Source organism: Pseudomonas tumuqii, assembly GCF_013184545.1.
In the GTDB taxonomy this organism is placed as follows: Bacteria; Pseudomonadota; Gammaproteobacteria; order Pseudomonadales; family Pseudomonadaceae; genus Aquipseudomonas; species Aquipseudomonas tumuqii.
In genome coordinates this window covers 1-112503 of sequence record NZ_JAAOJA010000005.1, presented here as the reverse complement: position 1 = coordinate 112503, position 112503 = coordinate 1, and the positions used below count along the sequence as shown (strand labels likewise).

Sequence of the window (112503 nt, the reverse complement as noted above, 5' to 3'; positions counted from 1 at the left end):
ATGGCTGAAGTTACCTGCCGGTTGCCTGCTTTTGCCTGCATTTTCCGGCCAGGCAAGGGCGTGGGGTGGTTGGCGGTCGAGTGCTGGCACAACGCCTCGCGGCTCGACTGGGCAGTCACCATATCCAGATCCATGCGCACTTGGAAGTCAACCAATTGATGAAATTGGCGCCGCCTGTCCGCCCATTTCCGCTGGCTGAGCATTTGCTCAAGCCGGCCTGGGGCATTTGATCAAATCATCAAAAAAGCCCGTATCGGCTTGGCCGCGCCGCGCCCTGCGGAGCGTTTCTTGCCGCCTTTTATTTTAAATAAGCCTTTATAAATCAATTGCTTGTAAGTTTTTTTCGATCATTGGCACAGCCGTTGCGTTAGGCCTGTCACCCGCCACCAAGGGAGATGGCCCGAACATGAACACGCTTGAACCCCGTTTTGAAGACCTGCCGCGTTACATCCGGGTGCGCAGCGAACCAGGTGCCCGCTTCGTCGAGTTCGATTTCGCCATCGGCTACCCGGACCTGTTCGTCGAGCTGGTGCTGCCGCAAGCCGCGTTCACCCAGTTCTGCCAGCACAACCATGTGGTGGTGATGGACCAGGCGATGGCCCAGGCAGTCGACGACGACATGGTCAAGTGGCGCTTCGGTGAAGCCGGCCGCCGCATGCCGGGCAAGCGCGACTGAGAGCCTGCCCACGGCAGCCACACACAACAACAACAGGTACGGTCGAGATGAGCATAGAGATCAAGACGAACACGGTGGAGCCGATCCGCCAGACCTTCAGCCATATCCGCAGACGCTTCGGCGACAAGCCGGCCAGCCGCTATCAGGAGGCCAGCTACGACGTCGCCGCCACGCTGAATTTCCATTACCGCCCGCAGTGGCAGCCGGACAAGCTGCTCAACGATGTCACCCGCACCTGCCTGGTGATGCGCGACTGGTATGCGGTCAGCGATCCGCGCCAGTACTACTACGGCACCTACGTGCAGACCCGCGCGCGCATGCAGGAAACCACCGAGCACGAGTACGCCTTCTGCGAGAAGCGCGAGCTGCTGGGACGCCTGAGCGACGAGCAGCGCGCACGCATTCTGCGGGTGCTGGTGCCGCTGCGCCACGCCGAGCTGGGCGCCAACATGAACAACAGCGGCATCGCCGCCGATGGCTGCGCCACCACCGTGGTGCAGATGCACATCTACTCCGCCATGGACCGCTTAGGGATAGCCCAGTACCTGTCGCGCATCGGCCTGTTGCTCGACGGCGGCGGCACCGCGGCGCTCGAGCAGGGCAAGCAGCTGTGGCTGGAAGATCCGCTGTGGCAGGGCCTGCGCCGCTACGTCGAGGACAGCTTCGTGGTCAAGGACTGGTTCGAGTTGAGCCTGGCGCAGAACCTGGTCAGCGATGGCCTGCTGTTCCCGCTGATCTACCAGAAGTTCGACGAGACCCTGAGTGCCGAAGGCGCCGGCGACGTCGGCATGCTCACCGAGTTCATGCGCCAGTGGTACGCCGAGAACAGCCGCTGGGTGGATGCCATGGTCAAGACCGTGGCCGCCGAGAGCGAGAGCAATCGCCAGCAGATCGAAACCTGGATTGCCCATTGGTCGGCCCGTGCCCTCGAGGCGCTGGCGCCCCTGGCCGAGATCAGTGCCGGCGGCGCGGCATTCGCCAGCGTGCAGCAGGACTTCCTCGCCCGGCTGAACAAGCTCGGCCTGAACATTCAATAAGGATCCAGACCATGTCGCTCGTTTACATCGTCCTGCAGGACAACGACAACGCCCGCTACCTGGTGGATGGCATCAGCCATGACAACCCCCATGCGCGGGTCGAGCACCAGCCGGCAATGATCCGCATCGAGGCCGAAGGCCGTCTGGAGATCCGTCGCGACACCATGGAAGAGCGGCTCGGCCGCGCCTGGGACGTGCAGGAAATGCTGCTGGACGTGATCACCATCGGCGGCAACGTCGACGAGGACGACGACGCCTTCGTTCTCGAGTGGAAAAATTAGGAGCCAAGCCATGACCGCCAACAAGAAAAAACTCGGCCTCAAAGACAAGTACCGCTACCTGACCCGCGACCTCGACTGGGAGCCCAGCTACCAGGACAAGAAGGCCATCTTCCCCCACGAGGATTTCGAGGGCATCAAGATCACCGACTGGGACAAGTGGGAAGACCCCTTCCGCCTGACCATGGATGCCTACTGGAAGTACCAGGCCGAGAAGGAGAAGAAGCTCTACGCCATTCTCGACGCCTTCGCCCAGAACAACGGCCAGCAGACCATCTCCGATGCGCGCTACGTCAATGCGCTGAAGCTGTTCCTCGGTGGCATCAGCCCCTGCGAGTACCAGGCGTTCCAGGGCTTCGCCCGGGTCGGCCGGCAGTTCAGCGGCGCCGGTGCGCGGGTCGCCTGCCAGATGCAGGCGATCGACGAGCTGCGCCACGTGCAGACCCAGGTTCACGCGATGAGCCACTACAACAAGCACTTCAACGGCCTGCATGATTTTGCCCATATGCACGACCGCGTGTGGTTCCTCTCGGTGCCCAAGTCGTTCTTCGACGATGCGCGCACGGCCGGGCCGTTCGAGTTCCTCACCGCGATCTCGTTCTCCTTCGAGTACGTGCTGACCAACCTGCTGTTCGTGCCCTTCATGTCCGGCGCGGCCTACAACGGCGACATGGCCACCGTCACCTTCGGCTTCTCGGCGCAGTCCGACGAGGCGCGGCACATGACCCTGGGCCTGGAGGTGATCAAGTTCATGCTCGAGCAGCACGAGGACAACGTGCCGATCATCCAGGGCTGGATCGACAAGTGGTTCTGGCGTGGCAACCGCCTGCTGACACTGGTCGGCATGATGATGGACTACATGCTGCCGAACAAAGTCATGTCCTGGGCCGAAGCCTGGGAGGTCTACTTCGAGCAGGCCGGCGGCGCGCTGTTCAAGGACCTGGAGCGCTACGGCATCCGGGCGCCGAAGTACGTCGAGCAGTCGACCATCGGCAAGGAGCACGTCTCCCACCAGGCCTGGGCGACCTTCTACCAGTACAGCCAGGCCACCAACTTCCACACCTGGATGCCCAACGAGGAGGAGATGGACTGGCTGTCGGCCAAGTACCCGAACACCTTCGACCAGTACTACCGCGAGCGCTTCACCTTCTGGCGCGAGCAGCAGGAAAAGGGCGAGCGCTTCTACAACAACACCCTGCCGCAGCTGTGCCAGGTGTGCCAGATACCGACCATCTTCACCGAGCCGGACGACGCCACCCAGCTCAGCCATCGCAGCCATGTGCACGAGGGCGAGCGTTACCACTTCTGCTCGGATGGTTGCTGCGACATCTTCAAGAACCAGCCGCAGAAGTACGTCCAGGCCTGGCTGCCGGTGCACCAGATCTACCAGGGCAACTGTGGCGGCGCCGACATCGAGTCGGTGGTGCGCGACTACTACAACATCAATATCGGCGAGGACAACTTCGAGTACCTCGGCTCGCCCGAGCACCAGCGCTGGCTGCAGTGGAAGGGCTTGAATCCGGCCGTCGCCCCGCTGCCCAAGGCGAGCTGAGCCGGCGCGGGACGGCAGCGCCGTCCCGCTCCTTCCGATACCCAGAACAAGAGGAACCTCTTCATGACCGTCAATGCCATCGGGGCTTATGAATTCCCCCCGCTCGACCTCGAAGCCAACTTCCACGGCAATCGCCTGCTGTACCTGGGCTGGGATCGCCACCTGATGTTCTGCTCGCCGTTCGCCCTGCTGGTCGATCCGGCCATGGGCTTCGCCGAGTTGTGCGAGCAAGTGCTGCGCCCGGCCATGGCCGCCCACCCGGATACCGCCAAGGTCGATTTCAGCGCCAGCGTCTGGCTGCTCAACGACCAGCCATGGTCACCGGATTTCGCCGCCAGCCTGGACGCCAACGGCCTCCGCCACAAGGACATGCTGCGTCTGCAAACCCCCGGCCTGAACGGCCTGGGCAACTCCGCGAGTTGAGGTGAGCACCATGAGTTACACCGTCACCATCGAACCGACCGGCGAACAGATCGACGTGGAGGAAGGCCAGACCATCCTCCAGGCCGCCCTGCGTCAGGGCGTGTGGCTGCCCTTCGCCTGCGGCCATGGCACCTGTGCCACCTGCAAGGTGCAGGTGCTGGAAGGCGAGGTCGAGATCGGCGCCGCCTCGCCCTTCGCCCTGATGGACATCGAGCGCGAGGAGGGCAAGGTGCTGGCCTGCTGCGCCACCGTGCAGAGCGACGTGACCATCGAGGCCGACATCGACGTCGACCCCGACTTTCTCGGCCATCCGGTGGCGGATTTCCGCGCCACGGTCAGTGCCATCGTCGAGCTGTCGCCGACCATCAAGGGCGTGCACCTGCGCCTCGATCGGCCGATGGCCTTCCAGTCCGGGCAATACGTCAACCTCGACCTGCCGGGCATCGACGGCAGCCGGGCGTTCTCCCTGGCCAATCCGTCGGGCCAGGCCAGCGAAGTGGAATTGCATGTGCGCCTGGTCGAGGGCGGCGCCGCCACCGGCTATATCCACCAGCAGCTCAAGGTCGGCGATCAGTTGCAGCTGTCCGGCCCCTACGGGCAGTTCTTCGTGCGCGGTTCGCAGCCGGGCGACCTGATCTTCATGGCCGGTGGCTCGGGCTTGTCCAGCCCGCAGTCGATGATCCTCGACCTGCTCGAACAGGGCGACAGCCGCCAGATCACCCTGTTCCAGGGCGCGCGCAACGTCGCCGAACTCTACAACCGCGAGCTGTTCGAGGGCCTGGCCCGCGAGCACGGCAATTTCACCTATGTGCCGGCGCTCAGCCAGGCCACTGACGATCCGGACTGGCAGGGCTTCAAGGGCTTCGTGCATGACGCCGCCAAGGCCCATTTCGACGGCCGCTTCAGCGGGCACAAGGCCTACCTGTGCGGGCCGCCACCGATGATCGACGCGGCCATCAGCACATTGATGCAGGGCCGCCTGTTCGAGCGCGACATCTTCATGGAGCGCTTCCTCACCGCCGCCGATGGCGCCGGCGACAGCCAGCGTTCCGCGCTGTTCAAGCGTCTCTGAGGGTCGCCGCCATGGGCAGACAACACCAGGTGACCGAGGCCCGCAGTGGCCAGCGCTTCAGCTGCGACGAGGCGCTGCCGGTCCTCACCGCCATGGAGCAGCACGGCCTGCTCTGCGTGCCGGTCGGTTGCCGCGGGGGCGGCTGTGGCCTGTGCAAGGTGCGGGTGCTGGCCGGCGACTACGAGTGCGGGCGCATGAGCTGCAAGCACGTCCCGGCAGACGCCCGCGAACAGGGCTACGTCCTGGCCTGCCGCCTGTTTGCCCGCAGCGATCTGTGTATCGAGCGTTATTCAAAACCGTGCAGCGAAAGCACGGTCGACCCACAACAAAGACAAAAGGTGTCGTTATGAAAAAAGGTGTGATGCGTCCCGGCCACGTGCAACTGCGCGTGCTGGACATGGCCAAGGCCCTCGAACACTACGTCGACCTGCTCGGCCTGATCGAGGTCGACCGCGACGGGCAAGGCCGGGTCTATCTCAAGGCCTGGACCGAGACCGACAAGTTCTCCGTGGTGCTGCGCGAGGCCGACGAGCCGGGCATGGATTTCATGGGCTTCAAGGTGATCGACGATGCCTGCCTGACCCGCCTGGCCGGCGAGCTGCTGGAGTTCGGCTGCCAGGTGGAAGAACTGCCGGCCGGCGAACTCAAGGACTGCGGGCGGCGGGTGCAGTTCAGCTCGCCGTCCGGACACCGCTTCGAGCTGTTCGCGCAGAAGCAGGTCACCGGCAAATGGGGCCTCGCCGAGGTCAACCCGGAAGCCTGGCCGCGTGGCCTCAAGGGCATGCGCGCGGTGCGTTTCGACCATTGCCTGCTGTACGGCGATGAGCTGGACGAGACCCTGCGCCTGTTCACCGAGGTGCTCGGCTTCACCCTCGCCGAACAGGTACTCGATGGCGGCACGCGCATCGCCCAGTTCCTCAGCCTGTGCATGAAGGCCCACGACGTGGCTTTCATCCTCCACCCGGAGAAGGGCCGCTTCCACCACGCCTCGTTCTTCCTCGAGACCTGGGAGGACGTGCTGCGCGCCGCCGACCTGATCAGCATGACCGACACCTCGATCGACATCGGCCCGACCCGTCACGGCCTGACCCATGGCAAGACCATCTACTTCTTCGACCCGTCGGGTAACCGCAACGAGGTGTTCTGCGGCGGCGACTACCACTACCCCGATCACCCGGTGGTGACCTGGACCGCCGACCAACTGGGCAAGGCGATCTTCTACCACGACCGCCAGCTCAACGAACGTTTCCTCACCGTGCTGACCTGAAGCCCCGGTTCGACTTATTGCAGAGATTGCGCAGATGAAAGAGATCAAGCATTTCATTAACGGTGCCTTCATCGGTTCGGCCAGCGGCCGCACCTTCGAGGACATCAACCCGGCCAACGGCCAGGTGATCGGCCGCGTCCACGAGGCCGGCCGCGCCGAGGTCGACGCCGCGGTCAAGGCCGCCCGCGCCGCACTCAAGGGCCCCTGGGGCAAGCTGACGGTGGCCGAGCGCGCGGAGATTCTGCATCGCGTGGCCGACGGCATCACGGCCCGCTTCGACGAGTTTCTCGAGGCCGAATGCCTCGACACCGGCAAGCCGAAATCCCTGGCCAGCCACATCGACATCCCGCGCGGGGCGGCCAACTTCAAGGTGTTCGCCGACCTGCTGAAGAATGTCGCCAACGAAGCCTTCGAGATGGCCACCCCGGACGGCGCCGGTGCGCTCAACTACGGCGTGCGCCGGCCCAAGGGGGTGATCGGGGTGATCAGCCCGTGGAACCTGCCGCTGCTGCTGATGACCTGGAAAGTCGGCCCGGCCCTGGCCTGCGGCAACTGCGTGGTGGTCAAGCCATCCGAGGAAACCCCGCTGACCGCCACCCTGCTCGGCGAGGTGATGCAGGCCGCCGGCGTACCGGCGGGCGTGTACAACGTGGTGCATGGCTTCGGCGGCGATTCGGCCGGGGCCTTCCTCACCGAGCACGCGGACGTCGACGCCTACACCTTCACCGGCGAGACCGGCACCGGCGAAACCATCATGCGCGCCGCGGCCAAGGGCGTGCGCCAGGTGTCGCTGGAACTGGGCGGCAAGAACGCCGGCATCGTGTTCGCCGACTGCGATATGGACAAGGCCATCGAGGGCACCCTGCGCTCGGCCTTCGCCAACTGCGGCCAGGTCTGCCTCGGTACCGAGCGGCTGTATGTCGAGCGGCCGATCTTCGACGCGTTCGTCGCCCGCCTCAAGGCCGGTGCCGAGAGCCTGGTGATCGGGCCGCCGGACGACGCCAGCAGCAACTTCGGCCCGCTGGTCAGCCTCAAGCACCGCGAAAAAGTCCTCAGCTATTACCAGCAGGCAGTCGATGACGGCGCCACTGTCGTCACCGGCGGTGGTGTGCCGGACATGCCGGCGCACCTGGCCGGCGGCGCCTGGGTGCAGCCGACAATCTGGACTGGCCTCTCCGACGATTCGGCGGTGGTCACCGAGGAAATCTTCGGCCCCTGCTGCCATATCCGCCCGTTCGATACGGAAGAGGAGGCCATCGAACTGGCCAACAGCCTGCCCTATGGCCTGGCGTCGGCGATCTGGACCGAGAACAGCTCGCGCGCCCACCGCGTCGCCGGCCAGATCGAGGCCGGCATCGTCTGGGTCAACAGCTGGTTCCTCCGCGACCTGCGCACCGCCTTCGGCGGCAGCAAGCAGTCGGGCATCGGCCGCGAAGGGGGTGTGCACTCGCTGGAGTTCTACACCGAGCTGAAAAACATCTGCGTGAAACTCTGAGGCGGCCATGACTGCATCCCTGAAGGCACCCCCCCAGGCAGCGGAGCAGGCTCTGGAGCCTAGCCCCGAGCTGGGTCGCGAGATCCTCGCCGCCGGCTGGCGCACCAACCTGCTGGAGCAGGGCAGCGGCTTTCCGCTGCTGCTGATCCACGGCTCCGGCCCCGGCGTCACCGCCTGGGCCAACTGGCGCCTGGTCATGCCGCAGCTGGCCCAGAGCCGCCGGGTGCTCGCCCCGGACATGCTCGGCTTCGGCTACAGCGAGCGCCCGACGGATGCTCACTACAGCCTCGACACCTGGGTGCTGCATGCCCTCGGCGTGCTGGACGCCCTGGGCATCGCCCAGGCCGACCTGGTCGGCAATTCCTTCGGCGGCGCCATCGCCCTGGCCCTGGCCGTGCGTCACCCCGAGCGGGTGCGCCGGCTGGTGCTGATGGGCAGCGTCGGCGTGCCCTTCGAGCTGACCCCGGGGCTGGACGCGGCCTGGGGCTACAGGCCATCGCTGGCCAACATGCGCGCGCTGCTCGACCTGTTCGCCTGCGATCGCGGCCTGGTCAACGACGACCTGGCCGAACTGCGTTACCAGGCCAGCATCCGCCCGGGCTTCCAGGAATCCTTCGCCGCCATGTTCCCGGCCCCGCGCCAGCGCTGGATCGAGGCGCTGTGCAGCGACGAGCGGGCGATCCGCGCGCTGCCCCATCCGACCCTGGTGGTGCATGGTCGCGAAGACCAAGTCATCCCGCTGGAGACTTCGCTGACCCTGGCCCACTGGATCCCCAACGCCCAGTTGCACGTCTACGGCCACTGCGGCCACTGGACCCAGATCGAACACGCCGGCCGTTTCGCCCGCCTGGTCGAGGATTTCCTCGCCGAGGCCGCCCCCCTTTCCTGAGAGAGAGACAAGCATGGACCAGATATTGATCAACGAGCTCGGCGACGAGCTGTACCAGGCGATGGTCAACCGTGAGGCGGTCAGCCCGCTGACCGAGCGCGGTTTCGCCATCAGCATCGACGACGCCTACCACATCTCCCTGCGCATGCTCGAACGCCGGCTGGCCGCCGGCGAGAAGATCATCGGCAAGAAGATCGGCGTCACCAGCAAGGCGGTGCAGAACATGCTGGGTGTGTATCAGCCGGACTTCGGTTACCTGACCGACGCCATGGTGTTCAACAGCGGCGAGGCCATGCCGATCAGCCAGCGGCTGATGCAGCCCAAGGCCGAGGGCGAGATCGCCTTCATCCTGAAAAAAGATCTGATCGGCCCCGGCGTGACCAACGCCGACGTGCTGGCCGCCACCGAATGCGTGATGCCTTGCTTCGAGATCGTCGACTCGCGCATCCGCGACTGGAAAATCAGGATCGAGGACACAGTAGCGGACAACGCCTCCTGCGGCCTGTTCGTGCTCGGCGACACGGCGGTGTCGCCACGCCAGGTCGACCTGGTCACCTGCGGCATGCTGGTGGAGAAGAACGGCCAGCTGCTCAGCACCGGCGCCGGCGCCGCGGCCCTGGGTTCGCCGGTCAACTGCGTGGCCTGGCTGGCCAACACCCTCGGCCGTTTCGGCATCCCGCTGAAGGCCGGCGAAGTGATCCTCTCCGGCTCGCTGGTACCCCTGGAGCCGGTCAAGGCCGGCGACTTCATGCGCGTCGAGATCGGCGGCATCGGCAGCGCCTCCGTGCGCTTCACCTGATCGAACAGAGGACAAACCCATGAGCAAGAAACTCAAGGCGGCCATTATCGGCCCCGGCAATATCGGTACCGATCTGGTGATGAAGATGCTCCGTTCCGAGTGGATCGAGCCGGTGTGGATGGTCGGCATCGACCCCAACTCCGACGGCCTCAAGCGCGCCCGCGAATTCGGCATGAAGACCACAGCCGAAGGCGTCGACGGCCTGCTGCCGCACGTGCTGGACGACGACATCCGCATCGCCTTCGACGCCACCTCGGCCTATGTGCATGCCGAGAACAGCCGCAAGCTCAACGCGCTCGGCGTGCTGATGGTCGACCTGACCCCGGCGGCCATCGGCCCCTACTGCGTGCCGCCGGTCAACCTCAAGCAGCACGTCGGCCGCCTGGAAATGAACGTCAACATGGTCACCTGCGGCGGCCAGGCCACCATCCCCATGGTCGCCGCGGTATCCCGCGTGCAGCCGGTGGCCTACGCCGAGATCGTCGCCACCGTCTCCTCGCGCTCGGTCGGCCCGGGCACGCGCAAGAACATCGACGAGTTCACCCGCACCACCGCCGGCGCCATCGAGCAGGTCGGCGGCGCCAGGGAAGGCAAGGCGATCATCGTCATCAACCCGGCCGAGCCGCCGCTGATGATGCGCGACACCATCCACTGCCTGACCGACGGCGAGCCGGACCAGGCCGCGATCACCGCCTCGGTCCACGCGATGATCGCCGAGGTGCAGAAGTACGTGCCCGGCTACCGCCTGAAGAACGGTCCGGTGTTCGACGGCAACCGCGTGTCGATCTTCATGGAAGTCGAAGGCCTGGGCGACTACCTGCCCAAGTACGCCGGCAACCTCGACATCATGACCGCCGCCGCGCTGCGCACCGGCGAGATGTTCGCCGAGGAAATCGCCGCCGGCACCATTCAACTGCCGCGTCGCGACATCGCGCTGGCTTGAGGAGTAGCACCATGAATTTGCACGGCAAGAGCGTCATCCTGCACGACATGAGCCTGCGCGACGGCATGCACGCCAAGCGCCACCAGATCAGCCTGGAGCAGATGGTCGCGGTCGCCACCGGTCTCGACGCCGCCGGCATGCCGCTGATCGAGATCACCCACGGCGACGGCCTCGGCGGTCGTTCGATCAACTACGGCTTCCCGGCACACAGCGACGAGGAGTACCTGCGCGCGGTGATCCCGCAGCTCAAGCAGGCCAAGGTCTCGGCGCTGCTGCTGCCCGGCATCGGCACCGTCGACCACCTGAAGATGGCGCTGGACTGTGGCGTCTCGACCATCCGCGTGGCCACCCACTGCACCGAGGCGGACGTCTCCGAGCAGCACATCGGCATGGCGCGCAAGCTCGGGGTCGACACCGTCGGCTTCCTGATGATGGCGCACATGATCAGCGCCGAGAAAGTCCTCGAGCAGGCCAAGCTGATGGAGAGCTACGGCGCCAACTGCATCTACTGCACCGACTCGGCCGGCTACATGCTGCCCGATGAAGTCAGCGAGAAAATCGGCCTGCTGCGCGCCGAGCTGAACCCGGCCACCGAGGTCGGCTTCCACGGCCACCACAACATGGGCATGGCCATCGCCAACTCCCTGGCCGCCATCGAGGCCGGTGCCGCGCGCATCGACGGCTCGGTCGCCGGCCTCGGCGCCGGTGCCGGCAACACCCCGCTGGAGGTGTTCGTCGCGGTGTGCAAGCGCATGGGCGTGGAGACCGGTATCGACCTGTACCAGATCATGGACGTGGCCGAGGACCTGGTGGTGCCGCTGATGGACCAGCCGATCCGCGTCGATCGCGACGCCCTGACCCTGGGCTACGCCGGGGTGTACAGCTCGTTCCTGCTGTTCGCCCAGCGCGCCGAGAAGCAATACGGCGTGTCGGCCCGCGACATCCTGGTCGAACTGGGCCGGCGCGGCACCGTCGGTGGCCAGGAAGACATGATCGAAGACCTGGCCCTGGACATGGCCCGGGCCCGTCAGCAGCAGAAGGTGAGCGCATGAACCGTACCCTGACCCGCGAACAGGTGCTGGCCCTGGCCGAGCACATCGAAAACGCCGAGCTGAATGTCCACGACATCGGCAAGGTGACTCACGACTTCCCCTCGATGACCTTCGCCGACGCCTACGACGTGCAGTGGGAAATCCGTCGGCGCAAGGAGGCCCGCGGCAACAAGATCGTCGGCCTGAAGATGGGCCTGACCTCCTGGGCGAAGATGGCGCAGATGGGCGTGGAAACGCCGATCTACGGCTTCCTCGCCGACTACTTCAGCGTGCCGGACGGCGGCGTAATTGACTGCTCCAAGCTGATCCACCCGAAGATCGAGGCGGAAATATCGGTGGTGACCAAGGCGCCACTGCACGGCCCGGGCTGCCACCTCGGCGACGTGATCGCGGCGATCGACTACGTGATCCCCACGGTCGAGGTGATCGACTCGCGCTACGAGAACTTCAAGTTCGACCTGATCAGCGTGGTCGCCGACAACGCCTCCTCGACCCGCTTCATCACCGGCGGACGCATGGCCAGCCTGGAGGAGGTCGACCTGCGCACCCTCGGCGTGGTCATGGAGAAGAACGGCGAAGTGGTGGAACTCGGCGCCGGCGCCGCGGTGCTCGGCCATCCGCTGTCCAGCGTGGCGATGCTGGCCAACCTGCTGGCCGAGCGCGGCGAGCATATCCCGGCCGGCACCTTCATCATGACTGGCGGCATCACCGCCGCCGTGCCGGTGGCGCCGGGCGACAACATCTGCGTGCGCTACCAGGGCCTCGGCTCGGTGTCCGCGCGCTTTATCTGAACCCCCGCGGCCGGCCTGCACGGTCGGCCGCCTCTATTGTTGGAGGACGAGGCCATGCCCATCGCCCAGTTGTACATCCTCGAAGGTCGCAGCAACGAGCAGAAGGAAACCCTGATCCGCGAAGTCAGCGAGGCCATGTCGCGCTCGCTGGACGCGCCGATCGAACGGGTACGGGTCATCATCACCGAGATGCCGAGCAACCACTTCGGCATCGGCGGCGAACCGGCGAGCAAGGTCAGGCGCTAGTGGCCTGTGCCGCCGCCCGGCGTTGGCGGCGGACTGCCTTGCGCTCATCTTGGACGCGGTATTGCCGTTGTCGTCGGAACGCCTATCGGCAAGAAATCTCGGCGTGGCCTGTAACGCCACGCCGCGACCTCGCTCTAGTTGAATGCCGGCCTGCAAACCTTGCGGCGATCGGCACTCCCAGACTATTCGAGGATTACCCCATGACTACCAAGACTATGGCTTCCGGCGCCGCCCTGGCGTTTGCCGCCGCTACCCTGTTCGCCGGCCTGACCAGCACCATGGCGGTGGCCGAAGAAGCCAAGGTGCACTGTTATGGCATCAACGGCTGCAAGGGCCAGAACGATTGCAAGACCGCGAACAACAGCTGCAAGGGCCAGGGTGCCTGCAAGGGCCAGGGCTTCAAGAGCATGACCCTGGCCGAGTGCAATGCGGCCAAGGGCACCGTCGGCGAGTGACGGCACCCGGAGTGGCCGGATTACGGCCACTCCGCTCCCGCGGTTGTTCAAGGAGCCTGACATGTCCGCCGAATCATCCAGCCTGGGCTATGGCCTGGGCCTGCGCACTCCCTATTACCAAGCGATTCTCGAGCAGCGACCGGCTGTCGACTGGTTCGAGATCATCTCGGAAAACTACCTGGTCGAGGGCGGCAAGCCGCTCTATTACCTGGACGCCATCGGCGAGCACTACCCGCTGGTGATGCATGGCGTGTCGCTGTCGATCGGCGGCCCGCACCAACTGGACCACGACTACCTGCGCCGGCTCAAGCGCCTGGCGCAGCGGGTGCAGCCGGCGTGGATCTCCGATCACCTGTGCTGGAGCCGCGGCAACGCCCACCAGTTGCATGACCTGTTGCCGCTGCCCTACACCGAGGAAAGCCTGCAGTACGTCGCCGCGCGGGTGCGCCAGGTGCAGGACCTGCTCGAGCGGCCGCTGGTGCTGGAGAACGTCTCCAGCTACCTGCGCAGCGCCGACGATCAGTTCAGCGAATGGCAGTTCCTCGCCGCGCTCAGCGAACTCAGCGGCTGCGAGCTGCTGCTCGACGTCAACAACGTCTACGTCAGCGCGCGCAACCATGGCTTCGAGCCCTGGGACTTCATCAGCGGGCTGCCCAAGCAGCGGATCCGCCAACTGCACCTGGCCGGGCACAGCGATTACGGCAGCTACCTGATCGACACCCACGACCAGCCGGTCAGCGATCCGGTCTGGCAGCTGTATCAGCGCACCCTGCGCCACCTCGGCCCGGTGGCCACCCTGCTCGAGCGTGACGACCACTACCCGGTGCTGGACGAGCTACTCGGCGAACTGGAGCAGGCGCGCGCCTATGCCGCCGTGGCTCTGCAGGAGTACCGGCCATGCGCCTGAACGACTGGCAGCGCGAACTCGAGGCCTACCTGCTCGGCGGCGACCCGACAGCCAGTCCGGCGTTGCGTGCCAGCCTGCTCGGCAGCCCGGCGCTGAGTGCCGAACAGGGCCTGGCGATCTACCACAACGCCTACCGCGCGCGCCTGCTGGAAGCCTTGCGCGGCGATTATCCGGCCGTGCACGGCTGGCTCGGCGACCAGCAGTTCGATGCGTTGGCCGGCGCCTATATCGCGGCGCACCCCTCGCGGTACTTCAGCCTGCGCTGGCTGGGCGCCGAGTTGGCGAGCTTCATCGAGACCTATCTGGTGCCGGCACAGGCGGCCCCGCTCGGCGAACTGGCGCGGTTGGAGTGGGCGTTCGGCCTGGCCTTCGACGCGGCCGCGGCTGAACCCCTGACCCTGGCGCAGGTGGCCAGTCTGCCCGCCGAGGACTGGCCGAACCTGCAGGTGCGCCTGCTGCCCAGCGTGCAATGGCAGCTCTGCCGGCACAACAGCCTGGCGCTCTGGCGCGCGAGCAAGGCGCAGGATGCCTTTCCCGCCAGCACGGCGCTGGAGCAGGCGCAGGTCTGCCTGATCTGGCGCCACGGCCTGGTCAGCCAGTACCGCAGCCTGGAACCCGACGAGGCCGCGGCCTTGCACGGCATGGCGGTGGCCGGCTGGAGTTTCGCCGAGCTCTGTGCGCACCTGCACCAGCTGGGGCAGGAGGCGCCGCTGCAGGCCGCCACCTGGCTGCGCCAGTGGCTTGGCGACGGCCTGTTGCAACGACATGGCGGATAGCCATTATCTATGGAACCGATGGCCTGACAAGCGAGTCAGTTGAACTAGTCTTTCAGTGATTTTGTTCAGCTGGAGGTTTCTATGCTCGCGTATCTGCCGCCTAACCTGCGTGATCTGCAATTGCCGCTGCGGCTACGTCTGTGGGACGGCAAGCAGATCGATCTGGGACCCGAGCCGCGGGTCACCATGGTGGTCAAAGACCCGAGCCTGGTGGCGCAACTGGCTCACCCGAGCCTGGCTGCCCTGGGCGGCGCCTATGTCGAGGGGCGCCTGGAGCTGGAAGGATCGATGAGTGCGGTGATCGAACTCGGCGATGCCCTCAGCCAGGCGCTGCTCGACGAAGAGTCGCTCCCCGAGCAGCCGCGCAGCGCCCACGACAAGGCCACCGACGCGGCGGCGATCAGCTACCACTACGACCTGTCCAACGACTTCTACGCGCTCTGGCTGGACCGCGAGATGGTCTATTCCTGCGCCTACTTCGAGACCGGCGGCGAAGACCTCGAGCAGGCCCAGCAGGCCAAGCTGCGCCACCTGTGCCGCAAGTTGCGCCTGCAGCCGGGCGAGCGTCTGCTCGATGTCGGTTGCGGCTGGGGCGGGCTGGCGCGCTTCGCCGCCCGTGAATTCGGCGTCGAGGTGTATGGCATCACCCTCAGCCAGGCGCAGCTGCAACTGGCCCGGCAACGGGTCAAGGATGAAGGGCTGGCGGCGCAGGTGCAGCTGGAACTGCTGGACTATCGCGACCTGCCGCAGGACGGCCGCTTCGACAAGGTGGTCAGCGTCGGCATGTTCGAGCACGTCGGCCACGCCAACCTGCCGCTGTATTGCCAGCGCCTGTTCGGCGCGGTGAAGAGCGGCGGCCTGGTGATGAACCATGGCATCACCGCGAAACACAGCGACGGCCGCCCGGTCGCGCGCGGCGGCGGCGAGTTCATCGGCCGCTACGTGTTCCCCCACGGCGAACTGCCGCACCTGGCGACCATGACCACAGAGCTCAGCGATGCCGGCCTGGAAGTGGTCGACGTGGAAAGCCTGCGCCTGCACTACGCGCGCACCCTGGAGCACTGGAGCGCGCGCCTGGAAACCCAGCTGGAGCAGGCCGCGCAACTGGTGCCCGAGCAGGCCCTGCGCATCTGGCGCCTGTACCTGGCCGGCTGCGCCTACGGTTTCGCCCGCGGCTGGATGAACCTGCACCAGATCCTCGCGGTCAAGCCGCACGCCGACGGCAGCCACGACCTGCCCTGGACCCGGGCGGATCTGTATCGCTGAAGCTGGGCAGGGCACTTTTCTTCAATACCGCACGGATCGCGCCCGTCAGTATTGCCGCTCTATCGGCGAACTGAATGGGTGTGCGATGACGGTGCTACTTTCCATGGCGGCCTTTGCCCTGGCCGCTTCGATTTCCCCTGGGCCGGTCAATCTGGTGGCGCTCAGCGCCGGCGCCCGTTATGGCCTGCGCGCCAGCCTGTGGCATGTGACCGGGGCGACCCTGGGCTTTACCCTGCTGTTATTGGCCATGGGCCTGGGCCTGCAACAGCTGTTGCAGCAGTGGCCGCCGTTGAAGACCCTGCTGCATGGGGCCGGCGTGGCCTTCTTGCTCTATATGGCCTATGGCCTGGCGCGCGACGACGGTCGGCTCGATAGCGGCAAGGCGCAGCGCGCGCCCGGGCTGTTCAGCGGCGCGGCGATGCAGTGGCTCAACCCCAAGGCGTGGCTGGCATCGCTGGCCGGCATAGGGGCGTTCGCGGCCGATGGCGAGCCGTATCTGGTCGGCCAGTTCGCCGCGCTGTATTTCGTCATCTGCTACCTGTCGATCGCCTGCTGGGCCTATGCCGGCGCCTTCCTGCGCCAGTACCTCGAGCAGCCGCGGCGCATGCGCCTGTTCAATCGCGGCCTGGCCCTGCTGCTGGTGGCCTCGGCGCTCTATCTGCTGCTGTGGTGATCAGTGCGCATGGCGGTATTGCCCGGGGGTAGCGGCGAGCAGCTGCTTGAAGGTGCGCTGCAGGTGCGCCTGATCGGCGAAGCCGGCCGCCAGGGCGACCTCGGCGATCTGTCCGCCACGCCTGAGGCGGGCCTGGGCGAACTGGACGCGGCTGTTGATCAGGTAGGCATGCGGGGTCATGCCGTAGCAGCGGCGGAAACTGCGGGTCAGGTAGGACGCCGAAAGCCCGGCCGCCGCACAGATGTCCTCCAGCTTCAGCGCCTCGGTGCAGCGTTCGCGGATTAACTCGGCGGCCAGGCGCAGGCGCGGGTTGTCCTCGCGTGGCTTGGCCGGTGCGGGGTCGAGGCGTTGCTGCAGCTCGGCGAAAAAATCCAGCAACGCGCAATGCTTGTGCATGACCTCGGCCTGGTCGTCGCCGAGCAGGCGATAGAGGCGGTTCAGGCCGCGGTAGAGCACGGGATCGTGGCTGAGGATATCGGCGAAGGCGCGCAACGGTTGGTTGCGGCTGAAGCCCAGCTGGTGCTGCAGTTCGGTCAGCCAGGCCACGTCGACATAGAACATGCGGTAGGACCACGCCTGGCCGTCCAGGGGGTTGCAGGCATGCACGTCGCCCGGGTTCATCAGCACCACGGTGCCGGCGGCGAGCCGCTCGCGGGCCTTTTCGTTGAGGTAGGTACTGCGTCCGCGGGTGATGGCGCCGATCGAGAAAAACTCATGGGAGTGCGGCGCGTAGCACAACTGACGCCCATCCAGCACATCGCGCGCCTCGACGAACGGCAATTGGGCGTCGCGCCAGAAGCGCGGGCTGGTTGCTTGATCTGCCTTGGTCTTTGCCATGCTGATTCGCTCGTTGGCCGGACCGGCCGAGTGACGACTATAGCCGTTGGCGGCCATCGAACATACCGGCAGCGATGCCGGGCGCTTTTGCCTTACCATGCCGGGATTGCCTTGCTGCGAGTCGCGCATGCCCGCTTTCTTCCCGCGTTACCGCGTCATCCTGATCGTGCTGCTGATCCTCCTCGGCCTGCTCGTCAGCATGTGGCTGGCCGGCCGCTATGCCGAGCAGCGCGCCTGGCAGGAGCGCAGCGTCGAGGCGCGTGGCCAGTTGCAACTCTATGCCCAGTCGATTCATACCCTGGTCGAGCGCTTCCGCTCGGTGCCCGAGGTGCTGGCGCTGGACAGCGATATCAAGTCGCTGCTGCATGCGCCGAACGATCGCCTGCTGCGCGAAAAACTTAATCAGCGCCTGGAACAGTTGAATGCCGCCGCCGGCTCCACCGTGCTCTACCTGCTCGACAGCCGGGGCGAGACGCTGGTGGCGAGCAACTGGCGCGACTGGAGCAGCTTCGTCGGCAACAACTACGCCTTCCGCCCCTACTTTCAGGATGCCGTGCGCCAGTCGTCCGGGCGCTATTTCGCGGTGGGCGTGACCACCGGGGTTCCAGGTTATTTCCTCTCCCATGTGGTGCGCGACGATGACGGCAGCGTGCTCGGCGTGCTGGTGGCCAAGCTCGAACTGGAGGCGTTGCAGCGCGAGTGGGCCGGGCAGTCCGGGGTGTTGCTGGTGGCCGACAGCTACTCGGTGGTGATTCTCAGCAGCCGCCCGGCCTGGCGCTTTCTTGCCCTGGAGGCATTGAGCGAACAGGCCCGCGCCGAGCTGGTGGAGGTGCGCAAGTACGCCGAGCAGGCGCTGCAACCGCTGGCCAGCGAGTTGCGCCAGCGCATCGGCGAGGACAGCGAATGGCGTCGGGTCGATGGCCCGGACGGGCGCCGCGACTACCTCTGGCAACGCCTGGCGCTGCCCGAGGAAGACTGGACCCTGCACCTGCTGGTCGAGCCGCAGGCGCTGGTGAACAGCGTGCGCAGCTACCGCCTGGCCGCCGCCGGGGTGTGGATGACCCTGGCGTTTCTGCTGTTGTTTCTCGCCCAGCGGCGCAAGAACCAGCGCCTGCAGGCGGGCATTCGCGAGCGCCTGGAACGCGAGGTGGCGCTGCGCACCGCCGAGCTGCGCGAGGCCCAGGATGGCCTGGTGCATGCGGCGAAGATGGCCGCCCTGGGGCAGATGTCGGCGGCCATGGCCCATGAAATCAACCAGCCACTGACCGCCATGCAGATGCAGCTGGGCAGCCTGCGCCTGCTGCTCGACAGCGGTCGCCAGGCCGATGTGCACGAAGGCTTGCGCCGCATCGACGGCTTGCTGCAACGCATGGCCGGGCTCACCGGGCACCTGAAGACCTTCGCCCGCAAGAGCCCGGCCGGCCTCAGCGAACGCTTGCGCCTGGGTGACGTGCTGGAGCAGGCGCTGCAACTGCTGGCGCCACGCCTGCGCAGCGAACAGGTGGAGTTGCACTGCGAAACCGACAGCAACGCCATGGTGCTGGGCGATGCGATTCGCCTCGAGCAGGTGCTGCTCAACCTGCTGAACAATGCCCTGGATGCCATGGCCTGCGCCGAGCAGCGGTTGCTCAGCGTGTCGATCCAGCGCCAGGGCGAGCAGTGCCTGCTGCGTATCGGCGACACGGGCGGCGGCATCGCCGATGAAAACCTGACGCGCGTATTCGAGCCGTTCTTCACCACCAAACCGGTGGGCCAGGGCCTGGGCCTGGGCCTGGCGGTGTCCTACGGCATCGTCCGTGAGCTGGGCGGGAGTCTGGAGGTGGCCAATGGCGAGCGCGGCGCGCTGTTCACCCTCAGGTTGCCGGCCGCGCCGGGCGTCTAGCGGCCGGTTAAGCTGCAGACCAGCGGCAGCGGCGCCTGCTCCGCCTGCTGCACCAACCATTGGCAAAACGACTCGGCGTGCTGGTGCCGCGGCCGGCCACGCGCCACGTAGCGATAACCGCTTTGCTGAAAACCGAAGGGCGCGATCAAGCGGCCGCCGAGCACGTCATCGGCGACCAGATGCCAAGGCGCGACGCAGACACCCAGGCCGCCAAGAGCGGCTTCCAGGCTGAAGAAATAGTGCTCGAATTCGGGGCCCGAAGCCGCCAGCGGAACCACGCCCACCGATTGGCACCACATTGCCCAGGCATTGCGTCGGGTTTTGGTGCGCAGCAGTGGCGCGCCCGCCAGATCCGCGGGGCCGTGCAGGGTCAGCGTGGCCGCCAGAGCGGGCGCGAGCACCGGGCCGAGACTCTCTGGGAATAGTTCGAGGGCTGGCGCCGCTGCAGTGCTCGCTTCGACATCGATGATGACGTCGTAGTGATCACCAGGGGGCAGCGCCTGCTGGTTAGTGGTGCTCAACCGCACGTCAATGTCCGGGTGCAGTTCGTTGAAATGGTAAAGCCGGGGGATCAGCCAGCGCATGCTGAAGCTCCCCAGGCAGAAGACGTCCAGTGTGCCCCGGGCGTCCTCGGTCACCGCGCGCAAGGCGCTCTCCATCTGGTCGAACGCTGCCGACAAGCTGGGCAGCAGCGCCCTGCCGTGGCTGGTCAGGCTCGGCTTGTTCTTCGAGCCTTCGAACAGCTGCAGCCCCAGGGTGGATTCGAGCTGTCGTACCTGACGGCTGATGGCGCCCGGCGTGACCGACAGCTCATCGGCCGCCGCGGTCATTCGACCGAGCCGGGCGGCGGCTTCGAAGGCGCGCAGGGCGTTCAGGGAGGGGAGTCGGCGTTTCATTATGTGAGTTTATGTCACATAGATTGGCCAAGGAAATCGCTTTTCGGCAAGGCTGATTTATCCAAATCTCTGACTCGCCTGGATCTTCCAGGCAAAGAGCCGGCAGGCCTCTAGTGCCGCGCCCCCCTATGGATCAGAGAGGAAAAATCAAATGCCATTCGTCCGTACCCATGTTCATGAAAATACCAGTCAGATGCACCGCCAACAGCTTGTCGAAGGTATCCATAGGGCCTTGGTCGACAGTATCGGCATGCCCGAGTCGGAACTGTTCAACCTGGTTTCGGCGTACAGTGGCGAGCAGTTCTTCTATGACCGTAGCTTTAACGGCATCGCGCGATCGGAGCAGCTGGTGGTGGTGGAAATCACCCTGCGCCGCGGCCGCAGCGATGCGATGAAGCGCGATCTTTACGCCGCGATCGCCCATAACCTGGAGCGGATGGCTGGCTTGTCTGCGCGGGATATTTTTATTTTCATGCATGAAAACGACTATTCCGACTGGTCGGTGGGCAACGGTGTCTTTGCCATGACCCTGGTCCAGCAAGCCGGCAACGACGGCTGATGGCGCTGCGGATTGCACCTGTGCCTCGAGTGGCGGTCGCAGCGGGCCTGTGACCGGGAGCGGGTATCCCCCGCCTCGCATTCGGGCTACCGGATCGCGCGGGTGGCGCTACACTGCGGCCGTCGAGTGAGGAGGTGCTATGAGCGGTCAGGTAATAGTGGTCGATGACGAGGCGGCGATCCGCGAGGCGGTGCAGCAGTGGCTGGAGCTGTCCGGCCTGCGGGTGCAGACCTGCGCCAGCGCGGCCCAGGCCCTGGCATTGATCGACCGCGACTTTGCCGGCATCGTCATCAGCGACGTGCGCATGCCCGGCACCGATGGTTTGCAACTGCTGGACAAGCTGCTGGAGCTCGACCGCGACCTGCCGGTGATCCTGGTCACCGGCCATGGCGATGTGCCGATGGCGGTGCAGGCCCTGCGGAACGGCGCCTACGACTTCATCGAGAAGCCCTTCACCCCCGAGCGCCTGCTCGACAGCGTGCGCCGCGCCCTGGACAAGCGCCGGCTGGTCTGCGAGAACCGCCAGCTGCGTCAGCAGTTCGCCCTCAAGGACCATATCGAGGCGCAGCTGCTCGGCGTCTCGCGACCGATGGAAAACCTGCGCCGGCAGATCCTCGAACTGGCCGGCACCTCGGTGAATATCCTGATTCGCGGCGACACCGGCAGCGGCAAGGAGCGGGTCGCCCGTTGCCTGCATGATTTCAGTCCGCGCGCCGGCAAACCCTTCGTCGCCCTCAACTGTGCGGCGATCCCGGAACAGTTGTTCGAGAGCGAGTTGTTCGGCCACGAAAGCGGTGCCTTCACCGGTGCCCAGGGCAAGCGCATCGGCCGCATCGAACACGCCGACGGCGGCACTCTGTTCCTCGACGAGGTGGAAAGCCTGCCGCTGGCGCAACAGGTCAAGCTGCTGCGCGTGCTGCAGGAGAAAACCCTGGAACGGCTCGGTTCCAACCGCAGCATCCAGGTCGACCTGCGGGTGATCAGCGCGGCCAAGCCGGACCTGCTCGACGAGGTGCGCGCCGGGCGTTTCCGCGAGGATCTGTACTACCGGCTGAATGTCGCCAGCCTGCGCATTCCGCCGCTGCGCGAACGCCGCGAGGACATTCCCCTGTTGTTCGAACACTTCGCCCGCGAGGCCGCCGAGCGCCACGGGCGGGAAATGCCGGCGCTGTCGCCGGCCGAACTGGCGCGGCTGCTCGGCCACGACTGGCCGGGCAATGTGCGCGAGTTGATCAACGCCGCCGAGCGCCATGCCCTGGGCCTGAGTACCCCGGTCGACAGCGCGGGCGAGTTGCCGGCGCAGTCCCTCGCCGAACAGATGGAAACCTTCGAGGCGCAATGCCTGCACCGCGCCTTGCAGCACTGCCAGGGCAATATCGCCGAGGTCATGGCGCTGTTGCAGCTGCCGCGGCGCACCCTCAACGAGAAGATGCAGCGCCACGGCCTGCAGCGCAGCAGCTATCGCCCGGCCGGCAGCGGCGACGAGGACTGAAGCAAACCTGCGCAGCGGCAACCTGGCCCCAATAAGGCCCGGCGCCATCCGGGATGGCCTGCACAGGCGATGAACTTCCCCCGGATTTCATCCGGGCTACGGGTTGATAGCGTCGGCTGATTTTCGCCTATGGTCGTTCAAGGGTAGGCATTATTCCGCTCATTACCCCTCGGGTCATTCGGTCGAAGCCTTCTAGACCGGGCCTTGCAACCCTTGGCACGGCATCTGCTATAGCTCTGCTACGCCCCACGCGTTGTTTGCGTCGGCGATTATAAGAAAGACCAGAGGTGAGCCTATGAACTGCCGTACGTCCCCCGCGAGCCAGTCTCGCCCAGCTCCGCTATGCCGCCTCTTGCGTGCCAGGCTTCGGCCGGGTGCGGGCATTCGCCACTTTCGCCCAGTCTGATCGACCCCCGGACCTGCATAGCCGCTGCGGCGGCCGTGCATCGTCTACAGTGAAAAAACGCTGCATAAAGCCATAACAACGACGGAGATACTCCATGCGATTGACCAAGCGTTTCAGTCTGCTCGCTGCTGCCGCGGCCCTGACGGCCAGCACCGCGGCTTTTGCCGCGCCAACCTTCATCAATATCCTCACCGGCGGCACCAGCGGGGTCTACTACCCGATCGGTGTGGGCCTGTCGCAGCTCTACAGCACCGGCATCGACGGCGCGAAAACCTCGGTGCAGGCGACCAAGGCCTCGGTGGAAAACCTCAACCTGCTGCAGAGTGGCCGTGGCGAACTGGCCCTGGCCCTCGGTGATTCGGTGGCCGATGCCTGGAACGGCGTGGAAGACGCCGGCTTCAAGGCGCCGTTGAAGAAGCTGCGGGCGATCGCCGGCACCTACCCGAACTACATCCAGATCGTCGCCAACAAGGAATCCGGCATCACCACCCTGGCCGACCTCAAGGGCAAGCGCATCTCGGTCGGCGCGCCGAAGTCCGGCACCGAGCTGAATGCTCGGGCGATCTTCGCCGCGGCGGGTCTGAGCTATGAAGACATGGGCAAGGTCGAGTTCCTGCCGTACGCCGAGTCGGTCGAGCTGATCAAGAACCGCCAGCTGGATGCCACCCTGCAATCCTCGGGTCTGGGCATGGCGGCGATCCGCGATCTGGCCGCCACCCTGCCGATCAACTTCGTCGCCATCCCGGCCGACGTGAGCGCCAAGATCGACAACGCGGCCTATCTGCCTGCCGTCATTCCAGCCGGCACCTACGACGGTCAGGATGTCGACATCGCGACGGTGGCGATCCAGAACATCCTGGTCAGCCATGAAGACGTCTCCGAGGAAGTGGCCTACCAGATGACCAAGCTGATGTTCGACAACCTCGAGCGTCTGGGCAACGCCCATTCCGCGGCCAAGGACATCAAGCTGGAAGGCGCGGCGAAGAACCTGCCGATCCCGCTGCATCCGGGTGCCGAGCGCTTCTACAAGGAAGTCGGCGCACTGTAAGAAAGATGGATTGGGTTTCGCCCAAGCTGAGCCCGGAGGCTCGCTTGAGCGAAGCGATACCCATGGCCACAACTGGATGGGTTACCCCGCTGCACGGCTAACCCATCCTGCCTGGCGCAGCCATGCGCCATCCTGCAGGTAGAGCTGCGAATAAAACCAGCGTGCTGAGCACGGCAGGTTTTGTTGGCGACTCTTGCACCTTATCGACGTTGTAATGAGGGCATAAGCTCCATGACTGAACAAAACCACGGCCTTGCGGCAGGTCCGGGCGATTGGCCGAAAGCGCTGTTTTACGTGGCGCTGCTGTTTTCGATCTTCCAGATCACCACGGCGGCCTTTCATCCGGTGTCCAGCCAGATCCTGCGGGCGGTGCACGTCGGCTTTCTGCTGCTGACGGTATTCCTCAGCATCCCGCTGGTCGGCACGCACAAACCCTGGCAACCGCTGGCCTGGCTGCTCGGCCTGGCCGGTATGGGCACGGCCATCTACCAGTGGGTGTTCGAGGCGGACCTGATCCAGCGCTCCGGCGACCTGACCAGTGCCGACATGGTCGTCGGCCTGGTGCTGATGGTGCTGGTGTTCGAGGCGGCGCGGCGGGTGATGGGCATCGCCCTGCCGCTGATCTGCGGGCTGTTCCTCGCCTATGGCCTGCTCGGCCAGTACCTGCCCGGGGATCTGGCCCACCGCGGTTATGGCCTGGATCAGATCGTCAACCAGTTGGCCTTCGGCACCGAGGGCTTCTACGGCACCCCGACCTATGTGTCGGCCACCTATATCTTCCTGTTCATCCTGTTCGGCTCGTTCCTCGAGCAGGCGGGCATGATCAAGCTGTTCACCGACTTCGCCATGGGCCTGTTCGGCCACAAGCTGGGCGGCCCGGCCAAGGTGTCGGTGGTGTCTTCGGCGCTGATGGGCACCATCACCGGTTCCGGTGTGGCCAACGTGGTCACCACCGGCCAGTTCACCATTCCGTTGATGAAGCGCTTCGGCTACAAGCCGGCGTTTGCCGGCGGCGTCGAGGCCACTGCGAGCATGGGTAGCCAGATCATGCCGCCGATCATGGGGGCCGTGGCGTTCATCATGGCCGAGACGATCAATGTGCCCTTCATCGAGGTGGCCAAGGCCGCGCTGATACCCGCACTGCTGTACTTCGGTTCGGTGTTCTGGATGGTTCATCTGGAAGCCAAACGCGCCAACCTGCGCGGCTTGCCGAAAGACCAGTGCCCGAATCCATGGACCGCGGTGAAAGAGCGCTGGTACCTGCTGATCCCGCTGTTCATCCTCATCTACCTGTTGTTCTCCGGGCGCACGCCGCTGTTTTCCGGGATGGTCGGCCTGGCCCTGACCGCCATCGTCATTCTCGGTTCGGCGATCATCCTGCGGGTGTCTTCCTTCGCCCTGCGCATGGCCTTCTGGATCGCCCTCGGCCTGCTCTGTGCCGGCTTCTTCCAGCTCGGCATAGGCGTGGTGTTTGGCGTGGTCGGGCTGCTGGTGGCGATCTGCTGGTTCATCAAGGGCGGGCGCGACACCCTGGTGATCTGCCTGCATGCCCTGGTCGAGGGCGCGCGCCACGCGGTGCCGGTGGGCATCGCCTGCGCCCTGGTCGGGGTGATCATCGGCGTGGTGTCGCTGACCGGGGTGGCGTCGACCTTCGCCGGTTATATCCTCGCCATCGGCCAGGACAATCTGTTCCTCTCGCTGATCCTCACCATGCTCACCTGCCTGGTGCTGGGCATGGGCATTCCGACCATCCCCAACTACATCATCACCAGCTCGATCGCCGCGCCGGCGCTGCTGGAACTGGGCGTGCCGCTGATCGTTTCGCACATGTTCGTCTTCTACTTCGGCATCATGGCCGACCTCACTCCGCCGGTGGCGCTGGCCTGTTTCGCGGCCGCGCCGATTGCCAAGGAAACCGGGTTGAAGATCAGCCTGTGGGCAATACGTATCGCCGTCGCCGGTTTCGTCGTCCCCTTCATGGCGGTGTATGAACCGGCGCTGATGCTGCAAGGCGATAGCTGGCTGGCCACCGTTTATGTGCTGTTCAAGGCGGCCGTGGCGATCGGTATCTGGGGCGCGGTATTCACCGGTTTCCTGCACTGCAAGTTGGCCTGGTGGGAGCGGGCACTGGGCTTCGCGGCCGGCGCCAGCCTGATCCTGGCCACGCCGATGAGCGATGAAATCGGTTTCGCCCTGGTGGCGCTGTTCCTCGCCCAGCACTTCTGGCGTGGCCGGCATGCCCAGGCGACGATGGCGTGATCGGATTGTGCATGGGCCTGGCCGGGGTGGTGTGGGCTGAACTGCCGGTGCCGGGGTTTACCCTGGCCTGGCAGCACACGATCGAAAAGGTCCGCTGGGAAGAGGATTACCGCGTTACGCCAGAGGGCTTGTTGCTCGGCGAGGCGCGGGTCAAAGGGTCTGGTGCCGGCATGGAAATCCCTGCCGATGCCGAACTGCGTGAGGGCAGCTGGCATTACCAACGCCAGCTAGCGCCCCTGCAACCGCTGCGCTTGGGGCGAACCCCCGAGGCGGGGGATTACCAACTGTGTTTCAACCAGCGTTGTCGCTCGATGAGCGACTGGCTCGGCCCGCCACAAGCGATCCAGCCGGCGTTGGAACTCTGGAGCTGTGAGCTGGGCTCCCCTGCATCCTCCGTGGATACAGGCCAGGACGACGGTTAAGGCCGCGTCTGCTCCCAAGGCCACAAGCCCTGGTCGTCGTAGAGGAGAACCCCCATTTGGCGCAGGCCGGTGGGGGTTTTGTTCGTTAGGGCTGTGCTCGGATTTCTGTCGAGTCGGGTAGGGTGCGCTGCGTGCACCAGCGCAGGTTGCGAACTCTTGGTGCGCACGGCGCACCCTACGCCGGCAGGCTACCGCGCACTCAAGTTCCGAGCATCTGGACACAACCCAGTCTTGGGACAGAGCCTTGCTTATGGCATGGGGTTGGTTATCTTGGCCCCTGGTGTGCCAGCCCCCACCTTGGGGTGTGCCTCCGATTTTCGTGATTACAAAAGGAAGCCGATGAGCACCATCACCTATTACCTGGACATGCACAGCCCCGAGCAGCTGCGGCCCAAGCCGCTGCCCGAGGAGTTGCAGATCGTCGAATGCCGGCACAAGCAATTCCAGCTCAACCGCTTTCTCTACCAGCTGGTGGGCGAACCCTGGGCCTGGACGGACAAGCTGAGCTGGAGCGAGGCGCAATGGCGCGAGCTGGTCGAGCAACCCGGTCACCGCACCTGGGTGGCCTATCACCAGGGGGCGATCGCCGGTTACTACGAGCTGCTGCGCGATGCCGAGGGCGCGGTGGAGATCCTCTATTTCGGCCTGGCCGCGGCGTTTCTCGGCCAGGGCTTCGGCGGCCCGCTGCTGACCCACACCCTGCAGTCCGCCTGGGCCTGGCCGGGCACCACGCGGGTCTGGGTGCACACCTGCAGCCTCGATCACCCCGGCGCCCTGGCCAACTACCAGGCGCGCGGCCTGCAGATCTACCGCGAAGACGTGACCCCGTAGAGGCGCCGCGCGCACCGGGTTTTCATCAACCGTCGGCCTGCGTCGCTAACTCAACCTACGCTTGCAGGGTCGATAGCGAACTTATGGAGTTTTGTCATGCGCATCTCAGTAATTAAACGCCTGTCCTTGGCCCTGTGCCTGTTGCCCGTGCTGGCCACGGCGCAGGATATCCAGCCCGGTCTGTGGGAAATCAGCTCGAGCAATATGCAGGTCGATGGCCAGGCGCTGCCGGACATGCAGCAAATGCTCGAGCAGGTGAAAAACCTGCCGCCCGAACAGCGTCAGATGATGGAGGAGATGATGGCCCAGCAGGGTGTGCAGCTGGGCGACCAGGGCGTGCGCGTGTGCATGAGCGAGGCGCAGATCAAGGCCCAGGACATTCCCCTGCAGGACCCCAAGTCAGGTTGCAGCCACGAGATCACCGAGCGCAGCGCCGAGCTGTGGAAATTCCGCTTCAGTTGCCCGGATGGACAGGGCGAGGGCGAGACGCGCTTTCTCAGCGACAAGGCGTTCACTACCCAGGTGCAGGGCACCTACGGCGGCCGCAACAGCAGCATGCAGAGCCATGCGCGCTGGATTGCGACCGATTGCGGCGGCTTGCAGCCGCGCTGATCTGCGGGCGCCTGGCCCTTCGTTGGTGGCGCGCTATCAAGAATGATTAACAAACGATAATAAAGTTCAATTACGTTGACGAGGACGGCAAGCTGCTGCGAAAATTCAATCGATAATTATTAGCATTTGCATCGGTGTGCCTGGGCCGCCGATGCGCGCGTGCTGGTAAGCGCCCCCTGCAAGCAAGGACGACCCTGCAGGGCATTCGATATTCGCATTGGGGAGAGTCCTTGTGTTGTGCAGAAAGACCCGCTTGGCCGTGGCCATCGCCGCCGCTTGCAGTTTCAACCATGCCCTGGCCGCCGACGGTGAGTCCCTGCAACTCGAGGCGCAGACCGTAGTGGGCAGCGCCGACAGCGCGCAGCCAGACAGCTACAAGGCCGCGCCCAGCAGTGCGGCGACCAAGCTGGAGCTGACGCCACGGCAGACCTCGCAGTCGATCTCCACCATCAGCGGCGCGCAACTGCAGGACTTCAAGCTGAGCAGCGTCAACGACGCGCTGAAATACACCACCGGGATTCAGGTCCAGGAAGTCGAGACCGACCGCACCTACTACAGCGCCCGCGGCTTCGACATCACCAACTTCCAGTACGACGGCATCGGCATCCCCTTCGTCTACGGCAACGTCGAGGGTGATCTGGATACCGCGATTTTCGAGCGGGTCGAGGTCATTCGCGGCGCCAACGGCCTGATGTCCGGCACCGGCAATCCCTCGGCGACCATCAACTTCGTGCGCAAGCGGCCGACCCTGGCGCCCCAGGCGCGCATCGACCTGAGCGCCGGTTCCTGGGACAAGCGGCGCATCGATGTCGACGTTTCCGGCGCGCTGAGCGAGTCGGGCAATGTGCGTGGCCGTGCGGTCTACGCCAACGAAAACAAGAACTCCTACCTGGATCGCTATTCCCGCGAGAAGAACATCTTCCACGGGGTGATCGAGGTGGATCTGGCCGACAGCAGCCTGTTCACCCTCGGCCACACCCTGCAGAAGAGCGACGCCAATAGCCCGATGTGGGGTGCGCTGCCGCTCAACTTCAGCGATGGCTCGGCCACCGACTACTCGCGCTCCACCAGCACCTCGACCGACTGGGCCTACTGGGACGTGCAGGAAAATCGCACGTTCGCCGAACTGGCGCACAGCTTCGCCAACGGCTGGCAGGCCAAGGCCGTGCTCACCCATGTCGAGAAGAAGGCCGACAGCTCGCTGTTCTATATGTACGGCAGCCCGGACCGCGACACCGGCCTGGGCCTGTTCAGCTACCCGTCCGAATACAAGGAGAAGAATAAGCAGCTGATCGCCGACCTCTACGCCAGCGGCCCCTTTGCTCTGGCCGGGCGCGAGCACGAACTGGTGGTGGGCGGCAGCTGGTCGAAATCCGAACTGGAAGATATCTCCTGGTACGACTCCTCGACCGGTAGCGCCCTGCCGCCGCTGGAAGATTGGCACGGCGACTACCCGCGGCCGCTGAACGATGCAGGCAGCAATGGCAGCGATTTCACCGACCGCATGAAGAGCGTCTACTCCGCCGCGCGCTGGAGCCTGAGCGATAGTCTGAGCCTGATCACCGGTGCGCGGGTAGTCGATGTCGACAGCGATGGCAGCAATTACGGCGAGAGCAAATCCACCTCGTATAACAACGAAGTGGTGCCTTATGCCGGGTTGATTTACGACCTCAACGAGCAGTACTCGGTCTATGCCAGCTACACCGAAATCTTCGATCCGCAGATCAAGCAGGACAGCAGCGGTACTCGCCTGGCCCCGGTCGAAGGGGTCAACTACGAAGCCGGGATCAAGGCCGAATTGCTCGATGACAAGGTCAACCTGAGCCTGGCGGTGTTTCGCACCGAGCAGGACAACGTCGCCGCGGTGGCCGGGATGAACGCTGGCACCACCTTCTATAAAGGCGAGGAAGGCATCACCAGCGAAGGTTACGAGGTAGAAGTCTCCGGCGAACTGCTGCAAGGCTTGCAGGCTACCGCCGGCTACACCTTCGTCGATATCCGCGATGCCGAGGACAAGCACGCCGTCACCTACTCGCCGAAACATATGCTGCGCGCTTCCACCACCTACCGCATTCCGGGGCTGGAGCAGCTCAAGGTCGGCGCCAGCATGAGCTGGCAGGACGAGACGCGTAACGGCATCGCCGAGCAGGACGCCTACGGGCTGGTCAACCTGATGGCCAGCTACGAGATCGACCGCAACTGGACGGTCTCGGCCAACCTCAACAACCTCACCGACGAGAAGTACCTGAGCAGCCTGTACTGGACCCAGGCCTATTACGGTGCCCCGCGCAACGCCAGCATGACAGTCAGCTGGAACTACTAGCAAACCGGCGCCTGTCGCGGCTCGCAAGGCTGCGGCAGGCATGGCCGCCTACCTCGACGAGAAAGCCCATGCGTTCCGCCTTTGTTGTTCTGCACCGTTGGTTCGGCCTGTTTATCGCAGTGTTCCTGTTCGTCTCCGGCCTGACCGGCGCGGTGATCTCCTGGGATCACGAGATCGACGAGTGGCTCAATCCGCAGCTGTTCGAATCCCGCAGTGCCGGCCCGCTGCAGTCGCCCGAGGCCCTGGCCGCCCAGCTGGAGGCGCGCGACCCGCGGGTGCAGGTCGGCTTCATGCCGCTGTACACCGAGCCGGGTCACGCCTTCGGCGTCAGCGTCAATCCGCGGGTCGACCCGGCCACCGGCAAGGCCTATGAGCTGGATTTCAATCAGCTGGCCCTCGACCCGGTGACCGGCGAGGAGCAGGGTCGGCGCCTGTGGGGCGCGCTGTCGTTGAGCCGCGAGAATCTGATGCCGTTCCTCTACAAGCTGCACTACAGCCTGCATATCCCCGACGGTTTCGGCCTCGAGCTGGGCATTCTGCTGTTCGGCATCGTCGCCATCGTCTGGAGCCTGGACGCCTTTGTCGCCCTGTGGCTGTCATTTCCAAGCTGGCGCGCCTGGCGCAAGTCGTTCGTCTTTCGCTGGCAGCAGGGCGGTTACAAGCTCAATTTCGACCTGCACCGTTCCGGCGGCGTGTGGATCTGGGCCCTGCTGCTGGTCCTGGCGGTGACCTCGGTGTCGATGAACCTCAACGTGCAGGTGACCCGCCCGCTGGTCGAGCTGTTCTCGCCGCTGACCCCCAGCCCCTTCGCCAGCCGCACCCCGGTCAGCCTCGATGAGCAGAAACAACCGGGCATCAGCCGCGCCGAAGCGGTCAGTCTGGCGGCAGCCGAAGCGGCACGCCTGGGCCTGGAGCACCCGGCCGGCGGGCTGTTCTATTCGCCGGAATTCGATGTCTATGGCGTCGGTTTCTACACCGCGCAGAACGACCACGGCGACGGCGGCCTGGGCAATCCCTGGCTGTACCTGGACGGCCAGAGCGGCGCCATCGCGGGCACCCTGATACCGGGCAGCGGTAGCGCCGGGGATATCTTCATGCAGGCGCAGTTCCCTCTGCACTCGGGGCGCATCCTCGGCCTGCCGGGGCGCATCCTGGTGTCGCTACTGGGCCTGGCGGTGGCCATGCTGTCGCTGACCGGGGTGGTCATCTGGGCGAGGAAGCGTCGTTCGCGGGCACTCGGCGGGCAGCGCAGTCGGCAGGCGCTGGCCGAGACGCCTGCCGCCTGCTAGAGGATCGGCGAAATCAGCCGCGCCACGCGCATGCCGAGCTGTTGCAGGCGATGCAGGTCGAGGCGGTCGGCGCCTATCAGTTCGCGGCAATTGCGCAGGTCTTCTTCGAGCATCTGTTCGACCTCGGTGGCAAAGCCGGGGTCGAAGGTCAGCAGGGTGATCTCGAAATTCAGGCGGAACGAACGATTGTCCAGATTGGCGCTGCCGATGGCGACGACGCTGCTGTCGATCAGCATGACCTTCTGGTGCAGGAAGCCCGGCTGGTAGCGGAATACCCGGATCCCGGCGCGCAAGGCCTCGAAGGCATACAGGCTGGAGGCAGCGTAGACCACCCGGTGGTCGGGCCGCGCCGGCAGCAGGATGCGCACATCGACGCCGCGCAGCACGGCCAGGCGCAAGGCGGCGAACAGCGCCTCGTCGGGGATGAAATAGGGGCTGGTGATCCACACCCGCTCGCGGGCACTGTGGATCGCCTCGACGAACAGCAGTGCGCAGGTTTCCTGTGGGTCGGCCGGGCCGCTGGCGATCAGCTGGCAGAGCATGCCCTCGCCCGGGTAGGCCTCGGGCAGCAACAGCGGCGGCAATTGGCGAGTGGCCCAGAACCAGTCTTCGGCAAAGGACTCCTGCAGGCAGGCGACGACCGGCCCGCGCACCTCGACATGGGTGTCGCGCCAGGGCGCCAGGGGCGGCTTGTGGCCGAGGTATTCGTCGCCGATATTGAGCCCGCCGAGAAAGCCACATTCGCCATCGACCACCACAATCTTGCGGTGGTTGCGGAAGTTCAGCTGGAAGCGACTGAGCAGCCCGCCGCCGGTGGTGAAGGCGTGGACCTGGATGCCGCCGGCGCGCATCTTCTCGCTGAAATGGCGCGGCAGGGCGTGGCTGCCGATGTCGTCATAGAGCACGAAAACCTGCACGCCGGCGGCCGCGCGCTCCAGCAGCAGGTCCTGCAGACGCTGGCCGAGGCGGTCGTCGCGGACGATGAAGAACTGCAACAGGATCACCTTGCGCGCGCTGGCCAGGGCGCTGAAGATCGCGGCGAAGGCCGCCTCGCCATCGATCAGCAACTGCACCTGATTGTTCGCCAGGCAGGGCATCAGGCCCAGCCGGGGCAGGGCACGCAGTTGCTGGTAGACCGGCGCGGCACTGGCGCTCAGGGCTTCGTCGACCCAGGGTCGCCAGTTCAGCGCGGCCATGGCCTGGTGCATCTGCTTGTCGGCGTGGCGCCGGGCCTTGATATAGGCATCGAAGCGGCTGCGGCCGAACACCAGGTAAGGCAACAGGGTCAGGTAGGGCATGAAGAACAGCGACATCGCCCAGGCCAGAGCGCCCTGGGCGGTGCGTACGGTCAGCACGGCATGCACGGCCGCGAGCATGCCGAGGGCGTGGATCACGGCGATCAGGTAGGCGAATAGATTGGGGATCGCGAAGTCCAGGGGCATGCCGGTTCCTGTGCGCTGATGCCGGGTGGCGAATCTGTTACCCCTGCAGTGTGGCACCAACAGGGCGGCATGCGCCAAGTCCTCAGAGCTTGTGAAAAAACTCTCGCCTACTGCGACTGTCTCTGCGAACGCCTCCAAACGCCCGCGGCTGCGCTGGATTTTTTCACAAGCTCCGAGTCGGTGGATGACGGCATTTGGCCTGCGAATGCCGGCCTGTGGCCGGCAGGCATGGGGTAGGCCTGTTACCCTGGCCGGCTAACCGGAAAAGTTTTCCGGTCGCGAGGAGTTGTAAGTTGGGCGTATCCGTCCTTCTTGTGCTTGCCAGCGAGTTAAATGCCTCAAGGAGAACTCCACATGGGAAGACCCCCTTTGCATGACACGACGCCACAGCCAGAAGCGGAAATACCGGGTGGCATTCCGGCCCCGAGCGGGGCTGCCAATCTGATCGATACCGACTATGTGGTCGGCCAGGACAACATCAAGGGCCGGTTCCTGTTCAACCTGGATATCCACGGCAAGGTCTTCAGTATCTCGGCCCTGACCGTGGTGCTGTTCGTGGTCCTGGCCCTGGCGTTGCAAAGCCAAGTCGAACCGCTGTTCGGTGCCATGCGCGATTGGCTGACCGCTAACCTGGCCTGGTTCTTTCTCGGTTCGGCCAATATCTTCGTCCTGCTCTGCCTGTTTCTGATCGTCTCGCCGCTGGGCAAGGTACGCCTGGGTGGCAAGGAGGCGACGCCCGACTATTCCTATGCCGGCTGGTTTTCCATGCTGTTCGCCGCGGGCATGGGCATCGGCCTGATGTTCTATGGCGTGGCCGAGCCGATGTCGCACTTTTCCTCGGCCATGGGCGGAGTCAGTCTCGGCGAGGATGGTTTGCGCACCGACTGGGCGCCGCTGGGCGCCGCCGCCGGCAATGCGCAGGAGGCCGCGAGCCTGGCGATGGCCTCCACCATCTTCCACTGGGGCCTGCACCCCTGGGCGATCTACGCGATTGTGGCCCTGGCCCTGGCGCTGTTCTCGTTCAACAAGGGCCTGCCGCTGAGCATCCGCTCGATTTTCTACCCGCTGCTCGGTGAGCGGGTGTGGGGCTGGCCGGGGCATGTGGTCGACATCCTCGCGGTGTTCGCCACCCTGTTCGGCCTGGCCACTTCCCTGGGCCTGGGCGCCGAGCAGGCGGCTGCCGGCCTCGATCACCTGTTCGGCATTACCGCGAACGATACCAGCAAGGTGCTGCTGATCATCGGCATTACCGCGATTGCCCTGATGTCGGTACTGGCCGGCCTGGACAAGGGCGTCAAGCGCCTGTCGGAAATCAACATGGTGCTGGCCATCCTGTTGCTCGGCTTCATCATTCTGGTGGGTCCGACGCTGGCGATCGTCACCGGCTTCTTCAGCAACCTGGGCAGCTACCTGGCCTATCTGCCCGAGCTGTCCAACCCCATCGGCCGCGAAGACGCCAACTTCAGCCAGGGCTGGACCGCCTTCTACTGGGCCTGGTGGATCAGCTGGTCGCCCTTCGTCGGCATGTTCATCGCCCGGGTCAGCCGCGGTCGCACGGTGCGCGAGTTCCTGGTGGCGGTGCTGTTGGTGCCTTCCCTGGCCTCGGTGCTGTGGATGACCGCCTTCGGTGGCACCGGCATTGGCCAACTGGTCGGCGCCGGTTTCACCGGGGTGGAGGATGCCGCGCTGGAGCTGAAGCTGTTCGTCATGCTGGAGCAGTTGCCGTTGGCCGAGATCAGCTCCTTTATCGGCATCGTCCTGGTGATCGTGTTCTTCGTCACCTCGTCGGACTCGGGCTCGCTGGTGATCGATACCATCACCGCCGGCGGCAAGGTCAATGCGCCGATTCCGCAACGGGCCTTCTGGGCCATCATGGAGGGCGTGGTCGCCATCGCCCTGCTGCTTGGCGGCGGCCTGGTGGCCTTGCAGGCGATGGCGGTGTCCACCGGCCTGCCGTTCACCATCGTCTTGCTGGTGGGCTGCGTGTCGATCGTCAAAGGCTTGCTGAGCGAGCCGCGCTGACTGCTGCTGGGTAATGCAAAACGCGCCTTCGGGCGCGTTTTTTGTGAGCGACATTACGCAGGGCTGGGCCGCTTGAGCCACCACAGCAATCATTGTGGGAGGGGCTTTAGCCGCGATGCTTTTGGCCCTCTGGTTAAGAACTCGCGGCTAAAGCGGAGTGTCGCCCAGCCCCTCCCACAAGATGATGCGCAACAACCCGCTCAGCTCCACAACGCGCCGACCGGTGTGGTCGGCGAATAGTGGCTGGCGACCTGCGCCTGCAACAGCTCCGCCGTGGCCAGGGCATCGGTCAGGGCGTGGTGCGCCTGGTACAGCGGCAGGCCATAGCGCAGGCGGCTGTCGGCCAGGCGGATGGAGGTCGGCTGGCGGCCGCACAGGCGGTCGAGCCAGCCCGGCTGGCGTTGACGGCGGTGCAGCCGGGCCTCCAGTTCCATGGTGTCGATCACCGGGAAGTGCAGCGCCTCGCCCAGATGCTGACGGACCGCCTGGTCGAGAAAGCCGCGCTCGAGCGTGCGGTAATGCACCACCATCACTTTGCCGGCCATGGCCGTCAGCAGTTCGCCGAGAATGGTCGTCAGCCTGGGTGCATCGCGGATGTCGCTGTGGGTGATGTGATGGAAGGTGACCGACTCGCTGCTCAGCTCGGAAACCGGCTTGACCACCCAGTACAGCGCCTGGCCGCAGCGGATGCGCGCCATGTTGAAGGGCACCAGGCCGAGGCTGACGATCGAGTGGCGGCGGCAATCCAGGCCGGTGGTTTCCACGTCCAGCGCCACCAGCGGCACCTGCTCCAGCGGGGTGTCGGCGGCCACCGCGCCGGCCTGATAGAAGGCGCTCAGACGTGGATCCTTGGCCGTTTGCGCGAGCCGGGTGAAGAGGTTCTGCCAGTCCGCAGGTGCTGCATGAGTGGTTCTACGCGGGACACCGGGCCGCTTCACAGGGAACAGCTTGCCGGGTAGCGGAAGCGCAGGAATTTCTGCGCATTGCTGAGCACCTGGAAGGCTTCCTTGAGGTTGTAACGCTCGCTGGCAGAGACCTTTTCCGGCTCGATGTAGTTGTCCGGCTCGCGGCCGGCCTCGAGGTCCATGGCCTGATGGCGGATGCGCACGATGGAGAGGAACTCCAGGGCGTAGCGCAGCTTGCTGATGGCCTCCTGGGGCATCAGCTTGGTGGCGGCGATGGCGTCCAGCCGCTCGTTGGAGTTCTGCGCCTTGGAGCCACAGGCCAGGGCGTGCACGCGGATCAGGTCGGTGAGCGGCGCGGTGCCGCGACCCTTGAGGTTGATGATGTTGTTCTGTTGGCCATCCTTTTCCATCACGAAGGTGCGGAAGAAGCCCAGCGGCGGGGTGCGGTTGAGGGCATTGCGCGCCAGGCTGGCGAGAAACAGCGGGTTGCGGCTGGCCTTTTCCGCGAGCAGATCCTTGAGGCTCTCGACCAGCTCGGTTTCGCCATGGACGCTGTCGAGGTCGAAGAAGATGCAGCTGTTGAGCAGGGTCTGCGGGTTGGGGCGGTCGATCCACTGGTTGAAATAGCCCTTCCACACCCGCAACGGCTGGCGCCACTGGGGGTTGGTGGCCATGATCCCGCCCTTGCAGTAGCTGTAGCCGCAGGCCGCCAGGCCGTCGCTGACGAAGGTCGCCAGCTTGAGGAAATACTCGTCGTGGACCCGCGGGTCGAAGCGGTTGTCGAGGACCAGGGCGTTGTCCTGGTCGGTGACCAGCAGTTGCTCGTCGCGGGCCATGGAGCCCAGGGCCATGAAGCAGTAGGGCACCGGCGGCGGGCCGAACTGCTGCTCGGCCAGCTCCAGCAGGCGCTGGGTGAAACTGCGGCCGATGCCCGACATGGCGCTGCCGATCATGTGCGCGCTGGCCTCGTCGTTGACCATGCGCACGAAGGTGGCGCGCAAGTCCGGCAGCAAGGCCTTGAGCTCGGCTACCGACTGTCTGTTGAAGATGCTGTTGACCAGGTACAGGCTGCTTTGCGATTCGTATCGGATGATGTCCGCCAGGTTGATCACCCCCACCGGCCTCCGCCGGTACACCACCGGCAGGTGATGGATGTTATGCCGCAGCATGCACAGCATGGCCTCGAACACCGAGGCGTCGGCCTGCAGGGTGATCGGGCTGGGCGTCATCACCTGGCTGACCGGGGTGTTCGCGGCCAGGCCCTCGGCCACTACCCGGGAGCGCAGGTCGCGGTCGGTGACGATGCCGACCATCAGCTGGCCCTGTTGCTCGGTTGCCGGCATGTCGCTGGGCTCGGACCCGCTGGCCTGTGGGTCGACGATCACCAGGGAGGACACGCTCTGCTCGGTCATCACCCGCGCGGCCTGCTGCACCGGGGTGTCCAGGGGCACGCTGACCGCTTGCCGGGAGACCAGCCGGCGCACCTTGATCTTCATCAGTTCGCTGGCCTTGCCCTGGCTGTCCACCGCCGACTTCAGGCGCGACTGGCCCTCGGCCTCGACGAAGTCGGCGAAGAAGTCATGGGCCTCGCAGAGCTGCTCGAACAGGCGGCCGGGAATGAAATAGATCAGGCTGTCTTCGATGGCACGGGCCGGCAGCCGCACCTTGTGCCCGCGCAGCAGGCCGAACTGGCCGAAGATGTCGCCCTCGGTCAGGCGATTGTAGAGGGCGCCGCTGCGACGGTAGATCTCCACCGCGCCGCTGCGCACATAGTGCAGCTCGTGGATCTGCGCACCGAAGCTGAGGATCTCGCTACCGGCCTTGAAGTAGGCGACCTCCACCTGGCGGGCGATCTCGTCGAGGCTGTCTTCGGGCAGTCCGTCGAAGGGGGGGAAGCGCTGCAGGTGGTCGCGGATTTCGATCAACTCGATCTGCATGCGGGCCTCTTGAGGGTGGCGGGCGGTCGAGCGGCGCCCGTCGCGCCCTGGCTGGTTCGTGATGGCCTGCTAACCATAACGCGTCCAGCGCCGGGCAGGCGATGGTTTCTCGGTCACGGGTCGTTCAGTTGTGCTCGAGCGTCAGGTAGACCGCCGTCTGGTTGAGCAGCTGGTAGGCGACTTCGCCGAAGGTGATGGGGCCGGTGAGTCGCGCCGTCTGGCGGCCCTGCAACTGCGAATAGAGGTAGTTGAGGATGCAGTTGCAGCCGAACAGGATGGGCCCGCCGTCGCGGGGCATGGCCTGCAGAAAGCGCGCGCTGTAGTCCTCGACCGCGTCGGCGAAACGGTAGTCCACCCCGGCAAACACCGGCGCGTAGAAGGACACCAGACCCGGCTCTGACTCCAGCGACTGGATGCTGACATTGATCATGGCCCCGCAGTAGTCGGCCACCAGCGGCAGGCGGGTGTCGATGCCGCGTTCGCGAATCAGCTCCAGCAAGCTGCCGCGCACGCCATCGATCAGGCAGTCGCGGGCGGCAAAGCCGGTCTCGTCGAAGCTCAGCGTCGGTCCCGCGCCGGGCTTGAACAGGTTCACCGCATGCACCAGCGCCGTCTGGTCGGGCGGCAGGGGGATGTGCAGGACGATGGCCTGGTCGACGTAACAGCGCCCGCTGCGGCCGTCGATCACCTGGGCCTGGGCGCTGCCCAGCTGATCCAGGTGCACGCCCGCCACCCAGCCGGCAATCGGCTTGATGTACATGTCCGGGTAATTCGGTGCCTCGCGGGCATAGTCCTCGAGCACGGCACTGCCGGCCGGCAGAATGACGATGCTGAAGCCATTTTCCGGGGCGTCTTCGAGCATGTGCGGTAGCCGCTCGCGGTCATAGCAGGCGATCTCGCCGACCTGCTGGCCGAAGGGCTGGACGAACACCCGGTCGAGGCGACAGGTGCCGCCCTCGCTGGCCATGAAGTAGGGGGTGGTGCCGCCGATCCAGTTACCCTTGGGCAGCGCCGCCAGGCACTCGAGGTGGCCGGCGATGGCCAGGGTTTCGCCGCGTTCGATTAGGGCGCTGGCCTGGCGCAGATCCAGCAGTACGCTTGTCGCTGTGGCGTTGCTCATGGCTGGTCGCCCTCCGTGGCCTGCTGCCGGTCGTTGTTCAGCTGGGCGATCTCATGCTCCAGGTGCTTTTCGTGTTTGATGAAGAAGCGTCGCAGTTCGTTGATCCTGAGGCTCTGCATATCCGGGTCATGGGCCCTGGCAAAGTCCTGGCGGGCGCGAGCCAGCAGCAGTTTCAGGCTCAGCAGGCGAATCTCGAACGGGCAATCCAGCGCCAGCAGGCGCAGCCATATGCCGTCGTCGCTGGCGGGAATCGTGCTGGCGGTTTGCCCCGCCGGATCGTCCAGTTGCAGGCGCGCCCGCAGGTCCGTATCCGTCGCGGCCAACTGGCCGGACTCGATCGCATGCTTAATCTGCCAGGCGAGGTGAATGTCGATATCCAGCAGGGCGCAGACCTGGCGATAGCGCAGGCCATCCTGCAGGCACTGGATCACCCGTCGGGCCAGGCCATGGGTGAAGTCGCTGGCGCTTTTACCGAGGAAGGCTTGCGCTGCCTGGCCGTCCTGCTCTGGCAGGCTGGCATGGATATAGGTCTTGTAGGCGCCGATATTGAGATGCCGCCAGCGTGAGCGCGGCTGTTCGCCGAGGTAGCGGCCGAACCAGGTTTTGCCGGTGCTCAGGTAGGCATGCAGCTCGCGGCTGTGGGTATCGACACGAACCCGGCTGACCTCCCAGGGCTCGTTCACTTCCAGCAACCAGCGGCACAATTCTGCGTCTTTCACCCGGACCTCCCTGTTGTGGTTTACCAGTCCAGGGACCTTCACATGGGGACGCGCAGCGAGCCAGCCAACCTTGGCACTAAGTCGTTGCTACTTGCGCAGCGGGCCGCTCGTTCGACAGGTACAGGAAAGAGGCGTTGGCGCCGGCTCGGGTAGGGAGCGCCGGGCGCACCAAACGCCTCCTGCCCGCGCTACCCCGGCATCGAGATCCGGGGCCAGCAGCAACGCGTAACGGGATACTCACAGGGTTTGATTCGATCGGCGGCTAGTAGAAACTCACCGCATGCCCCTCGCGGTCGAAGGCGACGAAGTTGCCGATGCTGCCGGCCTCGATGGCCCCGACCATCATCTTCAAGGGCTGCTCAGCCTCGTCGCTGCTCGGCACCATGCCTGCGCGCCCGGCCAGGCCGGCGGCGAACACCAGGTCCCAGGCCACCCCGGTACGGCTGGACTCGGCCAGCAGCCCGGCAAAATCCACCAGCTCGTCCGGCAGCTTGTCGACGCACAGCACCGGCTTGAGCGAGCCGCCCTGGTTCTCGGCGTGGCGCTGGCGTTCCTCTTCGGTCGCATCTTCCGGCAGCTCGGCGGAAACGAACACCAGCAGCAAGCGTTGCGGTTCCGGCTGGGCCTTGGCGGCGGCCAGCAGGTCGGCGAATTCGGCAATATCCATGACAGTCCATCCGTACGAAAAAAATGAGCGATGCGATAGCCCACACTGCCACGCGTCGTCGGCTCTTGACCATATCTCTTAAGATATAGATGGCGCGTCGCGCAGCTCGGTGCCTGCCAGGGCTTGCGGTCGCGGCCACTGCGACGGCCGTTCAGGGCTTGCTGCTTTCCCGCAGCTTGGCCAGCAGGGCTTCGCTCCTGATCAGCTGTTGTTCTTCGCTGAGGTGCGGGTTTTCCAGCACGCTGTCGATTTGCTCGAGCAATTCGCGCTGCCGGCGGATGCGCTGATCCAGCTGCTGGAGTTGGCGGTTACTGCGCCAGTTCCAGCAGGCCAGAGCCGCGACTGCCAGCAGTACCAGTGCAAGCCCCGTCCAGGTCAGATGAGTCATGGCTACTCCGGGCTGGCTGTCGCTCAGCCATTCAGGGGGCGCAGTGGCTTGCGCATGGCGAAGCGCTGCAAGGTAACAGCGCCGCGCACCACCGTCTGTGCCTGTTCCACAGAAAAGCCCTGGCGCGCAAAGAAGGGTCGCGCCGTCAGGCTGGCTTCGGTAAAGACCGAAGTGGCCCCCGCGGCTTCTATGCGCGTTTGCGCGGCCGCATACAGCATCGCGGCTACGCCTTGGCGCGCATAGCGCGGGGCGGTGAACAGCAGGTCGATATGGCCATCGCTGGTAAAACCGATAAAACCGGCGAGTTGCCGGCTATCTTCGGCGATTAACAGCTCCAGGGCCGCTAGACGAGTTTTCCAGGCGGGCATGTCTGCTTGCGCCGGTGCCCAGGCCTGGCGCTGGGTCTGCTCATAGTCAGCGGCGCCGAGTTGATGCACCGCGGCGCTGAACAGCTCGACTAACGCCTGCAGATCCTGGGCGTGGTAACCGCGCAAGGTAAAGGCCGGATGGCTGGGCATGGGCTGTGAGGTTCGGTTGATGTGAGAGCGCACAGCCTCAAGCAGATTGTCGCCGCTGTAAATACACGAAGGTTTCGCGCAAGGCCGCAGAGGGGGATTTGGGCTGGTAAGCCTGTTCACAGGCCTTACGGATGGCGTATTCCTGTTTGACGCCATAGAAGGTGCGCACCTGGCTCCGGGTCAGGTGCGCCGGTTTGCCGGTCAGCCTGGCAAGCAGTTCAGCGCCCCAGGCAGCACCGCCGCCGTCCACAGGTCATGGGCTTTGCCGATTTCCCAGGCCAGTTGTCCGATGAACATCAGGTAAGTCCTGCACGACGAGAAGGTCGGCAGGTCCCGGCAGGCGAGGGCAGGTAAATCGGCGGCTGGCGCCGCCCGTGCCTTATGGCTTGAGCGCGGCCAGCAGGGTGTCGAGATTGTGCCTGAACATGCCCAGGTAGCTGCTGGCCGGGCCTGTGCTGGCCAGGGCGTCCGAGTAGAGGGTGCCGCCGACCTTGGCCCCGGCTTCGTTGGCTATCTGCTCGATCAGCCGCGGGTCGCGGATGTTTTCCACGAACACCGCGCGCACGCCGTCGGCGCGGATCTGCCGGATCAGGGCGGCCACTTCGGCGGCCGAGGGCTCGTCTTCGGTGGAAAGCCCTTGGGGCGCGATGAAATTCAGGCCGTAGGCCTGGCCCAGGTAGGCGAAGGCGTCGTGGCTGGTGATGATGCTGCGCTGGGCCGGCGGCAGTTGGCCGAGACCCTGGCGTGCCTCGCCGAGCAGGGCGCGGATCTCGCCCAGGTAGGCATCGCGGCGGGCGCTGTAATAGGCGGCATTGGCCGAGTCGGCCTGGCTCAGCGCCTTGGCGATGTTCTGCACATAGATCTCGGCATTGGCCAGGTTCTGCCAGGCATGGGGGTCGGGGACCTTGTCGCCGTCTTCATCGAGCATCAGCGGCAGCACCCCGGCGCTGGCGTCGAGCCGTGTGCCGGGGGCCTCGCTGCTGGCGATCAGGCGCTGCAGCCAGGGCTCGAAGCCCAGGCCGTTGGCGATGATCAGGTCGGCGTTGAGCACGGCCTTGGCATCGTCGGCGCTCGGCTGGTAGAGGTGGGCGTCGGCATCGGCCCCGACCAGATTGCGCAGTTCGAGCTTATCTCCGGCTATCTGTCGGGTAATATCGGCCAAAATGCTGAAACTGGTGACGACTTTGAGTTTCTCCTCTGCGTTCAGGGGCAGCGACGCGAACAGGACGAACAGGGCGATCAATACACGCATGGAGCGTTCCTCAGGGTGACGGTAAGGGCTGGGCGCGCAGCAGGCCGTTGAGCGGGCCGAACAGCACGGAAAGGGCATAGGCCAGGCCGGCCAGCAACACGATGCAGGGACCGCTGGGCAGGTTGGCGTAATAGGACAGCAGCAGGCCGAGCCAGACGCAGGTCGCGCCGGTCAGTGCGGCGAGCAGCAGCAGGCAGGGCAGGTGGCCGCTCCAGAAGCGCGCGGCGGCGGCCGGCAGCATCATCAGGCCGACCACCATCAGTGCGCCTATGGCCTGGAAGCCGATCACCAGGTTGAGCACCACCAGGGTCAGGAACAGGCCGTAGGCCAGCGGGCCGAAGCGGCTGACGCTGGCGAGAAACAGCGGGTCGAGGCTGTCCAGCAGCAGCCAGCGGTAGATCAGCGCCAGGCCCAGCAGACTGCCGAGCGAGACCAGCAGCATGCCGTCGAGCGTGCTTTGATCGACGGCCAATACCGAGCCGAACAGCAGGTGCAGCAGGTCGAGCTGGCGTCCGGCCAGGCCCAGCAGCAGTACGCCGCTGGCCAGGGAAATCGGGTAGATGGCCGCCAGGCTGGCATCTTCGCGCAGGCCGGTATGGCGGGTGATCCAGGCGGCCAGGCCGGCCATGCCCAGGCCGGCGACCAGACCGCCGAGGGTCAGGGCCGGCAGGCTCAGGCCGAACAGCCAGAAGCCGATGGCGGCACCGGGCAGGATGCCGTGGGCGATGGCGTCGCCGATCAGGCTCAGGCGGCGCAGGATCAGAAACACCCCCAGCGGCGCGGCGCTCAGCGCCAGTACCACGCCGCCGAGCAGGGCGCGGCGCATAAAGGCGAATTCGACGAAGGGTGCCCACAGCAGTTCCACCCTAGGCCACCTGTTCCAAGGACGGGCGCTGGCCGATCAGCTGGCGGATCGGCGCGAAGCGGCAACCGCTGCGCGACAGCTGCAGGGCGTTGTCCAGGCGCTGGCTGAGGCTGGCGAGGTCATGGCTGACCAGCAGCTGGGTGCGGCCCTCGGCCTGCCAGCGCTGGATATGCTGCCAGAGCAGGGCCTGGCCGTGATCGTCCAGCGCCGCTTCGGGTTCATCCAGCAGCAACACCCGGGCATCGGTCAGGCTCAGCCGTGCCAGCAGCGCGCGCTGCAGCTCGCCGCCGGACAGCGCCTGCAGCGGTTGTCGCTGCAGGTTGAGCAGACCCCAGTCGGTGAGTACCTGTTGCAGGCGCGCCCGGCGTGCGCGGCGGTTCAGCGGGCTGCGCCAGAAGCCGGCGCTGACCAGGCTCTGCAGGCTGATCGGGAATTGCCGGTCGAGGGCCTGCTGTTGCACCAGATAGGCCACGCCCCCGAGACGCGGCACGCCCAGTTCGAGGCGTCCGCGCAGCGGTTGTTGCAGGCCGGCGATCACCTTGAGCAGGCTGCTCTTGCCGCAACCGTTGCTGCCGATCAGCCCGGTCAGGCTGCCGCTGGGCAGTTGCAGATCCAGCGGCGGGGTCAGCGGCTGGCCGCTCGGCCCCCATTGCAGGTGCTGGCAGCGGATCATGTCGGGCTCCAGTTCCAGCTGCTGGCAGCCACGGCATCGTGGGCGTGCAGGCTTTCCGCGTGAACCACGCGCAGGCTGAAGGCGCTCAGCCCGGGCTGCTGCAACAGGGCGCTGTGCAGGCGCCGTGCGGCGTCTTCGCAGAACATCAGGTTCTGCCCATTGGCCAGGGCGAAGGCCTGCTCGTCGGCGCGCTTGACCGCGGTCTGCAGCGCGGTGCCGAGGGCCTGCTCGGCGCGGTCGATCAGCTCGATCAAGGGCAGTTGATCGGCCTGCGGACTCAGGCGCACCTGCAGGGTGGCGGTGCTGCGCTGGCTATGCGGTGTGGCCAGAATGCCCTGGGTCGAGCCGAGCCAGGTCAGCAGTTGCTGATGGTCGAGCGGCTGGTTGGCGAAGTCCTCGATAAAGCGCTGCTGGATCAGCTGGCGGGCCAGGGCGGCGGAGCAGGGGCAGGTCGAGGAATAGCCGACCTGCACCTGCAGTTCCACGTGGAACCCCCATGAATCCTGGTGTGCACGCACTTCGAAGGGGTAGGCCTTGCAGCCCGACAACGGGCTGACCAGGGCCGGGCGGCTAAGCAAGGCCTCGCCGCGCAGGCTGATATGGGCCTGCCGCGACAGGCCTTTGTGGCTGTCAAGAAACTCGCCCAGCAGCTGGCGCAGCAACGGCGGGCTGAGGCTCTCGGTCTCCAGGACCTGCAGTGCCAGGTACAGGCGCGACATATGAATGCCGCGCGCGCCGCCATCATCCAGGCTGACCCCGGCATCGGCACGGGCGTTGATCCGTTGCCCGGCAAACTGCAGCGGCAGGGCGATTGCGCCCATGCCGACCCAGTCCAGGGGTTGTTGGTGGTGAGTCGCTTGGGCGGCGATATCCGGCAGAGTCAGGGCGTTCATCAGAAATCCAGCGCTAGGCAGTGACATTAAATGTTATGTTATAACAATTGAAACGTCACGCCAGCGAATTCGAACCATGACCTTGACCCTGCTTACCGAAGCCGAGCTGCTCGCCCAGCCGGCCGATGACTACATGAACGACGCCCAGCAGCAATTCTTCCGCACCTTGCTGCTGAGCCAGCGTGGTGACTTGCAGGCGCGCATTTCCGAGGAGTTGGAGGCCCTGCGCGAGCGCGAAACCAGCAGCGACCCGGCCGATATCGGTAGCGCCGAAGAACAGCGGCAGTGGCAGCTGCGCCAGCTCGAGCGGGAAAAGAAACTGCTCGACAAGCTCGACCAAGCGCTCGCTCGCCTGGCCCGTGGCGAATACGGCTGGTGCGGCGAAACCGGCGAGCCGATCGGCCTCAAGCGCCTGTTGCTGCGGCCCACCGCCAGCCTGTGCATCGAAGCCAAGGAACGCCAGGAACAGCGAGAAAAACACCTGCGTCACGCCGAACAATGATGGAGACCCCTGCAATGACTGAACGACTACCCGTGACCGTGCTATCGGGCTTTCTCGGTGCCGGCAAGAGCACCCTGCTCAACTACATCCTGAAGAACCGCGAGGGCCTCAAGGTCGCGGTGATCGTCAACGACATGAGCGAGATCAATATTGATGGCAGCGAAGTCCAGCGCGATGTCAGCCTCAACCGCGCCGAAGAAAAACTCATCGAGATGAGCAACGGCTGCATCTGCTGCACCCTGCGCGAAGACTTGTTGGAGGAGGTCGGCCGCCTGGCCAGGGACGGTCGCTTCGACTACCTGCTGATCGAATCCACCGGCATTTCCGAGCCGCTGCCGGTGGCGGAAACCTTCACCTTCCGTGACGAACAGGGCCAGAGCCTGGCCGATCTGGCGCGCCTGGACACCCTGGTTACGGTGGTCGATGGGGTCAACTTCCTCCGTGATTTCCACCAGGCCGAGAGCCTGGCCAGCCGTGGCGAAACCCTCGGCGAGGACGACGAGCGCTCGATCACCGACCTGCTGATCGAGCAGGTGGAGTTCGCCGACGTGCTGCTGGTGAGCAAGATCGACCTGATCGGCAGCCATGAGCGCGAGGAGCTGATCGCCATCCTCCGTGGCCTCAACACCCACGCCGAGATCCTGCCGATGGCCATGGGCGCGGTGCCGCTGAACAAGATCCTCGATACCGGCCGCTTCGACTTCGAGCGCGCGGCCCAGGCACCGGGCTGGCTCAAGGAACTGCGCGGCGAGCACATTCCCGAGACCGAGGAGTACGGCATCGCCTCCAGCGCCTATCGGGCGCGGCGGCCGTTGCACCCCGAGCGCTTCTTCAATTTCATCAACCGCGAATGGAGCAATGGCCGCCTGCTGCGCTCCAAGGGCTTCTTCTGGCTGGCCAGCAAGTACCAGGAGGCCGGCAGCTGGTCTCAGGCCGGCGGCCTGATGCGCCATGGTTTTGCTGGGCGCTGGTGGCGTTTCGTGCCGAAAAGCCAGTGGCCGAGCGATGACGAAGGCCTGCAGGCGATCATGAAGCACTGGAGCGCCGAGGTCGGCGACTGCCGCCAGGAGCTGGTGTTTATCGGCCAGAACATCGACTTCGCCCGGCTGACCGCCGAGCTGGATGCCTGTCTGCTGGATGACGCGGAAATGGCCCTGGGCGTGGATGCCTGGCGGGCGCTGCCCGATCCCTTCGGCCCCTGGGTCGAGGAGGAGGCGGCCTGATGCTCGTGCCCATTAATGTGAAAGTCGCGCAGCGACGCCATCCTTATGCCCTTCTCCCTCCGGGAGAAGGTGGCGCGCTGCGCCGGATGAGGGAGGCGGGTATACCCGCCAGGCAGCCGTTGCAGCAGGTGGTCGGCGAGCAGGTCGAGGTGCTCGGCGAGGTGTTGCGTGATGAGGTCAACCTGGCCGTCTGGCAGCGTCGCTTGCCGCCAGCGATCGGCGCGTTCGCCGAGCAGTTTCTGGCCAGGGGCGAGCCGCTGGCGGAGTCCAGGGTGCTGGAGTTGGTGCACTCGGAGAGCCCGGTGGAGCTTGGCGACCTGCTCCAGGGCTATGGCGAGTTGCCCGGCCACGCGGCCTTTATCGCCGATGTGGCCTGGCTGGTCAGTGCCTTCGCCTGCCTGCTCGACGCCCAGCGCATCGGCCTGCGCCTGCGCGTGCTGGACAAGGCCATGTGCCCGCGCTTTCACGTCGACCATGTGCCGCTGCGCCTGATCACCAGCTATGCCGGGGTTGGCAGCCAGTGGTTGCGCGAGGGCGTGATGACGAGGCGTCACCTCGGCGACCCGGCCGCCGAGCCCGTGGATGAGGCCCGGATCGAACGCGCCGCGGCCGGCCATGTGCTGCTGGCCAAGGGCGAGAAATGGATCGGTAACGAGGGTGGCGGGCTGATTCACCGCTCGCCGCAACTGCCACCAGGCGCGCGGCGCTTGTTGTTGACCCTGGACTGGCTGACCTGATGCAGGGTACTGCAAGAGTAAGGTGCGACTTGTGCACCGGCGGACAGTCGAGTTGTTATCGGTGCGCATGGCGCACCCTACTTGGGAGTGGCTAGCGCGCCATCCACACGCCTTTGCTCTGCCGCTCGCAGAACGGCTTGAGGTAGGCGGCGTCGCTGGCCACGCCGTAATAGTGAATGTCCTGCTGATAGGGCATGCCGCCGACCTGAGCGTTGCGACAGACGCCGTAGGCGCCGATCGGGCATTGCTCGACGAAGGCGACTTCAACCTTCTGCCCCTTCAGTTGCGGTTGGCAGAAGCCGCTGCGAAACAGGTTTGGCGGGATGCTGCGATTCTGCTGACAGACCTTGACGTCCAGGCGCTCGGCCTGACTGTGGATCACGCAGGCCTCACCCCAGGCCAGCCCGGACAATAGGTACAAGCCAAGCAGTAGAACGGCACGCATTGTTAAAGACCTCGGTAAACAGGCAATGGCAGGTACAGGTGGATTCTGTAGGAGCGGCCCCTGGCCGCGATAGCGTTTCGCGGGCATGGGCTAGGCGCCCCTGCCGCTCCTACAGTGCGGTGGCATGGCCAATAAGCAGTTTGCCGACTCTAGCATGCGACTTTTATTCAGTCTGCGCCCTGCTTGGGGTTCTCTCCCGGCAGGCAAACCCGCACCATAGGCCCATGCTCAAGAATATCCCCACCCACCTGATCGCCGGCCCCCTGGGCGCCGGCAAGACCAGCCTGATCCGCAACCTGCTGGCCCAGCGCCCGGCCGCTGAGCGCTGGGCGGTGCTGATCAACGAGTTCGGCCTGATTGGCCTGGATGCGGCCCTGCTGACCAGCGACGACGACGGCATCGCCATGGGTGAAGTGGCCGGCGGTTGCCTGTGCTGCGTCAACGGCGTGCCCTTTCAGGTCGGTTTGAGCCGGCTGCTGCGCAAGGCCAGACCGGATCGCCTGCTGATCGAGCCGTCCGGCCTGGGCCATCCGCTAGAGCTGTTGCGCCAATTGCGCGAGCCGCCCTGGCTGGGCGTGTTGGCCGTGCAGCCGGCGGTGCTGGTGCTGGATGCCGCCGCCCTGGCCGCCGGCGCTGGCTTGCCCGACAGCCAGCAAGCCACCTTGAGCAGTGCCGGCTTGTTGCTGCTGAACAAGGCCGAGAACCTGGACGAGGGAACCAGGGCGCGGATCCAGGCGCAATTGCCGGCACGCCCGCTGCGATGGACGAGCCAGGCGGCTTTGCCCTTGCACCAACTGCCCGGCTTCGCCGCCCGGGCCGAGGCGGGCACGGGGCTGGACGACCTGCCCGGCAGCGTCGCCGCAACCGTGCCGCAGATCTGGCGCACGCCCGCCGAGCCGATCTGCCAGGTTCAGGCACAAGCCGAAGGCTGGAGCATCGGCTGGCGCTGGCATCCGAGTCAGCGTTTCGAGCTGATGCAGGTGCAGCAGTGGCTCGGCAGCTTGGCCTGGCGCCGCGCCAAGCTGGTGCTGCAGACCAATGCCGGCTGGCTCTCGGCCAATGCCCTGGATGGCCAGCCGTTGCACTGGCAAAACAGCGAATGGCGCAAGGACTCACGGCTGGAACTGATCTTCGATCAGCCCCAGGAGGTCGAGACGCTGCGTCGGGGCATGGCGGCCTGCCGGATCTAGTCGCTCAGAGGTTGTGAAAATATCGAGCGCCGTAGCGAAGCGTCTCCTGGTGTCCGCGGCAAGGCGCGTTACGCGAAAAACGGGGGAGTTTAGTGAGCTAAATGACCCTGTTTTTTGCATAACGCAACGCCAGCAGCGGGCGTCAGGGGGCGGTCGCAGTAGGCGAGAGTTTTTTCACAAGCTCTCAGTCAGGGGTAGGCGTTGAACCAGGCGAGCACCTTGCCCGGTGAGGCGTCGAACCATTCGTGGTTACCCAAGGGCTCGGTATAGCGGCCTGTAGGGATGCCCTGGTAGAGCAGGCGGTCGTAGTACATGTCCATGCTCCACCAGGGCACGGTGAGGTCGACGAAACCGTGGACGAAGTAGGTCGGCGGGTGATCGGCAGGTAAGACGTCCGGCACCGAGCAGAGCGGACCGCTGCAGCTGGCGTAGGAGCCGGAATGCACCACCAGGGCCTTGAACTGGCCGGGGAAGGACACCGCCATGCGGCTGGTGTTGTAGCCGCCGCTGGAGATCCCGGTGGCGTATTTGCGCTGGCCGTTGAGCGGGCCGAAATGACCGCTGTCGATGGCCTGGAACAGATTGCTCAGGAAGCTGAAGTCGGTGCTGCTTGGGTACAGCTCTCCCGACAGACCGGGGATATTGGTCTGCCAGAACAGGTCGGCCGGGGCGCTGGGCGCGATCACCGCATAACCGTTATCGAGCAGAGTCTTGATGGTCTTGCCCTCGTTGTAGAGTTTGCCCAGCCACTCGTCGCTGTAATAGACGAAATCGTCCAGGGCGAAGAACGAGCCCTGATAGAACAGCGCCACCGGCCAGCCGTCCGCAGGTGGTGTACCGGCCGGGGTCTGGTAGATCACCTTGCGCAGGCTCAGGGGGCCTGAGGCAATCCAGGTCGACTGGTGACTGCAACTGATCTTTCCGGGCAGCAGCAGGCTTTTCTGGCGTTCGCTGCAGGGCGAGTCGGCCCAGCTCGGGGTGGCGCAACAGCACGCCAGCAGGGTGATCAGGCCCAGCCAGCGGACACGCGGTTTGGCAGTGATAAACATGACAGTTCTCCACTCTATTATTGGTTTTCTAAGGGTTGTCCTCCTGACCAAACGCTGTGCTTCCCTGCTGTCGCTTGTTAAATAGAAACATGAATTCCGATTCCGTCAAGTATGCCAACCCGCCACATCTGCGCGCTGCAGCGCCGCGGACTCTCTAGCGCCGGCCACGGCCGGAAGAAAAAAATCTTTGCCGGGCTTGCCAAAAGAAGAATGGACTACTATTTTATCGGAACCGATGTTCCGGTTCCGATAAAAACAACACAGCAGGAGATCATCGTGGCAACACAGAGATCAGCATGGACGGCCGGTTGCCTGGCGTTGCTGGCAGCGAGCCAGGGGAATGCCTTTCAGACGCGCTCGGGGGACTGGGCGCTGTCCCTGGATACCACCCTGTCCTACGGGGTGAACTACCGCATGGAAAGCCAGGATCGCCGGCTGATCGCCCGCGCCAATGGCGGCAAGGGCGACAACAGTGCGCTGATCAACTCCGACGACGGCAACCTCAACTTCAAGAAGGGCGCGCTGTTCTCCGAGGTGGCCAAGGTGGTGACCGAGATGGACCTGAGTTTTCAGGGCGATTACGGCATTTTCCTGCGCGCCCGCGGTTTCTATGATTTCGAACTGAAGGACGATAACCGCCGCCACCGCGAGATCCCGAACAAGGGCCTGGACGATGCCGGCTCCAGCATCGATCTGCTGGATGCCTTCGTCTACGGTAGCTGGACGGTTGGCGAGCGGGCCTTGAATGCCCGTCTCGGCCGGCAGGTGATCAACTGGGGCGAAGGGCTGTTCTATCAGAACGGCATCGGCGCGACCAACCCGGTGGACCTCAACGCCCTGCGCGCGCCCGGCTCCGAGCTGAAGGAAGCCTATATGCCGACCCTGATGGGCTATGCCTCGTTCGAACTGACTGAGGGGCTGTCCGTCGAAGGCTACTGGCAGCCCGGCAGCGCCTGGGAAGAAACCAAGATCGACCCCTGCGGCACCTATTTCTCCACCCTCGATGTGCTCGGTGACGGCTGCGATTACCTGATGCTGCCGCCCTTGCAGGAGCCGCTGACCGGCGGTCTGGCCTTCGACAGCCCGGAGCAGGCCCAGGCCTTTGCCGACAGCCTGGGCCCGGGGTTTCTCAATACGTTGCTCAAGGGCTACCTGCCCACCACCCATATCCCCCGTGGCAAGGATGTCAAAGCCGACGATGCCGCGCAGTACGGCGTGGCCCTGCGCTGGCTGGTGCCCGAGCTGAATGACAGCGAGCTGGGCTTCTACTACCTGCGCTACAACATGAACCTGCCGATGATCGGCCTGACCGTGGGCCAGCCCATGGTGTTCCCGGTGGTGGGGGCGCTGCCGGTCGGCACCAGTTCCAACTACTACGCCGAGTACCTGGAAAAGCGCCACCTCTATGGCCTCAGCTTCAACACCAGCATCGGCGGCGACAGCTTCCTCAATGGCCTGTCCCTGGCCGGCGAGCTCAGCTACCGGCCCAATGCCCCGATAGCCCTGGGCCTGGGCGAGTACCTGCCGAGCGCGCTGCTGGGCAATCTGGCCGGCATGCCGGTGGGCACGCGCCTCGATGGCTACCGTGAAAAGCCCATGTGGCAAGGCTCGCTGGTGGGCATCTACAGCTTCAACAACCTGCTCGGGGCCGACACGGCCACCCTGATGAGCGAAGTGGTAGGCAGCCGGGTACAGGGCCTGGAGTCGGATATCGACTACTACGGGGCCACCTCCAGTGCCTGGGGTGCGCAGGCGGGGCTGTCGCTGACCTATAGCAACGTGTTCAACCTGGTCAACCTGGTGCCCAGCGTCAACTACCAGTACGGCATCAACGGCGTGGCTCCGCAGCTGACCAACGGCCTGCTGGAAGAGCGCAAGAGCTATTCCCTGGGGGTCGATGCCATCTATCAGGAGTCCCTGACAGTCGGCGTCAAATATGTCGGCTACAGCGGCGGCGATCTGGCCAATAAGCTCAGCGACCGCGACTACCTCGGCGTCAACATCAAATACAGTTTCTAGGAAGGGAAGACCATGAAGACTTCAGGATTCTTGCGCGCCAGCCTGTTCGGTTCTCTGCTGCTGAGCGCGGGTCTGGTTCAGGCCCAGGTAGCGGCGGCGCAGGCCGTGCGCCTCGGTCAGGAGCTGACCCCGATCGGCGCGGAAAAGGCCGGCAATGCCGCCGGCAGCATCCCCGCCTGGGACGGCGGCCTGGCCCGCGATGCCAATGCCTACGACCCGGCCCTGGGCTACCGCGACCCCTATGCCGCCGATCAGCCGCTGTTCAGCATCACCGCAGCCAACGCCGCGCAGTACCGCGAGCAGCTCAGCCCCGGCCAGTTGGCCATGCTCACTCGTTTCAGTGACAGCTGGAAGCTCAACGTCTACCCGACCCGGCGCTCGGCCTCCTACCCGGACAAGGTGTATGCCGCCGCCAAGGCCAATGCGACCACGGCCAAGCTGATCGAAAACGGCAACGGCATCGCCGACTTCAAGCTGGCCACGCCCTTCCCCATTCCCCAGTCGGGCCTGGAAGTGTTGTGGAACCACCTGGTGCGCTACCGCGGCGACAGCGTCAAGCGCTACTACGCCCAGGCCGTGCCGCAGGCCAGCGGCGACTATTTCATGACCAAGATCGAGGACCTGTTCCTGTTCAACCAAGACGCCGGCGACCACAGCCAGAGCAACGGCAATATCCTCTTCTACTTCCGTCAGTCGGTGCTGGCCCCGGCGCGCCTGGCCGGCACCGAACTGCTGGTGCACGAGACCGTCAACCAGGTCAAGGAGCCGCGCCTGGCCTGGCTCTATGCCTCCGGTCAGCGTCGTGTGCGCCGTGCGCCGAACGTGGCCTACGACTCGCCCGGCACTTCATCGGACGGCATGCGCACCACCGACAACTTCGACATGTTCTCCGGCGCGCCGGACAAGTACGAGTGGCAGCTGGTGGGCAAGAAGGAGCTCTATGTGCCCTACAACAGCTACCGTCTGGCGGCCAAGAGCAACAAGTACAGCGACATCGTCAAGCGCGGCCACGTCAACCCGGATCTGCTGCGCTACGAGCTGCACCGGGTCTGGCATGTACGGGCCACGCTGAAGGCGGGGATGCGCCACCAGTACAAACAGCGCGATATGTATTTCGACGAGGACAGCTACCAGATCCTGGTGGTCGACCACTATGACAACCGCGACACCCTATGGCGGGTCGGCGAGTCCTACACCATCAACCTTTACGATCAGCCGCTGATCTGGACCAGAGGCGATGCGGTATATGACTTGATCGGCGGCCGATATGTCATCGGCATATTGTCCAATGAAGAGCCAGCCAATCAGTTTGATATTGCCTTGAAACCCTCGGACTTTACCCCGGCGCAATTACGCCGGGACAGCAGACGTTAATGTTTGGCAACTTCCAGATAATTACAAATCAGCCGGGAAAGTTCCTCGGGAATAACTTCCCGAGGTGTTTCGCCGAGGGTGCCGACCATGGTCAGGTAATTCAGGCTGGCCAGCAGCATATGCGCCGCCAGGTCGGCGGCCTGCTGCGGCTGCGGGTGGCGCAGTTCGTTGCGCCGGGCCAGCACGATGGCGCAGAAGGTCTGGCCGATATAGGCATTGAGCTGGTGGAAACGCTGACGGAACTGCAGGTCGGCCGAGCTGCGCCGAACCAGGGCGCGGAGCAGGCCTTCGCGGCCCTCGAACAGCTCGATTATGCCCTGGATAAAGGCTTCGATCTGGCCGCTGAGCGGCAACTCGCTGTGGCCGAGGTCCTGCACCAGGCTGTCGATGGCGCTGCGGCCCTGCTCGACGAAGCGCTCGTGCACGGCGTAGAGCAGTACGTCCTTGTCGCCCAGCAGACGATAGAAGGTGCCCACAGAGGACTCCGCCAGCACCGCGATCTGGGAGATGCCGGTGTCTTCGAAACGGTTGTCCGCAAGCAGTTCGGCAGCCACGTTGAGAAAGCGCTCAAGGGCTTTTTTACTGCGAGCCTGAGTCGGGCTGGAAATGCTGTACATGGGGAGAACTCTCTATAAGACGCAGGCCGATTCTAGGTTTTTCACCGGGATAAGGCAAACGCTCAGGTAATAACTAAGTTGGCAATTTTCCACGTTTAACCGGTGTTTCCTGATAATCCTCGCGGTTCAGGATGGCAGGACTAAGCGCGCACCAAAGTTTGTATTAAAGGGAGTTTATCCATGCACTATATTCAATTACGCAATGGCCGCTGCGCCTATATCCGTAAAGGTCATGGCCTGCCGGTATTGTTACTACATGGCCTGGGCTCATCCTCCCAGGACTGGCAGCCACAGATCGATGCGTTGTCGCGTTTCGCCGAAGTCTTCGCCCTCGACCTGCGCGGCCATGGGGCCAGCGAACCCTTGCGCGCCCCGGTCAGCGTGGCCGAATTGGCCGACGATGTGGCCGAGTTTATCCGCGTCCAGGTCATTCAGGGCTGCGTGCTGGTGGGCATCTCCATGGGCGGTATGGTCGCTTTCCAGCTGCTGGCGCAACAGCCGCAACTGATCGGCCGGCTGGTGGCGATCAACAGTGCACCGAGCTTTCCCCTGGATTCCTGGACCCTGCGCGGCAAGGTGCTGCTGCGCCTGGCGCTGATCCGCCTGTTCGGTCTCAAGGCCATGGGCCGGTTGCTGGCGCGCAAGCTGTTTCCCCATGCGGAGCAGGGCGAGCTGCGCCGGCGCACCGCCATGCGTATCGGGGCCAATGACCGGACTTCCTACCTGCATGCCATCCGCGCGATTCTCGGCTGGTCGGCGCTGCCGGCGGTCAACGGCGTCGATACGCCGATGCTGATCGTCGCCGGCGACCGCGACTACACCCCGCTGGCCTACAAGCAGGCCTATGTGGCGCAGCTGCGCAATGCCGAGCTGCAGGTGGTGAGCGATTCGGGGCATGCCACGTCGCTGGATCAACCCGAGCGGTTGAACGCCTTGCTGGAGCGCTTTATCCGCGTGTAGTGGAGATTAGGGAGTTGAGCGTGGAGTTGGGGGCGCTTCAGGGTGCCCTCTTTTTTGTTTGTGCGGCGCTCGGCACCAGGCCATCACTGGCAGTAAACTGGCCGGCCAGTCGACAGTGAGCCGCCGCATGTACCTTGAATCCTGGTCCCACTCCTGTTCCGCCGGGTTCACCCTGCGCGGCTGGCATTCGCCGCCTTCGGGCAAGCCGTTGCTGCATTTCCTGCATGGCAATGGTTATTGCGGGCGCGTCTACGAGCCACTGCTGGACTGCCTGGCCGCGGATTTCGACCTCTGGCTGTGCGATGCCCAGGGCCATGGCGACAGTGATCATGGCGGGCGTTTCCATGGTTGGAACCGCAGCGCCGAGCTGGCGTTGGAGGCGTTTGCCGAGGGCCGCAAGCACTTTGCCGAGGTGCCATTGTTTGCCGTCGGCCACAGTTTTGGCGGGGTCTTGACCAGCCTGATGCTGGCCCAGCAGCCGCAACTATTTCAGCGCGCGGTGCTGCTCGATCCGGTGTTGTTCACTCCGGCGATGATCGGGGTCATGGCGCTCTCCGACGTGGTCGGCCTGAGCCAGCGCAACACCCTGGCGAGCAAGGCGCGCAAGCGTCGCCGCGAGTGGCCGGATCGCGCGGCGGCGCATGCCGCGCTGCATGGCCGCGGGATGTTCCGCGGCTGGCACGAGGACGCCTTCTACGCCTATATCAATCATGCCTTGAAGGACACCGACGCCGGCGTCGAGTTGAAGTGCCGGCCGAGCCGCGAGGCGGAAATTTTCGGCTCCTTCCCCAAGCGCCTGTGGCCGTCGCTGGCCAAGGTGACGACGCCGACCCAGGTGCTCTATGGCCAGCACAGCTACCCTTTCGTCGCCAAGTCGGTGGCGCGCTGGTGCGCCAGCAATCCGCACGTTCATGCCCAGGTGGTGGATGGCGGGCATTGCTTCATGCAGGAGCAGCCGCGGGATACGGCCGAGCGGGTCGGCAGCTTCCTCCTGCAGTGCAGCTGAGATACCGCGCGCGGCCCATGGGGCGCGCTGGCTGGCGTTACCCGAGTTGGCCGGGCTGGCCCGAACTGCCGTTGCAGGACGGCGGCGCAAACCCGAATGGCTTGCCGGACCTGCAGGGCGGTAAGGGGCCCGGCAGGCTTCGTTTGTTCAAGGAGTCGCTATGAACCGGATGGTTTGCCTAGCCTTGCTGTTGCTGAGCAGTCAGGTCATGGCCCTCGATTGGCGGGACAGCCCTGCGGTATCCGCCGAATTCGAACGTGCCGCCATGCAGGGCACCTTTGTGCTGTACGAGATCGGTAGCGGACAACTGCTCGGGCACAACCGCCCGCGTGCGGAAACCCGCTATATCCCGGCCTCCACCTTCAAGATTGGCAACAGCCTGATCGGCCTCGCCACGGGCGCGGTCAGTAGTGTCGACGAGGTATTCCCTTACGACGGCAAGCCCCGCTTTCTCAAGACCTGGCAGCGGGACATGGGTCTGCGCGAGGCGATCAAGGTCTCCAACCTGCCGGTCTACCAGGAACTGGCGCGGCGCATCGGTCTGCAGCGCATGCGCAGACAGGTGGCCGCGCTGGGTTACGGCAATGGCGAGGTCGGCACTGAGGTTGATCAGTTCTGGCTGAAGGGGCCCTTGACCATCAGTGCCGTGGAGCAGACGCAGTTTCTGGCGCGCCTGGTCCAGGGTCAGTTGCCGTTCCCGCCGGCCATCCAGGCCCAGGTCAGGGACATCTGCAGGCTGGAGCAAGGCGCCGGTTGGACGTTGTACGGCAAGACTGGCTGGGCCACCGCTCAGGATCCGGGCATCGGCTGGTGGGTTGGCTGGCTGGAGCAGGACGACAAGCTGTACAGCTTCGCGCTGAACATCCCCATGGCCGATTTGCGCGATGCGGGCAAGCGTATCGAGTTGGGTAAAGCCAGCTTGCGGGCGCTGGGTTTGCTTTAAGGCTTGGGCTGGTGTCTGTCGGGTTTGCGATGATCCGAACGCCATCGCTCCAGCTCGATCACCTGGGGATTTTCCGCCGGTGGCGTCCTGAACGGATGGGGCGCCAGTTCGATGCGGCCGACCTGCTGGCCGAACATGACGATGCTGCCGACATGACGTTGTTCGCCGGTGACGGTGAACTCGAAGCCATACACCCGCGCCAGGCGCCTGCGCCCGCGGGCATCGGTCAAGAGCGTGATCTTGCGCAGCGCGACATTGCCGTCGAGCAGTTCGACATCGGCTTTCGCGCAGTGCTGTTTGACCTGCGCCAGGGCCCGCTCGCGCAAACCGTGGGCGTGCCATAGCCAGCCGCCGGCCGTGGCCAGCAGCATCAAAACGAAAATATTACCGAGGGTCAGCATTGCGGGGCTCCAGATGGGCACGGCCGGTCCTAGGAGTCTGTCGGACTTGACCGTTCGTAGCGAGGGAAAGTCCGGTTTGAGGCAGTTTTGCTGCTTTTTCGAGGCGAATAGCTGGCTATTTAACGAGGGAAAGCAGCAAAAATGACCAAATCCGGCTTTTCCGCAGTAGAACAGCGTTAAGTCCGACAGGCTCCTAGCCCCGGCCATGGCTCGCCGGCATTCTGCCAGTCAGGCCTCGAGCTGTCTTGCCTGGTCGATCAGCCTTCGCCTTTCAGTTCCTGGTAGCGTTGCTCGAGTTCCTGGCGAATCATGCGGCGCTGGTGGCCCTGGGTGAAGCGTCGCTGTTCTTCGGAATTCTGCGGCTGGCGCGCCGGTACCGCTATCGGCTTGCCGCCCTGATCGACCGCGACCATGGTGAAGAAACAACTGTTGGTATGCCGCACTGAGCGTTCGCGGATGTTTTCGGTGATCACCTTGATGCCGATCTCCATGGACGTGCGTCCGCAGTAGTTGACCGAGGCGAGGAAGGTCACCAGCTCACCGACGTGGACCGGCTCGCGGAAGATCACCTGATCCACCGACAGCGTCACCACGTAGGTGCCGGCATAGCGGCTGGCGCAGGCATAGGCGACTTCGTCGAGGTACTTGAGCAGGGTGCCACCGTGCACATTGCCGGAGAAGTTGGCCATGTCCGGGGTCATCAATACGGTCATCGACAGCTGGGCGTTTCCGGGTTCCATGGGGTTCTCTCACAGTTAAGGTGGATGGATCCGGGCGTGGCGGCGCCCTGTCTATCAGAACGATTCAGCTGACCACCTGGTCACGCCAGCGTTTGCGCGCATGCAGGTAGGCGGCGGTGTCGTTGTAGCCGAGCAGTTCGCCGATCTGCGCGCGGTTGCAGCCCTGCAGCTGGTAGTGCTGTTCCAGTTCGGCGCGCAGCAGGTCGAGCAGCTGGCGAAAACTCAGGTCCTGTTCCTGCAGGCGCCGGCGCAGGGTACGCGGGCTCTGGTGCAGGCTTTGCGCCACGCTCTCCAGGCTCGGCGCCAGGCCCTGTTCCAGCGCCTGGCGCGCGCTCGCGGCGACCCTGTCGGCCCAGCCACCGAGCTGGCGGCGCTGGGCCAGGCGGCGCTCCAGTTCCTGGCAGAGCAGCTCGACCATGCCGGCATGCCGGTTGAGCATCGGCAGGGCCTGGGTGGAGCGGTCGAACAGCAGGCGGTTGTGTTCTGCATTGAATTCGACCCGCTCGCCGAACCAGGGCCGGTAGTGCTCGTGGTAGGCCGGGCGCGCATGGCGAAAGCGCGCGCGCACCGGCAGCAGCGGCTGGCCGGTGCCGCGGCGCATCTGGGTCACGGCCATCACCATGTAGTGCTCGACCAGGTAGCGGGCCAGCTGTGGCGGGGCATCGATCTGCAGTTCCACGCCGGCGCCCTCGGTTTCCTCGACCAGTCGCAACTGGTCGCTATCGGCGGCCAGGCTGGCGTAGCGCGCCCAGCAGCGGCTGGCCTCGGCGACATCGGCGCAGAATAGGCAGAGGTGCGCCAGCACATGCCAGTCCTGGGGGCTGAACTGGTCGAACAGGTGCAGGCCGATGGCCGGATCGTGCTCGGCGGCGGCCTGCCATAGCTGTTCCAGCGCGACCAGGCTGAAATCCGGCGAAGCGCTGGCATGGCTCTGCAGGAAGCGTTCGAGGACCCGGCCGAGGGGGCCGCGGTGGAAGCGCCGGGCCGGCAGGTTGGCCCGTTCTCGGGTATTTTTGTCCAGTTCGCGCATGTCGTCTCGGGCCTGCTTGGCTTCTTATGGGGCTGTCGCCCGGTGCGTCTTCCGGGCCCAGTCGAGGTTGCCATGAATCCAACAACAATCGCCAACAATCCCTCGCTTGTGGTCGGCTCGATCTTTCTCGGTTTCATCCTGCTGGAGCTGGCCTGCGGCTGCCTTCGCCAAGCCAAGGGCCAGTGGCGCGATGTCGCTATCGAGGTGATCGGCTCGAGCCTGCTGCTCGGTCTGACCTTCCCGCTGGTCTTCTTCCTCTGTGATTCTCTGCTCGGGCACTGGGTGCCGCAGGTGCGCGGCGCCCTGAGCGGCCTGCCCTGGTGGGCCGGGTTTGGCCTGTTGCTGCTGTGCGATGACATGACCCAGTACTGGTGGCACCGCCTGGCGCACCGCGTGCCCTGGCTGTATGCCCTGCACCGGGCGCACCACTCGGCGGCCTATATGAGCATCCGCATCGTCTACCGCAACAACAGCTTCTATTACCTGTTGATGCCCGGTATCTGGCTGTCCGCCGCGCTGGTCTACCTGGGTTTGGCCGAGGTTTATTACGTCTATCTGCTCGTCAAGATGACGGTGATCTTCGGCGCTCACAGCAGCGTGCCCTGGGACGACCGGCTCTATCGAATCCATGCCCTGCGCCCGCTGATGTGGCTGCTGGAGCGGACCATCTCGACCCCGGCGACCCATTCCGCCCACCACGGCCAGAACGCCGCCGACGGGGTGACCCATTACAAGGGCAATTTCGGCAACCTGCTGTTCTTCTGGGACGTGCTGTTCGGCACGGCCAAGATCACCCGGCGCCGGCCCCAGGCCTTCGGTGTGGAGAACCTGCGGCCGGTGAGCTGGCAGCACGAGGTGTTCTGGCCGCTGGTGCGTAGCCGCCAGCCGGGCGAGGCCGCCGAGCCTCGGGCGCTGGGCAAGGGAGCCGGCCAATGAGCCTGAAACTGGTAGTGCTGGCCGGCTCCAGCCAGCCGTCCAGCCAGTCGGCCAAGGTCGCCGCCTACCTGCGCGGGCGCTTGCTGCAGCTGGGCCATTGCGCGGCGGCGGACCTCAGCCTGATCGACCTCGGTGCCACCCCGCTGCCGCTGTGGCCGGCCGAGGATCCTGGCGGCGTGTGGAGCGATTGCGCCACGCTGCTGCGCGAGGCGGACGGCGTGGTGCTGGTCAGCCCGGAGTGGCACGGCATGGCCAGCCCGGCGTTGAAGAATTTCTTCGTCTACGCCGGTCGCCGCGAACTGGGGCACAAGCCGGGGCTGCTGGTTGGCGTCTCGGCCGGCCAGGGAGGCGCTTATCCGCTGAGTGAGCTGCGCGCCTCCAGCTACAAGAACTGCCGGCTGTGCTACCTGCCCGAGCAACTGATCGTGCGTCAGGTGGAAGCGGTGCTCAATGGCGAGACGGCGCTCGACGAGGCCGATGCGCGAATCCGCGCCCGCGCCGACTGGGCGCTGCAGGTGCTGCTGCGCTATGCCCGGGCCATGCGCCCGCTGCGCACGGCGATCCGCTTCGACTCGGCGGACTTCGCCAACGGCATGTGAACCCGGCGCTACTTGCCCGCCGACAGGCCGAAGTCGATCGCCAGGTCGGCGCCGGTGATGGCCTCGGCCTGTGGCTGGCACAGGTACCAGACCAGTTCGGCGATCTCCTCCGGGCGCAGGAAGCGCGCTTCGCGGCCCTGCGGGTAGTCGCGCAGCAGTTCGCGCTTGTAGGCGTTTGGGTTGCCATGGCCGTAGCGCTCGGCCTGGTAGTCGAGCATCGGCGTGGCGATGTCGCCGGGCGATACCGCGTTGACCCGCACGCCGTGCTCGGCCAGTTCCAGGGCCAGGGTCTTGCTCAGCATCACCAGTGCCGCCTTGCTCGCGCAGTAGGCCGCCGAGCCGCGATAGGCCTGGCGCCCGGCATCGCTGGCGATATTGACGATACAGCCGCGGGTTTCCTTGAGGTACGGGATGGCGGCTTGGCTGATGTAGAACGCGGCCTTCAGGTTGACGCCCATGACCAGGTCAAAGTCGTCTTCGCCGAACGTTTCCACCGGCCCCTCGCGCCAGACCCCGGCGGCATTCACCACGGCATCCAGGCGGCCGGTGCTGACCAGCACCTCGGCCAGCAGCTCGCGGCAGTTATTTGCACTGCGCAGGTCGGCGGGGGCACTGAAATCCAGCGGCACCGCGGCATTCAGCGCGTGCAGGCCGGCCTTGTCGACGTCGGTGGCGGTGACCCGCCAACGGCTCTGCGAGAAGCGCTTGGCGATGGCGCGGCCGAGGCCGCCAGCGGCGCCGGTGATCAGGATAACGGGGGTGCTCATGGGCGGTTTCTCCAGGGGCGGTGGTCAATCCAGTCTAGGTAAGGGGTGTCGTGCAGCGGTTTGTGGAAGAGCCCGCACGCCTGAGTCAGCTACCAGCGCCAGTCCTGCTCGGCCACTTCGCCCATGAATTGGCGATATTCCTCGTGCTTGATGGCCAGCAACCGCCTGAGGACAGCCGCCCCGAGGGCGTCCTTGGCCCAGCGCGACCGTTCCAGGGTGTTGGGTATCGCAGGCTCAATCCGTCTCATGGTTTAGGATCATTCCCGGGCGCAGGGGATGGCCAGCAGCTCGGTCAGGGCCTCATCCAGGGTGGCGATCAGCCGGTCGACATCCGCTGCGCTGGTGTCCGGGCAGCACAGGGTCATGTTGTGGAACGGCGTGATCAGGATGCCGCGGTTGATCAGGTACAGGTGCAGGGCCATCTGCAGCTCGTCGTGGAAGGCCGCCTCGGCCTCGGCACCGGTCTGCGGCGGCGCCGCGCAGAACTGGAACTCGCTGCGCGCGCCCAGTTCGGTCACCGACCAGTTGAGCCGGTGTGTTGCGATCAGGCGGCGCAAGCCATCGGCCAGGCGTTTGGCCAGCGGCAGCATGTGCGCGTAGGCGGCCACGGTCATGACCTGCTCCAGGTTGGCGCGCATGCAATGCATGGCCAGAGCGTTGGCCGACAGGGTGGTGCCCATGCCGCTGTGGCCGTGGCCATGGCTGTTCTCGCTGGCGCGGCGGCGCGCCTGCTGCATGGCTTCGGCCATGGCGCTGCTGCAGCTAAACACCGCGCAGGGCACGCCGCCGGCAATCGGCTTGCCGAGCACGAAGAAGTCCGGCTCGAGGTTCCACAACCGGGTGCAGCCGCCGATATCGCTGGAGATGGTGTGGGTTTCGTCGATGATCAGCAGGCTGCCGTATTTCCTGGTCAGCTCGCGGCATTTGGCCATGAAGCCCGGTGCGGGCAGCACCATGCCGATATTGGTCATCGCCGGCTCGCACATCAGCGCGGCGACATCGCCCTGGGCCAGGGCGGCCTCCAGCGCTTCCACATCGTTGAACGGGATCGAGCGGCTGTACTGGGTCAGGTCGTAGGCCTGGCCGATCAGGCCGGAGCGCGGCTGGGTCTGGCCCTTGTGGCAGCGCACCATGACGTCATCCACGGTGCCGTGGTAGCAGCCGTCGAACACCAGCAGCACCTTGCGCTCGGTGATGCCGCGTGCCCAGCGCAGCACATAGCGGTTGGCGTCGGTGGCGGTGGCGGTGACCTGCCAGTACGGCAGGCCGAAGCGCGCGGCCAGCAGCTCGCCACAGACCACTGCGTCTTCGCCGGGCAGCATGCTGGTCAGGCCGTTGTTGGCCTGCTCGGCGATGGCCTTGGCGATCGGCTCCGGCGAGTGACCGAACATGCTGCCGGTGTCGCCGAGGCAGAAGTCGAGGTACTCGTGCCCGTCGACATCATGGAAGCGCGCGCCCTTGGCCCGGCTGACGAACAGTGGGCTGGGGGTCGACCAATCGGCCATCCAGTGCATCGGCACGCCGCCGAACAGCGCATGACGCGCGCGCTCGCCCAGGGCCATGGATTGCGGATTCTGTTCGATGAAGCGCTGCCGCTCACGGGCGGTGAAGGTGCTGATGGCAGATTCGGCGATCCCACTGGAGGTCATGCTTGAACACCTCGTTCGATTTTTTGCACATTCTTGTGGTGTGATCACGCATATGTCAACGCCTGGCGGATGAGGCGGCATCTGCTACTATTCGGCGACTTTTGTGATCACAAGGAAGGATCGAGATGAGCAATTCTGACTGGCAGGGCCAGGTTGCCCTGGTCAGCGGCGCCGGCAGCGACAGCGGTATCGGCCTGGCCATCGCGCGCCGCCTGGGGCGCGAAGGGGTGCGCATCCTGCTGACCGCCAGCAGTGCACGGATCCAGCAACGCGCCGCCGAGCTGCAGGCTGAAGGTATCGACGCCCGCGCCATGTCTGCCGACCTTACCGATGAAACCCAGGTGCTGGAGTTGGCCAACTGGGCGACGGCGCAGTTCGGCCATGTGGACATCCTGGTCAATAATGCCGGCATGGCCATGCAGGGCAGCGCGGAACCCTTCGCCGAGGTGGCGAGCATGGATCTGGCGACCTGGAACCTGTCGCTGGCGCGCAACCTGACCAGCGCCTTCCTGCTCACCCGTGCCCTGCTGCCGAACATGCAGGCGCGCGGTTACGGGCGCATCGTCAACATCAGCTCGACCACCGGCACCCGCGGCAGCAACCCTGGCGAAGCGGCCTACAGTGCGGCCAAGGCCGGCATGCTCGGTTTGAGCATGGGCCTGGCGCTGGAAGTGGCCAGGCAGGGCATCACCGTCAACAGCGTAGCGCCGGGCTGGATCGCCACCGGTTCGAGTACCGATGAAGAACGCCGTGCCGCCAGTTACACACCGCTTGGTCGTGCCGGTCGCCCGGAGGAAATAGCCGGCGCCGTGGCCTTCCTCGCCTCACCCGAAGCCAGCTACATCACCGGCGAAGTGCTGGTGGTGGACGGTGGTAATTGTCTGATCGAAAACAAGGCGCCCTGAGCGGTTCTGCATCGGTCAGGCGTTGTTGCAGGTGTCATGGACTGCGGTCAACTGCGCCTTGTCGGCTTCTAGCAAGCTACTCAGACACCCATCATTTCCCGGATTGCGGAGAAACGCATGCGCTGCTGTCCTCTGAACCCATTGCCGGCGCCGCCAGGCCACAGCCTGGTGAGCGCCGATGGCCGATAACCTGCAGGAACAACTCTACCAGCGGATCCGCAGCGACTTGCTGGCCGGCCGTTTCCAGCCAGGCGAGCGCCTGAAAATCCGCGACCTCGCCACGGCCTGGGGCAGCAGTCCGATGCCGGTGCGTGGCGCCTTGCAGCGTCTGGTCGCCGAGGGTGCCCTGGAGGGCGAACAGCAGCGCTCCGCGCGAGTCCCGGTGATGAGCCGCGAACGCTTCCAGCAGATCACCCTGGTGCGCCTGAGCCTGGAGGGCCTGGCTGTCGAACTGGCCGCACCGCGCCTGGGCCGCGCCGAAATCGACCTGTTGCATGGCTGCATCCTGCGCATGGAGCAGGCGCTGGAGCGGCGCGATATAGCGGCCTACCTGGAAGACAACAGTCTGTTCCACCTGAGCCTGTACCGCGCCTGTGCCAACCCGGTTCTGCTGCGTATGATCGAGTCGCTGCGTCTGCAAATCGGGCCGTTCTTCAACCGGTTGTTTAGCGACAGCACTCAGTTACTGCACCTCAACGATTTCCATGAGGCGGCCTTCACGGCGTTGCAGGCCGGTGACGGCAAGACGGCGCGCGCAGCGATGGAGCGGGACCTGAGCTATTTCGACGAGTACCTGCTCAACCTGCTGGCGCAGGAGGCGGATGAATCCGGTGGCGTGCGCAAGCCCCGCAACGGTCAGCTCTCCAGCCAGACGTCGCGTACCCAGTGCCACACCGAGTCCCAGGTTTCTTCTTCGCTCAGCTCGCCGGTGTCGCCTTCCCAGAGCACCACGGTGCCGTCCTGTTCGACGCAGTAGTAGTTGCCGTGATCCTCGCAGATCGGCACCAGCTCACGCGAGACACCCAGCGACCAGGCCACCGAGGCGACTTCCGGCAGGTAGGTGTGTGATTGCGGGTCGGTGGCGGTGACGGGCTCCAGGCGGCCGTAGACCACATCGCTGACCTTGAGCAGAAATTCGCGCAACTCGAACGGCAGGTTGATCAGAATCTGCTCTTCGATTTCCACCAGCAGTTCTTCTTCCGGCAGTTCCAGGGCGACCGGTACCGGTTCGTTCATTTCACGCAGTTGTTCGATGACTTCTTCCACGGTGTGGACTCCAGCAGCAGGACAGCATGACGGGTAGCAAGGGCGAGCCCCGCGCCATAGGGCGCAGAGACTCTCCAGGGTTGGGTTTTTACTCTGCCCGGCCTGGCCGAACAAGAGGGGGTTCCCGGGAAACACAAAACCCGGGACAGGCCCGGGTTTGTCAGTGCGTGCCGCAGGGACTCAGTTCTGGCGGATACCGGCTACCAGCCAGGGCTGGTTGTCACCGGCGTCGCGCTCCATGCGCCAGCTTTCGCTGAAGGCTTCGCCCTGATCGAAGCGCGAGGTCTTCGCCACGCCGGTGAAGGTCAGGGTGGCGACGGTCTTGTCGCTCAGGTCGTCGACGCCGTCCAGTTGCACCTCGAGGTTATCGACGTAGGTGGACTGGAAGCCCTCGCCCAGGTCGGCGCGCTCGCGCTTGAGGAACTCGAGCAACTGCGGGGTGACGAACTCGGCGATCTTGTCCATCTCGTCGGCGTCCCAGTGCTGCTGCAGGCTGAGGAAGTGCTCGCGACCGGCGCTGACGAAGCTTTGCTCGTTGAACCAGGCCGGCGCATTGATCACCGGCTTGATCGCGGCGGCGCTGGCGCCGCCGAAGATCGAGGCGGGTGCAGCCTGGGCAGGCATGTCACGCTGCATGGGCGCGCCATTGGCGGTTGCCGGGCCGACTTGCTTGCGCCGGGAGGCGAGGAAGCGGAACAGCAGGAAGGCGATCAGGCCGAAGATCAGCATGTCCATGATCTGCAGGCCTTCGAAGCCGTCACCCATGAACATCGAGGCGAGCAGGCCGCCAGCGGCCAGACCGGCCAATGGGCCGAGCCAGCGCGAGGCACCGCTGGCAGCTGCCGGCTGACGACCGGCGGTCGGCGTGGTGGCGGTCGAGGTTGGCGAGGTGGTCTGGCGAGTCTGGTGGCTAGGTGCGGAGCCGAAGGATTTGGCACCGCCAAAACGCTTGGCTTCGGCATCGAAACTCATGGTAAGGCCCAAACTCAGGCACATGGCCAGGGCAATGCTGAGGAAACGCTGCATGTTTAGCTGTCTCTTGGTGGTTGGAACGCTGCGCGGCATCTTGCCCGCCAACGGTGCGGAAGGCTAGTCATAGAATGTTTCGGGCTTTTGCTTTTTGCCCGAGTCGCTGCGTAGGGCGTGCCATGACGTGCCGCTTGGCGAGCGCGGCGCACCCTGTGTAGTCGCTATTGGCGCAATAGCATCAGCAGCGCTGCGCAGCGCAATTGCCGACGCAGGAAGGCGCGGAACTCGGCGGGGTCTTCCTCGGGGTGGCGCAACCAGTGGATGAAGCTGCGCAGGTAGACGCCGGTCAGCAGGCTTTCCTCGGCGATGCGCTGCAGGTGCCGGCTTTCCCGGCGGGCGCCCTCGCGCCACCATTGCACGGTGCGGCTGATACGCAGCAGGCCGAGCGCTTGCAGGTGCAGATGCGCGGGTTCGAGCTTGTACAGCAGCATCTGTCCGGTCACCGCCCGGTGCGCGGCCAGGCTGTCGAGCCAGGCGACCAGCAGTTCTTCCAGGCGCTTGGCCGGCTCCAGCGCGGCGAGGTCGGCGGCGCCGCTGCGCGCCAGCATGGCCCGGTCGGCGCGGTCGAACCAGGTTTCGACCAGTTGGTCCTTTTCCCGGTAATGGACGGCGATGGCATCCAGGCCAACGTCGAGCTGGGCGGCTACATCGAACAGGTGCAGACGTTCCCAGCCGCAGGCATCGGCCAGTTGCAGGGCGGTATCGAGGATCCGCGCTGCTGTGATTGGCGGTTTTTTCATCGGCTCACCTCGCCAAGCAGTATGGGCCGAGGGGCGCGCGAGGCGGGGTGGAGACGACCAACGGAAGGCGAAGCTCCGGTTGGTCGTAGGGTGCGCCGTGCGCACCACCTGACATTGCGATGGTGCGCGCGGCGCACCCTACAGGGGCTCAACGCCAGTTGTACAGCTCCTTCTCGGACAGCTTGTGCATCTGGCTGGTTTGCGCCTGGAAGGCCTTCATCGAGGCCCAGATACGCCCGTTCAGCTCGCTCTGGGCGGCCAGCTCGCCGAGCACCACTTCGGATTCGCGCTGCAGGGCGTCCAGCACTTCGTCGGGGAAGCGCTTGAGCAGGGTGCCCTGCTGCTGCAGCTGATCCAGGGCCAGGGCGTTGTGGTAGACGTAGTCGTCGAGCATGTCCTGGCTGGCGGCGCGGGCGGCTTCCGTGAGGATCGCCTGCAGGTCGGCCGGCAAACTGTCGAGGGCCTTCTGGTTGATCAGCAGTTCGAGCACCGCCTGGGGTTCCTGCCAGCCCGGGTAGTAGTAGAACTTGGCCGCCTTGTGCAAACCGAAGGCCAGGTCGTTGTAGGGGCTGACCCAGTCGCTGGCGTCGATGGCGTTGCTCTGCAGGGCGGTGAACACTTCGCCGCCGGGCAGGTTGACGGTGGTCGCACCGAGCTTGCTCAGCACCTCGCCGCCGAGGCCCGGCATGCGGATCTTCAGGCCCTTGAGGTCGTCCAGGGAGTTGATCTCCTTGTTGTACCAGCCGCCCATCTGCATGCCGGTGTTGCCCACCACCACCGGCTTGACGCCGTAGGGGGCATAGGCTTCGTCCCACAGCGCCTGACCGCCGCCCTTGCTCAGCCAGGCGTTCATTTCGCTGGTGGACAGGCCGAACGGCACGGCGGTGAAGAACTGCGCGGCCGGCACCTTGCCCTTCCAGTAATAGGCGGCGCCGTGGCCCAGCTCGGCGGTGCCGCGCGAGACCGCATCGAACACCTCCAGCGGCGGCACCAGCTCGCCGCCGGCATACACCTTGATGGTCAGGCGGCCGGCACTCATGGTGCCGACCCGCTCGGCCAGGCGCTCGGCGGCGGTGCCCAGGCCCGGGTAGTTCTTCGGCCAGGCGGTGACCATCTTCCACTGGAAACTCTGCACCGGCTCGGCCGCAGCCTGCTCGCTGACGGCTTTTTCGTCCTTGCAGCCGGCCAGGCCGATAACGGCAAACAGGGCCACGGCAGCGGTGAAGAGGTTGCGGCGATTCATCGGGGCTTCCTTGTTGTTTTGGGTTAATCCCGCAGCCCGGATTGCATCCGGGCTACGGACCGTCGTATCGGTGGTTACAGCGCGTTCAACTTGGCGTAGCTGAGCATCAGCCATTTGCTGCCTTCGCCTTCGAAATTCACCTGCACCCGTGCCTGGGCGCCGGAGCCCTCGAAGTTGAGGATGGTGCCCTCGCCGAACAGCGCATGCTGCACCCGCTGGCCGAGGCTGAACGCGGTGTCCGGCACGGCGCTGCCGGCGAACATGCTGCTGCCGCTCATGCTGCGGCTGTTCGCGGTGAAGGGCCGGCTGACGCTATTGGACAGGCGCACTTCCTGGATCAGCTGCGCTGGAATCTCGCGGACGAAGCGCGAGATCGAGTTGCGCGTTTCATTGCCATACAAGCGGCGGACTTCGGCGTAACTGATCACCAGTTTCTGCATGGCGCGGGTGATGCCGACATAGGCCAGGCGCCGCTCCTCCTCCAGGCGGCCGGGTTCTTCCAGGCTCATCTTGTGCGGGAACAGGCCTTCTTCCATGCCGACCAGGAACACCTGGGGAAACTCCAGGCCCTTCGAGCTGTGCAGGGTCATCAACTGGATGCTGTCTTCGTTTTCCGCGGCCTGGGTGTCGCCGGCCTCCAGCGAGGCATGGCCGAGGAAGGCCTGCAGCGGGCTCAACTCGTCGTCTTCGTCGTTGTCGAAGGCGCGCGCGGCGCTGACCAGTTCCTCCAGGTTTTCCACCCGGGCCTGGGCCTTCTCGCCTTTCTCGGCCTGGTGGTAGGCGATCAGCCCGCTCTGCTCGATGACCGTCTGGGTCATCAGGTGCAGCGGCATGCTCAGCACCTTGGCGGCGAGGTTGTCGATCAACTCGACGAAGCCGGCCAGGGCACCCGCGGCGCGGCCCGGCAGGGCCTTGTTGGCAAGCATCAGGCGGATCGCCTCCCACATCGCCACATCATGCTCGCGGGCATAGGCGCGGATCGTCTCGACGCTCTTCTCGCCGATGCCGCGTGCCGGCACGTTGATCACCCGCTCCAGCGCCGCATCGTTGCCGCGGCCGTCGAGCAGGCGCAGATAGGCCATGGCGTTCTTGATTTCGGCGCGCTCGAAGAAGCGCTGGCCGCCGTAGATGCGGTAGGGGATCTTCTCGCGCAGCAGGGCTTCTTCGAGCACCCGCGACTGGGCGTTGGAGCGGTAGAGGATGGCGATCTCGCTGCGCTTGAGGCCGTCCTTGCGCAGGGCGTCCTCGATCGACTCGACCACGTAGCGGGCCTCGTCGTGCTCGTTGAACGCCGCGTACAGGCTGATGGGCTCGCCGTCGCCGTCTTCGGTCCAGAGTTCCTTGCCCAGGCGCCCCTGGTTGTTGGCGATCAGCGCGTTGGCCGCCTTGAGGATGCCGGCGCTGGAGCGGTAGTTCTGCTCCAGGCGGATGGTTTCGGCGTCCGGGAAGTCGCGGCTGTACTGGTGGATATTCTCGATCTTGGCCCCGCGCCAGCCGTAGATCGACTGATCGTCGTCGCCCACTACCATCAGGCTGTCGCCGCCCCTGGCCAGCAGGCGCAGCCAGGCGTACTGCACGGCGTTGGTGTCCTGGAACTCGTCGACCAGGATATGCCGGAAGCGCCGCTGGTAATGCTCGAGCAGGCCCGGCTTGTCGCGCCATAGATCGAGGGCGCGCAGCAGCAGTTCGGAGAAGTCGATCACCCCGGCGCGGGCGCAGGCCGCTTCATAGGCCTCGTAGATCTTCAGCATGGTGGCGAGGAACAGGTCGCCGCCGGGCTGGATATGCTGCGGGCGCAGGCCTTCATCCTTCTGCCCGTTGATGAACCATTGCGCCTGCTTGGCCGGCCAGCGCTGCTCGTCCAGGCCCAGCTCGCGGATCACCCGCTTGACCAGGCGCTGCTGGTCGTCGGAATCGAGGATCTGGAAGTTTTCCGCCAGACCGGCTTCCTGCCAGTGCGCGCGCAACAATCGATGCGCCAGGCCGTGGAAGGTGCCGACCCACATGCCGGCCGGATTGACGCCGAGCATCTGTTCGATGCGCGCGCGCATCTCGGCGGCGGCCTTGTTGGTGAAGGTCACCGACAGGACGCTGTGCGGCGAGGCGTTTTCCAGCTGGATCAGCCAGGCGATACGGTGCACCAGCACCCGGGTCTTGCCGGAGCCGGCGCCGGCCAGCACCAGTTGCCGGCCCAGGCGAGCCGTGACGGCCTGGCGTTGGGCATCGTTGAGGGAGGCGATCAGGAGTTCGGGGTCATTTTGCATCGCGGCATTCTAGGGGGCGGCGGCAACGAGGGCAAACCGGGCGCGCGGCACATCGCCGCACGGCGGCCAGTGGACGAACGGCAAGTCACCTTGCCGGGTGGTTGTCGCAGGTCATCCTGGCCAGGCAAAGTGGTCTGTCGGGTTGATAAATTTGCACAGATGATTGTTGGGCGAAGCGTCTAGCTCGGGTATGCTCCGCCGACCTAGGCACCCATTACAAGAAAATAGCCTATGACCCAGACCGCTAGCGCCGCTGCCGAACTGACGCTGGACACTACACGCGAGATTCGTCAGCAATTCGCCACGGATATCGCCATCGAACGTACCCGCCTGCTGTATCAGGGCTCGTGGGTGCCGACCCTATTCATGCTGCTCAATGGCGCGGCCTGCGCCTTTTTGCTCTGGGCGCCGCCGAGCCGTGCTCTGCTCTCCGGCTGGCTGATCTGGCTGGTGCTGCTGGCCGTTCTGCGCCTGGTCCAGGTCAGCGCCTTCAATCGCGCCCAGCCGAGCCGCCAGGTGCACGCGCATTGGCGGCGCAACTTCCTGTTCGGCGCCGGCGCCTCCGGTCTGACCCTGGCCTTCGCCGCCATCGCCCTGGTGCCGGCCGATGTGTTCTATCAGCAGGCCCTGGTCTACGGCCTGATCGCCGCGGCGATCCTTTCCGCCAGCGTGGCCTATGCCGTCAGCCTGTCGGCGTTCCTGACCTTCGCCTTGCCCTGCCTGCTGCCGTCGGTGGCCTATCTGCTGCTCAGCGAACACAGCCTGCAGCGTGGCTGGGGCATGCTTGGCGGCATCCTGCTGCTGACCCTGCTGGTGGTGGCCTGGCAGGTCAACCGCCTGCTGCAGCGCAGCCTGTTGCAGCGCTTCCAGAATCAGGCGTTGATCGGCCGCCTGGAGCATGCCCGGCAGCAGGCCGAGACGCTCAATGGCGAGCTGGCCCGCGAGGTCGAGCAACGCCGCTGGGCCGAAGGCGAGCTGCGCACCGCCCATGCCGAGCTGGAAATGCGCGTGGCCGAGCGCACCCTGGAGCTGGACGATGCCACCCACGCCCTGAGCAAGAGCGAGGCGCGCCTGGCCCTGGCCCTGGAGGCCAGCGAGTTGGGCTTGTGGGACTGGAACCTGCAAAGCGATGAAGTGCATCACTCGCAGCTCAAGGAAATCTTCGGCCTCGAGCCCGAGGCGGTGCAGGCCATGCTGCGCGACCTCAAGCCGCGCCTGCACCCGGACGACCTGCCGTTGCTGCGCCGCACCCTGGTCGAGCACATGAAGGGCCGCAGCGACGGCTATCAGATCGAATACCGGGTCAAGCACGCCGATGGCCACTGGGTCTGGGTCGAGGACCGCGGCCGCGCCGTGGAGCGCGACGCCCAGGGCCGGGTCCTGCGCATGCTCGGTACGCGGCGCACCATCACCGCGCGCAAGCAGCAGGAAGAACAGCAGCGCCTGGCCGCCACGGTGTTCGAGGCGGCCAGCGAAGGCATCGTCATTCTCGACCCGGATTACCGCCTGCTGGCGGTCAACCAGGCGTTCAGCCAGGTCACCGGCTATCGCCAGGAAGACGTGCTGGGCAAGAGCGTCGCCAGCCTGATCAGCAGCCGCGACACCCGCCACCAATACCAGCTGATCCGTCTGGAGCTGGAGCGCGGCGACCGCTGGCAGGGCGAACTGATCGAGACGCGCAAGAACGGCGAACTCTACCCGCAACTGCTGCAACTCAACGTGGTGCGCGATGCGCGGGGGCTGGTCAGCCATATCGTCGGCTTCTTCGCCGACCTGTCGTCGCGGCGCGAGGCCGAGGAGCGTCTGCGCTACCTGTCGCACTACGACGAGCTGACCGGCCTGGCCAACCGCAGCCTGTTCCGCGAGCGCCTGCACGAGGCCAGTCAGCGTTCGCGGCAGAGCGGGCGCAGCCTGGCCCTGCTGCACGTCGACCTGGATCGTTTCAAGTGGCTCAACGACAGCCTCGGCCATGAAGTGGCCGACCAATTGCTGCGGCAGATGAGCCGCCGCCTGAGTCAGGCAATGCCCGAGGCCGACACCATTGCGCGCTTGTCCGGCGACGAGTTTGCCGTGTTGCTCGATTCCTACGGCAGCCTCTCGACCCTGGCGCGCATGGCCAGCCGCCTGCTGGCCAAGTTGCGCCTGCCGATGACCGTCGGCGGTCAGGAGCTGGTGGTCAGCGCCTCCCTGGGCATCAGCCTGCTGCCGGACAACGCGCGGGAGATCTCGACCCTGGTCAGCCAGGCCGATATGGCCATGCAGCATGCCAAGCACCTGGGCGGCAACACCTTCCAGTTCTACACCGATAACCTGCAGGCCTGCACCCTGGAACGCCTGCAACTGGAGACCCAGTTGCGCAAGGCGATCGACGAGAATCAGCTGGAGGTGTTCTACCAGCCCAAGCTGTGCCTGGCCGACGACAGCCTCAACGCTGCCGAGGCGCTGGTGCGCTGGCGCCATCCGGAGCGGGGGCTGGTGCCGCCGGGGGATTTCATCGGCCTGGCCGAGGAAACCGGGCTGATCGCGCCGATCGGCGAATTCGTCCTGCGCCGCGCCTGTCAGCAGGCACGGGACTGGCAGCAGCAGGGCCTGGCGCAGATCCGCGTGTCGGTGAACCTGTCGGTGCATCAGTTGCGCCAGGGCAAGCTGACCAGCCTGGTGCGCCAGGTGCTCGACGAAACCGGCCTGGCGCCGCAGTTCCTCGAGCTGGAATTGACCGAGAGCCAGTTGCTCGACAACGTCGAAAGCGTCATCACCACCTTCCAGCAGCTGCGCGATCTGGGGGTCAAGCTGGCGATCGACGACTTCGGCACCGGCTACTCCTCGCTCAGCTACCTCAAGCGCTTCCCGGTGGACTACGTGAAGATCGATCAGACCTTCATCCGCGACCTGGCGCTCGGCGGCGAGGATGCGGCGATTACCAGGGCGATCATCGTCATGGCCCACAGCCTGGAGTTGAAGGTGGTCGCCGAGGGCGTGGAAACCCAGGCGCAGATGGATTTCCTCAAGGCCCACCAGTGCGACGAAATCCAGGGCTACCTGATCAGCAAGCCGGTGCCGGCGGAGCAATTCGCCCAGTTGCTGCGCGATCAGGCCGACGCCCGCTGAGGCGGCCCGGGAGCCAGCCGATTGGCTGCTGTAGCTGACGCGCGACCCCGCTAATCCCCCTAGCCGGCTGCCCCTTGCGCAATCGGCTCAGCTCGCCTGCGCACCGCTCCCGGCGCCCTGCAGAAAAGTACTTTGGTGCCATGCAATTGCTGCTTTTGTACAAGAGCCGGCGATTAACCTTGCAAAATATACTGTTTTTGCCGAGCCATTTTGAGGGAATATGCAATGAAAACGATCTTGCTAGCGTCTTTAGCGTTAAGCAGTGCACTGGCGGTTGTCCCGTCCGTTCAGGCCGATGAGAAGGCCATGGAGGCCGCTGGGCATCAGTTGTTTGCGCACCACTGCGCAGCGTGCCATTCACTGGATACCAGCGAGAACGCCTTCGGCCCCAGCCTGTTCGGTGTGGTCGGTCGCCCGGCGGCTTCCGTGCCCCGGTTTGCTTACTCCAAAGCCATGCAGGCCTCGGGGATCACCTGGACCGAAGACAACCTGCGCAAGTGGATTACCGACAACGAGGCGTTGGTGCCGGGCACCCGCATGCGTCACGTCGCCATCAGCGATCCAGCCGAACAGGATTACCTGATCAGCTTCCTGCGCTCATTGAAGTAAGCCGGCAGCCGCTGGATTCCCGCACAACGGCGTAACCCGCCTCTCTCTCGCACGGCGCCTGCCCGCTGGGTCGGCGCCGTCTGCGCATTCACTCCATCCACTTGCGTCCCGCCAGCTCCAGCAGCAGGTTGGCCTGCTCCGGCCCGCTGCTGCCGGCCGGGTAAGGCCGCGGGCTCTGGTGGTGCTGCTGCCATCCATTGATGATCGGGTCGATCCAGCTCCAGGCGGCCTCGACTTCGTCGCGGCGCATGAACAGCGTCGAGTCGCCTTCGATCACGTCCAGCAGCAGGCGCTCGTAGGCGTCCCAGCGGCGTTTCTGGCGAAACGCCTGGGCCAGGTTGAGGTCCAGCTCCACCGGTTCCAGGTGCATGCCCTTGCCGGGGTGCTTGGCCATCAGTTGCAGGCTGATGCACTCTTCCGGCTGCAGGCGGATCAGCAGGCGATTGGCCTCGCCGTCGCCGAACAGCTGGTGCGGCACCGGCTTGAACTGGATAAGGATTTCCGAGGTCTTGCGGGCCAGGCGCTTGCCGGTGCGCAGGTAGAAGGGCACACCGGCCCAGCGCCAGTTCTCGATCTCCACCTGAAGGGCGACGAAGGTCTCGGTATCGCTGTCGTTGTCGACATTCTTCTCGAAGTAGTAGGCCGGCACCTCCTGCCCGCCGATCTTGCCGGCGGCATATTGGCCGCGCACGGTCTTGTCGCGCACGTCGAGGCCGGAGATGGGCTTGAGCGCCTCGAGCACCTTGAGCTTCTCGTTGCGCACCGATTCGGCGTCGAAGCGTACCGGCGCCTCCATGGCCACCAGGCACAGCAGTTGCAGCAGGTGGTTCTGGATCATATCGCGCATGGCGCCGGCATTGTCGTAGTAGGCGCCGCGGTTCTCCACGCCGAGGGTCTCGCACACGCTGATCTGCACGTGATCGATATGCCCGGCGCGCCACACCGGCTCGAACAGGGCGTTGGCGAAGCGCAGCGCCATCAGGTTCTGCACGGTTTCCTTGCCCAGGTAGTGGTCGATGCGAAATACCCGCGACTCGTCGAACACCGCACCGATCGCCGCGTTGATCGCCTGCGCCGACGGCAGCGAGTGGCCGATCGGTTTCTCCAGCACGATGCGCGCGTGTGGCCCGGCCAGGCCGGCGATCTGCAGGTGCGAGGCGATGTCTTCGAACAGGTCGGGCGCGGTGGCCAGGTAGTACACCCGCACGCGCTCGCCGGCGGCACCCAGGTGCTTGGCCAGGCGGCCGAAATCGGCGCCCTGGCTGGCGTCCATGGCGAAATAGTCGAGACGCGCGGCGAAGCTCTGCCAGGTGTCGTTGTCGAAGTCGGCGCGCGCCACCTGGGCACGGCAGCGGCGTTCGGCGAGGGCCTGGTAGGCGGCGCGGCTATGCGGGCTGCGCGCCAGGGCGAGGATGCGCATGTCGGCGTGCAGCCGGCCGACGCGGTGCAGGTGGTAGAGCGCTGGCAGCAGCTTGTGCAGGGCCAGGTCGCCCGTACCGCCAAAGACCAGCATGTCACAGGGAATGCTCAAAGCGGGAACTCCGACTCGGTTTAGCCGTGCGGGGGCGTTGGCCATGTAGTATAACTACAAAGTCACTACACCCCCGGCGTGTCCCGATCATAACCGAGTCGTCCCTCGGATGAGGGGAGCACGGCCTATTCGTCATCTTTCAGCCTGAGCCCATGCCCGTGAATTTGTTGCAGCACATCGCCCAGTCGCGTCATCTGTTACGCAAGTCGGAACTCAAGGTGGCCGACCACGTGCTGCTCGACCCGGCTGCGGTGATGCACAGCTCCATGGCCGACCTGGCGCACAGCGTCGGCATCAGCGAGCCGACCATCGTGCGCTTCTGCCGCGCCATCGGCTGCAGCGGTTTCCAGGACCTCAAGCTGAAGCTGGCGCAGAGCCTGGCCGCCGGCGCCAGCTTCGGCCAGTTCGCCATCCATGAAGACGACTCGGTGGCCGACTTCAGCCTGAAGATCTTCGACACCACCCTGCACACCCTGATCGAGGTGCGCGAGAAACTCGACCCGCAGGCCTTGCAGCGCGCCATCGCCGCCTGCGCCCAGGCCCAGCGTGTGGAGTTCTACGGCTTCGGCGCCTCCGGTGCAGTGGCGGCGGATGCCCAGCACAAGTTCTTCCGCCTGCTGCTGACGGCCGCCGCCTATTCCGATCCGCACATGCAGGCGATGTCGGCGGTGACCCTCAAACCCACCGATGTGGCCATCTGCATCTCCCAGTCCGGGCGCTCCAAGGACCTGCTGATCACCGCCAACCTGGTGCGTGAAACCGGCGCGACCCTGATCACCCTGTGTCCGAGCCAGACCCCGCTGGCCGACTTGGCCACGGTCAACCTGGCCATCGACGTGCAGGAAGACACCGAGATCTACACCCCGCTGACCTCGCGCATCGCCCACCTGGTGGTGATCGACGTGCTGGCCATGGGCGTGGCCATGGCCCGCGGCCCGGCCCTAGTCAATCACCTGAAGAGCGTCAAGCGCAGCTTGCGCAGCCTGCGCCTGTCGCCCAAGTCGGTGAAGCTGCACGAGGACTAGCCGCCGCGCAGCCCCGTAGCGCCTGTCGCCATGGACCGGGCTTCCCCGATGGCACCGCGCTTGACCGGGCTGCGGCGGCCCGGCTCACAGCGCCGCTCGTCGGGGTCATCGCAACTTCATCGCCTTGCCCCCAAAGCGTCACATCCCGGGCCGATCCTGTAACTCCCGTTATTCAGCCTGGGAGACCTGAGATGCCTCGTTATTCGGATGAAGCGCAGTCGCACGTCAGCAACGATGCAAAGAATCGGCGCAAGCTGCTCGATCAGCGGCGCATGGAATACCGCCGCGCCATCGAGAGCTACGCCGAGCGGCGGCAGTTGCAACAGCAATTGGCCGATTACCCGGAGCTGATCGCGGCTAACTACCTGGCCGCTGTTCAGGCGCCGGCTCGGCGAAGCGCTCAGCCAGGGCGTTGATCTGGCTGCGCTGATCGCGCACGAAAGCGAAAAACGCCTGGGCCACCGGCGACAGGTATTTGCCGCGCGGGTGCACCAGGCACCAGCTGCGCAGCAAGGGCAGTTCCGCCACCGGCAATTCGCGCAGTGCGCCGCAGGCCAGTTCGCGGCGCACGGCGTGGCGTGGCAACAGGGCCAGGCCGAGGTCGGCGAGCACCCCTTCGAGCTGACTTTCGGTCGAGCCGAGTTCCAGGGTCTGGGCGAAGTGCGCGCGTTTCTGGTGGCAATATTCCTCGCCCGCCTGGCGGGTGCCCGAGCCGCGTTCACGCACCAGTAGCGGCCAGGCCGTGAGGTCTTGCAGAGTCAGTGGCCCCTGGCTGCATAGCGGGTGCGTCGCTGGCGCCACCGCGACGATCGGGTTATTGAGGAACGGCAGAAACTCCAGATTCAGGTCCGTCGGCACCTGCGACATGATCAGCAAGTCATCGCGATTGGCGCTCAGGCGCTTGAGTGCCTGGGTATGGTTGGTGACCACCAGCTGCAAGCTGACTTCCGGGTAGTGGCGGCGAAAAGCGGCGAACAGGTGGGGTGTGAAGTACTTCGCGCTGGATTCGACGGCCAGGCTCAGCTGGCCCTGCAGCGAGCCCTGCAGGTCGCCCAGTTGCATGTCGAGGCTTTCCAGGCGGCCGAAAATATCCGCGCTGGCCCGCTGCAGGGCTTCGGCGGCGTCGGTCAGGTAGAGCTTCTTGCCGATGTAATCGAACAGCGGTTGACCGAGTAGCTCTTCCAGCTGGCGGATCTGCAGGCTGACCGCCGGCTGGGTCAGCGCCATGTCTTCGGCGGCGCGGCTGTAGGAGCGCTGCTGGCACACCGAACGGAACACCTGAAGTTGGCGCAGGGTGATGCGCATCAAGGATTTGCGCACGGGATACCTCGTTCGGTCGGGTGGTCTTGCGGCGGGTCGTTCGGCTGAGTGTATAAGCTATGGCTTATAGCCAAGCAAATAATTATTGATTTTGGTTATCAACCGCGCGGGCGTAGGGTGAACGGGTGGTCGCCACTGACGACTATCTGTCTGTCCCCTGGGTCGAGGAAGCACGCGTGATCAAGAAAATCCTGATTGCCAACCGCGGCGAGATTGCCGTCCGTATCGTGCGCGCCTGCGCCGAGATGGGCGTTCGCTCGGTGGCCGTCTATTCAGAAGCCGACCGCCATGCCCTGCATGTGAAGCGTGCCGACGAGGCCCACTGCATCGGCGATGAGCCGCTGGCCGGCTACCTCAACCCGCGCAAGCTGGTCAACCTGGCGGTGGAAACCGGCTGCGATGCGCTGCATCCGGGCTACGGCTTCCTCTCGGAGAACGCCGAACTGGCGGAGATCTGCGCCGAGCGCGGGATCAAGTTCATCGGTCCGTCTGCCGAGGTGATCCGCCGCATGGGCGACAAGACCGAGGCGCGGCGCAGCATGATCAAGGCCGGCGTGCCGGTTACCCCGGGCACCGAGGGCAACGTCGCCGACATCGCCGAGGCCCTGGCCGAAGGCGAGCGCATCGGTTATCCGGTGATGCTCAAGGCCACCAGCGGTGGCGGCGGCCGCGGGATTCGCCGCTGCAACTCGCGGGAAGAACTGGAGCAGGCGTTTCCGCGGGTGATTTCCGAGGCGACCAAGGCCTTCGGCTCGGCGGAAGTCTTCCTCGAGAAGTGCATCGTCAACCCCAAGCACATCGAGGCGCAGATTCTCGGCGACAGCTTCGGCAACGTGGTGCACCTGTTCGAGCGCGACTGCTCGATCCAGCGGCGCAACCAGAAACTGATCGAGATCGCCCCCAGCCCGCAGCTCACCCCCGAGCAGCGCGCCTATATCGGCGACCTGGCGGTGCGCGCGGCGCAGGCGGTGGGCTACGAGAATGCCGGTACCGTGGAGTTCCTCCTGGCCGAGGGCGAGGTGTACTTCATGGAGATGAACACCCGGGTGCAGGTGGAACACACCATCACCGAGGAAATCACCGGCATCGATATCGTCCGCGAGCAGATCCGCATCGCCTCCGGCCTGCCGCTGTCGGTCAAGCAGGAGGACATCATCCATCGCGGCTTCGCCCTGCAGTTCCGCATCAACGCCGAGGACCCGAAGAACAACTTCCTCCCCAGCTTCGGCAAGATCACCCGCTACTACGCCCCCGGCGGCCCCGGTGTGCGCACCGACACGGCGATCTACACCGGCTACACCATTCCGCCGTATTACGACTCCATGTGCCTGAAGCTGATCGTCTGGGCGCTGACCTGGGAAGAGGCGCTGGACCGCGGCCTGCGCGCGCTGGACGACATGCGTGTGCAGGGGGTGAAGACCACCGCCGCCTATTACCAGGAAATCCTGCGTAACCCGGAGTTCCGCAGCGGCCAGTTCAACACCAGTTTCGTTGAGGCCCATCCAGAGCTGACCGAGTACTCGATCAAGCGCAACCCATCGCACCTGGCCCTGGCGATTGCCACGGCTATCGCCGCCCACGCCGGCCTGTAAGGGGAATCCAGTCATGTCCAAGCCGTTTAATTCCAAAAGCATCTACGTTACCGACACCATCCTGCGCGACGCCCACCAGTCGCTGATCGCCACGCGCATGCGCACCGAAGACATGCTGCCGATCTGCCCCAAGCTCGATCAGGTCGGCTACTGGTCCCTGGAAGTCTGGGGTGGCGCCACCTTCGACGCCTGCGTGCGCTTCCTCAAGGAAGACCCGTGGGAGCGCCTGCGCCAGCTCAAGGCCGCGCTGCCCAACACCCGCCTGCAGATGCTCCTGCGCGGCCAGAACCTGCTCGGCTATCGCCACTACAGCGACGACGTGGTGCGCGCCTTCGTCGCCAAGGCGGCGGTCAACGGCATCGACGTGTTCCGCATCTTCGACGCGATGAACGATGTGCGTAACCTGCGCGTGGCCATCGAGGCGGTCAAGGCCGCCGGCAAGCACGCCCAGGGCACCATCGCCTACACCACCAGCCCGGTGCATACGGTCGAGGCTTTCGTTGAACAAGCCAGGCAGATGGAAGCCATGGGCTGCGACTCGGTGGCGATCAAGGACATGGCCGGCCTGCTGACGCCCTATGCCACCGGCGAGCTGGTCAAGGCACTCAAGGCCGAGCAGGGTCTGCCGGTCTTCATCCACTGCCACGACACCGCCGGCCTGGCCTCGATGTGCCAGATGAAGGCGATCGAGAACGGCGCCAGCCATATCGACACCGCCATCTCCAGCTTCGCCTGGGGCACCAGCCATGCCGGCACCGAGTCGATGGTCGCGGCCCTGCGCGGCAGCGAATATGACACCGGCCTGGACCTGGAACTGCTGCAGGAGATCGGTCTGTACTTCTATGCCGTGCGCAAGAAATACCACCAGTTCGAGAGCGAGTTCACCGCCGTCGATACCCGCGTACAGGTCAACCAGGTACCAGGCGGGATGATGTCCAACCTGGCCAACCAGCTCAAGGAGCAGGGCGCCCTGCACCGTATCAACGACGTGTTCGCCGAGATTCCGCGGGTGCGCGCAGACCTCGGTTTCCCGCCGCTGGTGACGCCGACCTCGCAGATCGTCGGTACCCAGGCGGTGTTCAACGTGCTCGCCGGTGAGCGTTACAAGACCATCACCAACGAGGTCAAGCTCTACCTGCAAGGCCGCTACGGCAAGGCGCCGGGCAAGATCGACGAGCAACTGCGCAAGCAGGCGATCGGCAGCGAGGAGGTGATCGAGGGGCGCCCGGCCGACCTGATCAAGCCGGAAATGGCCAAGCTGCGCGAGGAAATCAGCCTGCTGGCCAAGTCCGAAGAGGATGTGCTGACCTACGCCATGTTCCCCGACATCGGCCGCAAGTTCCTCGAGGAGCGTGCCGACGGCACCCTCAAGCCGGAGGTGCTGCTGCCGATTCCCGATGCCGGTGCCGTGGCATCGGCCGGGGGCGAGGGCGTACCGACCGAGTTCATCATCGACGTGCACGGCGAAAGCTACCGCGTCGACATCACCGGGGTCGGCGTCAAGACCGACGGCAAGCGCCACTTCTACCTGTCCCTCGATGGCATGCCGGAGGAGGTGGTGTTCGAGCCGCTCAATCAGTTCGTCGCCGCCAGCGGCAACAAGCGCAAGCAGGCCAGCGCAGCGGGCGACGTCAGCACCAGCATGCCGGGCAATATCGTCGAGGTGCTGGTGCAGGAAGGCGACGTGGTCAAGACCGGCCAGGCCGTGCTGATCACCGAAGCGATGAAGATGGAAACCGAAGTCCAGGCGCCCATCGCCGGTACGGTGAAGGTGGTGCATGTAGCCAAGGGCGATCGGGTCAATCCGGGCGAAGTGCTGATCGAAATCGAAGGTTAACCTCGGAGCCCCGGGCTGGTTGAACAGGCATTTGAGCAGATTTTCGGGGCTCTTTTTTATTACGTGGATGGACGTTGGTCCCGGATTGCCGAGGCGCACCCATCCCCCTTTTTGGTTATGTCCCACATGTTGTTTCTTCTTAACCGAGGGGGCGGCAGAGCGGCGGGGTTCAGCACAACCTGCTGTTGGGACATAACCCTTTATTCCGCTCGATGATATAGGTGACGCTGGCGGCGTCCTGACGGGCCAACGGTCGGAGTGTGTGCGGTGGGTCTGGATCCGGTGGTGCTGTTCTTCGTCTTCGGCCTGTTCGCTGGGCTGGTCAAGAGCGAGTTGAAACTGCCGCCGGCGCTGTACGAGACGCTATCGATTATCCTCTTGCTGGCCATCGGTCTGCACGGCGGCGTCGAGCTGGCCGAACAGGCCAGCCTGCAATTGCTCGGGCAGTCGGGGCTGGTGCTGGGCTTGGGCGTGCTGCTGCCGCTGGTGGCCTTCACCCTGTTGCGCGGCCTGCGCTTCGACCGGGTCAACGCGGCGGCGGTGGCGGCCCACTACGGTTCGGTCAGCGCCGGTACCTTCGCCGTGGTGGTAGCGTTCCTGCTGGCCAAGGGCATCGCCTTTGAGAGCTATATGCCGCTGTTCGTCGCCATCCTGGAAATCCCGGCGATCCTGGTCGGCATCCTGCTGGCCAAGGGCATCAGCCGCGACACCCATTGGAAGGAACTGGGCCGGGAGATTTTCCTCGGCAAGAGCATCATGTTGCTGCTCGGCGGCCTGGTGATAGGCGCGATCGCCGGCAAGGAAGCGATCAAGCCGCTGGAGCCGCTGTACACCAGCATGTTCAAGCCGGTGCTGGCGTTCTTCCTGCTGGAGATGGGCCTGATCGCTTCCGGTCAGTTGGCGTCGTTGAAGCGCTACGGCTTCAAGCTGGCTCTGTTCGCTTTGTTGATGCCGCTGCTAGGCGCGCTTATCGGTGCACTGCTGGCGCGGGCCATGGGCCTGTCCCTCGGCGGTACGGCGATGCTCGCCACCCTGGCCGCGTCGGCGTCCTATATCGCGGTACCGGCGGCGATGCGCCTGGCGGTGCCTGAGGCCAACCCGTCGCTGTCGCTGACCGCATCCTTGGGTATTACCTTCCCGTTCAATATCCTGGTGGGCATCCCGCTTTACCTGGCCTTGGCCGAAACTCTGATCGCATGGGGACTCTGACATGCCCGCCTACACCCGTACCCTGCTCACGGTGATCTGCGAAGCCGCCCTGGAAAAGAAACTGCTGGCCGACCTGGAAGCGCTCGGCGCCTCTGGCTGGACCCTCTCCGACGCCCGCGGGCGTGGTAGCCGCGGCGTGCGTAGCGCCGGCTGGGACACCGACGGCAATATCCGCTTGGAAGTGATCTGCGCCCGCGACCTGGCTGAACGCCTCGCCGAGCACCTGCAGGATCACTACTACACCAACTACGCGATGGTCTGCTACCTGGCCGAAGTGGAAGTGCTCAGGCCGGAGAAATTCTAACGGGATCGTATTCCCGGATTGTGCTGAGGCTTATCCGGGCTACACGGACTCAGCCAACAGCGCAGGACTTGTAGGAGGCGCGCCCCGCGGCGAATGCAGCCCGTAGGGCTGTCTGGCTATGGCCCCGGCGAAAATTCAAAGCATCGCCCCGAGGTCGGGCCTCCCACGGGTGCGTAGAGCGTTCGGGCTTGCGTAGGAACATAGGATCTACAAGCTGCGTCTTCCCCGCTGAGCCTGCGAATCCCAACGAGCGCTTCGCGGAGCCGGCGCCCTACCCGCGAAGCGCGATCAAGGTCTGGCGCTGGCGGCCCTGCTCATCGAAGTTCTCCTCCGCCAGCCAGCATTCGAATGCTTGCCGCTGCCTCGGCCACTCGTGGTCGAGCAGGGAGTACCAGGCGGTGTCGCGGTTGTGGCCCTTGATCACCAGATGCTGACGGAACAGCCCTTCGAAGCTGAAGCCGAAGCGTTCGGCGGCGCGCTTGGAGCGGGCGTTCAGATCATTGCATTTCCATTCCAGGCGGCGGTTGCCGAGGGCGAAGGCCAGTTCGGCGAGCAGGAATACCGCTTCGCTGGCCCGCGGCGTGCGCTGCATGGCGCTGCCGAAGGCGATATGGCCGATCTCGATGCAGCCATGGGCAGGGACGATGTTCAGGTAGCTGAGCAGGCCCTGGACCTGGCCGCTGGCGCGCTCGATAACGCTGAAGAACAGCGGATCGGCCGCGGCGGCGTTGGCGGCGAGCCAGGCATCGAAGTCGCTGCGCAGTTCGAACGGGCCGTAGGGCAGGTAGTCCCACAGCGCCGGGTCGACGTCCGCGCCTTGCAGGCTCAGCCACAGGTCGTCGCCATGGCGCTCGGGGTCGAGCGGTTCCAGGCGCACGTAACGGCCGTCGAGCGGGTGCCGTGGTGGTGGGCTGGCGGGTTGCCAATCGGGCAGGGCTTGCTGGGTCATGGTCGTCTTCCCCGGCTAGAGCGAATGGCTGTACTGGGTAAAACCGGCGCGCTCGGCGATGCGATCGTAGAGTTGCATGGCGGTGTGGTTGCTTTCCTGGGTCAGCCAGTGCACCCGCGGGCTGCCGGCGCTGCGGGCTTGGCCGTAGACGTGTTCGATCAGTTTGCGGCCGACCCCGCCGCCGCGCACGTCGGGGCTGACGAACAGGTCCTGCAAATAGCAGCTATGGGCTACCGACCAGTTGGAACGATGAAAAATCCATTGCACCAGACCGACGGCGCGGCCGTCCCGCCAGGCCAGCGCGGCATGGGTCGGCTCGGCCGGGTCGAGAAAGCGTTGCCAGGTGCTGGCGGTGGTGTCGGCCGGCAGTTCGCTTTCGTAGAAGTGCAGATAGCCCTGCCAGAGCGGTAGCCAGGCGGCATGGTCGGCGGCGCTAACGGGGCGGATCTCGATCTGGGACACGGCAGTCTTCCTTCTGTGTATGAGGCGTTGCTATCGGTGTGTAGGCGCCAGCTTGCTGGCGAAGAGGCGTTCAATGGTTCTGCAGGGTTTCAACCCAGGCTATTCATCAGCCGCGCCACTTCCTGTTCGTTCGGTGCCGAACTAGCCGCCAGAGCATCGCGTACGCCGGCCCGGTTGTCCGCTGGCTGGTTTTGGCTCAGCTTGCATTTGCCGGCGATGCGCTCGATCGGCAGTTCGAAACCGACGATGGCGCGCAGCATGGCGTCGAGGTAGTCGGCGGGCGCGTCGGCCAGCGACCAGGGTTGCGCCTGGCTGCTTTCGTGATGCGCGCTGAGGCGGCCGACCAGTTCGCGCAGACGCGCCGGCTCGTCGAACACCTCGGCGCGGCCCCAGGCGTGCACTGTCTGGTAATTCCAGGTCGGCACCGCCTTGTGGTCGCGGGCCTTGCTCGGGTAGTAGCCGGGGCTGACGTAGGCCGAAGCGCCGGGGAAGATCACCAGCACCTCGGCACCGGCGGCCAGGTCGCGCCATTGCGGGTTGGCCTGGGCGAAATGGCCGAGCAGGCGACCGTGCGGGCCCGCATCCGGGTCCAGCAGCAGCGGCAGATGGCTGGCGTGCAGGCCGTGCTCGCCCTGGGTCACCAGGATCGCCAGGGACGAGCGCGCGATCTGCGCATGCAGCTGGTCGAGGTCGTCGATATGGAAGGCGGTGGGCGAATACATGGCGGATCCTCCTGATGGATGGGCCATGCTAAGAGGGCTATTGGTTCTTTGTAAGAGCCATTGATGGCGATTTTCATGGGTCCAATTTATCCTGAGTTTTTCTTCGCCGGCCTGGGCCATGACCACTCGACCTCCGCTCCTGCTCGAACCCGCCGGGATTCGCCTCGACCCGCGCCAGGGTTTGGCCCGTCAGCTTTATCAGGCGCTGCGCGAGCGCATTCTCGACGGCCGCATGGCCAGCCGCATGCGTTTGCCGGCCAGTCGTGAGCTGGCCGCGACGCTCGGCATCTCGCGCAATACCGTGGTGCGCGCCTACGATCAGCTGTATGCCGAGGGGTATCTCGAGGGCCGGGTCGGCGACGGCAGCTATGTCGCGGAGCTGGGCGCTGCCGGCATGCCGCGTGGTGCGGCGCCAGCGGCTGCGGCCGAGGCGACGCTGCCGATCCTCGCACGGTTGCGCAGCCATGGCCCGGACAGCCCCCGCACAGGCCCGCCGCGAGCGTTTCGCCTGGGCATTCCGGCGTTCGATCTGTTTCCCTTCGAGACCTGGGCGCGCCTGCAGGCGCAGTTCTGGCGCGCGCCTTCGCCCGAGCGCCTGGGCTATGGCGACCCGGCGGGCGACCCGCGCTTGCGCGAGTTGATCGCCGCCTACCTGGGCAATGCGCGCGGTCTGCGCTGCACGCCCGAGCAGGTGCTGATCACCAGCGGTGCGCAGCAGGCGATCGCGCTCTGTGCGCAACTGCTGGTGCAAGCCGGCGATGAGGTGGCGCTGGAGAACCACTGCTACCGCTCGGCGGCGCAGATATTCGCCGTGGCCGGGGCACGCCTGCAGGGCATCGCGGTGGATGACGATGGCCTGGACACTCGCCAACTGGCTGGGCTTACGGACTGCCGGCTGGCCTATATCACCCCGTCGCACCAATACCCCACCGGCGTCACCCTGTCCCTGGCGCGGCGCCTGGAACTGCTGGACTGGGCCGGGCGCAATCAGGCCTGGATCATCGAGGACGATTACGACGGCGAGTACCGTTACAGCGGCACGCCGTTGGCGCCTTTGGCGGCGCTGGATCGCGAGGGCCGGGTGCTGTATGTCGGCACCTTCTCGAAAATCGCCTTTCCGGCCTTGCGTCTGGGCTATCTGGTGGCGCCGCCGGCCCTGGTCGAACCGCTCAGCCAACTGCGCGCGCTGGGCATGCGCCATTCCGAGACCGGCACTCAGGCGGTGCTCGCCGAATTTATCGCCCAGGGTCATTTTCAGCGGCATATCCGCCGTATGCGGCGGGCCGCCCAGGCGCGCCGGGATGCCTTGCTCGACGGCTGGCCGGCGCAGGCGGTGGGCGCGCTGCCGCAGGTGCACGCCGGTTTGCATGTGTGCTTGCCGTTGGCCAGCGTGGCGCGCGAGCGGGAACTGATCGAGCAGGCCGCGGCTGTCGGCGTGGAGCTCAGTGCCCTGAGCGATTACTGGTTGCCGGGGCCGGCGCGCGAGCCGCCGCGCGCCGGGCTGGTGCTGGGCTTTGCCGGGGTCGACGAGGAGCAGATCGCCCTGGCGCTGGCCAAGCTGCGCAAGGTCTGGCAATGCGAGCTGTGATGGCCAGGCTACGGAAAGCGTCTAGTGGCCTACGGTGCAGCGTTTCCCCCGGTGGTGAGTTCCAGTATGCAAAACCTGTTGAACGAGATTCTCGATGAAGTCCGCCCGTTGATCGGTCAGGGCAAGGTGGCCGATTACATCCCGGCGCTGGGCGATGTGTCGGGTGATCAGTTGGGCATTGCGGTGTACAGCAACGAGGGCGAGTTGTTCTGTGCCGGCGATGCGGCCACGGCATTTTCCGTGCAGAGCATCTCCAAGGTGTTCAGCCTGGTGCAGGCCATCGGTCACTCCGGCGAGGACATCTGGCAGCGGCTGGGTCACGAGCCGTCCGGGCAGCCGTTCAACTCGCTGGTGCAGCTGGAATTCGAGCGCGGGCGGCCGCGCAACCCGTTCATCAACGCCGGTGCCCTGGTGATCTGCGACATCAACCAGTCGCGCTTCGCCGCGCCGGTGGTGTCGATGCGCGATTTCGTCCGCCGCCTGGCCGGCAACCCGCAGGTGGCGGTGGATAACCGGGTGGCCGATTCGGAATACCAGCACCGTGCGCGCAATGCGGCAGCGGCCTACCTGATGCAGTCCTTCGGCAACTTCCATAACGATGTCGAGACGGTGCTGCGCAGCTACTTCAGTTGCTGCGCCTTGCGCATGAGTTGCGTCGACCTGGCCCGCGCCTTCTGCTTCCTGGCCAACGCCGGCTTTTGCCTGCACAGCGGTGCGCAGATCCTCACCCCACGGCAGACCAAGCAGGTCAACGCGATCATGGCCACCAGCGGCCTGTACGACGAAGCCGGCAACTTCGCCTACCGGGTCGGTCTGCCGGGCAAGAGCGGGGTCGGTGGCGGCATAGTCGCGGTGGTACCGGGGCGCTTCAGCGTCTGCGTGTGGTCGCCGGAGCTGAACGCCGCCGGCAACTCCCTGGCCGGGATCAAGGCGCTGGAGTTGCTCAGCGAACGGATCGGCTGGTCGGTGTTCTAGGCACCTGCCCGCCAAAGCAGGGCGTAGGGTGGATCGCGCTTTATCGATCCACCAGCGGGCGGTGCAGGTGGATGCAAAGGCGCCATCCACCCTACAGCAGCTTGCGGAACTGCACGAAGCCCGAGCGCTCGGCGACCCGCTCGTACAGCAGCATGGCCTTGCTGTTGGTTTCGTGGGTCAGCCAGTACACCCGCGCGCAGTCGGCCAGGCGGGCCTGGGCGTAGACGTATTCGATCAACTGGCGGCCGACCCCGCTGCTGCGCAGATCCTTGGCGATGAACAGGTCTTGCAGGTAGCAGTAGTCGCCGACGGTCCAGGTCGAGCGGTGGTAGATCCAGTGCACCAGGCCGATAGCCTTGCCCTCGTGCCAGGCGAGGGCGGCATGCATGGGTTCGGCCGGGTCGAGAAAGCGCTGCCAGGTGACGTCGCTGGTGGCGGCGGGGATCTCGGTCATGTAGAAGCGCTGATAACCCTGCCACAGGGGCAGCCAGGCCGCCTGGTCGGCGGCGCTGACGGGACGTATCTCGGCGGGAATGCGAACGGCCATCGGGCGACCTCCTGCAGGTAGGATCAGTCATCCTGAAACTGTTATGGCTGCGCTGCAAGTCCTGCACATCCGACTAGTCGGCGCGCTCGCCGCACAGATCCAGGGCAAACCAGTGTTCCGTCTCGGCCTGGCTCAGGCCGGCGCCGAGCAGGGCGAACAGCTTGCCCAGGGCGGCTTCGCGGGTCATGCCGCCGGCCGAGACCAGGCCGGCGCTGGCCAGTTTGCTCCCCGCCGCATAGACGCCGAACTCGACATGGCCATGGACGCACTGGCTGATCGCCGCCAGTACCACGCCGTCCTCATGCGCGGCACGCAGTGCGGCGAGCAGTTCGGCGTCGTCCGAGGGCCCGGTGCCGCTGCCGTAGCACTCCAGCAGCAGCCCGCGTACGCCGCTGGCGAGCAGGGCGCTGACCTGCGCGGCCTGGATCCCCGGATAGAACGGCAGCACGGCGAGGTTCACCGGCTGGCGCGGCTGACGGTAATCGAGACTGGCGGGGATGCGCTCGGCGCGCGGGCTCTGGCGCTGGCGCGGCAGTTCGGCGAAGGCGCCGAAGGTGGCGCTGCCCAGTTTGCTGACCCGCGCGCCGTGCATCAGCTTGCCGTCGAAGTACAGCTGCACGCCGGGTGCAACGCCCTGCTGCAGCGCCTGCATGGCGCCGAACAGGTTGGCCCAGGCATCGCTGCCGGCAACGCCGGCCGGCTGCATCGAGCCGGTCAGCAGCACCGGCACCGCCAGCCCGAGCAGCAGGAAACTCAGGGCCGCGGCGCTGTAGGCCAGGGTGTCGGTGCCGTGCAGCACCAGCACGGCGTCGCAGCCGTCCTGCTCGATGCCGGCGCGGATCGCCTCGACCATCGCCAGCCAGTTGGCCTGGCTCATGTTGGCGCTGTCGATCGGCGGCAGCAGTTCGCGGAAGATCCAGACGGGCAGTTGCCGCTGCTGTTCCTGCGCTTGCTGGGCCCGCAGCCGCGCCTCGAAGCCGGAGGCGGGCGCCAGGCCGTCTGCGCTCATCTGCATGCCGATGGTGCCGCCGGTGTAGAGCACCAGGAGTTTTGTTATCGCCATGACGGCTCTCCTCAGATAAAAAAACAGGGGGCCATGGCCCCCTGTGTATCACGTCGTTAGCGGCTCAGCGCTGGTGCACGCTGTGGCCGATCTCGGCGCTCAGGGTGCGCGGCGCTGTCGACGGCTTGGCGGGCCAGGCTGCCGGATCGAGGTCCAGGTCGGCGAAGGCTTTCGGGTCGAACACCGGCGACTCTACACCCGCCTTGATCTGGTTGTCGTAGTCGCGCATCAGGCGCAGGCCGACCTTGAACAGCAGAGCCAGGGCGATCAGGTTGGCGATGGCCAGCAGGCCCATGGTCACGTCGGCGAAGGCGAACACCGTACCCAGGTCCTGCAGCGAACCCCAGAGTACCAGGCCGATCACCAGCACGCGGTAGGTCTGTACCAGCCAGCGCTTTTCGCTGAAGAAGCCCAGGGCGTTTTCGCCGAGGTAGTAGTTGTAGATCAGGGTGGTGAAGACGAACAGCAGCAGGGCGATGCTGATGAATACCCGGCCCCACTCGCCGACCACGCTGGCCATGGCGGTCTGGGTCAGGATCACCCCGGACACTTCCATGCCTGGCTGGTAGACGCCGGAGAGCAGGATGATCAGCGCGGTGCAGCTGCACAGGATCATGGTGTCGATGAACACGCTGAGCGATTGCACGATGCCCTGGGCGACCGGGTGCTTGACCTCGGCCACGGCGGCGACGTTGGGCGCGCTGCCCAGGCCGGCCTCGTTGGAGAACAGGCCGCGCTTGACGCCCATGATGATGGCCGCGCCGATGCCGCCGGCGAAGGCCGGCTCCAGGCCGAAGGCGCTCTTGATGATCAGCGTCAGGGTCGCCGGTACCGCCTCGATGTTCAGGCCGATGACGACCAGGGCCATGGCGATGTAGGAGAAGGCCATCACCGGTACCAGCACGTCGGCCATCTTGGCGATGCGCTGGATGCCGCCGAAGATGATCAGGCCCATTACTGCGACGAGGATCAGACCGCTGATATGGGTGGGCAGGCCGAAGGTGTCGTGCATCGAGCTGGCCACGGTGTAGGACTGCACGGCATTGAAGCCGAAGCCGAAGGTCACCAGCAGCAGGATCGACACGACGATGCCCAGCCAGCGCTGGCCGAGACCGTGCTGGATGTAGAAGGCCGGGCCGCCGCGGTAGCTGCCGTCGGCTTCGCGGCGCTTGTACAGCTGGGCCAGCGAGCACTCGAAATAGCTGGTGGCCATGCCGACCAGGGCTACCATCCACATCCAGAATACTGCGCCCGGGCCGCCGAGCATGATGGCTACCGAGACCCCGGCGATGTTGCCGGCGCCGACGCGACCGGCGACGCTGAGCATCAGCGCCTGGAACGAGCTGAGCTGGCCCGGATGGTGTTGAAAGGCTTCGCTGAAGATGCGGAACATGTTGCCGAAATAGCGAAATTGGACGAAGCGTGAAGCCACCGTGAAATACAGCCCGAGGCCGATCAGCATCACGATCAGCAGCTTGCTCCAGATCAGGTCGTTGAGAATATCGAGCATGGCGGGAGGGTCTCTCTCTTGTTGTTGGGGAAAAATTCAGCGTCAGCATGGAGCCTGGGAATGGTTGGCCAGACGCGCTCGTCATGCAATTTCGCGGGTGGCGGCGATCTGATGCGAGTTGATGCTACAATCGCGTCGTTCGCGCCAAGAGGAACTGCAGCATGTCGGATTACCTGGGGTCCAACCTCAAGCTGCTGTGCAGCCACTACCGCTCGATTGCCGAGGTGTGCCGCAAGCTGGCGATCAACCGCGCGCAGTTCAACAAATACCTCAGCGGCCAGAGCCGGCCGACGGCGCACAACCTCAAGCGCATCTGCGATTTCTTCGGCGTCGAGGCCTATGAGCTGAACCTGCCGGGCGAGCAATTCGCCCACCTGATCGGCGCGCGCGGCGGTGGCCTGGAGCAGCAAGCCAGCGGCGATCCGCTGCTGGAATTGCTGCAGCCGTTGCGCGAGTTCGCCAGCAGCCTGTCGCGCTACTGCGGGTATTACTTCGAGTACGCCAACTGCATGTCGGTGCCCGGGCAGATCCTGCTGTCGCTGGTGCAGCTGCGCGAAGAGCGCGGCAGCTACCTGTTCGAGCGCCAGGAGCGCCAGGAACCGTCGCGCGCCGCCAGCGGCAAGGCCGAGGACTGGGTGCGCTGTCGCTACCTGGGCGCGGCCTTCTACCTGCAGGATCGGCTGTTTCTGATCGACTACGAATCGCTGACCGGCAACGAAATGAGCCAGACCATCCTGATCCCCAGCTTCAAGAGCCGCATCACCCGTCTCAACGGTTTGAAGACCGGAGTCTCCAGCGGCGATCGGCGCACCCCGGCCTGCACCCGGGTGGTCTGGGAGTTCCTCGGCAGCGAGATCAACCGGGTCAATGCCTATCGCCAGGTGATGCTCTACGACCCGGACGATCCACGGATCGATGCCGACATCCGCCAGCGCCTGGCGGGTGCACATATTCGCGATGGCCTGTTCGAGATCGAATAGCCGTCGGCCCGGCAGGCGTGCTCGGTAGCTCATCGCGTTCAGCACAATTCCGGGTTTTTCGCACAGCTGCCATAGCCTTCGCTGCGCATCTGCTCGAGCGCTGTTTGCAGGCGCTCGATCACTTCATCCGGGGTGTCTTTGTTGAGTGCCAGGTAGAGCTGCGAGGTGTGAAAGCTCAGGGCGTTGCCGAGGCCGCTGACCCCCTGCTCCCTGGCATAGAAGCGCCAGACCGGGTCGGACGTGGCCCAGTAATCGATCTGCCCGCGTTGCAGCTTGCGCAGATTTTCCTGGTCACGCAGCGAGTTGACCGGCTGGATGCCGGCGCGCTCCAGGTACTGGCTGACCGCACTGCTCTGGTAGGAGCCGATGCGGTAGGCCTTGGCCTGTTCCAGGTTGTCCAGACGCCGGGCCTGATCAGTGGCGGCCACCAGCACGCTTTCATACTGGGCGATCGGCCCGACCCATTTGAACAGTGGCCGCCGCGCCTCGCTCTGCGAGGTGGAAAACAGCCCGTGATTGGGCGTTTCCAGGGTCTGTTGATAGATCCGCGCCCAGGGGAAGCGCAGGGTCAGGTTGTAGGCAATACCGGCGCGTTTGAACATCTCGCGCACGATATCGGCGCTGAGACCCTGGATATTCGGGTCGCGGGCGAAGTTCTTGTTGTTCGCCGCCATGTTGAAGGGCGGAAAATTCTCGGTGAGCAGCACCACCTTGTAATCCGGCGGCAACTCGGCGTGGACGCAGGAGCTGAACAGCAGGCCAAGCAACAGGGACAGCGGGACATAACGGCGCATGGTCGATCACTCCTAAAAGCGAGCGCCCCGCGCCTGACGGCTGTCCGGGCGGGGCGGTGTTCGCAACAGATGGCGGCGGGGCGCAAACCCCGGCGGCGCTGAGTCAACGATGTGGCGGTGGCTCGGCCGGCAGTCTGGCGACCATCGGCCAGGGCGTCGGCTTATTCCTTGTTCGAGCTGTTGTAGATCTCGCGGTCCAGCTCGTTTTCGCTGTGGCCGACCAGGGTGGTGGTCATCAGGTCGCCGGCGACGTTGACCGTGGTGCGCGCCATGTCGAGGATGCGGTCGATGCCGGCAATCAGTGCCACGCCTTCCAGCGGCAGGCCGACCGAGGTCAGCACCAGGCCGAGCATGATCAGCCCGGCGCCCGGGATGCCGGCGGTGCCGATCGAGGCCAGGGTGGCGGTGAGGATGATCATCAGGTACTGGCCGGCGTTCAGGTCGACGCCGAAGGCCTGGGCGATGAACAACGCCAGTACGCCCTGGTAGATGGCGGTGCCGTCCATGTTGATGGTGGCGCCGACCGGCAGCACGAAACCGGCCACGCCCTCGGACACGCCGAGGTTCTTGCGCGCGCATTCGATCGACACCGGCAGGGTGCCGGCGCTGCTCGAGGTGCTGAAGGCCACCGCCAGTGCCGGGGCGACGCCCTGGAAGAAGCGCAGCGGGCTGAGCCGCGCGAACAGGCCGAGCAGGCCGCCGTAGACCAGCAGCACATGGGCCAGGCTGGCCAGGTAGATCACCCCGATGACTCCGGCCAGCGGCAGCAGTACCTCGGCGCCGTGGCTGCCAACCACCCCGGCGATCAGGGCGAACACGCCGTAGGGGGCGCAGCGCATGATCAGGTCGGTGAGCTTGTAGAAGGTCTCGGCCAGGCTGTCGAACAGCTTGATCGCCGGCGCGGCCTTGTCGCCGATCAGGTTCATGCTCACGCCCAGGGCGATGGCGAACACGATGATCTGCAGGATGTTGCCTTCGGCGAAGGCGGTGACCGGGTTGCTCGGCACCAGGCCGACCAGAATGCTCACCAGCGAAGGCGCCTGCTTGGCCTCGCTGCCAGCGCTGGCGACCATGTGCATGCCCTCGCCGGGGGTAAATAGCGTGCCAAAGAGCAGGCCGATGCTCACCGCGAAGGCGGTGGTGACCAGGTAGATGGCGATGGTCTTGACGCTGATGCGGCCCAGCTTGGCGCTGTCCTGCATGGAGGTGATGCCGGCCACCAGGGAGACGAACACCAGCGGCACGATGAGCATCTTGATCGCGTTAAGGAACAGCGCGCCGAGCGGTGCCAGGATCAGGGCGTCTTGCTTGAACGCGATGCCGGTGGCAACGCCGAGGGTCAGGCCGATGAGGATTTGCTGCCAGAGAGGCAGGCGCCCCCAGAGGCGCCATGGGGAGGTGAGGGTCGTGCTCGGGTTCATGCGTTCTACCGTCTGTTGTTGTTATTGGGCTGACCGTCTGCGCGGTCTGGCCGGGTGGCGCTCGGCGAACCGAGCGCCGCTTCAGGCGCGGGGCGCGCCGGGGGTCAGGCCTTGAGCGGCACCAGACGTGGCGCGATCATGTTTTCCGGGCTGAGGATGTCGGCCAGGGTGGCGTCGTCCAGCAGGTTTTCCTCGCGCACCAGTTCCAGTACGCCGCGGCCGCTGTCCAGGGCCAGCTTGGCGATGCGGGTGGCATTTTCGTAGCCGATGTAGGGGTTGAGGGCGGTGATCAGGCCGATGGAGTTTTCCATCAGCGCCCGGCAATGCGCCTCGTTGGCCGTGATGCCGACGATGCAATGCTCGCGCAGCATGTCCATGGCGCGCTGCAGCAGGCGGATCGAGTCGAAGACCTTGTAGGCGATCAGCGGCTCCATGACGTTGAGCTGCAACTGCCCGCCCTCGGCGGCGATGGTCAGCGCCAGGTCGTTGCCGATGATCTCGAAGGCCACCTGATTGACCGCTTCCGGGATCACCGGGTTGACCTTGCCGGGCATGATCGAGCTGCCCGGCTGGCGCGCCGGCAGGTTGATCTCGTTGATCCCGGTGCGCGGGCCGCTGGACAGCAGGCGCAGGTCGTTACAGATCTTCGACAGCTTGACCGCGGTGCGCTTGAGCATGCCGGAGAACAGCACGAAGGCGCCCATGTCGCTGGTCGCCTCGATCAGGTCGGCGGCCGGCACCAGGGGCTGGCCGCTGATCGCGGCGAGGCGGTCGACCGCCAGCTGCTGGTAGCGCGGGTCGGCGTTGATCCCGGTGCCGATCGCGGTGCCGCCCAGGTTGACCTCGGTGAGCAGCTCCGGCGCCAGGCTGCGCAGGCGCGCCAGGTCTTCGCCGAGGGTGGTGGCGAAGGCGCGGAATTCCTGGCCGAGGGTCATCGGCACGGCGTCCTGCAGCTGGGTGCGGCCCATCTTCAGCACGTGGGCGAATTCCTCGCCCTTGCCGGCGAACGCGCCGATCAGGCTGTCGAGGCTGGCCAGCAGGGTGTCGTGACCGAGCAGCAGGCCGAGGCGGATGGCGGTCGGGTAGGCGTCGTTGGTCGACTGCGCCATGTTCACGTCGTTGTTCGGGTGCAGGTACTGGTACTCGCCCTTGGCGTGACCCATGGCCTCCAGGGCGATGTTGGCGATCACCTCGTTGGCGTTCATGTTGGTCGAGGTGCCGGCGCCGCCCTGGATCATGTCGACCACGAATTCTTCATGGAAATCGCCGCGGATGATCCGTGCGCAGGCTTCGCTGATGGCCGCGTGCTTGGCCACGCTGAGGTGACCCAGTTCGCGGTTGGCATCGGCGGCCGCCTGCTTGACCATGGCCAGCGCGGTGACGAACTTGGGGTAGTGCGCCAGCGGTACGCCGGACAGGCGGAAGTTATGCACGGCACGCAGGGTCTGGATGCCGTAATAGGCCTCGGCCGGGACTTCGAGGGTGCCAAGCAAATCTTTTTCGACGCGGAAGGATGCGGCAGCGGACATGATGGGAGATATCTCCAGGGAATACGGCTAGCGCCGCGATGTCCCGTAGACTAAGGGCTGCGGCCGTAAACTGGCCAATGCTGTTAAGCGCTGGGGTATGCATAATCGGCATAATGTCGGCGTGACGCCGGATTGTCGGCGAGCGTAGACGTAGGGTGGATGACGCTTTATCCATCCACCATGGCCGGGGTGGACGGTGGATGAAAAGAGCGTCATCCACCCTACGCAGTTGAGGTGCCCTGGATGCAAAGCAGCGAAATCGCAAGGAACGACCCATGAATCTGGAAACCAAATGGCTGGAAGACTTTGTCGCCCTGGCCGCCACCCGCAGCTTTTCCCAGGCTGCGCAGAAGCGCTTCGTCACCCAGCCGGCCTTCAGTCGGCGGATCCGCAGCCTGGAGAACATGCTCGGCCTGACCCTGGTCAACCGCGCCTGTACGCCGGTCGAGCTGACCGAGTCCGGCCAGCTGTTTCTGGTCACCGCGCGCAGCCTGGTCGAGCAGCTGGGCGAGGTGGTGCGCCACCTGCACAACCTCGAAGGCAAGCAGGGCGAGGTGTTGCAGATCGCCGCCGCGCATTCGCTGACCCTGGGCTTCTTCCCCGAATGGATCGCCCGCCTGCGCCGTGAAGGCCTGCCGTTGAACACCCGCCTGGTGGCGACCAACGTCGGCGAGGCGGTGCACTCGCTGCGCGAAGGCGGCTGCGACCTGATCCTCGCCTATTACGACCCGGATGCCGCGCTGCAGATGGACCCGGAAATCTTCCCCTCGCTGCACCTGGGCGTGACCTCGATGCTGCCGGTGTGCGGGGTGGGCGATGACGGCCAGCCGCTGTTCGACCTCGACAGCGGCCAGAGCGTGCCGTTGCTGGCCTACACCGCCGGCGCCTTTCTCGGCCGCTCGGTCAACCTGCTGCTGCGTCAGCGCGCGCTGCGTTCGACCACGGTGTACGAAACGGCGATGGCCGACAGCCTGAAAAGCATGGCCCTGCAGGGCATGGGCGTGGCCTGGGTGCCGCGCCTGTCGGTCACCGCCGAACTGGCCCGTGGCGAGCTGGTGGTGTGCGGCGACGAACAGTGGCAAGTGCCGCTGGAAATCCGCCTGCACCGCTGCGCCCTGGTGCGCAAGGCCTCGGTGCGGCTGCTCTGGCGCAAGCTGGAAAGCGGCGAGGTCGGGCGTTGAGCCTGAACGCTTTTGTAGGAGCAGGCTTTCGGCGTTGCCTCAGGTGCCCGACTTGATCCTGGTCCAGGCCCGGGTGCGGGTGCGCTCGGCCCGCTGCGGCAGCGGTTGCAGCACGTACAGCGACTTCTGCGCCGCGGCGGTCGGGGTCAGGTCGGGGTTGTCGCGGATCTCCGCGCCCACCAACGGCATCGCGTCCTTGTTCGGGTTGGGGTAGCCGAGGAAATCGCTGATCGGCGCGACCACTTCGGGGCGCAACAGGTTGTCGAGGAAGGCGTGGGCCTCGGCGACGTTCTTCGCGCTTTTCGGGATGACGAAGGAGTCGTACCACAGCGGCGCACCCTCCTTGGGCAGACGCCAGTCGACCACCACGCCGTTGCCGGCTTCCTTGGCGCGGTTGGCGAACTGGTAGAAGCTGCCGGAGTAGCCGATGGCCACGCAGATGTCGCCGTTGGCGATATCGGTCATGTACTTGGCCGAGTGGAAGTAGGCGACATAGGGGCGGATCTTCAGCATCAGTTCGGTGGCCTTGTCGTAGTCCGCCGGACTGCTGCTGTTGGGGTCCAGGCCCAGATGGTGCAGGGCGATGGGCAGGATGTCGCCGGGCGAGTCGAGCATGGCCACGCCGCACTGCTTGAGCTTGCTGATGTTCTCTTCCTTGAAGATCAGGTCCCAGCTGTCCACCGGCGCATCGGCCCCGAGTACCGCCTTGACCTTGTCCGGGTTGAAGCCGATCAGCACGGTGCCGTACATGTAGGGCACCGCGTACTGGTTGCCGGGATCGTTGGCGGTCATCAGTGCGAGCAGGCCGGGGTCCAGGTGCTGCCAGTTGGGCAGCTTGCTCTTGTCCAGCTTCTGGAACACCCCGGCCTTGATCTGGGTGTCGAGGAAGGTGTTGCTCGGCACCACCAGGTCATAGCCGGAGTTGCCGGTGAGCAGCTTGGCTTCCAGGGATTCGTTGGTATCGAACACGTCCCAGGTCAGCTGGATGCCGCTCTTGGCCTGAAACTCCTTGGGCACCGAGGGGAGCATATAGTCGGCCCAGTTGTACGCCCGCAGCTGGCGCTGCTCGGTCTGGGCCACCGCGGCTGGCAGGCTCGCGGCGCAGAAGGCGGCAGCGAGCAGGGGTGCGCCGAATAGCTGGGTGAGTCTGTTCCTCGAGGTCACTCCAATCTTGTTGTAATTCAGTCGCTGCGCCCGGGAGCGCGGGGTTCGCGTAGGGTGGATGACGCTTTATCCATCCACCAGGGTGGTCCCGGTGGATGAAAAGAGCGTCATCCACCCTACGTTTTGCTCGCTTCGAAACCTTCCAGCACGTTCACCGCGTTGACGCCGATGGCCTCCACCGCATAGCCGCCTTCCATGACGAACAGGGTCGGCAGGCCGAGGGCGGCGATGCGCTGGCCCATGCGCAGGTAATCCGGGCTGTCCAGCTTGAACTGGGAAATCGGGTCGTCCTTGAAGGTGTCCACGCCCAGCGACACCACGATCACCTCGGCGGCGTATTCGGCGATGCGCTGGCAGGCGTCGTCCAGCGCCGCGCTCCACACTGCCCACGGGCTGCCCATGGCCAGCGGGTAGTTATGGTTGCAGCCCTCGCCGGCCCCTGCGCCACGCTCATCGCTATAGCCGAGGAAGAACGGGAACTCCGCCGCCGGGTCGCCGTGGATCGAGGCGAACAGTACGTCGCCCCGCGCATAGAAGATGTCCTGGGTGCCGTTGCCGTGGTGGTAGTCGACGTCGAGGATCGCCACCCGCTGCTTGCCCTGGTCGAGAAAAGCCTGGGCGGCGATGGCGGCGTTGTTCAGGTAGCAGTAGCCGCCCATCAGCTCGCCGGCGGCGTGGTGACCGGGCGGGCGGCACAGGGCGAAGGCGCTGTGGGCACCAGCGGCGATCTCGGCCTGGGCGCTGAGGGCCACCTGGGCGGCGCTATAAGCCGCCTGCCAGGTACCGGCGGTGATCGGCGCGCCGCCGTCGAAACTGTAGTAGCCGAGCTGGCCGTGCAGATCCCGGGGGATCACCGCGCGCAGAGTGCGCGCCGGCCAGGTGAACGGCAGCAGGTCGCCGCTGCCGTTCTGTGCCTGCCAGCGAGCCCAGGCGCCCTGGAAGAAATCCAGGTAGGCCGCCGAGTGGATGCGTTCGATCGGCGCGCGGCCGAAGTCCCTGGGCGCACGCACCTCGCCGAGCTGGCGCTGTTTGACCCGTGCGAGGATATGGTCGGCGCGTTGCGGTTTCTCGAAGCAGGGCAGCAACTGGCCATCGATCAGCTCGCAGCGGCCGTGGTGCAGGTGATGGTCGTCGCTGTAGTAGGTCAGCATGTATGGGTGAACTCCCAGGTGTCTTGTTGTGGGAGTCATTGTTCGCCGCACCGGCCGGCGGGAGAACGCTGGCAACGGCCAATAGGGGATCGAAGTGGCCAAATTGCATGGTCGCGCGGTGCTGGAATGCAAGCACCCTGTAGGAGCCAGCTTGCTGGCGATCAATCAAGCAAAAGCCATCGCCAGCAAGCTGGCTCCTACCAAAGCGTTAGGCTGGGCATCAGGCGCGAAAGCGGCTCGGCGCCACCCCGCTCCAGCGCTGGAAGGCATGGCGGAAGCTGGCGCTTTCGCTGAAGCCGAGTTCCTCTGCGATGCGGCAGATCGGCCAGTCCTCCTGGCTGAGCAGGGTCTTGGCCCGTTCGAAGCGCAGCTCGTCGAGCAGTTCCTGGTAGTGCGTGCCCAGTTCCTGCAGGTGGCGGCGCAGGGAGCGTGGCGAGCAGTGCATCTGTTGCGCCAGCGCCTCCAGCCCCGGCGGCTCGGCCAGGTGGCTGGCCAGCTCCGCGCGCACGCGCTGCAGCCAGGCCTGGCGGGTGGTGAACTCGCTGTTCTGCTTGCGGCAGCGGGCGAGCATTTCCTGATGGGTGACCGGGTCGGCCAGCGGCAGGCGCCGCTGCAGCCACTCGGCGGGGAAGGCGAAGGCATTGCGCGCGGCGCCGAATTGCAGCGCACAGGCGAAGCTGGCCGCGTAGTGCTCGACGTAGGCCGGTTGGGCATGGCCGAACTGCGCGGCGGCCAATGGCAGTGGCTGGCCGAGCAAGTCGTCGCCGATCAGCCTGAGCGAGGCCAGGCACATCTCCACATTGAACCGCTCCAGCGCCGGTGCATCCCGGTACTCGGCGGCGCTGATCCAGGCCAGCTCGCCTTCGACGCTCAGGTCCAGCTTGAAGTAGGTGCCGAGCAGGGCCGGGTACTGCAGCAGCAGGCGCCAGGCGTCACCAAAGGTGGCACTCGACAGCGCGGCGTAACCGAGCAGGCCATAGGACGACACATGCAGGCGCCGGCCCAGTTCCAGGCCGAGGTCGGCACGCAGGGCCAGGGCGTTGGTGCATACCTGCAGTTCCTGGGTGCGGGTGATGCGGCTGTCGCCGCCCTGCAGGTCGGCCGGGGCGATGCCGCTGCCGGCGAGCAGCGCTTCGCTCAGCTCGGGCCGTTCGGTGAACAGCTCGAGAATCTGTGCAACCACATGCAGGGTGGTCAGGTGGGCATGCAACATCGACGGCGTCCGCGTGGTTCAGGTCGGTGGCACAACGCAAAAAGCATACCGTGGCAGGTTACTGCAGGCCGTATTTCTTCACCTTGTCGAACAGCGTGGTCTTGGCCATGCCCAGGGCCTGGCTGGCTTGGCTGAGATTGCCGGCGTGGCGCTCCAGGGCGTCGGCCAGCAGATTGCGTTCGAACGCCTCGACGGTTTCGGCAAAGCCGAGGCCGTTGCCCGCGCCGGGCGGTGCGCTCTGTTTGAATACCGGCAGGCCCAGGGCGAAGCGCTCGGCGACGTTGCGCAGCTCGCGCACGTTGCCCGGCCAGTCGTGGGCCAGCAGGCTGGTGAGGGTCTGCCGATCCAGCTCGGGCACGGCGCGGTCGAAGCGCAGCGCCGCCAGTTGCAAGAAGTGCTCGAACAGCAGGGCGATGTCCTCGCGCCGCTCGCGCAGCGGCGGTAGCACCAGGGTCACCACGTTGAGCCGGTAGTAGAGGTCGCTGCGGAACTGGCCGAGTCGGCCTTGCTCATCCAGATCCGACTTGGTCGCGGCGATCACCCGGCAGTCAACGGCCACGCTCTGGTTCGAGCCGAGGCGCTCCAGCTGGTGTTCCTGCAGCACGCGCAGCAGCTTGACCTGCAGGTTGAGCGGCATGCTCTCGACCTCGTCGAGGAACAGGGTGCCGCCGTTGGCGTGTTCGATCTTGCCGATCCGGCGTTTGCTGGCGCCGGTAAAGGCATGCGCTTCGTGGCCGAAGATCTCGCTCTCGAACAGGCTCTCCGGCAGGCCGCCGCAGTTGAGGGCGACGAACTGCTTGGGCTGACGGCGGCTGAAGTCATGCAGGCAGCGCGCGATCAGTTCCTTGCCGGTGCCGGTCTCGCCCTCGATCAGCACATTGGCCGAGGTGTCGGCGACGTTGGCGATCAGCTCGCGCAGCCGCTGGATCGCCGGCGAGTGGCCGATGATGCGTTGCTCCAGCGCCTGGCGCCCGGCCAGTTGGCGGCGCAGCGCCGAGACCTCGCGGGCCAGGCTGCGCTGCTCGAGGGCGCGGCGGGTGACGTCGAGCAGGCGCTCCGGCGAGAAGGGTTTCTCCATGAAGTCGTAGGCGCCGTCGCGCATGGCCCCGACCGCCATGCCGATGTCGCCGTGGCCGGTGATCAGCACCACCGGCAGGCTGCGGTCGCGCTGCTTGAGGCGGACCAGCAGTTCCAGGCCGTCGATCCCCGGCAGACGAATATCGCTGATGACGATGCCGGGGAAATTCTCGCCGATGCGTTGCAGGGCTTCCTCGGCGCTGCCCACGCCCACGCTGGCGATATCCTCCAGGGCCAGGGCCTGCTGGCAGCCAAGCAGCACATGGGGATCGTCCTCGACGATCAGGACGCTTAGTGGCTCATTCATGGGCACTGGTCTCGCGGTGGGGGGCGGGTTTGGGCAGGCTCAGCTCGAAGGCGGTGCCGCCGCTCTCCGGGTGCTGCACGGTCAGGCTACCGGAGGCGGCCGCGGCCAGGCTGGCGGACAGGGTCAGGCCGAGGCCCAGGCCTTTTTCGCCGGGCTTGGTGGTGAAGAAGGGTTCGAACAGGTGCACCCGCGCGTCCGGCGCGATGCCCGGACCGTTGTCGCGCACGGTGAGCAGGTAGCGCGCGCCCTCGTCGCGGCCGCTGAGCCAGAGCTGGCGATCCTCCTGCTCACCCATGGCGTCGAGGGCGTTGGCGATCAGGTTGACCAGAATCTGCTCCAGGCGGATCTGGTCGATGGCCAGGCGGGTGTCGGCCTGCTCGTGTAGATAGTCGCGGTGAATCTGCAGGGCCCGCTGGCCCTGGCGCGGCTGCAACAGCAGCAGGGCGGCGTCCACCGCCTGGTTCAGGCTGGCCTCGCCACCGGCGTCGGAACGGCGGGCGAAGGCACGCAGGCTGCCGGTGATCTTGCCCATGCGATCGACCAGCTCGTTGATGGTCTGCAGGTTGCTGCTGGCGACGTCGAGCGCGCCGCGCTGGAGGAAGCGCACGGTATTGCCGGACAAGGTGCGCAGGGCCGCCAGCGGTTGGTTGAGTTCGTGGGCGATGCTGGTCGACATCTGCCCGATCACCGCCAGCTTGCCGGCCTGGACCAGTTCGTCCTGGGCCTGGCGCAGGGTGGTTTCGGCCTGCTGGCGCTCGCGCACTTCCGCCTGCAGGCGCTGGTTGCTGGCCTGCAGGTCGGCGGTGCGTTCGGTGATCTTGCGCTCCAATTCGTTGTTGGCCTGTTCCAGCGCTTCACGGGCGGCCAGGCGGGTGGCGATCACCTTGCGCCGCTCGTTCCAGGCGATCAGCAGAAAGGCCAGCAGGGCCAAGGCAACGGCGGCGAGGATGGCGTGACTCATCGCGGCGCGGTGCTGGTCTTGCAGCGGGGTGAGCAGGGTCAGGTGCCAGGGCGTGTCGTCCAGCGGGCGGGTCTGCGCCAGGTAGTCGATCGCTTCGGGCGCCTGTCCGGCGGCCCGGGTGGCGGCAAAGCTGACCTGCTCGATGCCGTCGCCCAGGGCCCGGCGCGCCAAGGGCTGCAACTCCTCCAGCGCCCACCAGTGATACTGCAGGCTGCGCGCCAGGCGTTCGCGGGTGTTCGGCCCCAGCGGATGGACCGCCTTGAGGCGCCGCGCCGGGTCGCTGGAGAGGATGATGATGCCGTTCTCGTCGCTGACGTAGGCCTCCAGCCGCGCCCGCTGCCAGCGTTGCTCGAGGCTATCGAGGCGCACCTTAACCACCGCCACGCCGATGATCCGCCCGTTGCTTTTCAGGCCATGGGCCAGGTAGTAGCCGGGTTCGCCGGTGGTGCTGCCGATACCGTAGAAGCGCCCGGGCTTGCCTTGCACGGCATCCTGGAAATAGGCGCGGAACGACAGGTCTTCACCGAGAAAGCTGCTCGGCTCGCGCCAATTGCTGGTGGCCAGTACCCGCCCGGATGTGTCCAGCACGTAGGTGGCCAGGCTGCCGCTGCGTCCGTTGAGGCCCTCGAGGTAATCGTTGACCCGCTGCCGGCGGTAGGCGCTGGGCGTCTGCAGCAGGCGGCGGACGTCGTCATTCAGCTCCAGCAGGCTGGGCAGGTAGGTGTATTTGGTGATCTCGCTTTCCACCGCGCGGGCGTTGAGTTCGAGTTGCCGCTCGCCGTTCTCGGCCAGGGCGCGGATGCCGAATGCCTTGCTGAGGTGATAACCCGCATAGCCGCAGCCAAGCATCAGCACGAGCATCAGCACGGTCAGCAACAGGTGTCGAACGAGGCGTGGTTTCACGGTCAGGGCTGGCGGCACGGCGCGAAGGCGGGCGGGAGAGCATTGCATCACAGTCATCCAGAGCTGGCCAGTTGCGCAGGGCGAGCGGTTGCCGCGTAGGGTGCGCCGGGCGCACCAATGGCGCCGGGCGTTCGGTGCGCAGGGCCTAGGCGGCCCCGCGCACCCTACGGGTCAGTGCTGGAGGATCTTGGCGAGAAACTGCTGGGCGCGCTCCGAGCGGGCCGAGACGTCGCCGAAGAATTCCTCCTTGGGGCAGTCTTCGACGATCTGCCCGGCGTCCATGAAGATCACCCGGTCGGCGACCTTGCGCGCGAAGCCCATCTCGTGGGTCACGCACATCATGGTCATGCCCTCGTTGGCCAGTTGCACCATGACGTCGAGCACCTCGTTGACCATCTCCGGGTCGAGCGCCGAGGTCGGTTCGTCGAACAGCATCACCACCGGGTCCATGGCCAGGGCGCGGGCAATCGCCACCCGTTGCTGCTGGCCGCCGGAGAGCTGGCCGGGGTGCTTGTGCGCATGATCCTGCAGGCCCACCCGTTCGAGCAGCTTGAGGCCTTTCTCGGTCGCCTCGGCCTTGCTGCGGCCGAGCACCTTGATCTGCGCGATGGTCAGGTTCTCGGTGATCGACAGGTGCGGGAACAGCTCGAAATGCTGGAACACCATGCCGACCCGCGAACGCAGCTTGGGCAGGTTGGTCTTGCTGTCGGCGACCGAGGTGCCGTCGACCACGATGTCGCCCTGCTGGAAGGGCTCCAGCGCATTGACGCACTTGATCAGGGTCGACTTGCCGGAGCCCGACGGGCCACAGACCACCACCACTTCGCCCTTCTTCACCTCGGTGCTGCAATTGGTCAGCACCTGGAAGTCCGCGTACCACTTGTTGACGTTATCGATCGAAATCATACGGCTAACCTTCTTTGCAGATGCTTGACCAGCAGCGAGGCGGCGAAGCTGACAGTGAAATAGACCAGGCCGGCGAAGATCAGGAACTCATGCGACTGACCGATGATGTCGCCGCGCGAGCGCGAAGCGTTGAGGAAGTCCATCAGGCCGACGGTGTACACCAGCGAGGTGTCCTGGAACAGGATGATGCTTTGCTGCAGCAGCAACGGGGTCATCTTGCGGAACGCCTGCGGCAGGATGATCAGGCGCATGCTCTGCGGGTAGTTCATCCCCAGCGCTTGTGCGGCGCCCATCTGGCCCTTGGCGATGGCCTGGATGCCGGCGCGGACGATCTCGCAGAAATACGCCGCCTCGAACATGATGAACGCCACCAGGCAGGAGCTGAACGCGCCGATCGGCGTGTCCTCGCCGGTGATCCAGCGCAGGATGAACGGCACCGCGAAGTAGAACCAGGTGATCACCAGCAGCAGCGGGATGGAGCGGAAGTAGTTGACGTAGGTGGCGGCCGCGTTGGCCAGCCACTTGTTGTGCGACAGGCGCAGCATGGCCAGGGCGGTGCCCAGGATCACGCCGCCGAGCACGCCCATGACCATCAACTGCAGGGTCAGCAGCATGCCGTCCCAGAGGCCGGGCAGCGCCGGCAGGATTGCACTGAAATCCATCATTTGCCTCCCACGGCGATCAGCCCGGGCACCGCGACCCTGTGCTCGATCATGCGCATCAGCAGCATCAGGCCCATGTTCAGGGTGAAGTAGATCAGGGTGGCCAGGGTGAAGGCCTCGAACAGGTTGGCGCTGAACTCGGCGGTCTGCTTGGTCTGCGCCAGCAGCTCCATCAGGCCGATCAGCGAGGCCACCGAGGAGTTCTTGAAGATGTTGAGAAACTCCGAGGTCAATGGCGGAATGATGATCCGGTAGGCCTGCGGCAACAGCACGTTGCTGTAGATCTGCGGCAGCCTGAAGCCCATGGCGTAGGCCGCGGCGGTCTGCCCCTGGGGCAGCGCCTGGATGCCGGTGCGCACCTGCTCGCAGACCCGCGCGGCGGTGAACAGGCCGAGGCACACCACCACGCTCAGATAAGCCGAGGTGGCCGGATTGAGATCTTGCTTGAACCACATTTCCAGCGGCTCGGGCAGCAGGTCCGGGACCAGGAAGTACCAGAGAAACAGCTGCACCAGCAGCGGCACGTTGCGGAAGATTTCCACGTAGGTGGTGGCGATGCCGGCGATCCAGCGATTCGGCACCGTGCGCATCACGCCCAGCAACGAGCCGAGCAGCAGGGCGATGACCCAGCCCACCAGGGCGATGGCGATGGTCCAGCCCAGGCCGGTGACGAACCAGTCCAGGTAGATCTCGCTGCCGATGCCGGTGGACTTGAAGAAGATGCCCCAGTCCCAGTTGTAATTCATGTGGGTTAACCCTCGGGTTGAGTCAATGCGAAGCGCAGGAGGACAGGCGCCGAGTTACTCCGTCGCGGGTGGCGACGGCGGCCCTGTCCGGTCTGCTGCAAGCGGGAGGTCGGGCCGGGTGCCGCGCGTGCACCTGACCGGAATCGCTCCCTGATTCCCGGCGCCGCGGCCCTTGTGAGGACGCGGCGCAACCGACTCAGATCTGCTCGGCAGATTTGTCGGTAGGCGTGGCGATCAGCTTTTTCAGCTCATCGCTCATGGGGAAGTTGAGGTTGAGGTTCTTCGGCGGGATGGCCTGCATGAACCACTTGTCATAGATCGCGTTGACTTCGCCGGAGTTGAACGTGGCCGTGATGGCGCCATCCACCACCTGCTTAAAGGCCGGGTCGCCCTTGCGCATCATGCAGCCGTAAATCTCGAAGGATTGCGGCTCGCCGACCACGCTCCAGTCGTCCGGGTTCTTGGCCTTGGCCATTTCGCCGTAGAGCAGCGCGTCGTCCATCATGAACGCCAGGGCGCGACCGGATTCGAGCATCAGGAAGGACTCGCCGTGGTCCTTGGCCGAGATGATGTTCATGCCCATCTTCTGCTTGGCATTCATGATCTTCAGCAGCCGTTCGGAGGTGGTGCCGGCGGTGGTCACCACGTTCTTGCCCTTGAGGTCGGCGAAGTCGTTGACCCCGGCGGTCTTCTTCGCCAGCAGGCGGGTGCCGACCTCGAAGATGCCGACGGAGAAATCCACCTGACGCTGGCGCTCGATGTTGTTGGTGGTGGAACCGCACTCCAGGTCGACGGTGCCGTTCTGCACCAGCGGGATGCGCGTCTGCGAGGTGACCATGTTGTAGCGCACCTTCAGCTCCGGCAGGTTCAGCTGCTGCTTGATCGCCTCGACCACCTTCAACTGCAGGTCATGGGAATAGCCGACCGGCTGGCTGGGGTTGTCGCCGAAATAGGAGAACGGAATGGAGGCGTCGCGGTGGCCGAGGGTGATGCTGCCGGACTCCTTGATCTTCTTCAGGGTGCCGGTGAGTTCTGCGGCCAGGGCCGGGGCGCTGAGCAGAGTGGCGGCCAGGGCGATGGCGACTGCGCGGGAGAGAGTGCTGGTGGTCATGCTGATCCTCACTGTTGTTGTTATCAGGCTGGCCGGCCGGGGTGCGGTGCATGCCCGGCGGCAGGGAAGGCGCGCGGCATTCCTGTAGTGAGGTAGAGCAGGGAGCGTGCCAGGCTTTTTGCGAACGAGGTAATTTTGTAAGTTATTGAAAGTAAACGATAAAAGTATAGTGGTTGACGCTAGGGCGAAAGCGCGGCGTTCGCCGGGGCGAACACGGTAGGCTTGCGCATTCGGAAAACCGAACAGCGGTCGCCGTGTGGCAGGGTCATTGGAACGTTTCGGTGGGCAAGCAAAGCGTTGCCCACCCTACAGAAACGGGTTCGGCACCAGCCCGTAGGGTGCGCCGTGCGCACCAGCCAGCCGATTGCCAGTGGTGCGCATGGCTTAGGCGGCCCCGCGCACCCTCCACAGCCAACCAGGCGCCTTCCGCGCCGGGCCAGTTGCTGCAGCCGACCGGGCAGGCCCAACGCCGCGGCCTGCCCGTCGCCCTGCCGCTACTGGGTCAGGGCAAAGACCGCCTCCTGGGCGAAGATGGCGTGTCCGGCCGCGGTCGGGTGGATGCCGTCCCAGAACAGGAAGCCATCGACTCCCTGGCAGGCAAAGGGCGGCACCTCGGGGGTGACGCACGCGCTCTGCACTTCACTCAGACCGAAGGCCTGCGGATCGTCCACCAACTCGCCAACCTTCTGATAGATGTCGAGCCGGGCGATCTCGATCTCGGGCAGCCCTTCCAGGCTCGCCAGCAGTGTCTCGAGGCCCGCGTTGAACGACTGCGAGAAGAATTCGGCCGCCTGCGCGGCGCCTGGGTTGAACGTATCGAGGATGCGCACGGCGGGGGTCAGCCCGAGGTTTGGTCCGTTGGCGACCAGGAAGTGCCGGGCGCCGGCCGCGTACAGGGCATCGATATTGGCGCCGATGGCAGCCAATGCGTCGGCGATCACGGCCCCGCCGGCTGGGCCGGCTTCCAGGGCGTCGCGGATGTCGTTGCCGCCGATCTCCAGGACATAGAGGGCATCGGCCGGCGCCACACCGGCGAAGTCGCTGAGGAAGCTGCCGACCTGGATCGACAGGTCGAAACTGGCCCCATCCTGACGTGCCCTGGCGCCGCCTACCGCGTAATTGCTCGCGCCGAGGTTCGTGCCGGCGAAGGCCGGCCCCACGCTGGCGGCGAACCCCAGCGGCCTGGCGAACTGCTCGATCCAGGTGGCGCCATTGCTGAAGTGGTGGCCGCCGCGGGCGTAGGGCGCGTCCGGCACCAGGAACTGGCTCAGGTTGGCGTAGGGCGGTGTCGATTGGCGGTGGGCCAGGGCGAAGGCATTGCCGGGGTCGGACAGGCTGGTGCCGAACACCACGATGCGGCTGAAGGCCACTTGCGCCGTCGCCCAGTTGGGCGCCAACAGGGCCAGCGCCAGGAGACCGATCAGCGTCCATCTGTTGGCCGATATCGTTTTCATTGCAGATGCCCTCGATGAGGAAAGGTTGGTCCCCTGAGCAAGTCGACTACCGGGATAAACAGGTTCGAACAGCTATCAGATTAGTCGACGACTACCCCGCGCTGGCGCAGCCGGGGTTCCGTTCGTCGTTACCCGCGCCGGCCTGGTCGTGAACGACGGTGACGCTGGGAGGTCACTGGCGCGCGAGGGCGGGGGCGCAAACTTCCGCTGCCTCTATATAGAGAGAGCGCCTGGAACCTCCGCACCTGGCCCGGCGGACGGACGGTCATGCAAGGGGGGCGCTCTTTGTGTCGTTACGCTATACTGCGCCGCCTCCAAACCCGCCGGCTCGCGGGTTTGTCCCAAACATGACAAGCCACGCCCTCTGCGTGGCTTGTTGGTTTTTGACGCGCCCTGAGGCGCCAAATGAAAGAGGCACGACGATGAGCGCACTGGTTGGCGTGATCATGGGCTCCAAGTCCGATTGGTCCACCCTTAGCCACACCGCCGAGATGCTGGACAAGCTGGGCATTCCCTATGAGGTCAAGGTGGTCTCCGCCCACCGCACCCCGGACTTGCTGTTCCAGTACGCCGAACAGGCCGACAGCCGTGGCATCCAGGTGATCATCGCCGGTGCCGGTGGCGCGGCGCACCTGCCGGGCATGTGTGCGGCCAAGACCCACCTGCCGGTACTCGGTGTGCCGGTGCAGTCGGCGATGCTCTCGGGCGTCGATTCGCTGCTGTCGATCGTGCAGATGCCGGCCGGCATTCCGGTCGCCACCCTGGCCATCGGCAAGGCCGGCGCGATCAACGCGGCCTTGCTGGCGGCGAGCATCCTCGGTCACCAGCACCCGCAGTTCCACGTGGCGCTCAAGCAGTTCCGCCAGGAGCAGACCGACAGCGTGCTGGATAATCCGGATCCGCGTCAGGCTTGATTGCCGGCCAGGCATCGCGGGCACGCCCGCTCCCATGGGTTGTGTACCGCGCAGGCGCTTGCGGCATTTGAAGAGGTAGAAGCATGAAAATCGGTGTAATCGGTGGCGGCCAACTGGGTCGCATGCTGGCCCTGGCGGGCACCCCGCTGGGGATGAACTTCGCCTTCCTCGACCCGGCGCCGGATGCCTGCGCCCAGGCCCTCGGTGAGCATATCCGCGCCGACTACGGCGACCAGGATCACCTGCGCCAGCTGGCCGATGAGGTCGATCTGGTGACCTTCGAGTTCGAGAGCGTACCGGCCGAGACCGTGGCCTTCCTCTCCCAGTTCGTGCCGGTCTACCCCTGCGCCGAGTCCCTGCGCATCGCCCGCGACCGCTGGTTCGAGAAGTCGATGTTCAAGGACCTCGACATCCCCACGCCAGCGTTCGCCGATATCCACTCGCAGACCGACCTGGATGCCGCTGCCGCCGCTATCGGTCTGCCGGCGGTGCTCAAGACCCGCACCCTGGGCTACGACGGCAAGGGCCAGAAGGTCCTGCGCCAGCCACAAGACGTGAGCGATGCCTTCGCCGAACTGGGCAGCGTGCCGTGCATCCTCGAGGGCTTCGTGCCCTTCACCGGCGAAGTATCGTTGGTCGCCGTGCGCGGCCGCGATGGCGAGACGCGCTTCTACCCGCTGGTGCACAACCGCCACGACAGCGGCGTGCTGGCCCTGTCCATCGCCAGCAGCGACCACCCGCTGCAGGCCCTGGCCGAGGACTACGTCGGCCGCGTGCTGGAGAAGCTCAACTACGTCGGCGTCATGGCTTTCGAGTTCTTCGAGGTCGACGGCGGCCTCAAGGCCAACGAAATTGCCCCGCGCGTGCACAACTCCGGGCACTGGACCATCGAAGGTTGCGAGTGCAGCCAGTTCGAGAACCACCTGCGCGCCGTCGCCGGCCTGCCGCTGGGCTCGACCGCCAAGGTCGGCGAGAGCGCCATGCTCAACTTCATCGGCGCAGTGCCGCCGGTGGCCGAGGTCATCGCCATCGACGACTGCCACCTGCACCACTACGGCAAGGCCTTCAAGGTCGGGCGCAAGGTCGGCCACGCCACCCTGCGCTGCGCCGATCGCGCCACCCTGGACCGGCAGATCGCCGCCGTCGAGGCGCTGATCGACAAGGCCTGAGTGATGCCTGGCGCCGGCTGCAGGCGGCGCCAGCGACTTCTGATGGAACCTCCGCGGCTGCCATCTATCCGATAGCCTAATGCCACGGTTTTTCGGCCCTGGCGCACTCACCTATTCGGAGAACCTGTCATGGGCATTATCGGCACCATCTTTATCGGCCTGATCGTTGGCCTGATTGCACGCTTCCTCAAGCCGGGCGACGACAGCATGGGCTGGATCATGACCATCCTGATCGGCATCGGCGGCGCCATCGCCGCGACCTACGGCGGCCAGGCGCTGGGCATCTACCAGGCGGGTCAGGGCGCCGGTTTCATCGGCGCGGTGATCGGCGCGGTGGTCCTGCTGGTACTCTATGGCGCAATCAAGAAGGGTTGAGAGCTTGTGAAAAAACTCTCGCCTACTGCGACCGCCCCCTGGCGTCCGCTGCTGGCGTTGCGTTACGCGAAAAACAGGGTCATTTAGCTCACTAAACTCCCCTATTTTTCTCGTAACGCGCCTTGCCGCGAACACCAGGAGACGCTCTCGCTACGGCGCTCGATATTTTCACAACCTCTGAGCCCTTCGCGTCCCGATCATCTGCGAGTACCGCCATGCGTCACCTGCTGTTGTCCCTCCTGCTTCTGAGCAGCCTGGCCCGCGCCGAGTTGCCGGAAACTGACTGGCTCGAATTGATGCCGGAAGAAGACCGCCAGGCACTCGAAGCCATGCCGGAAATCAGCCACAACAGCCCCGAGCAGGACGGCGCCTTCTATGATCCCGGTGGCCTCCGGCAGCAGGACAAGAACCTGCCGGCGGTGATGTACTCGGCCAAGACCGTCGCCGCCCTCGACGGCAAACCCATCCGCCTGGGCGGCTATCCCGTCCCCCTGGAAACCGACGCCCAGGGCCGCAGCACCCTGTTCTTCCTGGTCCCCTATCCCGGCGCCTGCATCCACGTCCCGCCACCACCACCGAACCAGCTGGTGCTGGTGCGCTACCCGAAAGGCATCGAACTCGAAGACATCTACGCCCCGCTCTGGGTCAGCGGCACCTTGCAGGTGGAGCAGGTCAGCAACGAGCTGGCCGATGCGGCCTATGCGCTGGAGGCGGGGATGGTAAGGGTGGTGGAGGAAGAGGATCTTTGATTCGGCAGTCCTGGGGATAGAGGTGAAAAGATCGTCTCTGATTGCCCTGCGATGGATAGGCCGCGACTGTCCGTTTGTCGTCATTTACCAACGACCGCTCTGGATCGACTCCGACCCTCGTTGAGCGGGCGGAGTCGGCAGCAAAAGCTGCCTCCCCACCTTGAAACCCAGGCAGGCCCTGCGTAATGAATACGAAACCACGAGTTATAGAGTCGTACGCGTAGTTTCTTACCTCATCAGCTTCGGTCTTGACGAGAGATCGCGTGTGTTCTTATCTATAATTGATCATCAATAGGTAAGCCGCGCTAAACTCCAACGTCTATCAAGGATGAGCATGGTGAGTGAAGAGACTGAAAGAAATCTGCGTCGCCGGAGAGCGATGTCTATGGCGCTATGGACGCCCGTGATCTACTTCGCTGCAGGAATGGTTCCTCTCGCTTATGAGTTCTCTACAGTTATCCCAAAAGAACTAACGGAATCGCACGGCACTCTTTCTCTTAAGCGTGTTGGAAGGGAGGTATTAACCAGAGTATCTAACAGAGAGGGCGAGCAACTTTTCACGTGCGCATCCGGCTTTAGAGGATACTCCGAATGCTTACCTCACAAAAATATTCCAGACTTAATAAATAATGAAGCACGTGTTCTCTGGTATGAGCAAGCCATCTTGCCTGCAATGACAGTTAAAAAGCTGGTTGTGCTTTATGTTAATGGACGACTGATAATTAGTAGAGAGATGTCTGAAAAGCGGATGAACAGAAGTAGAAACACTGGTCTTTGGGGATCCTCTGAAGTAGCCATGCATTTCTGGCTGACTTCAGCTGCTGCTGATTTTAAAAGCGGCAAATCGACCAAAAACGCTCAGATCACCCGCTCATTTCTGTGTTTTTAGCCGCCGCG

The 112503-nt window shown here is 65.3% G+C and carries 108 protein-coding genes and 2 pseudogenes; 61 read left to right on the top strand and 49 right to left on the bottom strand.

The window, feature by feature from the left end; genetic code table 11:
- The first annotated feature begins 406 nt into the window (after positions 1-406).
- The 20 genes from G9C89_RS11425 to G9C89_RS11330 all read left to right on the top strand — a co-directional run bounded on the left by G9C89_RS11425 (position 407) and on the right by G9C89_RS11330 (position 16597).
- Positions 407-676: a phenol hydroxylase subunit gene (locus tag G9C89_RS11425; protein ID WP_172148013.1), complete on the top strand. Its 270-nt coding sequence runs from the start codon at positions 407-409 to the stop codon at positions 674-676.
- A 47-nt stretch (positions 677-723) separates the two neighbouring features.
- A complete protein-coding gene (locus G9C89_RS11420; RefSeq protein WP_172148012.1) occupies positions 724-1713 on the top strand; it encodes an aromatic/alkene monooxygenase hydroxylase subunit beta in 990 nt (329 codons plus the stop codon).
- Positions 1714-1724: 11 nt separating this feature from the next.
- On the top strand, positions 1725-1994 hold the full coding sequence (locus G9C89_RS11415) for an MmoB/DmpM family protein (protein ID WP_172148011.1): 270 nt from the start codon (positions 1725-1727) through the stop codon (positions 1992-1994).
- A gap of 10 nt (positions 1995-2004) precedes the next feature.
- On the top strand, positions 2005-3543 hold the full coding sequence (locus G9C89_RS11410; protein ID WP_172148010.1) for an aromatic/alkene/methane monooxygenase hydroxylase/oxygenase subunit alpha: 1539 nt from the start codon (positions 2005-2007) through the stop codon (positions 3541-3543).
- 63 nt (positions 3544-3606) lie between these two features.
- Entirely contained in the window at positions 3607-3966 is a 360-nt protein-coding gene (locus tag G9C89_RS11405; protein ID WP_172148009.1) for a phenol hydroxylase subunit P4, read from the top strand.
- Positions 3967-3976: 10 nt separating this feature from the next.
- The gene (locus tag G9C89_RS11400; protein WP_172148008.1) at positions 3977-5038 is read left to right on the top strand and encodes an NADH:ubiquinone reductase (Na(+)-transporting) subunit F; all 1062 of its coding nucleotides are present in this window, start codon (positions 3977-3979) and stop codon (positions 5036-5038) included.
- An 11-nt stretch (positions 5039-5049) separates the two neighbouring features.
- The gene (locus G9C89_RS11395; protein ID WP_172148007.1) at positions 5050-5388 is read left to right on the top strand and encodes a 2Fe-2S iron-sulfur cluster binding domain-containing protein; all 339 of its coding nucleotides are present in this window, start codon (positions 5050-5052) and stop codon (positions 5386-5388) included.
- Complete coding sequence (locus tag G9C89_RS11390) at positions 5385-6305, top strand: catechol 2,3-dioxygenase (RefSeq protein WP_172148006.1); 921 nt, start codon at positions 5385-5387, stop codon at positions 6303-6305. The genes G9C89_RS11395 and G9C89_RS11390 overlap by 4 nt, the downstream gene beginning before the upstream one ends.
- 34 nt (positions 6306-6339) lie before the next feature.
- Positions 6340-7800: a 2-hydroxymuconic semialdehyde dehydrogenase gene (locus G9C89_RS11385; RefSeq protein ID WP_172148005.1), complete on the top strand. Its 1461-nt coding sequence runs from the start codon at positions 6340-6342 to the stop codon at positions 7798-7800.
- A gap of 7 nt (positions 7801-7807) precedes the next feature.
- Entirely contained in the window at positions 7808-8689 is an 882-nt protein-coding gene (locus G9C89_RS11380) for an alpha/beta fold hydrolase (protein ID WP_172148004.1), read from the top strand.
- Between the two features lie 13 nt (positions 8690-8702).
- Positions 8703-9488 carry a 2-oxopent-4-enoate hydratase gene (dmpE, locus tag G9C89_RS11375; RefSeq protein ID WP_172148003.1) on the top strand — a complete coding sequence of 262 codons (786 nt, stop codon included), beginning with the start codon at positions 8703-8705 and terminating at the stop codon, positions 9486-9488.
- A gap of 19 nt (positions 9489-9507) precedes the next feature.
- Complete coding sequence (locus G9C89_RS11370; protein WP_172148002.1) at positions 9508-10431, top strand: acetaldehyde dehydrogenase (acetylating); 924 nt, start codon at positions 9508-9510, stop codon at positions 10429-10431.
- Between the two features lie 11 nt (positions 10432-10442).
- Positions 10443-11483 (top strand): 4-hydroxy-2-oxovalerate aldolase, encoded by a 1041-nt coding sequence (dmpG, locus tag G9C89_RS11365; protein WP_172148001.1) that lies wholly within the window; start codon positions 10443-10445, stop codon positions 11481-11483.
- A complete protein-coding gene (gene dmpH / locus G9C89_RS11360; RefSeq protein WP_172148000.1) occupies positions 11480-12274 on the top strand; it encodes a 2-oxo-3-hexenedioate decarboxylase in 795 nt (264 codons plus the stop codon). The genes dmpG and dmpH overlap by 4 nt, the downstream gene beginning before the upstream one ends.
- Before the next feature lie 54 nt (positions 12275-12328).
- Positions 12329-12520 (top strand): 2-hydroxymuconate tautomerase, encoded by a 192-nt coding sequence (locus G9C89_RS11355; RefSeq protein WP_172147999.1) that lies wholly within the window; start codon positions 12329-12331, stop codon positions 12518-12520.
- A 200-nt stretch (positions 12521-12720) separates the two neighbouring features.
- Positions 12721-12975, top strand: coding sequence for a BufA2 family periplasmic bufferin-type metallophore (gene bufA2, locus G9C89_RS11350; protein WP_172147998.1), 255 nt, complete (start codon positions 12721-12723; stop codon positions 12973-12975).
- 61 nt (positions 12976-13036) lie between these two features.
- Complete coding sequence (gene bufB, locus G9C89_RS11345; protein ID WP_172147997.1) at positions 13037-13882, top strand: MNIO family bufferin maturase; 846 nt, start codon at positions 13037-13039, stop codon at positions 13880-13882.
- On the top strand, positions 13873-14658 hold the full coding sequence (locus G9C89_RS11340; protein ID WP_172147996.1) for an HvfC/BufC N-terminal domain-containing protein: 786 nt from the start codon (positions 13873-13875) through the stop codon (positions 14656-14658). Before bufB ends, G9C89_RS11340 begins: the two co-directional genes overlap by 10 nt.
- 81 nt (positions 14659-14739) lie before the next feature.
- Positions 14740-15924 carry a C17 cyclopropane fatty acid synthase CfaB gene (gene cfaB, locus G9C89_RS11335; RefSeq protein ID WP_172147995.1) on the top strand — a complete coding sequence of 395 codons (1185 nt, stop codon included), beginning with the start codon at positions 14740-14742 and terminating at the stop codon, positions 15922-15924.
- Positions 15925-16009: 85 nt separating this feature from the next.
- Positions 16010-16597, top strand: a complete 588-nt coding sequence (locus tag G9C89_RS11330) for a LysE family translocator (RefSeq protein WP_172147994.1) — start codon at positions 16010-16012, stop codon at positions 16595-16597.
- On the opposite strand, the gene G9C89_RS11325 is transcribed toward G9C89_RS11330, so the two are convergent.
- Positions 16598-17434, bottom strand: a complete 837-nt coding sequence (locus G9C89_RS11325) for an AraC family transcriptional regulator (RefSeq protein WP_172147993.1) — start codon at positions 17432-17434, stop codon at positions 16598-16600.
- A gap of 127 nt (positions 17435-17561) precedes the next feature.
- Between G9C89_RS11325 and G9C89_RS11320 the strand changes: the two genes are divergently transcribed.
- A complete protein-coding gene (locus G9C89_RS11320) occupies positions 17562-19316 on the top strand; it encodes a sensor histidine kinase (protein ID WP_172147992.1) in 1755 nt (584 codons plus the stop codon).
- On the opposite strand, the gene G9C89_RS11315 is transcribed toward G9C89_RS11320, so the two are convergent.
- Entirely contained in the window at positions 19313-20212 is a 900-nt protein-coding gene (locus tag G9C89_RS11315; RefSeq protein ID WP_172147991.1) for a LysR substrate-binding domain-containing protein, read from the bottom strand. The genes G9C89_RS11320 and G9C89_RS11315 overlap by 4 nt on opposite strands.
- A gap of 151 nt (positions 20213-20363) precedes the next feature.
- On the opposite strand from G9C89_RS11315, the gene G9C89_RS11310 reads away from it, so the two are divergent.
- The 9 genes from G9C89_RS11310 to G9C89_RS11270 all read left to right on the top strand — a co-directional run bounded on the left by G9C89_RS11310 (position 20364) and on the right by G9C89_RS11270 (position 31453).
- Positions 20364-20771, top strand: coding sequence for a tautomerase family protein (locus G9C89_RS11310; protein WP_172147990.1), 408 nt, complete (start codon positions 20364-20366; stop codon positions 20769-20771).
- A gap of 139 nt (positions 20772-20910) precedes the next feature.
- Positions 20911-22263 carry a sigma-54-dependent transcriptional regulator gene (locus tag G9C89_RS11305; RefSeq protein WP_172147989.1) on the top strand — a complete coding sequence of 451 codons (1353 nt, stop codon included), beginning with the start codon at positions 20911-20913 and terminating at the stop codon, positions 22261-22263.
- A 500-nt stretch (positions 22264-22763) separates the two neighbouring features.
- The gene (locus G9C89_RS11300) at positions 22764-23717 is read left to right on the top strand and encodes a TAXI family TRAP transporter solute-binding subunit (protein WP_172147988.1); all 954 of its coding nucleotides are present in this window, start codon (positions 22764-22766) and stop codon (positions 23715-23717) included.
- 231 nt (positions 23718-23948) lie between these two features.
- Positions 23949-25976 (top strand): TRAP transporter permease, encoded by a 2028-nt coding sequence (locus G9C89_RS11295; protein WP_172147987.1) that lies wholly within the window; start codon positions 23949-23951, stop codon positions 25974-25976.
- On the top strand, positions 25973-26398 hold the full coding sequence (locus G9C89_RS11290) for a DUF1850 domain-containing protein (protein ID WP_172147986.1): 426 nt from the start codon (positions 25973-25975) through the stop codon (positions 26396-26398). The genes G9C89_RS11295 and G9C89_RS11290 overlap by 4 nt, the downstream gene beginning before the upstream one ends.
- A 339-nt stretch (positions 26399-26737) precedes the next feature.
- The gene (locus G9C89_RS11285) at positions 26738-27229 is read left to right on the top strand and encodes a GNAT family N-acetyltransferase (RefSeq protein WP_172147985.1); all 492 of its coding nucleotides are present in this window, start codon (positions 26738-26740) and stop codon (positions 27227-27229) included.
- Between the two features lie 96 nt (positions 27230-27325).
- Positions 27326-27841: a DUF3617 domain-containing protein gene (locus G9C89_RS11280; RefSeq protein WP_172147984.1), complete on the top strand. Its 516-nt coding sequence runs from the start codon at positions 27326-27328 to the stop codon at positions 27839-27841.
- Positions 27842-28073: 232 nt separating this feature from the next.
- A complete protein-coding gene (locus G9C89_RS11275; protein WP_172147983.1) occupies positions 28074-30164 on the top strand; it encodes a TonB-dependent siderophore receptor in 2091 nt (696 codons plus the stop codon).
- A 68-nt stretch (positions 30165-30232) separates the two neighbouring features.
- Entirely contained in the window at positions 30233-31453 is a 1221-nt protein-coding gene (locus tag G9C89_RS11270) for a PepSY-associated TM helix domain-containing protein (protein ID WP_172147982.1), read from the top strand.
- Here G9C89_RS11270 and cls read toward each other — a convergent pair.
- Positions 31450-32895: a cardiolipin synthase gene (gene cls, locus G9C89_RS11265; protein ID WP_390623792.1), complete on the bottom strand. Its 1446-nt coding sequence runs from the start codon at positions 32893-32895 to the stop codon at positions 31450-31452. The two genes, G9C89_RS11270 and cls, sit on opposite strands and share 4 nt — an antisense overlap.
- A 354-nt stretch (positions 32896-33249) precedes the next feature.
- Between cls and G9C89_RS11260 the strand changes: the two genes are divergently transcribed.
- Positions 33250-34917 carry a BCCT family transporter gene (locus G9C89_RS11260; RefSeq protein WP_172147981.1) on the top strand — a complete coding sequence of 556 codons (1668 nt, stop codon included), beginning with the start codon at positions 33250-33252 and terminating at the stop codon, positions 34915-34917.
- Between the two features lie 200 nt (positions 34918-35117).
- On the opposite strand, the gene G9C89_RS11255 is transcribed toward G9C89_RS11260, so the two are convergent.
- The 11 genes from G9C89_RS11255 to folE2 all read right to left on the bottom strand — a co-directional run bounded on the left by G9C89_RS11255 (position 35118) and on the right by folE2 (position 44854).
- Positions 35118-35855 carry a 3'-5' exonuclease gene (locus tag G9C89_RS11255; protein ID WP_172147980.1) on the bottom strand — a complete coding sequence of 246 codons (738 nt, stop codon included), beginning with the start codon at positions 35853-35855 and terminating at the stop codon, positions 35118-35120.
- Positions 35852-37759: a DUF294 nucleotidyltransferase-like domain-containing protein gene (locus G9C89_RS11250; protein WP_172147979.1), complete on the bottom strand. Its 1908-nt coding sequence runs from the start codon at positions 37757-37759 to the stop codon at positions 35852-35854. The genes G9C89_RS11255 and G9C89_RS11250 overlap by 4 nt, the downstream gene beginning before the upstream one ends.
- Positions 37760-37883: 124 nt before the next feature.
- Positions 37884-38879: a DUF6976 family protein gene (locus G9C89_RS11245; RefSeq protein ID WP_172147978.1), complete on the bottom strand. Its 996-nt coding sequence runs from the start codon at positions 38877-38879 to the stop codon at positions 37884-37886.
- The gene (locus G9C89_RS11240; protein WP_172147977.1) at positions 38876-39598 is read right to left on the bottom strand and encodes a hypothetical protein; all 723 of its coding nucleotides are present in this window, start codon (positions 39596-39598) and stop codon (positions 38876-38878) included. The genes G9C89_RS11245 and G9C89_RS11240 overlap by 4 nt, the downstream gene beginning before the upstream one ends.
- Before the next feature lie 262 nt (positions 39599-39860).
- Positions 39861-40265 (bottom strand): ribonucleotide reductase subunit alpha, encoded by a 405-nt coding sequence (locus G9C89_RS11235; protein WP_172147976.1) that lies wholly within the window; start codon positions 40263-40265, stop codon positions 39861-39863.
- A 151-nt stretch (positions 40266-40416) separates the two neighbouring features.
- Positions 40417-40653, bottom strand: a complete 237-nt coding sequence (locus G9C89_RS11230; protein ID WP_172147975.1) for a hypothetical protein — start codon at positions 40651-40653, stop codon at positions 40417-40419.
- A gap of 23 nt (positions 40654-40676) precedes the next feature.
- Positions 40677-41171, bottom strand: coding sequence for a GNAT family N-acetyltransferase (locus G9C89_RS11225; protein WP_172147974.1), 495 nt, complete (start codon positions 41169-41171; stop codon positions 40677-40679).
- Between the two features lie 379 nt (positions 41172-41550).
- Positions 41551-42423 (bottom strand): metal ABC transporter substrate-binding protein, encoded by an 873-nt coding sequence (locus G9C89_RS11220; protein WP_172147973.1) that lies wholly within the window; start codon positions 42421-42423, stop codon positions 41551-41553.
- A 10-nt stretch (positions 42424-42433) separates the two neighbouring features.
- A complete protein-coding gene (locus tag G9C89_RS11215) occupies positions 42434-43249 on the bottom strand; it encodes a metal ABC transporter permease (protein ID WP_172148339.1) in 816 nt (271 codons plus the stop codon).
- Between the two features lie 40 nt (positions 43250-43289).
- On the bottom strand, positions 43290-43961 hold the full coding sequence (locus G9C89_RS11210; protein ID WP_172147972.1) for a metal ABC transporter ATP-binding protein: 672 nt from the start codon (positions 43959-43961) through the stop codon (positions 43290-43292).
- Positions 43958-44854, bottom strand: a complete 897-nt coding sequence (gene folE2, locus G9C89_RS11205) for a GTP cyclohydrolase FolE2 (RefSeq protein WP_172147971.1) — start codon at positions 44852-44854, stop codon at positions 43958-43960. Before folE2 ends, G9C89_RS11210 begins: the two co-directional genes overlap by 4 nt.
- Positions 44855-44930: 76 nt before the next feature.
- Between folE2 and dksA the strand changes: the two genes are divergently transcribed.
- The 3 genes from dksA (at position 44931) to G9C89_RS11190 (ending at position 47316) form a co-directional block, all read left to right on the top strand.
- Entirely contained in the window at positions 44931-45356 is a 426-nt protein-coding gene (dksA, locus tag G9C89_RS11200) for an RNA polymerase-binding protein DksA (RefSeq protein ID WP_172147970.1), read from the top strand.
- Between the two features lie 14 nt (positions 45357-45370).
- The gene (gene zigA, locus G9C89_RS11195; protein WP_172147969.1) at positions 45371-46579 is read left to right on the top strand and encodes a zinc metallochaperone GTPase ZigA; all 1209 of its coding nucleotides are present in this window, start codon (positions 45371-45373) and stop codon (positions 46577-46579) included.
- 86 nt (positions 46580-46665) lie between these two features.
- Positions 46666-47316: a DUF1826 domain-containing protein gene (locus G9C89_RS11190; protein WP_172148338.1), complete on the top strand. Its 651-nt coding sequence runs from the start codon at positions 46666-46668 to the stop codon at positions 47314-47316.
- Between the two features lie 91 nt (positions 47317-47407).
- Here the strand turns inward: G9C89_RS11190 and G9C89_RS11185 are convergent, their stop codons facing one another.
- Positions 47408-47761, bottom strand: coding sequence for an NADH:ubiquinone oxidoreductase (locus G9C89_RS11185; protein WP_172147968.1), 354 nt, complete (start codon positions 47759-47761; stop codon positions 47408-47410).
- A 224-nt stretch (positions 47762-47985) separates the two neighbouring features.
- Between G9C89_RS11185 and G9C89_RS11180 the strand changes: the two genes are divergently transcribed.
- Positions 47986-48951 carry a CobW family GTP-binding protein gene (locus G9C89_RS11180; protein ID WP_172147967.1) on the top strand — a complete coding sequence of 322 codons (966 nt, stop codon included), beginning with the start codon at positions 47986-47988 and terminating at the stop codon, positions 48949-48951.
- 188 nt (positions 48952-49139) lie between these two features.
- Here the strand turns inward: G9C89_RS11180 and G9C89_RS11175 are convergent, their stop codons facing one another.
- Positions 49140-50000 carry an extracellular medium-chain-length polyhydroxyalkanoate depolymerase gene (locus G9C89_RS11175; protein ID WP_256674171.1) on the bottom strand — a complete coding sequence of 287 codons (861 nt, stop codon included), beginning with the start codon at positions 49998-50000 and terminating at the stop codon, positions 49140-49142.
- A gap of 276 nt (positions 50001-50276) precedes the next feature.
- On the opposite strand from G9C89_RS11175, the gene G9C89_RS11170 reads away from it, so the two are divergent.
- On the top strand, positions 50277-52019 hold the full coding sequence (locus G9C89_RS11170) for a DUF1302 domain-containing protein (RefSeq protein WP_172147966.1): 1743 nt from the start codon (positions 50277-50279) through the stop codon (positions 52017-52019).
- 12 nt (positions 52020-52031) lie between these two features.
- Complete coding sequence (locus tag G9C89_RS11165; protein WP_172147965.1) at positions 52032-53393, top strand: DUF1329 domain-containing protein; 1362 nt, start codon at positions 52032-52034, stop codon at positions 53391-53393.
- Here G9C89_RS11165 and G9C89_RS11160 read toward each other — a convergent pair.
- Positions 53390-54010: a TetR/AcrR family transcriptional regulator gene (locus tag G9C89_RS11160; protein ID WP_172147964.1), complete on the bottom strand. Its 621-nt coding sequence runs from the start codon at positions 54008-54010 to the stop codon at positions 53390-53392. The two genes, G9C89_RS11165 and G9C89_RS11160, sit on opposite strands and share 4 nt — an antisense overlap.
- A gap of 180 nt (positions 54011-54190) precedes the next feature.
- Here G9C89_RS11160 and G9C89_RS11155 point away from each other — a divergent pair, with 180 nt between their 5' ends.
- The 3 genes from G9C89_RS11155 (at position 54191) to blaOXA (ending at position 56919) form a co-directional block, all read left to right on the top strand.
- Positions 54191-54970: an alpha/beta fold hydrolase gene (locus G9C89_RS11155; RefSeq protein WP_172147963.1), complete on the top strand. Its 780-nt coding sequence runs from the start codon at positions 54191-54193 to the stop codon at positions 54968-54970.
- 127 nt (positions 54971-55097) lie between these two features.
- A complete protein-coding gene (locus G9C89_RS11150; RefSeq protein WP_172147962.1) occupies positions 55098-55976 on the top strand; it encodes an alpha/beta fold hydrolase in 879 nt (292 codons plus the stop codon).
- 160 nt (positions 55977-56136) lie between these two features.
- Positions 56137-56919, top strand: coding sequence for a class D beta-lactamase (blaOXA, locus tag G9C89_RS11145; RefSeq protein ID WP_172147961.1), 783 nt, complete (start codon positions 56137-56139; stop codon positions 56917-56919).
- Here blaOXA and G9C89_RS11140 read toward each other — a convergent pair.
- The 3 genes from G9C89_RS11140 to G9C89_RS11130 form a co-directional block, all read right to left on the bottom strand.
- The gene (locus G9C89_RS11140; protein ID WP_172147960.1) at positions 56916-57320 is read right to left on the bottom strand and encodes a DUF3301 domain-containing protein; all 405 of its coding nucleotides are present in this window, start codon (positions 57318-57320) and stop codon (positions 56916-56918) included. The genes blaOXA and G9C89_RS11140 overlap by 4 nt on opposite strands.
- A gap of 257 nt (positions 57321-57577) precedes the next feature.
- Positions 57578-58060: an acyl-CoA thioesterase gene (locus tag G9C89_RS11135; protein WP_172147959.1), complete on the bottom strand. Its 483-nt coding sequence runs from the start codon at positions 58058-58060 to the stop codon at positions 57578-57580.
- Positions 58061-58124: 64 nt separating this feature from the next.
- Entirely contained in the window at positions 58125-59090 is a 966-nt protein-coding gene (locus G9C89_RS11130) for an AraC family transcriptional regulator ligand-binding domain-containing protein (RefSeq protein ID WP_172147958.1), read from the bottom strand.
- A gap of 72 nt (positions 59091-59162) precedes the next feature.
- On the opposite strand from G9C89_RS11130, the gene G9C89_RS11125 reads away from it, so the two are divergent.
- A complete protein-coding gene (locus G9C89_RS11125; protein ID WP_172147957.1) occupies positions 59163-60026 on the top strand; it encodes a sterol desaturase family protein in 864 nt (287 codons plus the stop codon).
- Positions 60023-60625: an NADPH-dependent FMN reductase gene (locus G9C89_RS11120; RefSeq protein WP_172147956.1), complete on the top strand. Its 603-nt coding sequence runs from the start codon at positions 60023-60025 to the stop codon at positions 60623-60625. The genes G9C89_RS11125 and G9C89_RS11120 overlap by 4 nt, the downstream gene beginning before the upstream one ends.
- A gap of 8 nt (positions 60626-60633) precedes the next feature.
- Here G9C89_RS11120 and G9C89_RS11115 read toward each other — a convergent pair whose 3' ends face one another.
- From G9C89_RS11115 to G9C89_RS11105, 3 genes and pseudogenes are all read right to left on the bottom strand, one after another.
- Positions 60634-61392 carry an SDR family NAD(P)-dependent oxidoreductase gene (locus G9C89_RS11115; protein ID WP_172147955.1) on the bottom strand — a complete coding sequence of 253 codons (759 nt, stop codon included), beginning with the start codon at positions 61390-61392 and terminating at the stop codon, positions 60634-60636.
- An 89-nt stretch (positions 61393-61481) separates the two neighbouring features.
- Positions 61482-61607: pseudogene (locus tag G9C89_RS11110) on the bottom strand (hypothetical protein); the annotation flags it as partial.
- Positions 61608-61649: 42 nt separating this feature from the next.
- Complete coding sequence (locus G9C89_RS11105; RefSeq protein WP_172147954.1) at positions 61650-63041, bottom strand: aspartate aminotransferase family protein; 1392 nt, start codon at positions 63039-63041, stop codon at positions 61650-61652.
- 125 nt (positions 63042-63166) lie between these two features.
- Here G9C89_RS11105 and G9C89_RS11100 point away from each other — a divergent pair, with 125 nt between their 5' ends.
- The gene (locus G9C89_RS11100; RefSeq protein ID WP_172147953.1) at positions 63167-63946 is read left to right on the top strand and encodes an SDR family NAD(P)-dependent oxidoreductase; all 780 of its coding nucleotides are present in this window, start codon (positions 63167-63169) and stop codon (positions 63944-63946) included.
- Between the two features lie 178 nt (positions 63947-64124).
- Positions 64125-64766: pseudogene (locus G9C89_RS11095) on the top strand (GntR family transcriptional regulator); the annotation flags it as partial.
- 35 nt (positions 64767-64801) lie between these two features.
- Here the strand turns inward: G9C89_RS11095 and G9C89_RS25200 are convergent.
- From G9C89_RS25200 to uvrD, 5 genes are all read right to left on the bottom strand, one after another.
- Positions 64802-65212, bottom strand: coding sequence for an SMI1/KNR4 family protein (locus tag G9C89_RS25200; RefSeq protein ID WP_315852810.1), 411 nt, complete (start codon positions 65210-65212; stop codon positions 64802-64804).
- 180 nt (positions 65213-65392) lie between these two features.
- Entirely contained in the window at positions 65393-66238 is an 846-nt protein-coding gene (locus tag G9C89_RS11090; RefSeq protein ID WP_172147951.1) for a Tim44 domain-containing protein, read from the bottom strand.
- A 164-nt stretch (positions 66239-66402) separates the two neighbouring features.
- Positions 66403-66981 carry a TetR/AcrR family transcriptional regulator gene (locus G9C89_RS11085; protein WP_172147950.1) on the bottom strand — a complete coding sequence of 193 codons (579 nt, stop codon included), beginning with the start codon at positions 66979-66981 and terminating at the stop codon, positions 66403-66405.
- Positions 66982-67129: 148 nt separating this feature from the next.
- Positions 67130-68224 (bottom strand): TRAP transporter substrate-binding protein, encoded by a 1095-nt coding sequence (locus G9C89_RS11080; protein WP_172147949.1) that lies wholly within the window; start codon positions 68222-68224, stop codon positions 67130-67132.
- A gap of 74 nt (positions 68225-68298) precedes the next feature.
- Positions 68299-70488 (bottom strand): DNA helicase II, encoded by a 2190-nt coding sequence (gene uvrD, locus G9C89_RS11075; RefSeq protein WP_172147948.1) that lies wholly within the window; start codon positions 70486-70488, stop codon positions 68299-68301.
- A gap of 231 nt (positions 70489-70719) precedes the next feature.
- On the opposite strand from uvrD, the gene G9C89_RS11070 reads away from it, so the two are divergent.
- Positions 70720-73596, top strand: a complete 2877-nt coding sequence (locus G9C89_RS11070; protein WP_172147947.1) for a putative bifunctional diguanylate cyclase/phosphodiesterase — start codon at positions 70720-70722, stop codon at positions 73594-73596.
- Between the two features lie 225 nt (positions 73597-73821).
- Positions 73822-74205: a c-type cytochrome gene (locus G9C89_RS11065; protein WP_172147946.1), complete on the top strand. Its 384-nt coding sequence runs from the start codon at positions 73822-73824 to the stop codon at positions 74203-74205.
- 88 nt (positions 74206-74293) lie between these two features.
- Here G9C89_RS11065 and zwf read toward each other — a convergent pair whose 3' ends face one another.
- A complete protein-coding gene (gene zwf / locus G9C89_RS11060; RefSeq protein ID WP_172147945.1) occupies positions 74294-75781 on the bottom strand; it encodes a glucose-6-phosphate dehydrogenase in 1488 nt (495 codons plus the stop codon).
- A 113-nt stretch (positions 75782-75894) separates the two neighbouring features.
- Here zwf and hexR point away from each other — a divergent pair, with 113 nt between their 5' ends.
- Together hexR and G9C89_RS11050 are read left to right on the top strand one after the other, a co-directional pair.
- Positions 75895-76761 carry a transcriptional regulator HexR gene (gene hexR / locus G9C89_RS11055; RefSeq protein ID WP_172147944.1) on the top strand — a complete coding sequence of 289 codons (867 nt, stop codon included), beginning with the start codon at positions 75895-75897 and terminating at the stop codon, positions 76759-76761.
- A 191-nt stretch (positions 76762-76952) separates the two neighbouring features.
- Positions 76953-77177, top strand: a complete 225-nt coding sequence (locus G9C89_RS11050; protein WP_172147943.1) for a PA3496 family putative envelope integrity protein — start codon at positions 76953-76955, stop codon at positions 77175-77177.
- On the opposite strand, the gene G9C89_RS11045 is transcribed toward G9C89_RS11050, so the two are convergent.
- Positions 77119-78081, bottom strand: a complete 963-nt coding sequence (locus G9C89_RS11045) for a LysR family transcriptional regulator (protein ID WP_172147942.1) — start codon at positions 78079-78081, stop codon at positions 77119-77121. The genes G9C89_RS11050 and G9C89_RS11045 overlap by 59 nt on opposite strands.
- 176 nt (positions 78082-78257) lie before the next feature.
- Between G9C89_RS11045 and G9C89_RS11040 the strand changes: the two genes are divergently transcribed.
- From G9C89_RS11040 to G9C89_RS11025, 4 genes are all read left to right on the top strand, one after another.
- A complete protein-coding gene (locus tag G9C89_RS11040; RefSeq protein WP_172147941.1) occupies positions 78258-79673 on the top strand; it encodes an acetyl-CoA carboxylase biotin carboxylase subunit in 1416 nt (471 codons plus the stop codon).
- 13 nt (positions 79674-79686) lie between these two features.
- Positions 79687-81510, top strand: a complete 1824-nt coding sequence (oadA, locus tag G9C89_RS11035) for a sodium-extruding oxaloacetate decarboxylase subunit alpha (RefSeq protein WP_172147940.1) — start codon at positions 79687-79689, stop codon at positions 81508-81510.
- Between the two features lie 267 nt (positions 81511-81777).
- Positions 81778-82719 carry a sodium-dependent bicarbonate transport family permease gene (locus G9C89_RS11030; protein ID WP_172147939.1) on the top strand — a complete coding sequence of 314 codons (942 nt, stop codon included), beginning with the start codon at positions 81778-81780 and terminating at the stop codon, positions 82717-82719.
- 1 nt (position 82720) lies between these two features.
- Positions 82721-83023: a P-II family nitrogen regulator gene (locus G9C89_RS11025; RefSeq protein WP_172147938.1), complete on the top strand. Its 303-nt coding sequence runs from the start codon at positions 82721-82723 to the stop codon at positions 83021-83023.
- 271 nt (positions 83024-83294) lie between these two features.
- On the opposite strand, the gene G9C89_RS11020 is transcribed toward G9C89_RS11025, so the two are convergent.
- The 3 genes from G9C89_RS11020 to G9C89_RS11010 all read right to left on the bottom strand — a co-directional run bounded on the left by G9C89_RS11020 (position 83295) and on the right by G9C89_RS11010 (position 85156).
- On the bottom strand, positions 83295-83972 hold the full coding sequence (locus G9C89_RS11020; protein WP_172147937.1) for a GNAT family N-acetyltransferase: 678 nt from the start codon (positions 83970-83972) through the stop codon (positions 83295-83297).
- A gap of 15 nt (positions 83973-83987) precedes the next feature.
- A complete protein-coding gene (locus tag G9C89_RS11015; protein ID WP_172147936.1) occupies positions 83988-84434 on the bottom strand; it encodes a GNAT family N-acetyltransferase in 447 nt (148 codons plus the stop codon).
- An 89-nt stretch (positions 84435-84523) separates the two neighbouring features.
- A complete protein-coding gene (locus G9C89_RS11010; protein ID WP_172147935.1) occupies positions 84524-85156 on the bottom strand; it encodes an FMN-binding negative transcriptional regulator in 633 nt (210 codons plus the stop codon).
- A gap of 118 nt (positions 85157-85274) precedes the next feature.
- On the opposite strand from G9C89_RS11010, the gene pdxR reads away from it, so the two are divergent.
- Positions 85275-86744: a MocR-like pyridoxine biosynthesis transcription factor PdxR gene (gene pdxR / locus G9C89_RS11005; protein WP_172147934.1), complete on the top strand. Its 1470-nt coding sequence runs from the start codon at positions 85275-85277 to the stop codon at positions 86742-86744.
- Between the two features lie 66 nt (positions 86745-86810).
- The gene (glsB, locus tag G9C89_RS11000) at positions 86811-87719 is read left to right on the top strand and encodes a glutaminase B (protein WP_172147933.1); all 909 of its coding nucleotides are present in this window, start codon (positions 86811-86813) and stop codon (positions 87717-87719) included.
- Positions 87720-87810: 91 nt separating this feature from the next.
- On the opposite strand, the gene G9C89_RS10995 is transcribed toward glsB, so the two are convergent.
- The 3 genes from G9C89_RS10995 to G9C89_RS10985 all read right to left on the bottom strand — a co-directional run bounded on the left by G9C89_RS10995 (position 87811) and on the right by G9C89_RS10985 (position 90839).
- Positions 87811-88266 carry a GNAT family N-acetyltransferase gene (locus G9C89_RS10995; RefSeq protein ID WP_172147932.1) on the bottom strand — a complete coding sequence of 152 codons (456 nt, stop codon included), beginning with the start codon at positions 88264-88266 and terminating at the stop codon, positions 87811-87813.
- A gap of 73 nt (positions 88267-88339) precedes the next feature.
- Positions 88340-89329 (bottom strand): asparaginase, encoded by a 990-nt coding sequence (locus tag G9C89_RS10990; RefSeq protein WP_172147931.1) that lies wholly within the window; start codon positions 89327-89329, stop codon positions 88340-88342.
- Between the two features lie 64 nt (positions 89330-89393).
- Positions 89394-90839 carry an alanine/glycine:cation symporter family protein gene (locus G9C89_RS10985; protein ID WP_172147930.1) on the bottom strand — a complete coding sequence of 482 codons (1446 nt, stop codon included), beginning with the start codon at positions 90837-90839 and terminating at the stop codon, positions 89394-89396.
- Positions 90840-91000: 161 nt separating this feature from the next.
- Here G9C89_RS10985 and G9C89_RS10980 point away from each other — a divergent pair, with 161 nt between their 5' ends.
- Positions 91001-91819 carry a helix-turn-helix domain-containing protein gene (locus tag G9C89_RS10980; RefSeq protein ID WP_172147929.1) on the top strand — a complete coding sequence of 273 codons (819 nt, stop codon included), beginning with the start codon at positions 91001-91003 and terminating at the stop codon, positions 91817-91819.
- A 38-nt stretch (positions 91820-91857) separates the two neighbouring features.
- On the opposite strand, the gene G9C89_RS10975 is transcribed toward G9C89_RS10980, so the two are convergent.
- The 3 genes from G9C89_RS10975 to G9C89_RS10965 form a co-directional block, all read right to left on the bottom strand.
- Positions 91858-92613 (bottom strand): substrate-binding periplasmic protein, encoded by a 756-nt coding sequence (locus G9C89_RS10975; protein ID WP_172147928.1) that lies wholly within the window; start codon positions 92611-92613, stop codon positions 91858-91860.
- Positions 92614-92774: 161 nt separating this feature from the next.
- A complete protein-coding gene (locus G9C89_RS10970; RefSeq protein ID WP_172147927.1) occupies positions 92775-94034 on the bottom strand; it encodes a dicarboxylate/amino acid:cation symporter in 1260 nt (419 codons plus the stop codon).
- 104 nt (positions 94035-94138) lie between these two features.
- A complete protein-coding gene (locus G9C89_RS10965) occupies positions 94139-95563 on the bottom strand; it encodes an aspartate ammonia-lyase (RefSeq protein WP_172147926.1) in 1425 nt (474 codons plus the stop codon).
- Positions 95564-95838: 275 nt separating this feature from the next.
- On the opposite strand from G9C89_RS10965, the gene G9C89_RS10960 reads away from it, so the two are divergent.
- Entirely contained in the window at positions 95839-96744 is a 906-nt protein-coding gene (locus tag G9C89_RS10960; RefSeq protein WP_172147925.1) for a LysR substrate-binding domain-containing protein, read from the top strand.
- A gap of 39 nt (positions 96745-96783) precedes the next feature.
- On the opposite strand, the gene G9C89_RS10955 is transcribed toward G9C89_RS10960, so the two are convergent.
- The 10 genes from G9C89_RS10955 to G9C89_RS10910 form a co-directional block, all read right to left on the bottom strand.
- Positions 96784-97866, bottom strand: coding sequence for a polyamine ABC transporter substrate-binding protein (locus G9C89_RS10955; RefSeq protein WP_256674173.1), 1083 nt, complete (start codon positions 97864-97866; stop codon positions 96784-96786).
- 158 nt (positions 97867-98024) lie between these two features.
- On the bottom strand, positions 98025-99059 hold the full coding sequence (locus G9C89_RS10950) for a histone deacetylase family protein (protein ID WP_172147924.1): 1035 nt from the start codon (positions 99057-99059) through the stop codon (positions 98025-98027).
- Between the two features lie 220 nt (positions 99060-99279).
- Positions 99280-100272: an AraC family transcriptional regulator gene (locus G9C89_RS10945; RefSeq protein WP_172147923.1), complete on the bottom strand. Its 993-nt coding sequence runs from the start codon at positions 100270-100272 to the stop codon at positions 99280-99282.
- Positions 100273-100330: 58 nt separating this feature from the next.
- Positions 100331-101656, bottom strand: coding sequence for a two-component response regulator AauR (locus tag G9C89_RS10940; RefSeq protein WP_172147922.1), 1326 nt, complete (start codon positions 101654-101656; stop codon positions 100331-100333).
- On the bottom strand, positions 101649-103568 hold the full coding sequence (locus G9C89_RS10935) for a sensor histidine kinase (protein WP_172147921.1): 1920 nt from the start codon (positions 103566-103568) through the stop codon (positions 101649-101651). Before G9C89_RS10935 ends, G9C89_RS10940 begins: the two co-directional genes overlap by 8 nt.
- A gap of 123 nt (positions 103569-103691) precedes the next feature.
- Positions 103692-104426 (bottom strand): amino acid ABC transporter ATP-binding protein, encoded by a 735-nt coding sequence (locus G9C89_RS10930; protein WP_172147920.1) that lies wholly within the window; start codon positions 104424-104426, stop codon positions 103692-103694.
- A complete protein-coding gene (locus G9C89_RS10925; protein ID WP_172147919.1) occupies positions 104423-105091 on the bottom strand; it encodes an amino acid ABC transporter permease in 669 nt (222 codons plus the stop codon). Before G9C89_RS10925 ends, G9C89_RS10930 begins: the two co-directional genes overlap by 4 nt.
- On the bottom strand, positions 105088-105834 hold the full coding sequence (locus G9C89_RS10920) for an amino acid ABC transporter permease (RefSeq protein WP_172147918.1): 747 nt from the start codon (positions 105832-105834) through the stop codon (positions 105088-105090). The genes G9C89_RS10925 and G9C89_RS10920 overlap by 4 nt, the downstream gene beginning before the upstream one ends.
- A 196-nt stretch (positions 105835-106030) precedes the next feature.
- The gene (locus G9C89_RS10915) at positions 106031-106945 is read right to left on the bottom strand and encodes a glutamate/aspartate ABC transporter substrate-binding protein (protein WP_172147917.1); all 915 of its coding nucleotides are present in this window, start codon (positions 106943-106945) and stop codon (positions 106031-106033) included.
- A 494-nt stretch (positions 106946-107439) separates the two neighbouring features.
- Positions 107440-108399: an SGNH/GDSL hydrolase family protein gene (locus tag G9C89_RS10910; protein ID WP_172147916.1), complete on the bottom strand. Its 960-nt coding sequence runs from the start codon at positions 108397-108399 to the stop codon at positions 107440-107442.
- Positions 108400-108821: 422 nt separating this feature from the next.
- Between G9C89_RS10910 and purE the strand changes: the two genes are divergently transcribed.
- From purE to G9C89_RS10885, 5 genes are all read left to right on the top strand, one after another.
- The gene (purE, locus tag G9C89_RS10905; protein ID WP_172147915.1) at positions 108822-109313 is read left to right on the top strand and encodes a 5-(carboxyamino)imidazole ribonucleotide mutase; all 492 of its coding nucleotides are present in this window, start codon (positions 108822-108824) and stop codon (positions 109311-109313) included.
- 83 nt (positions 109314-109396) lie between these two features.
- A complete protein-coding gene (locus G9C89_RS10900) occupies positions 109397-110482 on the top strand; it encodes a 5-(carboxyamino)imidazole ribonucleotide synthase (protein WP_172147914.1) in 1086 nt (361 codons plus the stop codon).
- Between the two features lie 129 nt (positions 110483-110611).
- A complete protein-coding gene (locus tag G9C89_RS10895; RefSeq protein WP_172147913.1) occupies positions 110612-110857 on the top strand; it encodes a GlsB/YeaQ/YmgE family stress response membrane protein in 246 nt (81 codons plus the stop codon).
- A 215-nt stretch (positions 110858-111072) separates the two neighbouring features.
- Positions 111073-111606: a DUF3299 domain-containing protein gene (locus G9C89_RS10890; RefSeq protein WP_172147912.1), complete on the top strand. Its 534-nt coding sequence runs from the start codon at positions 111073-111075 to the stop codon at positions 111604-111606.
- A gap of 337 nt (positions 111607-111943) precedes the next feature.
- Positions 111944-112495 (top strand): hypothetical protein, encoded by a 552-nt coding sequence (locus tag G9C89_RS10885; RefSeq protein WP_172147910.1) that lies wholly within the window; start codon positions 111944-111946, stop codon positions 112493-112495.
- The last annotated feature ends 8 nt before the right edge of the window (positions 112496-112503 follow it).

Excerpts from the sequence above, each read along its gene's own strand:
- G9C89_RS11390 (WP_172148006.1), top strand. The coding sequence starts at position 5,385 with ATGAAAAAAGGTGTGATGCGTCCCGGCCACGTGCAACTGCGCGTGCTG.
- G9C89_RS11405 (WP_172148009.1), top strand. The coding sequence starts at position 3,607 with ATGACCGTCAATGCCATCGGGGCTTATGAATTCCCCCCGCTCGACCTC.
- folE2 (WP_172147971.1), bottom strand. The coding sequence starts at position 44,854 with ATGAACGCCCTGACTCTGCCGGATATCGCCGCCCAAGCGACTCACCAC.
- G9C89_RS10890 (WP_172147912.1), top strand. The coding sequence starts at position 111,073 with ATGCGTCACCTGCTGTTGTCCCTCCTGCTTCTGAGCAGCCTGGCCCGC.
- G9C89_RS11180 (WP_172147967.1), top strand. The coding sequence starts at position 47,986 with ATGCTCAAGAATATCCCCACCCACCTGATCGCCGGCCCCCTGGGCGCC.
- G9C89_RS10900 (WP_172147914.1), top strand. The coding sequence starts at position 109,397 with ATGAAAATCGGTGTAATCGGTGGCGGCCAACTGGGTCGCATGCTGGCC.
- G9C89_RS11125 (WP_172147957.1), top strand. The coding sequence starts at position 59,163 with ATGAATCCAACAACAATCGCCAACAATCCCTCGCTTGTGGTCGGCTCG.
- G9C89_RS11425 (WP_172148013.1), top strand. The coding sequence starts at position 407 with ATGAACACGCTTGAACCCCGTTTTGAAGACCTGCCGCGTTACATCCGG.
- G9C89_RS11330 (WP_172147994.1), top strand. The coding sequence starts at position 16,010 with ATGACGGTGCTACTTTCCATGGCGGCCTTTGCCCTGGCCGCTTCGATT.
- G9C89_RS11235 (WP_172147976.1), bottom strand. The coding sequence starts at position 40,265 with ATGGATATTGCCGAATTCGCCGACCTGCTGGCCGCCGCCAAGGCCCAG.
- uvrD (WP_172147948.1), bottom strand. The coding sequence starts at position 70,488 with ATGCAAAATGACCCCGAACTCCTGATCGCCTCCCTCAACGATGCCCAA.
- G9C89_RS11420 (WP_172148012.1), top strand. The coding sequence starts at position 724 with ATGAGCATAGAGATCAAGACGAACACGGTGGAGCCGATCCGCCAGACC.
- pdxR (WP_172147934.1), top strand. The coding sequence starts at position 85,275 with ATGACCACTCGACCTCCGCTCCTGCTCGAACCCGCCGGGATTCGCCTC.
- G9C89_RS11295 (WP_172147987.1), top strand. The coding sequence starts at position 23,949 with ATGACTGAACAAAACCACGGCCTTGCGGCAGGTCCGGGCGATTGGCCG.
- G9C89_RS11410 (WP_172148010.1), top strand. The coding sequence starts at position 2,005 with ATGACCGCCAACAAGAAAAAACTCGGCCTCAAAGACAAGTACCGCTAC.
- G9C89_RS11025 (WP_172147938.1), top strand. The coding sequence starts at position 82,721 with ATGCCCGCCTACACCCGTACCCTGCTCACGGTGATCTGCGAAGCCGCC.
- G9C89_RS10940 (WP_172147922.1), bottom strand. The coding sequence starts at position 101,656 with ATGAATGAGCCACTAAGCGTCCTGATCGTCGAGGACGATCCCCATGTG.
- G9C89_RS11370 (WP_172148002.1), top strand. The coding sequence starts at position 9,508 with ATGAGCAAGAAACTCAAGGCGGCCATTATCGGCCCCGGCAATATCGGT.
- G9C89_RS11220 (WP_172147973.1), bottom strand. The coding sequence starts at position 42,423 with ATGCGTGTATTGATCGCCCTGTTCGTCCTGTTCGCGTCGCTGCCCCTG.
- G9C89_RS11285 (WP_172147985.1), top strand. The coding sequence starts at position 26,738 with ATGAGCACCATCACCTATTACCTGGACATGCACAGCCCCGAGCAGCTG.
- dmpG (WP_172148001.1), top strand. The coding sequence starts at position 10,443 with ATGAATTTGCACGGCAAGAGCGTCATCCTGCACGACATGAGCCTGCGC.
- G9C89_RS11225 (WP_172147974.1), bottom strand. The coding sequence starts at position 41,171 with ATGCCCAGCCATCCGGCCTTTACCTTGCGCGGTTACCACGCCCAGGAT.
- G9C89_RS11340 (WP_172147996.1), top strand. The coding sequence starts at position 13,873 with ATGCGCCTGAACGACTGGCAGCGCGAACTCGAGGCCTACCTGCTCGGC.
- dmpE (WP_172148003.1), top strand. The coding sequence starts at position 8,703 with ATGGACCAGATATTGATCAACGAGCTCGGCGACGAGCTGTACCAGGCG.
- G9C89_RS11120 (WP_172147956.1), top strand. The coding sequence starts at position 60,023 with ATGAGCCTGAAACTGGTAGTGCTGGCCGGCTCCAGCCAGCCGTCCAGC.
- cfaB (WP_172147995.1), top strand. The coding sequence starts at position 14,740 with ATGCTCGCGTATCTGCCGCCTAACCTGCGTGATCTGCAATTGCCGCTG.
- G9C89_RS11050 (WP_172147943.1), top strand. The coding sequence starts at position 76,953 with ATGCCTCGTTATTCGGATGAAGCGCAGTCGCACGTCAGCAACGATGCA.
- G9C89_RS11310 (WP_172147990.1), top strand. The coding sequence starts at position 20,364 with ATGCCATTCGTCCGTACCCATGTTCATGAAAATACCAGTCAGATGCAC.
- G9C89_RS11020 (WP_172147937.1), bottom strand. The coding sequence starts at position 83,972 with ATGACCCAGCAAGCCCTGCCCGATTGGCAACCCGCCAGCCCACCACCA.
- G9C89_RS11150 (WP_172147962.1), top strand. The coding sequence starts at position 55,098 with ATGTACCTTGAATCCTGGTCCCACTCCTGTTCCGCCGGGTTCACCCTG.
- G9C89_RS11090 (WP_172147951.1), bottom strand. The coding sequence starts at position 66,238 with ATGCAGCGTTTCCTCAGCATTGCCCTGGCCATGTGCCTGAGTTTGGGC.
- G9C89_RS11165 (WP_172147965.1), top strand. The coding sequence starts at position 52,032 with ATGAAGACTTCAGGATTCTTGCGCGCCAGCCTGTTCGGTTCTCTGCTG.
- G9C89_RS11105 (WP_172147954.1), bottom strand. The coding sequence starts at position 63,041 with ATGACCTCCAGTGGGATCGCCGAATCTGCCATCAGCACCTTCACCGCC.
- G9C89_RS10975 (WP_172147928.1), bottom strand. The coding sequence starts at position 92,613 with ATGCGCCGTTATGTCCCGCTGTCCCTGTTGCTTGGCCTGCTGTTCAGC.
- G9C89_RS10895 (WP_172147913.1), top strand. The coding sequence starts at position 110,612 with ATGGGCATTATCGGCACCATCTTTATCGGCCTGATCGTTGGCCTGATT.
- G9C89_RS11355 (WP_172147999.1), top strand. The coding sequence starts at position 12,329 with ATGCCCATCGCCCAGTTGTACATCCTCGAAGGTCGCAGCAACGAGCAG.
- G9C89_RS11115 (WP_172147955.1), bottom strand. The coding sequence starts at position 61,392 with ATGAGCACCCCCGTTATCCTGATCACCGGCGCCGCTGGCGGCCTCGGC.
- G9C89_RS11185 (WP_172147968.1), bottom strand. The coding sequence starts at position 47,761 with ATGCGTGCCGTTCTACTGCTTGGCTTGTACCTATTGTCCGGGCTGGCC.
- dksA (WP_172147970.1), top strand. The coding sequence starts at position 44,931 with ATGACCTTGACCCTGCTTACCGAAGCCGAGCTGCTCGCCCAGCCGGCC.
- G9C89_RS11250 (WP_172147979.1), bottom strand. The coding sequence starts at position 37,759 with ATGCAGATCGAGTTGATCGAAATCCGCGACCACCTGCAGCGCTTCCCC.
- cls (WP_390623792.1), bottom strand. The coding sequence starts at position 32,895 with ATGCCCCTGGACTTCGCGATCCCCAATCTATTCGCCTACCTGATCGCC.
- dmpH (WP_172148000.1), top strand. The coding sequence starts at position 11,480 with ATGAACCGTACCCTGACCCGCGAACAGGTGCTGGCCCTGGCCGAGCAC.
- G9C89_RS11010 (WP_172147935.1), bottom strand. The coding sequence starts at position 85,156 with ATGTATTCGCCCACCGCCTTCCATATCGACGACCTCGACCAGCTGCAT.
- G9C89_RS10935 (WP_172147921.1), bottom strand. The coding sequence starts at position 103,568 with ATGCAATGCTCTCCCGCCCGCCTTCGCGCCGTGCCGCCAGCCCTGACC.
- G9C89_RS10990 (WP_172147931.1), bottom strand. The coding sequence starts at position 89,329 with ATGGCGATAACAAAACTCCTGGTGCTCTACACCGGCGGCACCATCGGC.
- G9C89_RS11130 (WP_172147958.1), bottom strand. The coding sequence starts at position 59,090 with ATGCGCGAACTGGACAAAAATACCCGAGAACGGGCCAACCTGCCGGCC.
- G9C89_RS11080 (WP_172147949.1), bottom strand. The coding sequence starts at position 68,224 with ATGAATCGCCGCAACCTCTTCACCGCTGCCGTGGCCCTGTTTGCCGTT.
- blaOXA (WP_172147961.1), top strand. The coding sequence starts at position 56,137 with ATGAACCGGATGGTTTGCCTAGCCTTGCTGTTGCTGAGCAGTCAGGTC.
- G9C89_RS10920 (WP_172147918.1), bottom strand. The coding sequence starts at position 105,834 with ATGAATTACAACTGGGACTGGGGCATCTTCTTCAAGTCCACCGGCATC.
- G9C89_RS11280 (WP_172147984.1), top strand. The coding sequence starts at position 27,326 with ATGCGCATCTCAGTAATTAAACGCCTGTCCTTGGCCCTGTGCCTGTTG.
- G9C89_RS11300 (WP_172147988.1), top strand. The coding sequence starts at position 22,764 with ATGCGATTGACCAAGCGTTTCAGTCTGCTCGCTGCTGCCGCGGCCCTG.
- G9C89_RS11140 (WP_172147960.1), bottom strand. The coding sequence starts at position 57,320 with ATGCTGACCCTCGGTAATATTTTCGTTTTGATGCTGCTGGCCACGGCC.
- G9C89_RS11175 (WP_256674171.1), bottom strand. The coding sequence starts at position 50,000 with ATGTTTATCACTGCCAAACCGCGTGTCCGCTGGCTGGGCCTGATCACC.
- purE (WP_172147915.1), top strand. The coding sequence starts at position 108,822 with ATGAGCGCACTGGTTGGCGTGATCATGGGCTCCAAGTCCGATTGGTCC.
- G9C89_RS11320 (WP_172147992.1), top strand. The coding sequence starts at position 17,562 with ATGCCCGCTTTCTTCCCGCGTTACCGCGTCATCCTGATCGTGCTGCTG.
- G9C89_RS11230 (WP_172147975.1), bottom strand. The coding sequence starts at position 40,653 with ATGACTCATCTGACCTGGACGGGGCTTGCACTGGTACTGCTGGCAGTC.
- G9C89_RS11395 (WP_172148007.1), top strand. The coding sequence starts at position 5,050 with ATGGGCAGACAACACCAGGTGACCGAGGCCCGCAGTGGCCAGCGCTTC.
- G9C89_RS11385 (WP_172148005.1), top strand. The coding sequence starts at position 6,340 with ATGAAAGAGATCAAGCATTTCATTAACGGTGCCTTCATCGGTTCGGCC.
- G9C89_RS10985 (WP_172147930.1), bottom strand. The coding sequence starts at position 90,839 with ATGCTCGATATTCTCAACGACCTGATCTGGAGCAAGCTGCTGATCGTG.
- G9C89_RS11160 (WP_172147964.1), bottom strand. The coding sequence starts at position 54,010 with ATGTACAGCATTTCCAGCCCGACTCAGGCTCGCAGTAAAAAAGCCCTT.
- G9C89_RS10995 (WP_172147932.1), bottom strand. The coding sequence starts at position 88,266 with ATGGCCGTTCGCATTCCCGCCGAGATACGTCCCGTCAGCGCCGCCGAC.
- G9C89_RS11100 (WP_172147953.1), top strand. The coding sequence starts at position 63,167 with ATGAGCAATTCTGACTGGCAGGGCCAGGTTGCCCTGGTCAGCGGCGCC.
- G9C89_RS10910 (WP_172147916.1), bottom strand. The coding sequence starts at position 108,399 with ATGAAAACGATATCGGCCAACAGATGGACGCTGATCGGTCTCCTGGCG.
- G9C89_RS10930 (WP_172147920.1), bottom strand. The coding sequence starts at position 104,426 with ATGATTTCGATCGATAACGTCAACAAGTGGTACGCGGACTTCCAGGTG.
- bufB (WP_172147997.1), top strand. The coding sequence starts at position 13,037 with ATGTCCGCCGAATCATCCAGCCTGGGCTATGGCCTGGGCCTGCGCACT.
- zwf (WP_172147945.1), bottom strand. The coding sequence starts at position 75,781 with ATGGCCAACGCCCCCGCACGGCTAAACCGAGTCGGAGTTCCCGCTTTG.
- zigA (WP_172147969.1), top strand. The coding sequence starts at position 45,371 with ATGACTGAACGACTACCCGTGACCGTGCTATCGGGCTTTCTCGGTGCC.
- bufA2 (WP_172147998.1), top strand. The coding sequence starts at position 12,721 with ATGACTACCAAGACTATGGCTTCCGGCGCCGCCCTGGCGTTTGCCGCC.
- G9C89_RS10925 (WP_172147919.1), bottom strand. The coding sequence starts at position 105,091 with ATGATGGATTTCAGTGCAATCCTGCCGGCGCTGCCCGGCCTCTGGGAC.
- G9C89_RS11325 (WP_172147993.1), bottom strand. The coding sequence starts at position 17,434 with ATGGCAAAGACCAAGGCAGATCAAGCAACCAGCCCGCGCTTCTGGCGC.
- G9C89_RS11245 (WP_172147978.1), bottom strand. The coding sequence starts at position 38,879 with ATGAGCAACGCCACAGCGACAAGCGTACTGCTGGATCTGCGCCAGGCC.
- glsB (WP_172147933.1), top strand. The coding sequence starts at position 86,811 with ATGCAAAACCTGTTGAACGAGATTCTCGATGAAGTCCGCCCGTTGATC.
- G9C89_RS10950 (WP_172147924.1), bottom strand. The coding sequence starts at position 99,059 with ATGCTGACCTACTACAGCGACGACCATCACCTGCACCACGGCCGCTGC.
- G9C89_RS11190 (WP_172148338.1), top strand. The coding sequence starts at position 46,666 with ATGAGGGAGGCGGGTATACCCGCCAGGCAGCCGTTGCAGCAGGTGGTC.
- G9C89_RS11070 (WP_172147947.1), top strand. The coding sequence starts at position 70,720 with ATGACCCAGACCGCTAGCGCCGCTGCCGAACTGACGCTGGACACTACA.
- G9C89_RS10960 (WP_172147925.1), top strand. The coding sequence starts at position 95,839 with ATGAATCTGGAAACCAAATGGCTGGAAGACTTTGTCGCCCTGGCCGCC.
- G9C89_RS11085 (WP_172147950.1), bottom strand. The coding sequence starts at position 66,981 with ATGAAAAAACCGCCAATCACAGCAGCGCGGATCCTCGATACCGCCCTG.
- G9C89_RS10945 (WP_172147923.1), bottom strand. The coding sequence starts at position 100,272 with ATGTTGCATGCCCACCTGACCACCCTGCATGTGGTTGCACAGATTCTC.
- G9C89_RS11065 (WP_172147946.1), top strand. The coding sequence starts at position 73,822 with ATGAAAACGATCTTGCTAGCGTCTTTAGCGTTAAGCAGTGCACTGGCG.
- G9C89_RS11215 (WP_172148339.1), bottom strand. The coding sequence starts at position 43,249 with ATGCGCCGCGCCCTGCTCGGCGGCGTGGTACTGGCGCTGAGCGCCGCG.
- G9C89_RS11155 (WP_172147963.1), top strand. The coding sequence starts at position 54,191 with ATGCACTATATTCAATTACGCAATGGCCGCTGCGCCTATATCCGTAAA.
- G9C89_RS11315 (WP_172147991.1), bottom strand. The coding sequence starts at position 20,212 with ATGAAACGCCGACTCCCCTCCCTGAACGCCCTGCGCGCCTTCGAAGCC.
- G9C89_RS10970 (WP_172147927.1), bottom strand. The coding sequence starts at position 94,034 with ATGAACCCGAGCACGACCCTCACCTCCCCATGGCGCCTCTGGGGGCGC.
- G9C89_RS11415 (WP_172148011.1), top strand. The coding sequence starts at position 1,725 with ATGTCGCTCGTTTACATCGTCCTGCAGGACAACGACAACGCCCGCTAC.
- G9C89_RS10980 (WP_172147929.1), top strand. The coding sequence starts at position 91,001 with ATGTCGGATTACCTGGGGTCCAACCTCAAGCTGCTGTGCAGCCACTAC.
- oadA (WP_172147940.1), top strand. The coding sequence starts at position 79,687 with ATGTCCAAGCCGTTTAATTCCAAAAGCATCTACGTTACCGACACCATC.
- G9C89_RS11270 (WP_172147982.1), top strand. The coding sequence starts at position 30,233 with ATGCGTTCCGCCTTTGTTGTTCTGCACCGTTGGTTCGGCCTGTTTATC.
- G9C89_RS11305 (WP_172147989.1), top strand. The coding sequence starts at position 20,911 with ATGAGCGGTCAGGTAATAGTGGTCGATGACGAGGCGGCGATCCGCGAG.
- G9C89_RS10915 (WP_172147917.1), bottom strand. The coding sequence starts at position 106,945 with ATGACCACCAGCACTCTCTCCCGCGCAGTCGCCATCGCCCTGGCCGCC.
- G9C89_RS11400 (WP_172148008.1), top strand. The coding sequence starts at position 3,977 with ATGAGTTACACCGTCACCATCGAACCGACCGGCGAACAGATCGACGTG.
- G9C89_RS10965 (WP_172147926.1), bottom strand. The coding sequence starts at position 95,563 with ATGTCCGCTGCCGCATCCTTCCGCGTCGAAAAAGATTTGCTTGGCACC.
- G9C89_RS11135 (WP_172147959.1), bottom strand. The coding sequence starts at position 58,060 with ATGGAACCCGGAAACGCCCAGCTGTCGATGACCGTATTGATGACCCCG.
- G9C89_RS11210 (WP_172147972.1), bottom strand. The coding sequence starts at position 43,961 with ATGATCCGCTGCCAGCACCTGCAATGGGGGCCGAGCGGCCAGCCGCTG.
- G9C89_RS11380 (WP_172148004.1), top strand. The coding sequence starts at position 7,808 with ATGACTGCATCCCTGAAGGCACCCCCCCAGGCAGCGGAGCAGGCTCTG.
- G9C89_RS11260 (WP_172147981.1), top strand. The coding sequence starts at position 33,250 with ATGGGAAGACCCCCTTTGCATGACACGACGCCACAGCCAGAAGCGGAA.